The following is a 115,343-nucleotide window of genomic DNA, read 5'->3' on the forward strand; positions in this document are numbered from 1 at the left end:
AAAAAGCAGGAGCACTAAAAAAACAGCTAAACCTGACTTAAACGTCCTCATACCTAAGGTAAATTTTTGGGGATTAAAATGATATTTTTTCATACTTTAATTGTAACATGTTTTTCAGCGAAAAGGGACAGTAAAATAATAATCAAGCTATTGTGAATACTAGCTATCTCCAGCAAAATCGCTCCTGCATTACTTTTAATACTCCGTTAAAATCAATATCTGATTTTATTTTTTGCATTCCTCATGTAGTGAAGGGGCGGGAAGCGACCTCATTTCTGAGTTCCATTCCTTTTTGCTGGGCCAAAGTCTTGTTGCAGCTCCTGATGGTAGAATTAGTTACAATTCTATCATCACTAGTGCAGAAAGCAAGTTAGAGAACTCAAATAAGAACAATTGCCATCCTGTAAAAATTTCTAGGTATTGAATTTTATTGAGTATAAAAAAACAATCTTTTGCTGGCAGTAGCCATTTAGCTAAATCTGCAAATCCCATTATGAAGAACTGCCAATTAGTTTTGAGCAGCAAAAAAGAGCTCGAAAGCTCTTTTCTTATTATTTATCTGTCAATGCAGCCAAGCCTGGCAACACTTTACCTTCTAGTAATTCTATAGATGCACCACCACCGCGTCGCAAATATCTTCACTATCACAAAAAGGGTGAACTGACTCACCCTTTTTGCTAACATTTCTGCTCCTTTTCTACAAAATTCTGATTTTGTAGAAGACTGATGGTGAAATCTTATTTATCTGTAAGAGCTGCTAATCCCGGAAGAACCTTCCCTTCGAGAAGTTCCATGCTTGCGCCACCACCCGTAGAAATCCATGAGAATTTGTCAGCACGGCCAAGGTTGATAGCTGCGGCAGCTGAGTCACCACCACCGATGATTGATTTAACGCCTGGTTGTTTAACGATAGCGTCCATGACACCGATTGTACCAGCTTGGAAATCAGGATTTTCGAACACACCCATAGGACCGTTCCATACAACTGTTTTCGCACCAGTCAACTCTTCATCAAATTTAGCAATTGATTTAGGACCGATGTCAAGACCAAGGAAACCAGGATCTACAGCTTCACCTTCAGTATCTTTAACTTCAGTGTAATCAGCAAATGCGTTTGCTTCTTTTGAGTCAACTGGCAAAATTAATTTACCGTCTGCTTTAGCTAAAAGATCTTTGGCAATTTCAAGTTTATCTTCTTCAACAAGTGAGTCGCCGATTTCGATACCTTGTACTTTAAGGAATGTGTAAGTCATACCGCCGCCAATAAGGACTTTATCAGCTTTTTTCAGCAAGTTTTCGATAACACCAATCTTATCTGAAACTTTTGATCCGCCAAGGATAGCGATAAATGGACGAACTGGATTATCAACAGCTTCTTGGATGTAGGCAATTTCATTTTCAAGAAGGAAACCGGCAACTGCCTTATCAACGTTTGCTGAGATACCGACATTTGATGCGTGAGCACGGTGAGCTGTTCCGAAAGCATCGTTTACAAAGATACCGTCGCCAAGGCTTGCCCAATACTTACCAAGCTCTGGATCATTTTTAGATTCTTTCTTGCCGTCAACATCTTCAAAACGAGTGTTTTCAACCAAAAGAACTTGTCCATCTTCAAGAGCATTAATAGCTGCTTCAAGTTTTTCACCACGAGTAACCCCTGGGAAAACAACTTCCTGACCCAATTTTTTAGAAAGATCAGCTGCTACAGGAGCAAGTGATTTACCTTCTTTATCTGCTTCTTCTTTCACACGTCCAAGGTGAGAGAAGAGAACCGCACGGCCACCATTTTCAATGATGTATTTAATGGTTGGTAATGCCGCAGTAATACGGTTATCATTTGTAATAACGCCATCTTTTACAGGTACGTTAAAGTCAACACGAACGAGAACTTTCTTCCCCTTCAAATCAACGTCTTTAACAGTCAATTTTGCCATGAATATAGACTCCTTAAAATTTTTTATACATGCTAATTATATCACAAATTTTTCCAAAGTGGAATCTGTAAAGCTGTTTCATTCCCTAATTTACAAAATAAATCCTCAATAGCGCAGCAAAAAAACTGACAAACAAAAAAGAGTAAGAACATAAAACAATGAAAAGATCTGCCCTACTCTTTTAACTAACAAACAGCCGTTGCCGCTGCTATCATCAGAAACCAACCTGATCAGGATCTCGCTGGGTCTTGATCCCTTCAATCTTATCTAATTTGCTGATATCCTCTTCGTCCAAATCAAAATCAAAGATATGAAGATTAGCCTCAATATTCTTAGGAGTCGCCGATTTTGGCAAAGGCAAGAAACCTTTTTGCAGCGACCAGCGCAGGGCTACTTGCGCGGCTGATTTATCGTATTTATCGGCAATTTCTTCAACCACCGGATTGCCAAAGATTGTTCCAGTTCCCAGCGGGCTGTACGCTTCCAAAAGAATATCCTTATCTCGGCAAAAAGCAACTAATTCTTCCTGAACACATCCTGGAGCCAAAAGAATTTGATTGACATGCGGTTTAACTTCAGCCGTTTCAAACAGTGCTTCCAAGTGATGAATCATAAAATTAGAAACACCAATAGCACGAACTTTCCCTGCCTTATAAGCTTCTTCCATAGCTTTCCAGACACCGGCATTGCCAGCTTTCCAAGCGTCATTCTCCCGCAAAGCTTTGGGATTAGGCCAGTGAATCAAAAGAAGATCTAAGTAATCAACACCAAGTTTTTCAAGCGACTCATCAATAGATGCTTTAGCCAGTTCGTAATTATGTTTATCATTCCAGACCTTTGTTGTCAGAAAAATATCAGAACGTGCCAAGCCACTGTCTGCGATTGCTTTTCCGACACTGACTTCATTACCATAGACTTGTGCGGTATCTACATGGCGGTATCCCACTTTAAGAGCATGACGAACACTGTTATAAGCCTCATCACCCTCAGAAATCTGCCAGGTTCCAAAGCCAATCTTTGGAATTTCTACACCGTTATTTAAAGTATAAACTTCCATATTGCTCCTCCATTTTAAAAGTCTCCATTGGATTGTAGGATTCTTTAATAATTTCTTTCACATCCTCTGCCATTAAATTAACAAAACGATCGTTAAACAAGATAAGTGCCATCCTGAATATTTGAACGGATATCCTGGCAGATACTGATACTCAATGAAAATCACAATCAGACTAGGCGACGCAGATGCAGATAGAACTGTCTTCATCAAATCAAGGCAACAAGGTCTGAGTTTGCTTTTCGAAGAGTATGAGATATTTAGGCCTTACTTTGCCTATAAAATCGCCTCTCTTTTATCTATGAAACAGCTTTCCTTTATTATAGCACCGGCTTTTATAAAAATCTATAATTTTAAAATAATAGATACAGCCTTTTAACTTATTTAAAACAAGAAAAAAGAAGGCCGAAGCCTTCTTTCACAATCACTTTTATTTAGCGATTTTTGCGAAGTACTCAAGAGTACGAACAAGTTGTGAAGTGTATGACATTTCATTGTCGTACCAAGAAACAACTTTAACCAATTGTTTGCCATCAACAGTTTGTACTTTAGTTTGAGTAGCATCGAACAACGAACCGTATGAGATACCAACGATATCTGATGAAACGATTGGATCTTCAGTGTATCCGTATGATTCATTTGAAGCTGCTTTCATAGCCGCGTTAACTTCATCAACAGTAACTTCTTTATCAAGAACTGCTACCAATTCAGTAACTGATCCAGTTGGAACAGGAACACGTTGAGCAGCACCATCAAGTTTGCCGTTCAATTCAGGAATAACAAGACCGATAGCTTTTGCAGCACCAGTTGAGTTAGGAACGATGTTAGCTGCAGCAGCGCGAGCACGACGAAGGTCACCTTTGCGGTGTGGTCCGTCAAGAACCATTTGGTCACCAGTGTAAGCGTGGATAGTAGTCATCAAACCTTGTTTAACACCAAAGTTATCCTGTAAAGCTTTTGCCATTGGAGCAAGACAGTTTGTAGTACATGAAGCACCTGAGATAACTGTTTCAGTACCGTCAAGGATTTCATGGTTAGTGTTGAAAACGATTGTTTTAACATCATTTCCGCCAGGAGCTGTGATAACAACTTTCTTAGCACCACCGTTAGCATGCAAATGTTTTTCAGCAGCTTCTTTAGTTGCAAAGAAACCAGTTGCTTCAAGAACGATTTCTACACCGTCAGCAGCCCAATCAATTTTTGTTGGATCAGCTTCAGCAGAAACTTTAACGAATTTGCCGTTTACTTCAAATCCACCTTCTTTAACTTCAACGTTACCGTCGAAGCGACCTTGAGTTGAATCATATTTCAACAAGTGTGCAAGCATGTTTGGATCTGTAAGGTCGTTGATGCGTGTAACTTCAACACCTTCTACGTTTTGGATACGACGGAAAGCAAGACGTCCGATACGACCGAAACCGTTAATACCAACTTTAACTACCATTAGTGATTTCCTCCTTATGAAAATCAAAAAAATTTATTTTAAAAGGCAGGGCCTTTTAGACAATTGTGAAAAGATTAACTTACACAAGTATAAAGCAACCTTTTAACACCCTTATTATATAATTATTTTAAGAAAATTGCAAACGATTTTCCTTGATGAAAAGAAAAAAAGGAGAACGAAAAGGAAGCTTTGTCAAGCTAAATTTCACGTTTTCCTTTTTTATGAAAGAAGTAAATCTGCGCAGCAGCTAAGCTATCAGGCAGCTTAGGCCTCTCCTGCGTTTTTCTTGATGATTTCTTCCTGAACAGATTTTGGAACATCTTCGTAGTGGTCAAATACCATCATGAAAGTACCGCGACCTTGAGAAGCAGAACGAAGAACAGTTGCGTAACCAAACATTTCAGCAAGCGGAACAAAGGCACGAACGATTTGGCTGTTTCCGTGTGCTTCCATACCGTCTACGCGACCGCGACGAGCAGTCACATGCCCCATAACATCACCAAGGTTTTCTTCTGGAACAGTAATTGTGACAAGCATCATTGGTTCAAGGATAACAGGCTGTGCCGTCTTAGCAGCTTCTTTAAGCGCCAGAGATGCAGCGATCTTGAAGGCTGTTTCAGATGAGTCGACATCGTGGTAAGAACCATCGTAAAGTTTTGCTTTGATATCAACCATTGGGTAACCAGCAAGAACACCGTTAGCCATAGATTCTTGAAGACCTTTTTCTACTGCTGGAATGAATTCACGCGGAACCACACCACCAACGATAGCATTTTCAAATTCGAAGCCTTTACCTTCTTCATTTGGTGTAAATTCAATCCAAACATCACCAAATTGACCTTTACCACCAGATTGACGTTTGAAGAATCCGCGTGCTTGGGTAGCTTGACGGAATGTTTCACGGTAAGATACCTGAGGCGCACCTACGTTAGCTTCAACCTTGTGTTCACGTTTCAAACGGTCAACAAGGACATCCAAGTGAAGCTCACCCATACCAGAGATAACAGTTTCACCTGTTTCAGCGTTAGTTTCAACACGGAAGGTTGGATCTTCTTCAGCCAATTTTTGAAGACCGATAGCCATTTTATCTTGGTCAGCTTTTGTCTTAGGTTCAACCATAAGCTGGATAACTGGTTCTGGGACTTCAATTGACTCAAGAATAATTTTAGCTTTTTCATCAGTCAATGAGTCACCAGTTGTCGTATCTTTCAAACCAATAGCAGCTGCGATATCGCCTGAGTAAACAGTTTCAATTTCTTTACGGCTGTTAGCATGCATTTGCAGGATACGTCCGATACGTTCACGTTTACCTTTAGTTGTGTTCAAGACGTAAGAACCAGAGTTCATTACCCCTGAGTAAACACGGATGAAAGTCAAACGGCCTACAAATGGGTCAGTCATAATCTTGAAAGCAAGTGCTGCAAATGGTTCATCATCAGATGCTGGGCGAGTTTCTTCTTCGTCTGTATCAGGATTGACACCTTTAATTGCTGGAACATCAAGCGGGCTTGGAAGATAGTCCAAAACCGCATCAAGCATCATTTGAACACCTTTGTTTTTGAAGGCGGAACCGCAAAGAACAGGGTAGAACTCTACATTGATAGTAGCTTTACGGATAGCTGCTTTCAATTCTGCTTCAGTGATTTCTTCACCTTCCAGATATTTCATCATGAGGTCTTCATCAGTTTCTGCTACTGCTTCAATTAATTTTTCACGGTATTCATTAGCTTGATCTACATATTCAGCTGGAATATCTTCTTCAAGAATATCTGTACCAAGGTCATTGGTATAGATTTCCGCTTTCATTGTTACCAAGTCAATGATTCCTTGGAAATCATCTTCAGCACCGATTGGCAGTTGAATTGGGTGAGCATTTGCCTGAAGGCGGTCATGAAGCGTGCTTACTGAATAAAGGAAATCAGCGCCGATTTTATCCATCTTATTAGCAAATACGATACGAGGAACACCGTATTCAGTCGCTTGACGCCAAACAGTTTCTGTCTGAGGTTCTACACCTGATTGTGCATCAAGAACAGTTACAGCACCGTCTAATACACGGAGAGAACGTTGCACTTCGATTGTGAAGTCCACGTGTCCTGGTGTGTCGATGATGTTAACACGAGTGTCTTTCCATTGAGCAGTTGTAGCGGCTGAAGTGATTGTGATACCGCGTTCTTGCTCTTGTTCCATCCAGTCCATTTGTGAAGCACCTTCGTGGGTTTCACCGATTTTATGGATTTTACCAGTATAGTAAAGAATACGCTCTGTTGTTGTTGTTTTACCAGCATCAACGTGAGCCATGATACCGATATTACGAGTTTTTTCAAGTGAAAATTCGCGAGCCATTGTGGTTTTTCTCCTATAATTTTTATTTACTTTTTTATTCTAACATTATTTTAGAAAGAACGGATAGGCAGGACCTACCCGTTCTCGCATCGTTTTTCATTTTTTCCTGTGGAAGATGGGTGACAGCCCAGCTCTAATAGAACTTAGTATGAGTAGCAAACCTACCGTGAAAAAAGATGAACTTCCTCATGCGCAAGCGCACAGCGTCAGTTCTCTGTTTTTCACTAGCATGCTAACTCTTTGCATCTTATTCTTAGTTGAATTTTAGCTACAAATGTCCTATCTTAACTGAACCCGGCCGGCGTACTGCCAGTGAAAAAAGATAAGTTTCCTTGGTTGTAAACAACCAGCGTCATCTTCCTATTTTTCACCTGTACGCCCGCCCTTGGTATCTTAATCTTACCAGCGGAAGTGTGCAAAAGCACGGTTAGCTTCAGCCATACGGTGTGTATCTTCACGTTTCTTAACTGAGGCACCTGTATTATTGGACGCATCTAAGATTTCTTTTGCAAGACGATCTTTCATTGTGTGTTCGCCACGAGCACGTGACGCAGTTACCAACCAACGAAGACCTAATGTTGTCCGACGTTCTGGACGAACTTCAACTGGAACTTGGTAGTTAGAACCACCAACACGGCGGGCACGAACTTCAAGAACTGGCATGATATTTTCCATTGCCGTCTCAAATACTTCAAGTGCATCATTTCCTGTTGCTTCCTTAATTTGTTCGAAAGCTCCATAAACAATAGATGATGCTGTACCACGTTTACCATCAAGCATAACGCGGTTGATAAGACGTGTTACAAGTTTTGAATTGTATAATGGATCTGGCAATACTTCGCGCTTAGGCGCACGGTTTTTACGACTCATTTCTTAATCTCCCTTCCTTATGCTTTTGGCTTCTTAGTACCATATTTAGAACGGCCTTGTTTACGATCAGTAACACCGGCAGTATCCAGTGCACCACGAACGATATGGTAACGTACCCCTGGAAGGTCTTTTACACGTCCGCCACGAATAAGAACAACACTGTGTTCCTGCAGGTTGTGGCCAATACCTGGAATATAGGCCGTTACTTCGATAAGGTTACTCAAACGAACACGAGCAAATTTACGAAGGGCTGAGTTAGGTTTCTTAGGTGTCATTGTTCCGACACGTGTAGCAACACCACGTTTTTGAGGTGCAGCAAGTTTAGTATGAACTTTTTTATGGCTGTTGTAACCAATGTTCAATGCTGGTGAGTCAGATTTTTCTACTTTAGACTTACGTGGTTTACGTACCAACTGGTTAATTGTAGGCATCTACATTCTCCTGTAAAATTTTTATTTTGGTTGACATAGCACTCGGTGACAGCCCATGTCTGTGTGTACTTTGCAACATTTGTCAGCACGTCTCTGTACACTTTTGAGAGACCAAAAGTAAAAAGTACCGCTTATCATAGTAACACAGCGGCAACGCTTTGTCAATAGTTTTTTCCTGTTCTTATACCTCTGCAAAAAATAAAAACAAAAGCCCAAAAATTATAAGTTCATTATGCATTTTGGCTCCGCATATTACGCATATTATCTGATAAAAAACTGAGGCAGACACATACGATTTTCCTGCAATCATGTGTGTCTGTCTCAGACGCTTTTACTGATATTATTAAGGGGTTACCTGAACGCTTCCGTCCGGATTGACTTTCACACTGGAGTCGCCATTGTTAGCTTCGATGCCATCCTCGCCTACTTTAGCACTGGAATCACCATTTTCCGCTTCAATTTCACCATCTTGATTAACTTCAGCTTTGGAATTGCCATTATCAGCTTTAATCTTTCCATCATCTACTTCGGCAGTATCATCACCATTGCTGGCTTTAATCTTTCCCTTGTCAACAGAAGCTTTTTTCTTCTTCGTTGTTCTAGACGTTTTCTGAGATGTATCTGTCTTTGAATCTTTTTTCGAGTCACTGCAGGCAGTTAACCCAACTAAGAGGAGTAAAGACAAAACGGCAATTGTTGTTTTCTTCATAAGAAACCTCCTTAATTATTGCTATCATTATATCATAGTTTTTGAAATTTTTCTAACAATTCACAGACAGCATCACTTTTTTGTCCAAACAGCATCAAAAATGTTTCCCAACCTAACATCCACCTTATTTTCTTTAACATCAATATCTGTGACTGTCAAAAGAGATTTATAGCTGAGGTTCTCTCTTTTTTCCTGAGCATTGTCAGCAAATACAGCTACACCGACCAGACTGCAGTCAAATTCTCTTAAAAGGCTAACCATTCCGCTAATTGTACCGCCTCCCTTAAGAAAATCATCTACAATCAAAACCCTGCTGTTAGGTTTAAGGCTTCGTTTGGACAAAAACATCTTTTCGATACGATCGCTGGAGCCAGAAGCATAGTTGACAGAAACAGTCGAGCCTTCTGTAATTTTTAAATCCCGCCGAACGATGACAAAAGGTACATTGAGGATATTGGCAACCGCATTTGCTAAGGGAACTCCTTTGGTTGCGACCGTCATTACGGTGTCAATTTTTTCACCTTTAAAGGCATTGGCAATAATCCGACCGATATTTTTTAAAATACTGGGTGTGCTCAATAAATCCGACAGGTAAATATAGCCTCCCGGCAAAATCCGATTACTCTCTGAAAGCCGCTGGCAAAGCTCTTCAGCAATTTCTTTGGCCTCAGTTCCAGAAATTGCCGGCGTAAAAATAACACCGCCGTTGGCACCGGTCACTGTCTCAATATGACCAATACCGCCTTCTGCAAAGGCTTTTTTTATAATAGCAATATCTTCTGAAATGGAAGATTTTGCTGCTCCGTAGTTTTCTGCAAAAGTATTAAGACTTGTTAGTTGATGAGGGTTGTTCACCAGATAATTGGAAATAACAACCATCCGTTCGCTGCGTCGTAATTTCATAAATTCACCATTCATTATTTTACTTTTATTATACCATATAAAGAAATAAAAAGACGAACATTACCGTTTTAATATCCATCTTTTTTCGTCTTTTAGTGATTTGTTTTGGGCTTATAGAAAGAACGATTGTCCATAGCAAAAATCCGGCCTGTCATTTCTCCTTCGGACACCCGCGACAGGGCTGAAGTCATCATCATCATTTCCGCATCAAGGTTGTCAATCATATGAATAACCTCTGCTTCCATAATCCTTGGTCTGACCGGACTGCCGTATTCTAAGAGCCCGTGATGGCTGAGGATAACATGGCGAAGGACGATGACATCCTCCTTGCTATCATCAATGTTTAGCTCGGCTAAAACCTTGGTAATTTCTTCATCAATCAAGGCAATATGGCCAATAAGATTACCGCGGACAGTATACTCTGTATTATCAGGACCAGTCAACTCAAGAACCTTGGCTAAATCATGGAGCATAATTCCTGCAAAAAGAAGGCTCTTATCAAGCTCTTGATAAATATCTCCGATACTGTCTGCCAAGCGAACCATGGTTGCTGTATGATAGGCCAGACCGACTTCAAAAGCATGGTGATTGGTCTTGGCGGCAGGATAAGTGAAAAATTCATGGCTGTACTTACGGTAAAGCGCTCTGACAATCCGCTGCCAAGTAGCATTTTCAATTTTAAAGAGCATCTGCTCCAAATAGTCTCTGATTTCCTTGACATCAACCGGCGGTTTTTCCTTGAAATCCTTAGGATCATTAGGTTCACCCTCCTTGGGATGGCGCAAGCTGATTTGATTGACCTGCGGGGTACCGTTGTAGACCTCACGGCGGCCCTTCATAAAGACAACTTTGCCAGCTGTGAATTCTTCGACATTATAGGGCTGAGCATCCCAAAGATTGCCGGAGATTTCTCCGCTGTCATCCTGAAAAGTGAAAGCAAGATAATCCTTGCCAGCTCTTGTTTTTCGAAGTTCTGCTGACTTAATGAGATAAAATCCTTCAAAAAGCTCATCTTTTTTCATTTGACTAATTTTCATCTGGTTCCTCATCTTCTAGCGGTGCAATATTTAAGAGCAGCCGAGTATTGTCATCTTCGTACAGTTCAATATCTCTAAGCACCCGATCAATGGCGTTGGTCCGCGTTGTCAAAAGCTTATCAATATTGTTACTGGCTCGGTGCAGCTGTTTCTGAGTTGTCTGCAGAAGGCCGCCGAATTTGTTAAATTCTGACTTAACATTCCCTAAAATTTTACTGATATCATCAGCATTCTTTTGAATATTCAAGGTCTTAAAGCCAACGGACAGCGAATTTAGAAGCGCTGACAGGGTGGATGGCCCGGCAACTACAATGTGCTCATCACGGCGCAGGCTGTCAAAGAAGTCAGCATTCCTAACAACCTCAGAATAAAGGCCTTCTGTCGGCAGGAACATAATGCCAAAATTGGTTGTTTCCGGCGGGTTAAGGTATTTCTTTTGAATATCCTTAGCAAAACGTTTGAGACCGGCAAGCAGAGCTTTGCGATGAAACTCAATCTGCTCTTTATCACCCGTTTCATAAGCATCCTCTAAACGGTAATAATCTTCCAGCGGAAACTTAGAATCAATAGGCAGATAAACATAGTCATCCTGATGACTGCCTGGCAGTTTGATGGCATATTCCACACGTTCAGCCGATCCTTTAACTGTCGCAAATTCACGTTCATACTGACTTTCAGTCATGATGTCTTCAATAATTTGCCCCAGCTGCAATTCTCCCAAGATACCCCGCGTCTTAGTATTAGAGAGAACTTTGTTTAAAGTGCCGACATCACGCGCTACTGTCTTCATCTCACCTAAACCTTGATTGACACTTTCCAGCTGTTTGGAAACTGTTTCAAAGGATGTTCTGAGACGGTTATGCAAGGTTTGATCCAGTTTTTCTTCAACCGTCTGCCGCATTTCCTCCAAACGTTTCTCATTTGAAGTCTGCATATCTTTAACAGACTGCGTCAATTGGACATTAATCTGCTCCAAACGCTTATCGGAACGGTCACGGCTGTCAGTAAGATTTTGATATAAAACATCTCTTAAATCTGCGAACTGCTGTAAAAGATCATTTTGCAGACGCGTCAGCTGCGTATTGATTTCAAGCAGCTGGTTTTTGTTCGCCATTTCTAATTGGTAGGAAACCTGATCTGACAAATTATCAGCATTGTCATCCAGCTTTTTTTCCAAACCAGACTTATTTTTATCCACTTTCAAAAAAACAGCAGCGCTGATAAAGCAGGCACTCATAGCCAGCAATAAGGTGAGAATATCCATTATTAATTAAATCCTATCTTTGGTTTGAATCACAACGGCATAACCCGATGAAACAGAAAAACAGATGGGCTTGCCAATAAATTCATTGCTGCCGTAAATCTTCTTCTGGAAAAAATTCTTTTCAGAGAGTTCGTATTTGGCATCCTGAATGGTCAAGGGAGCGTCATTGTCAGCCATAAAAGAAATATAAACCATTCCGGCTTCCTGTTTAACACAGTGCTGGCCCGGAGGAAAAAACTGTACCAGATTTTGCCTGTCACGCAAACGAAAATGCTCCATAAACGGGGCTAAATCCGGATTACTGGGCAGAAAAATATTTGCCAGGGTGTGATCCAGACGGCCGCCAAAGGCTCCAAAGATGGTTACTTCGGCCTTGTCAAACTGCTGAAAAATCGTTTTGAGAGCCAGTTCAGTGTCCGTGTCCTCTTTTTCTGCCGGAGCTGTGACAAACTGTTTGGCTGCAGTCTTAATCTTTTTCAGCTCTTGTTCAGACACCGAATCAAAGTCCCCAACAGCCAAATCTAGAGGCAGGTGATTTTGGAGCAGGAAAGAGCAGCCTCGGTCAATTCCTACAAAACAATCAAAATTTGTCGTGAAATACTCCAAGTCACCCCCTGTGAAAAGAGCTATTCTAGTCATTTATGGCCGCTTTCAAGGTTTCAACTCGGGCTGACAGGTTGTCCTTGAAAAGATAAGAACCTGCTACAAAAACATCGGCTCCCGCTTGGGCACAGGCACTTATAGTTTTGTTGTCTACTCCGCCATCCACTTCAATGTCATAGTCAAGACCGCGCTGCTCACGCAGCCGAGCTGCCAGCTTTACCTTTTCCAAGCATTCGGGAATAAAGGCTTGTCCGCCAAAACCCGGATTGACAGTCATGATTAAGACTTGATCAACTAAATTCAGAACAGGTTCGATCGCTCCTAAAGGAGTTCCGGGATTGATGACAACACCTGCTTTCATCCCTGCAGCCTTGATTTTTTGCAGGGCGCCGTGAACATGGGTTGTGGCCTCAGCATGAATAGTCATAATATCAGCTCCTGCTTGGGCAAAATCATCAACATAGCGTTCGGGATTGACAACCATAAGGTGGCAGTCAAAAACTAATTTACTATGCTTACGCATACTGGCAACTACGCCCGCACCAAAGCTGATATTAGGCACAAACTGGCCGTCCATAATGTCAATATGGACATATTTAACACCTGTTTCTTCAATACGCTTTAATTCTTTTTCAAAATTAGCGTAATCTGCAGCCAAGATGGATGGGGCAATTTTGTAAGTTGACATAAAAAGGACCTACTTTCTCTTAATCGTTTTCTTATAAGTCTCCCGACGGTTTTCAATCTCGCTAAGGAATTGCAGGTAGTGCTGATAGCGTTCCTGCCAGATAACCTTCTGTTCCACCGCTTCTTTAACTGCACAGTCCGGTTCATGCGTATGAGTACAGGAACGAAACTTGCAGGCAGAACTCAGCCGCAAAAATTCAGGAAAGGCAGCGTTTAAGGCTTCACTACTTGTTATTTCGTAATCAAGCGAGCTAAATCCAGGGGTATCAGCAATTTTACCGCCGTGTACATTGTAAAGTGTTACAGCGCGTGTCGTATGACGGCCGCGGCCTAAGCTGTCCGAAATTTCAGCAGTTTCAAGATTCAAATCCGGAGCAATTTTATTAAGCAGCGTTGATTTGCCAACACCTGTCTGTCCCATGAACACAGTAATCTTATCCTTTAAAAGCGGCAGCAGCTCTGACAAATGATAAATAACCTGGTAGCCAATCTGTTGATATTGCTCCTTAATAACGTTTAAACAGCTCAAATCTTTCAGCAAATCAAGCTTAGAAATATAAATCAAAGGCTTGATATTTTTATGCTCCAAAAGAATCAAGAAGCGATCCAGCAGATTAATATTCAAATCGGGCTCCTTGGCTGACATAATAACCACAGCCTGATCAACATTGACAATGGGCGGCCGTATCAAACTGTTTTTTCGCTCATGAATGGCCAAAATATAACCCTCTGAATGTTCTTCCGCCGAAAAGTCAACCTCATCGCCAACATAGGGACGATGCCCTTTTTTTCTGAAATTCCCGCGTGCCCGTGTCTGATAAACCTGACCATTTGACTCCACGTAATAAAATCCGGCCAAAGACTTAATAATTTTCCCTTGCAAACGCTCTCCTCGCTAAACTTATTAAATTCATTATATCAAAAAATTAATCTTTTTTCTGTTTAGGTATTGGCAAATCACAAAAAAAGCGTATAATAGTATAATGTATTATAAAGTCAGCGGAGATGGTGGAACGGCAGACACGCATGCTTCAGGCGCATGTGCCCGTACGGGCGTGAGGGTTCAAATCCCTTTCTCCGCATTTTCGGGCTTCTTAGCTCAGTCAGCTTTCTCGCTGACTCTTTTTAATATCTTTACAGCTTTTTAAGGCAATTTAAAAAAGCCGCATTTGGAAAGGTGGCCCAGCTTGGTACGGCACCGGACTCGAAATCCGGCAAGTGGACTTTGTTCATGCGCGGGTTCAAATCCCGTCCTTTCCTTATCAATAGTTAACTCTCGTCTTCTTAATAGGCGAGAGTTTTTTTAATCTTAAAAAGCTGCTATTACTAGAGTCAGCTGCTCCTAATCAACCAGGCTCTAAATGTTAAAAATAAGTCGCTTTTTCTTGACGATAGTTTTATAAAGTGATATATTTATAACATAAAGAGTTATAAATATATCACATTTCTATATAGAAAGAAGGTCTGACTCATGAAAAATAAAAAATGGCTCTACATTGCCTGGCTTCCCCTGATGTTACTCTTGTGGTTTCTCTCTCCGCAAAGTCATCCTGCTTGGATAAAACCTACTGTTTTCATTATCGTTTTACTGGTTCAATCTGTCATTCTTTGGTTCTTTCACAAAGAAGCCTTTCAAGATCCAGAAGATCGCTATTTTGGACTGACTGAAAAATTGTACAGTATGACAATCTTTGCCGCGATGGGGGTTTATACCAAAGGTATTTGGGCTCTTACTCCAAATAGCAATCCTATCTGGATAAAGCATGTCTTTTTAGGCTTAGGCTTACTGATTTTAGTTGTTTTCTTCCTCTACTTTGCTTTCAAAAAAGTAGACGAAAAACCTGATGAACGCTTTTATGCTGACTTGGCTAAAGCTGCTTGCCTGACCTTGACCTTAATGTTAGCCTGCTTGATGATTTTGAGCGTCATCACCTTCTTTTTCCCATTTACTCTGACAGCTGGGAGGGTTTTGATTTTCGGCGCAGTGATGATTTTAGCCTTTGATATTGCTTTCTTCCTCTTTGAGAAAAGAGGTGCTTAAGATGGCGAATATTCAAACCAACCTCAAAGAACTGCGGAAAGCCAAAAAAATGAGCCAACAGGAACTGGCGCAAGTAGTCGGTGTTCGCAGAGAAACCATTATTCACCTAGAAAACAATCGTTACAACCCGTCACTTGAAATGGCACTGAAAATCGCAGAGATTTTCCAGCTGCCTGTGGAAGATATTTTTCAACTGAATAAGGAGGAATACTCATGACCACACAAACTTGCCCTTACTGTGGGGGAATTCAATTTGTAACAGCTAAGCAAAATAAAGGTTATGCTGGTATCTCACGTTCAGGCAGTGCTACTAGTCTAGGTCAATCAATCTGCCTAGAAATCTGCAAAAACTGCGGAACAGTTGTTCGATTTTTTGTCGAACATCCTGAAAAGTTAAGTTAAACTCCTAACCACACAGAAAAAGTCCCTAAAAAATAAATTCTAAGAACCTCGTCTTCAGTCTGAAATCTCACTGATTTAGCGAGTTCTTTTTGATAGGATAAGCAAGCAGCAACTCAGTAAAAAGGTCAATGCTGTCATGCTGCCTGTTCCATATTTTTCAAGCGGACTGCTGCTGATAAAGAAATTAAAAACAGTCGCTAGCAGAGACAGACCTGTCATCATCACCATGACAAGGTCTTGCCTTGCTTTTGTCCAGCGGCTAGGAAGCATTTGCCCATAGGTTAAGTAAAAATAAGCAAAAAACGACCAGACCAGAGTAAACAAAAAATTAGCCGGTCTTAGCCAGAGCGGAAAGACCGTGTAAGCTCCGCCGAAAAAGAAAACGCCCAAAGGGAAGCCCAGCAAAATTAAGAAATGCAGAATAGCTTGGATGAAATAAAGCAGAGCACAGGCAATAGACAAAATCTTGAATTTAATCATCTAAATTTACCTGTTAGTTTAAACCAACTTGGTAAAGAGCAGCTGCCAGCCTAGCAAAATCTGCAATCGTCAGTGCCTCACCACGAATGGAGGGCGTGATAGCTGCTGCTTCTAAAGCTTGTTCCAGCTTGGCTTTGACTTCTTCTGATTTGCCGAAATGGCTGGTCAGATTGTTCCACAAGGTTTTACGGCGATGAACAAAGGCTGCTTTGCACACACGGAAGAAGAAATCTTCGTCCTTTACTTGCACCAGCGGTTGCTCACGGCGGGTCATCTTGAGAATGGCCGAGTCAACATTTGGTGCGGGTACAAAAACGGTGCGCGGCACGATGAAAGCCAGCTTAGCTTCCATATAGTACTGCACCGCAATGGACAGAGAACCGTAGGCCTTGGTCTCGGGCTCGGCAGAAATGCGGTCGGCCACCTCTTTTTGCATCATGACCACAAATTCAGCAAAAGGAATTTTACTTTCAATCAAGTGCATCAAAATCGGTGTCGTGATGTAGTAAGGCAGGTTGGCCACAACCTTGATGGGTAGGTCGGGATTGGCAAATTCCTTGATTCGCGTCTGCAAGTCCGATTTGAGAATGTCCTCATTAATCACTTTGACATTGTCAAAATCGCGCAGCGTATCTGCCAAGATTGGCACCAAACGGTCGTCAATCTCAAAAGCCATGATCTCAGCTGCCTTCTCCGCTAGAAATTCGGTCAAAGCCCCGATTCCAGGCCCAATCTCGATGACATTGACATGTCGGTCAATCTCTGCCGTATCCACAATCTTCTGCAAAATATTGGTATCGGTCAAAAAGTTCTGACCGAAGGATTTCTTAAAGGTAAAGCCGTGGCGCTCAAGGATGGCGCGGGTCACGGAGTAGTCTGCTATTCTCATGTGTTTCTTTCTAATTTTTAAGTTCAGATAAAAGTTGTTGCTTCATCTGTTCTAATACTTGGCCTGAAATCCGTTTTTCATCAGCATACATTTCTTCAAAAGGTAGCCACTAGACTGGCCCTTTGCCATTATGACCATAATTCCCTAGGTCATCAAACTTTCTCGGAAAGAGATGCCAATGCAAATGCCCATCGCCATTTCCTAGACTTTCAATATTCATTTTCTCGGCGAAAAAAGCTACGCTGACAGCTTTTGAAACATCTGCCATCTCAGATAAGTGTTTATCCCGAAAATCTTTTGGCAAATCGTGTAATTCCGTCACATGCTGCTTACAAAGAAAAATTGTATAGCCTTTGAAATGCTGATGATCACCAATAACGACATAACCAGTCTCTAGTTCTTTGACAAAATAAGGGTTAATTTCTGATTTAATCATTTCAATACGTTCACAAATGAGACACACTGCGCTTTTCTCCTGCTCACATATAAGGTCAGTTTATTTTTTATACTCTTTATTGTAGCATAAAAACAAAACATCTTTTAATCTTAGGAAAAAAGAAATTACAACTTCAGTTTACAAATCATATCAATTTATGAAGCGCCCTTACGCTAATGATAAGTTTTGGCATTCTTTCACTTGATTTATGAACTTAGTATCTCACCGCCAAATGCTAAAATGGCCTGCTCCTTTTTCTTTCCATTATTCTTGAAAAAGGACGCTATCGGCTCGCCGTTAGTTGGTACAGCTACAAAAAGGCCTCAACCAAGCACCCACTGTATCTTCCCCGTAGACTTCTAAACCTTTTATCCAGCAAGCTCGTTTGGGAAATTCCCCAAACCTCACAGGATACCGAAAAAAATTATTTTTCGTTAAAATCTTTGATACTGCTCTCCTCAGGATACCGTTGAGTCAGCACTAGGTATTTATCTCTGCCGTCTTCAAGATTTAGACTTCTCTCAGTAGACTCTTTTACTCCTTTTGAATTAACAAGCAAATCAACACCTTCAGCTGGGACATCAACTGTTATTGTATTGCTTTGTTCCCAGTCAATTTTACAATAAATGTCGTGCATGCCTTCTGATACCTGAAATTCTAATTTCTGTCCTCGCTTAATTTTTCCGACGCATTCGCCATCAATGAAAACTTTAAATTTCCGAAACATATTGGCACCTTTTGTGCCTCTTTCTAATTTGATTGTAGCCATCTTCTTTCCTCCAACTTTTAACTTTCTTGATAATCTGCCATCACTTCCTCAACCTCCGCCAGACTAATCCCAAACAGTTCCAAGCGTTTGAGGAGCTGCTTGCCGTTGGTATAGCCAATCCGCAGTTTCTCACCTAGATATTCACGGCGCCTGCGGCTGTCAGAGCCCATGAGGAGACCCAGCCGCACGAGGTCTGATTTGGTGATGTCAAAATGATTGTCGTCGTCATAGGAGCCTAGCACACCAGACAAGGCTTTTTGTAAATCATCAAAGGATGCGTGCTCAACGCCCAGAGAGCGACCTTTCGTTTTAGACTTGGGTACTGCTTCGTCACGATTGAGAAAGGCGTGCTTAGCGGTCGGCACTGCTTCCATAATCATTTTGCGGATACGTTCGCCATTGTAGTCTGGGTCAGTAAAGACGATGGCTCCGCGCAGGTCATTGAGCTTTTCAATCCGTTCTAAATCCTCAGCCGTGATGGCAGAGCCGCGAGTTTCGTAAGTATCAACATCATAGAAACGACGGAGATTGGCAGTGTCATCCTTGCCTTCAACGACAAGGACTTCTTGTATTTTAATTTTATCTTTCATAATTTTCTTTTTGTGAACAGCTTCTTAAGTGGTTGGGGCGGCAGCAGCCAGCAAAGCTATCTCATGCCTAACTGGTGAGTCTAAGGTCTTACCAGTTCCCCAGACTAATAGCAATGCTATTGGTCTTAAAAGCACGGCGCAGCTGTTCGGAATTGGCTCACTTCGTTCGCCTTAATCTTCCAACCTAAATAGTTTCATAGCATTGTCGTAGGTTGCTGCTGCAACTTCCTCCACAGTCAGGCCGCGCAGTTCTGCAATTTTATCTACAACATAGCGGGTATAGGCAGTACGATTTTCACGGCCGCGCTTGGGAACCGGTGCCAGATAGGGCGCATCCGTTTCCACCAGGATTTTATCTAAAGGCAAAACTGTAGCTGCCTCTTGAACATCCAAAGCCTTCTTGAAAGTGACCACACCAGAAAATGAAATGGTCATGCCTAAATCAACAAAGCGCTCTGCCATTTCCAAAGAGCCCGAATAAGAATGCATAATGCCGCCGCGAGAGCCAAGGCCAGTTTCCTTGATGACTTGGTAGGTGTCCTCAAGGGCGTCGCGGGTATGGACGACAAAGGGCAAATCATAATCCTTGGACAGCTGAATCTGACGCTTAAAAACCTCAATTTGCACCTCTTTTGGGTCTTCCATCCAGTGGTAATCAAGCCCAATCTCGCCTAAAGCAATGACTTTGGAGTCATGCAGGTGCGAGACAATCAAATCTTCTGCCTCTTGGGTATAAGAACCTGCCTCTGTCGGATGCCAGCCAATAGTGGCATAAATCTCTGGGTAGAGCTCCGTCAATTCGAGGGCACGCTTGATGGTTGATGCGTCAAAGCCAACGACGTTGTGGCGGGTTACGCCAAGCTCCTTGGCAAGTGCCAGCTCCTCGTCTTCACGTCCGGCAAAATTCTCAATGTTTAAATGTGTATGTGTATCAAAGATATTCATGCCTTCATTATATCAAAAAAGCCCAAGGAAAACACCTTGGGTTTTGAGAAGTTTCTTTGATAAAACAGCTTAACAGCATTTTTTTGCCATGTGTACAGGGTCTGTGAAAAATAGAAATCACTGAGCAACAGTGCCCTTTACCCAATGCACAGCAACTCTATCTCAGCCTGATAAAACTGCTCCCCTGCCAATCTTTTAACGATTTCCCTTGCTTTGGGCATTCAGCCAGTCAAAAATATTGCTGTACTCTCTGCCATCAACTGTAGCCTTGCTGGCACCTCCCTGGGTTGGGTTGGTTGCAACCAGGCCGTTTAGGCCATCCATTGAACCAATATTAGCGGTACTTTGAACCCCATTTACCTGGTCGTTGAAAAAGTAAACCCAAGACCAGTGGCCGTTGTAAGTCATATTAGGCATTTCAGTTCCTACAACACTCTCATAATAGGAAATCCACTTATTGTCAGCTTTCGCATCAATCAAAGCTTTGTAGAAAGGCAGAGCGCTCTCTGAAGGCGCTAAAGTCGTGTCTGTTGCTGCATGAATCAGCCACATGGGCTGGTCTTTCAGAGCCTTGAGTGTCCGGTCATCCAGACTGTAGCTGGTTTTACCATTTTCATTGTTGGTTTGATAAGAATAAGGGGCTGCAATTGGAACAAGAGCCGCAAAATAATCGGGATATTTAATCCCCATACCTAAGGTCATGCCGCCGCCATTGGAAGCTCCGGCAAGGTAGATGCGGTCTGCATCAACATCGGGATGATTGGCGACATAAGATTTTATGGTTTCCATCAAAGCATCAGAATACTGATCAACTGACCAAGGAGTAGGTGCCTGAACAGCCAAAACATAGGCTCCGCTCTGCGCTCCTGTACCCGTCGAAGTGAAATGGTTCTGAATGCCGTCTTTTGTTAGATTGACAACTTCGCTTGATAAAAGAGGCAGATTGATATCTGTGCCAGCTTCACCAACTCCATGCAGCCAAACAATCAGAGGATTTTTTTCTCCGCCGGCTGCCGACTGAGGTGTATAAGCGGCATACTGCATGCTGTTGGTCCCGCGTTCTGAAAACCGTTCTGCTGACGGAGTGACTCGATTATTAATGGCTTCTTGTTCTGAATCAATAGTCTGCATACGGCGGCTTCCTGATGAAGCTGCTTTAAGACCTGACACTTTTACCATATAGCTGCCCACCCAAGCATTTCTGTAAGTATCTAAATTGAACGTAAAGGGCGAAGCGCTTTGAGATGGATCATCGGCATTGTAAGTCACTTCCAGTTCCAAAGTTACATACCTGCTTCTGGCACCCCTTCGCAGGGCATTCCCTCGTTCATCGGAAAGATAGCTTGCTTTTACCTGCCTGCTAATTCCAGCTGTTGTGACTGATGTCTGGGAATCCGCAGCAACTCCGCTTAAATTTTGATTGGTTTCAAGGACAATTTTTGAAACCCCCGGACCAAATTCATAGCTGTCAATGACAAGATTGGTCTTTGAAACGGCAAGGCTATCGCCAAAGGCCTTAACCTTGAAGCTTCCTGTAAAGACAAGCATTCCCAAGGCTAAAAACAGCAGCCCCTTTATCCATTTACGCATATTAACAACTCCTTTTCTTTTTCTTAAAATCTCCCATAACAGCTTGGATTGAGCCTGTTGTCATGAGTTGTTTTCCACTTTATAATTTTCTTAAAAAGCTGTCAATAGCCTTAACATAATCTTAACTTGGATTTACACAATGTAACTCTTTTCATATATAAATACAATAAAAAGGTGATCTTTCCTGTACCATTACAGCTTCTAGCAAGCAGCCTCATTTATCATATCCTTTCAAAAAAATCCTGCTGTTTTCAGAAAAATAGCTTCTAAAAACAGCAGGATTTTTAATAATCTCAACTTGAAGATAAAATCTTTTCTGAGACTTTCCTAGGGTGACACGGACGGCAGCGACTTCTTTTGGAATTCCATGCCTAAGATTTGAGCCTAAGGTCTCAAATCTTCCGAGTGCCTGACACTCCGGTGCTTCAGACACTTTTATCACGGCGGAAAGTCTCGATTAGCACTCATAAATTAATTTGAATAGAAAATCGCAGAGCTTCAAAAATTTAGTTATATTAAAACTGCGTTTGTCTGCACTCTGAAATTTTTAATAATCTTTGACCTTCATAATCCGAACGAGATTGGCCCGTTCAGCTTCTTCCAGCTTGAGTTCAATATAGTGGATGGTTTCTTCTAACTGCGGAATCGTTGAGTGTTCCAGACCGTTAACGCGGCGTCTGGTTTTTTCAATTTCATCTGCCATCAGTTGACAGGACTTTTCAACTTCTGCCAAACGCAGCAGCTTTTCTACCAAACCATCCATTTTCTGAATAGTAGCGTCCATTTCGCTGTTGGAAGCCAGGTAGCTGTAGACGACATCTCCTTCATCACTGCCGTAAGGATTGTCAATCTGACTGTACATTTTGGGAACAGTCACGCTCATAATATTTTCTTTTTCGATGAACAATTGAACCTGCTTGGTCGGAACCGCAAAAATTTCCTCCACCATCAGGTCATTCTCAAGAGATTTTGCCACAACGAAGTCCTGCATATTGCTGACCAAGGCAGTTTCTACTTCCTGCCTGATCCGATTGTTCTCGCGAATCAAATCCACAAACCGACGCATGAGCTCATCGCGCTTATCTTTAAGCAGTTTGTGACCGCGGGTAGCGGTTTTCAGGCGCTCCTTAAGATTGCTTAATTCCATTCGTGTCGGTTTGACATTCAGCCGTGCCATCGATTATCACCTCCCTTGAGCCTCTAAGGATAGACGCTCTTTTGAGCTAATCGGCTGTATTTCCTTGAGTTTTTGGCAAGTATTGATCCAGCATATCATCCTTGATCCGCTTGAGTTCAGTCCGCGGCAGAATAGATAACAGCTCCCAGCCCAGATTAAGGCTCTCTTCAATACTGCGGTTGGTATAAAAGCCTTGATTAATATACTCTTCTTCAAAGAGATTGGTAAATTTCACATACAATTTATCCGTTTCAGACAAGGCAGACTCTCCCAGCACTACTGCCAGTTCCTTGGCCTGCTTGCCTTGGGCATAGGCTGCAAAGAGCTGGTTCATGGTCGCTGAATGATCCCCGCGCGTCTTGCCTTCGCCGGCTCCCTTGTCTTTTAACCGGGACAGGGACGGCAAGACATTAATCGGCGGGCGGTAGCCGCTGTTATAAAGCTCGTGTGACAAAATAATCTGACCTTCGGTGATATAACCGGTCAAATCTGGAATTGGATGGGTAATGTCATCCTCAGGCATGGTCAGAATCGGAATCTGAGTAACAGACCCCTTCTTGCCAATCAAACGGCCAGCACGCTCATAAAGCGTTGAGAGATTGGTATAGAGATAACCTGGATAGCCGCGGCGCCCCGGAACTTCGCGCCTAGCAGCAGAGACTTCACGCAGGGCTTCACAGTAATTAGTCATATCTGTCATGATAACCAGCACGTGCATGTCCTTTTCGTAGGCAAGATATTCGGCTGTCGTCAGGGCGATACGCGGTGTGGCAATACGTTCGATGGCAGGGTCATTAGCCAGATTGATAAAGAGCACCGAACGGTCAATGGCACCTGTCTGCCGCAGGTCATTCATGAAAAACTCTGCCTCTTCAAAGGTAATTCCCATGGCTGCAAAGACAACGGCAAAGTTTTCATCTGAATTTAAGACTGTTGCCTGACGGGCAATTTGAGCGGCCAATTCATTGTGGGGCAGACCAGAGCCTGAAAATACAGGCAGCTTTTGCCCGCGGACAAGGGTATTGAGGTGATCAATAGCTGAAATCCCCGTCTGAATAAATTCGTCAGGATAGTCGCGGGCGACTGGATTGATAGCCTGTCCGTCAATATCCAAGTACTTTTCAGGAATGAGCTCTGGTCCGCCATCAATGGGTTTTCCCATACCGTTAAAAATCCGGCCAACCATATCTTCTGACACCGGCAATTCTAGCGGATGACCTGTAAAGCGAACCTTGGCTTTTTCGAGGTTGATACCAGATGAGCCTTCAAAGAGCTGTACCATTGCCTTATCTTCCTGAACTTCCAAGACCTGTCCCTGACGAATTTCTCCGCCATGAAGCTTGATTTCAACCAGCTCATTGTACTGGACACCTTCCACTTGATCCACAATCATCAAAGGGCCGACAACTTCGCTGACTGTACGATATTCTTTAAGAACACTCATGCTAGATACCTCCCTTTACCAGCACTTGATGGATGCTGTCACAAACATCAGCGGCAAGCGCCTGAATCTTTTCTATTTGCTCTTCTGAAATATATTTGCTGCGGGCAATACGGTTGCGAATATCAGCTGTTCCGTCCATAATTTCAGTGTAATAGGCGCCCAGTTCCAAAGCCTTACCGGCTTCGTCTGCGAAGGTTAAAATATTAGTTAGCATGGCTTCTTGTTTAGGGAAAGATGTAAAGGTATCAACCGGATCAAAGGCATTTTGCTGCAGATAATCCTCACGAATCTGCCGGGCGATAGCCATGGTTAAACGATCCTGATCTGACAGCGAATCAATACCGACCAGACGGACGATTTCTTCCAGACTTGACTCTCTTTGCAGGATATTCATGGCACGTGTCACCTTAGCCGCCCAGCGAGTATTCTGCACCTTATCAATATACTTACCCACATCATCCTTATAAAGCGAGTAAGAGCTCAGCCAGTTGATAGCAGGAAAATGCCGGCGCTGAGCAAGCGGCGCATCAAGTCCCCAGAAAACCTTGACAATACGCAGGGTATTTTGAGTGACCGGCTCTGAAATATCACCGCCGGGAGGCGATACGGCACCGATAGCTGTAATGGTTCCTTCGCGGCCTTCGCTTCCAAGTACACGCGCACGGCCGGCACGTTCATAGTACTGGGCAATGCGGCTGCCCAGGTAAGCCGGATAGCCTTCATCCCCCGGCATTTCTTCCAAGCGGCCGGACATTTCCCGCAGAGCTTCCGCCCAACGAGACGTCGAGTCGGCCATGATGGCAACAGAATAGCCCATGTCACGGAAATATTCAGCAATGGTAATACCGGTATAAATAGAGGCTTCACGCGCAGCCACAGGCATGTTGGACGTATTGGCAATCAAAACGGTCCGTTCCATAATGGACTGGCCGGTATTAGGGTCAATCAATTCCGGAAATTCATTCAGGACATCGGTCATTTCGTTTCCGCGTTCACCACAGCCAACATAGATAACGATGTCAACATTGGCAAATTTGGCAACCTGGTGCTGAACAACCGTTTTCCCAGCTCCAAAGGGGCCTGGAACAGCAGCAGCTCCGCCTTTGGTTACAGGAAAGAAGGTATCAATAACACGCTGTCCCGTCACAAGAGGCTCAGCAGGAATCAGTTTTTGAGCGACCGGGCGGCTCTTACGAACCGGCCATTTTTGCATAAGTGTTCCCTTAAAAACAGAACCGTCAGCCTGTTCAATTTCATAAACAACATCATCAACTGTAAAATCACCTGCTGAGATAGCGATGAGTTTCCCAGACACCTTGTTGGGCACCAAAATACGATGTTCTACAACCAAGGTTTCTTGGACCACTCCTAAAATGTCTCCGGAAACGACTTGACTGCCGACTTCAAGACTTGGCTTGAAGGTCCATTTCAGCTCACGGTTAAGACTTGGAATAGTGACACCGCGGATAAGAAAATCACTGTCTGTAGCCGTTTTAAAACGATCCAGCGGCCGCTGAATGCCATCGAACATTTGCGAAATCAAGCCCGGTCCCAATTCTACTGACAAGGGGCTTCCAGTTGTGACAACAGGCTCACCCGGTCCAATACCAGATGTTTCTTCATAAACTTGGATGGAAGCCTGATCGTGACGCATTTCAATGATTTCACCGATCAAGCCTAAATGGCCAACCCGGCAGATATCCTGAATATTGGCCTCCTGCATGCCAGAAGCCACAACTAAGGGACCTGACACTTTTATAATTTTTCCTTGGCTCAAGATATTTCCTCCTGAATTAAGATACAGCAGTAAGTCACAAAATGATTATTTGCAACGTCCCTTCCTTAGGAAACTGCTTTCTTTTATAAACGTTAATTTTTAAATATTATCTCAAAACAACTTTGGCACTTCAGTTTCAAAGACTAACAGAAATTAACACTGCAATCTTTAGCAGCAATCATAAATGAGTGTTAGAGAATATTTTGGCCGACAGCCTTTTCTACATTATCCTGTACCCGCTGCAAACCAAGCCCTATCCTCCCCTTATGTGTGGGAATGAGGATCAGAGCTGGTGTAAGCTGACTGTCATAGTAGGCAATCGTTTCAGGAATTTCAGCAGCAATATCTTCTGTCAAATAAACAATACCGTAGTCATTTTTAGCCAGCTTTCGCAGCTGATTAATGGCTTCCTGCGCCTGATTCACAGGAAAGGTCTGAAAACCTATCATACGAAAAGGCAGGATGGCATCACGATTCCCAATCACGCCAATTTTGTATTTTTTACTGTCCATAAATCGGTCTCATCCTTTCTTTAACCAGCTCCAGCGGCAGCTGGTTGCTGATTGCTGATAAAAGCAGGCGCAAATTTTTAACCTCAAATTCCCGGCAGAGCAAATAACGCGCTAAGACCAGCGGTCCTTCTGCAGTGTATTTAGCCGGATCCAGCAGCTGAAACTGCACGAGGTCATAAAGATACTCTAAATCAACTGCTGATATGCTTCCTTGGCGCATCTTTTCTTCAAAGCTGGCAAAAGCTGTGTTGAAGCTGTCAGGATTGATTTGATTAAACCATGAGATCAAGTCTCCAGTCTGCACCAGTTCAATAAAGTCCTTGGCTGGCAGGCTGCCTTCATCAGAAAGCAGCTGCATCATAAAACTCTGTGGTTTTTCCTGAGAGAGCGCCCGCTGAACGGTGATAACATTGTAAAAATCAATCATCAGACTGATAGCCTGACTGAAGACTTCTGATTCCAGCTCTATCTGATTAGCCAGATGCTTTAAGTGTTTGAAATAAGCTAAGTCGGTCCCGATTTCCAAGACTCGGATATCCTTATAATCCTCATATTCCGCCCATATCATAGCTAGCTCATCAACCATAAATTCTGGGAAATTGTCCGAGCTAAAGGTTGAAATCAAGTGCTCCAAAGCTTCCAAAGATTCAGAACCGATGGGAATTAAAAGGTGCTTTAACTCCTGTTTAGTGGCTCTAGCTTTAAAGAAGACCTTAATATTGTGGTAGACATAGCGCAGAGCAAACAGGCTGACAATATCCCGATCCGGCGATTCAACAAAGGCCCAGGCATATTCCCTAGCAAGTCCTGATGTCAATTGCCGCTCAATTAAATTGAGGTCTTCTAAATCAGCTGCCGACAGGTGATAAGAGCTTGTCTGCAGCAAAAGCACCAAACTTTCTGGATCAGGAGCCTGCAAAAGCTTTTCAAATTGTTCCGGAGTAATAAGTTCTCGTTCCTTAACACTGATAGTCGTGTTAATTTGTGAGAATTGACTTGCATCCATCTCAAATCCTCCTAATCCTCTTTGAAAATGTCAGCAGCAATACGAGAGCTCTCCTCTTTGTAGATAGAATCGATCAAGCTGGCATACAGGTAATTATCATCAATTTTCCCACGAGAGATAACCAAACCTGCCTCATCGGAAATGCTCTGATCTGCAAAGGTCACATGGGGAAAATCTGCTTCAAGCTGCTGCAAAGTTCCTGAGTCCCATTTATCAGCCGTTAGTTGGCCGAACTGAACAGCCATTGCCTCCTGCCCGTACTTGCTCAGAATCTTTCTGACAAAAGACAGTTCTTCTTCCTGACTCCAGTTTTCCATCTGTTCAAGGGCTGAAGCAAAGAGTTCTTTAAGGACTTTTTGCTTTGATACCAAGGTGGATTGGCGTTCTTTGTTTTTGATTTGCTGAGCTTCTATTTGAAAGGCTTGATCGACTTCTTTCAGCTGACTTTGGCGCTCATTTGCTTTTTCTGTCTGCAGCTGCGCCTTGCGGTCTTCGAAATCTTTTTGAATTTGTTTTTTAGCAGCGTCTAATTTGAGCTGTCCTTCTTGACGCGCCTGTTCAATAATTGATGTCTTTAAGGGATTTGCTTCACTCACAAGACGTCCTCCTTCTAATCATTTTACTGCGGTAAGAAGATCAGTCTACACACGAAGTGTCAGCAGGAAGGATACAACGAAGGCTAAGATGGCATAGGTTTCTACCATGGCAGCCAAGATGACCCCCTTCATTGTTTCTTCAGGACGTTTAGCTAAAATTTGCATACCTGCAACAGCCACATTTCCTTGATGTTTAGCTGAAAAATAACCAACCAAAGCAATGGGAAGCGCAACAAAGAAATAAGCAACACCTTTTTCAAGCGGTAAATCTGGCGTAATCTGCAGCCAAATCAGCATACCGATAACGAAGCCATAAAGTCCCTGTGTCCCTGGCAGAAGCTGCAAAATCAAAGCCTGAGCAAATTTTTGCGGCTGCTCTTTCAGCAGGGCTGCTGCTGCCTGACCTGTTTTACCGACACCATAAGCAGAGCCCATGCCGCTAAATCCGACAGCTAAAACAACGCCCAAAGCTGCAAAGAAAGCACCGCCATGTGATGAGAAGTAACTCGCTAAATGTTCCATTTTATTTGTCCTCCAAATGAGTTTTAGTTATTTTTATATATTTTTCAGCAGGTTTCAGAGGCTTGAAGGCTTCGCCTCCGCCATCATAGAATTTACCGAAAAACTCAACGAATATAAGACGTGCACCATGCACATAGCCTGACAGAAGTGACAGGAAAATATTGATGGCATGCAAGAGCACAAAGATAAGCAGACCAACTGTAAAACGTCCCAGCGGCGGGAAAAGGCCGACAATCAAATTGAAAGCAGAGCCGATACTTGCTCCCGACAGCCCCAGCGCCATTAAGCGGGTAAAGCTGACTAAATCACCTACATAAGACGAAATATTATAGAGATTGAAGAGACCTGAGCCAATACCAGCCAGACTTTTTGCCTCAATAACAGAAGCAATCACAACCCCTATGGCATTAACAACAGCCAGTACAGCACCAACAGCAGTCAATGCAGATAGCTGAGGCAGCATCATTCCCAGTGCCAGGAGCAAAATACCAGTCAAAATGAGGCACCAGGCAAAACCAGAATGATAAGCTTCTGCGTATTTTTTCATTCTGACCTTCTGGAAACCGCCTAAAAGCAGCCCCACAACTACGGTTATAAAGCCAAAGGCTACTGACAGCGCTAAAATAGTCATAACATCTGTGGTTGTCGATATCAGAACCACGGGCAGAGTATAACCGAAAAACGATCCGTAAATAAGCCCCCACAAGGAAACCGAAACACCCAAAATATTAAGGAATTTAGCAAAGCGAGCAGTCCCTTTAGAAAGATGGAAATATCTTAAAACGAGGAAAGTCACGGTAAACAAAAGCAGGCCGTAACCTAAATCGGCTACCATCATACCAAAAAAGGTAAAGTAAAAAGGAGCTAAAATCGGTGTTGGATCCTTTTCATAATATTTAGGCAGGGCATACATCTCTGTCACCAGCTCAAAAGGCTCAATCAGGGGATGATTTCGCAGCTTAATCGGAACCTTTTCCAAATCTGACTCTTCTACATCTACCTCTTGAAGGTAGATGCTGTCGCCAAACTCCTGTGTCAGTTCGGTTTGCAAAAGCGCTGCCTGATCCTTTTCCACCCAGCCCTCCAAAGCAACCAAATGCTCTGTGCTGGCTAGTTTTTTCTTGGCCTCCTGACGGGAATAGAGATTTAAAAGGTAGTCTGTTTCAGCCTCTAAACCTTCCAACTCCTTTTGCGAATGCTGCAATTCCTCTAGGAGCTGCTGCCTTTCTTTGGACCATTCCTCAACATCACTTTGCATCTGTTCAATCGCCTGTGCCGGAAGCACTGATCTTTCGTATTCAAAAGGTTTAAAGTGATAAGCTTCTTCCAAGTGAAGTTCAGCCTTTTTATCAAAGAAAATGAGAAGACCGTATTCAGTTTCTGAATTAAAAATTTCCTGACACTGAACATGAGGATTCTTCCGCAGCTGCCGGTACAGACCGTCATCAAGCGTTTTAGGAAGGGTTCCGACAGCTCCGCTCACAAAATCAAACGTCTTTAATTCTTTGGGAGTAATCTCTAAATCTTTCCACTTGCTTAAGCTGACAATGTCAGCCTCGTTTTCAGAAATCTGTCCTTCAAGAACATGAAGGCGGCTCATTTTTTGATTGACCTGCGCAATCACTTGCTCAGCCCGTTTGTCCCTGCCGTAATTCTCCAATTCCTCAAAAGAAAGTGAAGAAGCTTCCTTACGCAGAGCGCTCAGAAAGCTTTCTTTTGGTATGAAGGAGCGCAGCTTATCAATGGTTGTCTCCAGATGCTGCTGCCGCTGAGAAAGATAATGCAGGGCTTCTTCACCTTCAAGTCTCTTTCCTTTCTTTTGATCGGCCTGATAAATGGCTGGCAGGTGCACCTCTGAGCGTTCAAAGACTTCCTGCCAATTTTCCATCTGCGCCATCTCTCGCACCTGCAGATTTTCTAAGCGCTGAAGAGTCAGCAAAACAGCATCCAGCTTATCTTTAGCAAACACGATAGACATTTTTTTCATTTGACTAATTGCCATACTTTTCTACCACCCTGTCCACAATTTGCTGAGTGAGACCTGCTTTTTTATCCGACAGAACCGACCGGACATGCTGGTCATTTTTAGCCATTGTCTCTGCCAAACTCGCCTGCAGATCTGTTTTTTGCTGGGTTAACACTGCTTCTAGCTTTGATACCTGAAGTTTTGTCTCTTGGTCACAATCCAATTTTACTTTATCTAAATCCTCCGCAGACTGAGCGCGGAGCGCCTGAATCTGAGCATCATAATCTGCCAGGACAGCCTTAGCCTCGGCCTCAATGGTCTGCATCGTTTCTAAAATGGAGTTTGCCACCTTGCCACCCCCTTTCAATGTTATGTCTATTTTACCAAAATTCCGATAGCTTGAACCGCTAAAATTAAAGTTTTTTAGGATTTTTTAACCTGAAAATTGCATTGGAAACTGATTTAACAGCACATCAATCAAAGCATTTCATTTTAATAACAGCAGCAAGCAGTAATCGCTTCATCTTTCCCTTCCTTGAAGATTGAAACTATTTTGAAATCAGCCACTGTAGCTAATACTCAATGAAAATCAAAATCAGACTAGGCGACGTAGATGCAGATAGAACTGAAGTTCATCAAATCAAGTCAACAACGTCTGATTTTAATTTTCGAAGAGTATAAACCTTCATTTCTATTAAAGAGCAAAACAAAACCCAACAGTCTCGAGCACTGCTGGGTTTTGTTTTATTTGTCAAATATGATTTTAGTTTAGATAAAAATGTTTTTAAAAAAGTCTGCAAAGCTGCAAACAGCTGAAACAGTTTTAATAACTAAAATTAAGCAGACAAGACTTTACGTCCCTTACGGCGGCGTGCTGCTAAAACACGGCGGCCATTTTTAGTAGACATACGGTGACGGAATCCGTGCTTGCGCTGACGACGGATCTTACTTGGTTGAAAAGTACGTTTCACGCTGAATACCTCCTCATAGATTTTCGTATTCGTTTAGCCGGCTATTATGTGATCAGTTACTAAACATACTAAACTATTTTATAACAAAGAAAGACCGGTGTCAAGGTATACTTTTCATTTATATCTCTTTGAAGAGACTAGAAAATGCAAGTCACAGCCATCTTGGAATAAGCCACCATCAGCAAAAAACAGCAGCTTTTCAGAAAACGGCACTTCTAAAACAGCCCTTACCCTAACAGAGAACGGCCTGACAAGAGGAGTTGCACCAGGCATCATTAGGATGCTTCGTGATGCTTTTCCCTGACTGGATGTAAGAAAAACAGCTCATAGCGGCACTAAAATAGGGACTGGCCTTTTTTATCCAGTCCCATGTCTAGTAATTTAGATTATAGCCATAGCTAAATATCTTAAAACTTAATCTTTCAAAGCTACTACTACATAACGATTAGGGTCGTTGCCTTCAGAATAGCTTTCAACGCCATCGATCCCTGTAATAGTCTTGTGGACAACCTTACGTTCACTGTTGCTCATCGGATCCATTTGGTAAGCTTTCCCTGAATCTAAAACACGGTTGGCAATTTTATGGGCAAAGTCAATCAAGGTTTCTGTACGATGCTCCATGTAGTCATGAACATTCAAAGACACAGCAAAATGTTTGGAATAGTGGTCATGAAGAAAATTCTGAGCTAATAATTGCAGAGACTTTAAAACCTTGCCATGGTAGCCAATCACACGCCCTGCTTCAGGTGTTTCGATCTGAAGATTGATTTGACGGCGATTATTGGTCATCTCAATGCTTGCTTCCAAATCCATCTCATAAATAATATTCTGAACATACTGCAAAACAGCTTCTCCAGCCTGAACGATATCAGCACCGCCTTCAACCTCATCGAATTCATGGGCAACGAATTCCTCAAAGGTTTGATCCGTCTTGACCCTAGGTGTGTCAGCCTTCTCGGCTGCTGCTTCAGCCTGAGTTTCAGAGCTCTTTAAATCTTTCTGGCTGCTGGCTGATGGAGATTTTGTCAAGACTTCCTGCGGTGAAATCTTACGTTCTACAAGTTGCTCTTTGAGTGTGTCATCCAAAGGCTCCCCATCTTCTTTTTCTATCTCTTTGATTGCCTTAGAGAGTTTATTTAAAGCTACCGTATCCTCAACGCTGCTGGAAACAGGGGCATTTTGCTTATTGACAGCCTCAGGTACTCCGCGGACGGCTTTTTGATCTGCTTTATGAGCCGTCTTTTCATTGATGCTTTCAATTTCAACACGGGCTAATTTTTTTCCAAAACCTAAAAATCCCTTTTTTTCCCGTGAGATGACTCTGATATGAGCCTTCATACGGGAAATTCCCATTTGTTTCAAACCATTTTCAATAGCTTCTTCAACAGTTTTTCCTGTGAACAATACCATGATTTGTTCTCCTTATCTTCTCTTCTTCTGCGCTTTTTTCTTAGCACGTCTTTTCCTAGCTTCCAGCTCACGCGCTTCTTTTTCAAGGCGCTCGCGCTCTGCAATAATCTTAAACGGATTATTTAAGAGGAGAATCTGGAAGACCTGATAGGCATTGGAGATTACCCAGTAAAGAGCAACCCCACTCGCCAGATTAAATCCAACCAGCAGAATGAAAATCGGCAAAATAATGTTCATTGCCACCATCACGCCGCTTCGCTCCTTAGCTGCCTTATTGGTCAGCCAAGATGACAAGAAGGTGAACACTGCTGCCAAAACCGGCAGGATAAAATAAGGGTCCTTATCACCAATATCCATCCAGAGAAAAGAGCCCGTTTTTAAAAATTCAACACGGGTCAAGGCCTGATAAAGAGCCCAGAGCACCGGCATTTGGATAAGCAGAGGAAAAAGACTGGCATAAGGATTGACACCGTATTCTTTATAGAGCTTTTGACTCTCCTCGGCTAACAGCATCCGGCTTTCTCTGTCTTTGCCGGGGTATTTGGCTTGCAGAGCTTTCAATTCAGGCTGAATTTCCTGCATTTTCTGTCCGGATTTCAGCTGCATATTGAACAGGGGCAGGAGAAGCGTCCTAATCAGAATTGTAAAGATAATGATTCCGATGCCAATACGGCCATTGATAGAGAAAAAGCGAATAATTTCTGCAAAGAAATAAACGAACTTCTCCCAAGCCCCTTCTGACTGATGACTTACCTGGCCGCGGCCGCACGCTGACAAAAATAAAAGCGCAACAGATGCCAAGCCCATTAGTTTATATTTCTTTTTCACTGGTAGTTCCTTCCTGATACAATTTAGCCAATTTTAAAACATGGATTAAATTCTTTTTAAGCGTCCTATAGTCAAGCTCTTCAGTCCCTTTTCTGGCAATAATAACAAAATCCTGCGGCTGCAAATTGGGACTTAATTCCATAAGAATATGGCGCAATTTTCGTTTAATGGCATTTCTAGTGACAGCATTTCCCAACTTTTTTCCAACCGAAAGCCCAACACGATAGTGACTTTGATCTTTTTTTAAACTGTAGACAACAAACTTCCGATTGGCAATGCTGCGCCCTTCAGTAAAAATTGCCTGAAAATCTTTATCACTCTTAACGCGATAGCTTTTTTTCAAAACATGACTCCAATTAATTCAAAGTATTTTTATTATATCATAAAATGAAAAAAAGCCAAAAATCTCATTAATTTTTGGTTTCTTTTCTATTTCTTAAAATGCTTTTTTAGCTTCTTCTATCTGCCATTTAACTTGATCAAAGCCAGTACCGCCCAGTGAATTTCTGCGTTCTACAGCTGTCTTAGACTGAAGAGCCGTGTAGATGTCTTCTTTGATGAGGTCTGAAATTTCCTGATAGCGCTCAAAGGGAATATCTTGCAAGTAATGCCCATTCTTGGTGCATTCCAAAACTAGCTTTCCAACGATTTCATGAGCCTGTCTAAACGGTACTCCTTTAACGGCTAAATAATCAGCCAGCTCAGTCGCATTTGAAAAATCTTTTTCTGTAGATTCGGCCATATGGGCATCATTGACTGTCATCGTCTCTAGCATACCAGCTAAAATATCAATAGCAACAGTAATCGTTTCTGCTGTGTCAAACATTCCCTCCTTATCTTCCTGCAGGTCTTTATTGTAGGCAAGAGGAAGAGATTTCATGACTGTTAAAAGGCCGAAAAGATTGCCAAAGACACGGCCGGATTTGCCGCGAATCAGTTCTGCCATATCGGGATTTTTCTTTTGCGGCATGATAGAAGAGCCGGTTGAAAACGTATCAGACAGGGTCACAAACTTGAACTCATTAGAACACCAGCTGATAAGTTCTTCACAGATACGACTCATGTGTATCATGAGAATGCTGGCATTTGAGAGAAACTCCAAAATAAAATCACGATCAGACACCGCATCTAAGGAATTGCTGTAAGGCTTAGCAAAGCCCATCAGATCAGCTGTCATCTTGCGATCAATCGGAAAAGTTGTTCCTGCAAGAGCCGCCGCACCGAGAGGTGAGATATCCGCATGCTGCTCATTGAAGGCAAAGCGCTCACTGTCGCGCGTAAACATATTGTAATAAGCCATCAAGTGATGACCAAAAGAAATCGGCTGAGCATGCTGCAGGTGCGTGTAGCCAGGCATAATCGTATAGACATGCTTTTCGGCCAGACCAAGCAAAGTGCGTCGCAGATTGCTCAATTTTTCCAGTACTTCAGCCAGTTTAGCCTTTAGGTAGAGATGCATGTCTGTTGCCACTTGGTCATTTCTTGAACGTGCGGTATGAAGCTTTCCTGCTGTCGGACCGATTTTCTCTGTCAGCAGCGTTTCAATATTCATGTGAATATCTTCGTTGGAGACATCAAAAACCAATTGCCCAGTCTTATATTCTTGCAGCAGTTCTTCTAAACCAGCCTTGATTTTATCAGCATCTGCCTGCGGAATAATCCCTGTTTGTCCCAGCATTTCCACATGAGCTAAGGAACCCTTAATATCAAACTCGGCCATCTTTTGGTCGAAGGTGATGCTGGCTCCAAACTCTTCCACCCACTTCTCCAGTCCTGCTTCAAAGCGGCCGCCCCAAAGTTTTTTTTCTGTCATTTTATGTCCTCTTCTTAATTTCTATTATAGAAAAAGAGGGCGGGACAAAAATCGGTAAATCGTAATGTCATTACAATTTCGATTTTGTCGTCCCACCTCCAATCACTGCGTCAAGCTACTATATCTTAAATAATTAAAGGAGGCAGGACTTTTGTCCCAGCCCCCATGAGTGTCACTGCACTTATCTTCTTAAATCTCGTCTCTCTGCGGACAAGTTTATTTAAGCTCGGTGTAACTCTCTGTTTACACTTACGAGTGGTTAGAAAAGAGTTTCAGATGGATATCACTGTGTCCTTTTATCTGACAATCTTTTCTAAACCATTGCTTTGTTCGTTTTTCATGATGATTTATCACTCGAACCCTTTTACTGCTTGTTTTGATTAGCCACTTCGGCATTCACTTTTGTTGGCAGACCCCAAAGTTTAATGAAACCAACCGCTGCATCCTGATCAAAGGTATCAGCAGATGTGTAGGTTGCCAAATTTTCATCATAGAGTGAATTTGGTGACTTACGTGCAACTACCTTAGCTGAACCCTTGTAAAGTTTAACTTTGGCAATGCCATTAACGGCTTTTTGCGTTTCATTGATATAAGCAATAATAGCCTGTGTCGCTGGATTAAACCAAAGGGCATTGTAGATGAGATTTGACAGTTCATTTTCAAGAATAGGTTTAAAGTGAGACACCTCACGCACTAATGTCAAATCTTCGATTTCCTTATGAGCTGTCAGCAGGGTAACCGCTCCGGGACATTCATAAATTTCACGCGATTTAATACCAACAAGCCTGTTTTCCACATGGTCAATCCGTCCGACACTGTGTTTGCCAGCAATGACATTAAGCTTTTGGATCAAATCTGCCAGTTTCATTTCTGTGCCATCAAGTGCAACTGGTTTTCCTGCTTCAAAAGTGATTTCAACATATTCTGCTTTGTCTGGTGCTTCTTCAACTGAATTTGTAATACCAAAAGCATCTTCCGGAACCTCATTCCACGGATTTTCAAGGACTCCGCACTCATTAGCACGGCCCCAAAGATTTTGGTCCACTGAGTAAGGATTGTCCAGGTCAGCCGGAACAGGAACTCCGTTTTCCTTGGCATAATTAATTTCCTCTTCACGCGACCACTTCCATTCACGAACCGGAGCGATAACCTTTAATTTAGGGTCTAAAGCGGCAATGGCGACTTCAAAACGAACTTGGTCATTTCCCTTGCCGGTACAGCCGTGAGCAATCGTTGTTGCTCCTGTCTTGTGAGCAATTTCAACCAATTTTTTAGAAATAATCGGACGGCTGAGTGCTGAAACCAAAGGATATTTTTGTTCATAGTAAGCATGGGCTTGAAGAGCAGGCAGGACATACTCTTCGGCAAACTCGTCCTTAACATCCAAAACATAAGACTCAACAGCACCAACTTTAAGAGCCTTGTCATGGATAAAGGCTAAGTCTTTGCCTTCACCGACATCCATACAAACAGCAACAACATCATAATCCTTTTTCAGCCAGGTAATAGCAACTGAGGTATCAAGACCGCCTGAATAGGCTAAAATAACTTTTTCTTTTGACATAAACAAACTCTTTTCTATTTTGAATTTTGATTAATTATTCAAATAATGACTTTATTATATTGTATATTTATTCAAAAGTCAAGTATATTTTCAAAAAATGTTTATTTTTATGTATTTTCCCCGGTTTAATCCCAATATGAGAACCCCAAGCAAGAAATTAATTGATTAGCCGAGCTATTATAGCAAAAGAAAAAAAAGATTGGAACGTCTTGTTCCAACCTCTTTTCACAATTATAATCAATCAATGCTCCTATTTCGGATATTTATAAGTTAATAAATAATCACCATTGGATTGTTTTGCAAATTCCAGAGACACATAAGACAGTTTAGAATCATCAGAGCTTGAGTAGTCAGTGTAGAGAATCCTCAAAGATTTTTCAATACCTTGGCCGTAGTTTGTTACAACTTCTCTTGCTTCAACAGGATTACCGTGTTTTTTAATGATATCATCTAATTTCGCACCGCCTGCACCAGTTTCCTCGTCACCAACGGTTAAGGCATTGACATCAGCTTTTGTCCAATTCGACTTGTAAGAACCTCTTTCAGAAGTTTTAACCTTGGATGAATTGGAATATAATGTTCCGCTTGAAAGAATAAATTTGCCATTATATTGCTTTTCAAAAGACAGTCTTGCTCTTTCATTGTCATCGTCGCCTTCATACTTCAAAGATAAGGTATCGCCATTAATGGTAGCATCTGAAGCCTTACCGAATTTTTTGAGGACAGACTTAACCGTAGTTCCTTCTTTATTAGAATAACCGGAAAACTCTAAATCCTCAAACTTAGACTCAGTCCATTTATATTCATACTCAGAACTGCTTGCAATATAGTCCTTGATATCGGTGCTGTCTTCTCCATCCTCATCTTCGTCATCATCAATGTCTTCATCATCGATATCTTCTTTATCGCTTTTCTTTTCGTGCTTTTCAGTTTTTACCTGATCATCCTTAGGCTGACGGACAAAAACAGCAGCTCCGCTGGCCAAAAAGACCAGTGCGGCCAGCACAATAGCAATAATTGACAAAACTTTTTTACGTTTCAGATTGACAATCAAGCTGACAACAGCATAAATAAGAGCTAAGAAAGCAATAATGACATAAATGATAGGAAGCGGTGCTAACCAAGCTAAAATCAGGGTAATCGCCGAAATGACAAAGGAAATAATCGGAAGAACAATGAGTTCCTTACGAGCCGGAGCACTTTGGAAGGCTGGGTTAACAGTTGGAGGAACAGTCGGCTGTTCAAAGTTCATTTGCCCTTGCTGAACATTATTTTGCTGAGGCACTGCAGGTTCAGTTGCATTTACAGGAGCCTGCGGTTGATTTTGAGCTTCCTGATAAGCGGCAGGATCTCCTGCAGTTTGCTCTGGTGCAGTTTGCTCTACCGGTTTTTGAGCTTGCGACTGATCAGTCTGATTTTCTGGCACAGGAGCTCCTCCAGCCGGATTTTCTGGAGTATTTCCATTATTAAATTCTTCTGTCATAATATCTCCTTCATTTTTTTCTTTATTGTACTATAATCAAGAGCTTTTTTCAATGCTTGCCTGAACTTTAATACAGCCATAAAGAACAGCAGCTCTGCCATCAGATGCTTAGCCGATCACAGAACTGCCCATCTATTTTTTAGATACTTTTGGCCGTCTTAAGAATTTTCCAGCAATAATAGGCCAAATAAAAATCAATCATCCCATGAAGGACAGATCCGATTCCGATTAAAACAATTAAGGTCAGCCAATAAGACATAGATACAGAAGCAGAAGCTGTCAGCAAGAGAACCACTAAAAACTCAGCCAAACCGTGGATAATATTGAGCCCCAATGCCAAAAGCAGCGTTTTTCGCCAGTCTGTCAAAAAATCAGGATATTTGTGAACCAAGCAGGCACCCACTGCAGCAAAAATAAGGTGAGACAGGGCGCGCATGACAATGACAAAAGGAAAACCAGCCATAAAAAAGCCCAAGCCTGCTCCCAGAGCAACAGCAACAGCTACTCCCCACGATATAAACACGGCAAGAAAAACAGGAACGTGGCTGGCTAAGGTAAAGGAGGCGGGTCCAATAACCACCTTAACAGGCATGACCAGCGGAATCAAGATCGCAAAGGCAATCAGCAGAGCAGACAAGGTCAGCTTTTGAATACGTTTTTTAGAGATAGGGGAAGCAGACATGATAACTCCTTAATCATTTTTACTGATTCGAGTTTACATCATATCTTTACATGTGTCAAGACATTTATCTAATCTTCAAATACCAGTCCTTCTTTTTTTAGATGTTGACGAATTTTTTCAAAGGTTTCCTGATCTCGGCAGGATATCCTGTGAAGGTGAATTCCTCCTGTCAGACTGCTTAGCAAGCTCTCCTGATAGCGGGACAGTTTATCCATAAAATAGTCTATCTCATCCTGACTTTCAATATTTAAAGGAGCCGTAATCATGCCATAAATAGGGTGCTCTACTTCAACGTCCAGTATTTTTCCGCCATTTTGAACGATTGTCTCTAATTCCAGACGAACTTCCTTGGCACTGTGCTTGCAGGCTAGTTTCCCATGATAATAAGATTTTGGAACCTGCAGACGTTCTGCTAAAAGATAGCCCCGATGGGTTGCCATAATATCATGGTTTTCGGCTCTTAACAGAGCAACGTCTCCCACAATGATCTGCCGGCTGACTCCCAGCTCTTTAGCCAGATGGCTGGCTGAAAGCGGCTGTTCTGCTTTTTCTAATTTTTTTAAAATAGCCTGACGGCGTTCCATAGCTTTCATTAGTCACCTCTGATTTTGGCAATACGTTTTCGTATGCCCGATTGCTTTAATTATAGCAAATCCTGCTAACTGCTGTCAGCAGCAGTTTAAACAAAAAATCTGTCTTATTTGCTTGAACAAACAGGGACTAAGCAAAATTGGCTCAGCCCCTATTCTTATTATGTTTTGTACGATAGTTACTTTCCAAACTACAGCAGGGAAATGTTTATTTAATCCTTTCCAGCATAGAAGTCAAATGCTCAATGGATTTTTCCTTGCCCAGCAGGTAAATAGTATCTGGCAGTTCCGGGCCGTGCATTTCACCTGAAACAGCAATGCGGATTGGCATAAAAAGATTTTTGCCTTTGATACCTGTTTCTTTTTGGACAGCTTTGATTTGCGGAAAGATATTTTCAGACTTAAATTCTTCGTCCGGCAAGGCCTCTAATTTAGCCTTGAAGGCTTCCAGTACCGTTGGCACCGTATCGCCGGCCATGAAGGCTGTGGCTTGATCCGTTAATTCTGGAAAATCTTCGAAAAAGAGATCCGTCAGCGGTACAATTTCATCTGCTGATTTTAGCTGCGGCTTATAGAGTTCAACTAATTTTTCTGCCTTATCGGTCAAACGCCCGGCTGCTTCCAAAAATGGTTTGCAAAGGGCAAAGACAGTTTCAAAGTCTGCGTTCTTAAGGTACTCATTGCTCATCCAGTCAAGCTTTTTCTGGTCAAAAGCCGCTGGAGATTTACTGAGGCGCTTTTCATCAAAGAGCTCAATTAATTCCTTATGAGAAAAGATTTCATTTTCTCCGCCAGGATTCCACCCTAAAAGCGCAATAAAGTTGAAAACTGCATCTGGCAGGTAGCCTTTTTGACGGTAGTCCTCAATAAACTGAAGGGTATTAGTATCGCGTTTAGAAAGTTTCTTGCCGGTTTCAGAATTGATAATAAGGGTCATGTGGCCGAACTCAGGCGCCTCCCAACCAAGGGCTTCATAAACCATGAGCTGTTTAGGTGTGTTGGCAATGTGGTCATCGCCGCGGATAACATGAGAAATTTGCATCTCGTGATCGTCCACTACAACAGCAAAGTTGTAAGTCGGATAGCCGTCGCGTTTTTGGATAACCCAGTCGCCGCCGATATTGCTGCCTTCAAATTCAATATCACCTTTGACCATATCGTTCCATTTGTAGATGCCTGATTCATTAACGGCTAAGCGAACGGTCGGAATGATTCCTGCAGCTTGGCGCTCTGCGATATAGGCTGCTTTTTCATCTTCAGACATACCCAGATATTCATTAATGTAACGAGGGGTTTCGCCAGCTGCCTCTTGACGTTCGCGCTCAGCTGCCAGTTCCTCTTCAGTAACATATGATTTATAAGCCTTACCTTCAGCTAAAAGCTGTTCAATGTACTTTTGATAGAGAGGCAGGCGTTCAGACTGACGGTAATTTTCATGAGTTTCTGGACTTTCATCCCAGTCAATCCCCAGCCAGCGCAAATTTTCCAGCTGAGAACGCTCTCCGTCTTCAACATGGCGCTTGCGGTCTGTGTCCTCAATACGAATAATAAAATTTCCGCCGTAATGACGGGCGTAAAGGTAATTAAAGAGCGCTGTCCGCGCATTTCCAATATGTAAAAGGCCTGTAGGACTTGGTGCATAACGCACACGAATCTTGTTTGTCATTTCATTCTCCTGTCATTTCAATATAGCAGTTCCTAGAAAACTCTTAAAAATAGGCAGTTTCTAGCCTGTCTTTCATAAAATTCAATCGTTTCTATTATAGCATATCCTTGCCAGTTGGGCGAAAAAAATTCCCTTTACTTTGAGTAAAAGGAAGATTTTTAGGTATTTGTCTTGATATTCTCTGAGTCATGAAAGACTTAATTTAGTGATTAGTATTTGTAATGAAATTCTGCAGAACACCTGCAAATTGCTGTAAATTAAGACTTTGCACATAAATTTCACCTGTTCCTCGGAAGGTATTGACGATTCCTTCACCAGTTCCGATAGATTGTATAAAGCCATTTTCTAAATGAATGTCATAGTTTAAATCCTTACTCCAAGCCACAACATGAGCATTGTCAATGGTGATTTCCTGATTCTGCAACGCTATTTTTTTGATAGAGCCAAAGCTATTAGCAAGCAAGGTCCCCTGGCCTTCTGTTATCATGACAAAAAGACCGCCTTGCCCTCCAAAAAAGGCACGTCCAACGCTCTGGCTTTGCATTTGATATTGGGCAGAGCCATCTAAAGCAAGAAAAGCACCATCATTGAGCCGATACTGTTTTTCTCCCAATTCCAGAGCAATGACTTGGCCCGGCATAGCAGGTGCTAAAGCCAATTTACCATCAGCAGCATTTGATGCTGCCTGAGTAATGAAAAAGCTTTCCCCAGAAGTCACAGAACGCCCAATAGCTCCCACTAGTTTGCCAAATCCTGAACCACGTCCGTTGACTTTAGTATTGAGGGTTACACTCGGTGTGTGATAGACCATACTACCACGCTGAATATAGACTGACTCCCCTGCTTCTAAGGCAATTTCCACCAAGGGAAACTGCATGTTGCTGTCAATACTGTAATTCATTCGATTATCTGGCATAGCCTAGCCTCCTTTTGTATTACTTTATTAGTACAAATCAATTATATAATTTTCAGCTGCTTTTGTCAATAAAAAAAGAGGTTTCTCAGCCTCTTTTGGTTTATTTTACTTCGGTAATCCTTCCCGTATCGACATCGTAGATAGCTCCTGAAATGATAATATCATCAGGAATAAGAGGCGAATTTTTTAAAAGAGCGACATCTTCTCGCACACTCTCTTCGATGTCCTCAAAAGGCAGAAAATCCTGACCCTGTACATCAACAGCCAAGTCACGCTGTAACTGCTGGGCAAACTCTTCATTTGTAAATGTCTGTGCTCCACAGTCCGTATGATGTAAAACAACAATCTCACTTGTACCCAGCTGCTGCTCAGAAATTACCAAAGAACGAAGCATATCATCTGTAATACGTCCGCCAGCATTACGCAGGATATGGGCGTCTCCTAGAGCCAAACCCAAAGCAGGTGCTACGTGTAAACGAGAATCCATACAGGTAACAATAGCAACATGTGTTTTAGGTTTAAGAGGCAGGTGAGCAGTGCCATGTAAGTCAACATAAGCTCTGTTAGCCCTCATAAAATTATCAAAATAAGACATCCTAACTCCTTAGTCTTTATTTTTTAAGCTGTTAACTTAGGCAGTATCATATCATTTTTAAAGGACTTTGTCATTGTTAAAGATTTACAATTAGCTGAAGACCTTTTTTAAAACTTCGCCAACCGTCGTCACACCGATTACCTGAATTCCTTTTGGAGCGGTTAGCCCAGATAGAGCATTTTTAGGTACAAAAATCTTGGTGAAGCCGAGTTTCCCGGCTTCATTAATCCGCTGTTCAATCCGATTAACACGGCGGATTTCGCCTGTTAAACCAATTTCTCCAATATAACATTCTTGAGGATTGGTCGGTTTTTCCTTATAACTGGAAGCAATAGCGACCGCAACGGCTAAATCAATAGCAGGCTCATCCAAGCGCACACCGCCAGCAGATTTGAGATAGGCATCTTGATTTTGCAGCAAAAAGCCGCAGCGCTTCTCCAACACTGCCATAATCAGGCTGACGCGATTAAAGTCCAGACCCGTAGTCGTCCGCTTGGCATTGCCAAAAACAGTCGGTGTGACTAAGGCTTGTACCTCCGCTAAAATAGGCCGTGTGCCTTCCATCGTAACCACAATGGCTGATCCTGTTGCGCCATCCAGACGCTCTTCCAAAAAGACTTGGCTGGGATTCAAAACCTCAACCAGCCCAGCTGAGCGCATTTCAAAAATGCCAATCTCATTAGTCGAGCCAAAACGATTTTTTACAGCTCGCAAAATCCGAAAAGTATGCTGCCGCTCACCTTCAAAGTAGAGCACAGTATCCACCATGTGTTCAAGCATACGAGGCCCTGCTAAAGTTCCTTCTTTGGTCACATGTCCAACAATAAAAGTCGCAATATTATTGGTCTTAGCCAGCTGCATTAGCTCTGCTGTCACCTCACGTACCTGCGAAACAGAACCTTGAACGCTGGAAATTTCAGGACTCATAACCGTTTGAATGGAATCAATAATTAAAAAATCAGGCTGAATTTTTTCAATCTCAGCACGAATACTCTGCATGTTGGTCTCGGCATAGAGGTAAAACTCATTGTCAATATCCCCCAAGCGTTCACTGCGCAGTTTTATCTGCTCAGCCGATTCTTCACCAGACACATAGAGGACTGTCCCTTGGTTAGCCAGTTGAGTTGATACTTGTAAAAGGAGAGTAGATTTTCCAATTCCTGGATCCCCTCCGATAAGCACAAGGCTGCCCGGCACAACACCGCCGCCCAAAACACGGTTAAACTCTTCCATATTCGTCTTGACTCTAGTGACCTGACTAGAGGTAACTTGATTTAATTTAACTGGCCGTGTTTTCTCACCTGTCAGCGAAATCCGTGCATTTTTGACTTCCGCAACTTCAACTTCTTCAACAAAGGAAGACCAGCTGCTGCAGTTTGGACAGCGGCCTAAATATTTAGGCGAATTGTAGCCGCACTCCTGACAGACAAAGGTTGTTTTTTTCTTAGCTATGGTAATTCTCCTTTCGTTGCTATTCCAGCGGACCGCCATTGAGCCAGAGTCTTTTCAAATCGTTTTTGATGTAGAACACCAATTCCCTTCAAATCGGCAGTTACTTGATAACCCTTCTGAGCCAAAGCTAAAACGGAAGCTTTGACACAACCGTTGCCATCAACTCCTATGACTTCAAGACTTTGGACCCTGCAATTTTCCAAAAAATCCTGTAAAGCCGGACTCGTCAAGCATGAGGCGCGCCGCTTTTCAAAGATATGGTCAGACACTACTGATAAGCCCTGAGCCAAAGTTTTGGGTTTAGAGTTCAATTCCCAGAAAAAACGGTTAACAACATAGACGACATGATCTTTGGGATAGGCTGAAATTTTAGTATTGACCGCTGTTAGTAACGAAGCGGGATAGCCCTTTTTCTCGCCAACGTAATCTGTCTGCATATCAATAACTAATAAATAATCTGCCACTCTATTTCCTACTTTCCAGTTGAACCGAAGCCGCCTGTCCGTGTGCCCCTTGCCTCATCATCATCTGCTAGCAGAAAAGGCATAAAGACACCTTGTACAATCCGTTCGCCAGCTTCGAGGACAACCGTTTCGTCCGTGATGTTTTTCATCTGGGCAAAGATATGACCTTCGTTATTAGGATTGTTATAATAATCGCCATCAATAACGCCAACCGAATTGATTAGTACCAGCCCCTTTTTTCGGGGATTGGATGAGCGATCATACAGATAAAGCACCTCACCGGACTGCATATAAGCCTTGATCCCTGTCGGTACTAAAACGATTGCTCCTGCAGGAATTTCCATCCGCTCTGCCACCTTTAAATCATAGCCGGCTGCATGGGCTGTTTCTCGTTTGGGCAGCAGGTCTTTATCCTTATAGTCAGAAATTAATTCAAATCCGCGAACTTTCATTGGGCACTCCTTAAGCCTTTTTAGTGATAAACATACGATTACATGATAATAATGTTTCTCAATTTCTTCTATTATAAATGATTTATTCGCAAAACAAAAGCAAAATCCCTGCTGTCCCATACAGACTCCTTTTTAGCAGCGTCCAACGGGAAAGCAAAGATTAACGATTTCCTTTCAACTAAGTAAAGACAAATGAATTGGCTTTATGATATAATGAGGTTAACTTTCCATGAACTATAGGAGAAAAATGATGAGACAAAAAATTGCCGTATTAGGTCCCGGATCGTGGGGAACTGCCTTATCTCAAGTTCTTAATGACAACGGTCATGAGGTTCGCATCTGGGGTAACATCCCCGAGCAAATTGATGAAATTAACGAGCATCATACCAACAAACGGTATTTCAAAGATGTGGTCTTAGATGCAAAGATTAAAGCCTACAAAGAATTAAAAGAAGCCCTGAAGGATGTTGATGCTATCCTTTTTGTCGTACCCACAAAAGTCACTCGCCTAGTTGCTAAGCAAGTAGCAGAGCTTCTTGACCATAAGGTCATTATCATGCACGCCTCCAAAGGTCTGGAACCAGGTACACATGAGCGTTTATCTGTGATTCTGGAAGAAGAAATCCCAGCTGAATTTCGCAGTGAGATTGTTGTTGTCTCCGGTCCCAGCCATGCTGAGGAGACCATTGTTCGCGATATCACTTTGATAACAGCAGCCTCGAAAGATTTGGAAGCAGCTAAATACGTGCAAAAACTCTTCAGCAATAATTATTTCCGTCTTTACACTAATCCAGACGTCATCGGTGTTGAAACTGCCGGCGCGCTTAAAAACATTATTGCAGTCGGAGCAGGTGCCCTTCACGGCATGGGCTATGGTGACAATGCTAAGGCTGCTGTCATCACGCGCGGTTTGGCTGAAATTACCCGTCTGGGAGTGAAATTAGGGGCTGATCCGCTGACCTACAGCGGTCTTTCGGGAGTTGGCGACTTAATTGTCACCGGAACCTCAGTGCATTCGCGTAACTGGCGTGCAGGAGATGCTTTGGGCCGCGGCGAAAAATTAGAAGACATCGAAAAAAATATGGGAATGGTCATTGAAGGTATTTCAACCACCAAGGTTGCCTATGAACTCTCCAAGGAACTTGATGTCTACATGCCTATTACCAGCGCTATTTATCAGTCCATCTATGAAGGTAAAAATATCAAAGAAGCCATCACATCAATGATGTCCAATGAATTCAGAGCAGAAAATGAATGGAGTTAGCCATATGCCAAGTAAAAAAGTGAGAAAAGCAGTTATTCCCGCAGCAGGTCTGGGAACACGTTTCCTGCCAGCCACCAAAGCACTGGCCAAAGAAATGCTGCCTATTGTGGATAAACCAACAATTCAATTTATCGTAGAAGAAGCCTTGAAATCAGGCATTGAGGATATTTTGGTTGTTACCGGTAAATCAAAACGTTCCATTGAAGATCATTTTGATTCCAACTTTGAACTTGAATACAACCTAGAACAAAAAGGAAAAACCGATCTTCTCAAACTCGTTAATGACACTACTGCTATTAATCTGCATTTCATTCGTCAGAGCCATCCGCGCGGACTGGGTGATGCTGTCCTGCAGGCCAAAGCCTTTGTGGGAAATGAACCCTTTGTTGTTATGCTTGGCGATGACCTTATGGATATTACAGATGATCAGGCTGTCCCTTTGACACGCCAGCTAATTAACGACTACGACCAGACCCATGCTTCTACTATTGCTGTTATGCCGGTGCCGCACGACGAAGTTTCTGCCTATGGTGTCATCGCTCCCCAAGGTGAAGGGGTAAATGGTCTTTACAGTGTTGATACCTTTGTTGAAAAACCTGCCCCCGAAGAGGCTCCCAGCGATCTAGCTATTATCGGCCGCTATCTGCTGACACCTGAGATTTTTACCATTCTGGAAACCCAAAAACCAGGTGCCGGCAATGAGGTTCAGCTGACCGATGCTATTGATACCCTAAACAAAACGCAGCGGGTTTTCGCACGTGAGTTCACAGGAAAACGCTATGATGTCGGCGATAAATTCGGCTTCATGAAAACCTCAATTGATTACGCTTTAAAACATCCTCAAGTTAAAGACGATCTGAAATCATATATTATCAGTCTCGGTAAAGAATTAGATAAGCAAAGCAAACAAAAAAACTCGAATTAATTCGAGTTTTTTTGTTTCTGACAGGATCAGCGATGGAAGCCCAAATAAAGCAGACCCAGAGCAAGTCCCAAATAAAGCAGGAAGGCCAGTAAACGCTGACTGGGCCTAAAAACGTTCTTCTCTGTTTGACTGGGCAGCATCACAGCTGAAACAAGCCCGCCAACAATTCCGCCTAAATGTCCGGCAATGCTCACGCTTGGCATAAAGAGATTGAAAATCAGATTGATAGCAATCAAGGCCTGATAATTCCGCCCCAGCTGTTTTAAAAAAGGATTGTGTCCAAAATATCCCAAGACCGCAATAGCTCCAAATAAGCCAAATAAAGACGTTGAAGCACCGGCCGCTACAACACTCGGCGTAAAGAAAAGCGTAAAAATATTTCCCATCACTCCGGATAAAAGATAAAGGAGCAGGAATTTTCCAGACCCCCAAATACCCTCAGCCAGCTGCCCTACAAAGTACAAAGTCAGACCGTTGAATAAAAAATGTTCCCAGCCAATATGAACAAAAATCGGTGTGATTAAACGCCAGAGCTGATTTGGCATCTGAACTACTAAATCACCATACATACCGCCAAAATTAAAGACTGCAAGCGTCTCTGTTGCCCGACCGAAATAAAAGACCTGCATGGCCAAAAAAACTAGTGTTGTCAGCAGTAATAAAAATGAGGTTGCAGGATATTTTTTAAAGGTCTCCATATCGTAATACCTCTTTCACTGGAATATCAAAAGAACTAGGCTCAAAAGCAAGACTCTGAAAAGGATAGATGGTGCTGACCGTACTTCCTTTAAAATCAGACAGATAACGGTCGTAATAACCGCCTCCGAAACCAATACGATAGCCGTCATTATTGAACGCAAGTCCCGGAACATGAATAAGATCAATCGATGACTGAGCAACAGCCCGATCACTTATGGGTTCTTTGAGACCAAATGTGCTGGTTCTTAAATCGGCAGCATCGTAGGAAACAAAAATCATTTTTCCCTGTCCGTAGACCTTGGGAACCACTATCTTTTTCCCGTCTTTTTGCGCTTGCTCAATCAGCAAAGACGTATTAAATTCAAAGGGAAAGGCCAGATAAGTTGCAAGCGTCTGAGCTTGTTTATAAGCCTCAAGAGCAATGAAATGGCTGAGCAACTCCCTGTCCCTTTGAGCCTTAACAGCCTTGTTCTGCTTTTTTAACTGCTCTATTACCTGAGCTCTGAATTCTTTTTTTGTCATGCTAATATCATAACACGATTAAGCTTTTTTTCCTATTATTAACTCAGACTGACAAGAGCCAAATGGCTGAAAAAAATCTCCAATTTTTGTTCTCTTAGCCAATAACCCCCATAGAGGCATCTTATTTGTTTTAATGAAATAAAAATTTTGGTTTAAGGTTTCTTTAAGATTTCTCCTATATAATTTAATCATCCTAAAACAACCACTTCCCCAAGTGGTTGGGGGAGATAAACTTCCCTAATTTATTTCCCCTTTTTCATAAATCTCCTAGAGCATCAGCGAAAGCTGGTGCTCTTCCCTTTTTCTTTATTAAAAGTCCTTGCAATTCTGTGAACTGCAAGGACTTTTTTAATTTATTTTGGTCTTCAGGAAACCACTGATTTTTTCCACAGCAAAAGGCAGTGCTTCTTCCTTAGGGCTCATCTTAGGATGATGAAGTGCATAAGGCGTGTCAACCCCCAGCCAGAACATAACACCAGGAATTTTATTAAGCAGGTAGCCAAAGTCTTCGCCAGTCATCGCAGGCAGACAGTCAATCAAATGGACTCCGTCTGTATTTTCAAAATAAGCCATGAGATTTTGAGCCAACTTTGGATCATTTTCGACTGGTAAATAGCCGCCTTGTTTTAATTGCACATCGACTTCCAAACCAAAAGAAGTTGCAATCCCTTGAGCCATCTCCTCTACTCGTTTTTGAATCAAGAGGCTCATATCCTGTGTCAATGTGCGGATGGTCCCGTGCAGGGTCGCAGTTTCAGCAATGACATTGTTGGTCGTTCCGGAGTGCATGGATCCAAAAGTAACAACACCGCCTTCAATTGGATCAACATTGCGACTGATAATTGTCTGCACTTGTGTAATAAAGTAAGAAGCAGCCACAAGGGCATCATTAGCCTCATGCGGAAAAGCCGCATGTCCGCCCTTACCCTTGAAAGTAATAAAAACCTCGCATGTTCCGGCAAACAAAGTTCCTGTATTGGTCGCAATATCTCCGACCTTAAAATCAGGACGAACATGCAAACCATAAAATTCATCAGGCTGCCAATCTCCAAAAGCACCATCCTCATACATAAGCATGCCGCCGGCCTCATTTTCTTCTGCCGGCTGAAAGAGAAAGAGCAGATTGTTTTTGGGCTGAACTTGTACCATTTTATCAAGCAGACCCAGAGCAACAGTCATATGCATATCATGGCCGCAGGCATGCATACGTCCCTTATGCTGACTGGCAAAATCAAGCCCTGTCTCTTCAACAATAGGCAGAGCATCAATATCCGTACGCCAGCCAATCGTTTTCTCAGGTGCCCAGCCTTTTAAAAAGACCAAAATTCCAGTCCGCCAGGTACGCTGTTCGACAAAATCTTTCCCGGCAGTTATCTCACTAATCCGCTCAAGAAGATAGGCCTGCGTTTTAACTTCTTCCAGACCAATTTCCGGAATTTGATGCAATTCACGGCGAATTTTGATTAAATCTAAAGTCATATTCATTTCCCTTTTGTAAAAGAGAGTGGGACCAACAGTCATGATGGCTGTCCCACTCTCTTTCATTTTTTCTTTTTAGCACTTGCACCGCTGCTGACAACATTTTCTGCGTCTGTCTGACTATGAAAATCCAATCATCTTAGCAAGGGCAGAGTGTGGTAATACCATTAAAGACTGCATCTTAGGCCTAGAGATTGCGGAGGGCGTCTTCAAGAGCCGTTTTTTGCTGTGTTTTTTCATCAATTTCTTTGATGACACGCGCCGGTACACCAGCTACAACAACATTCTTAGGAACATCCTGAGTAACAATAGCTCCGGCTGCAACAACTGAACCGCTGCCGACTTGCACTCCTTCAATGATAACCGCATTGGCACCGACTAAAACATTATCTCCGATACGGACAGGATCTGCAGAAGCAGGCTCAATAACACCAGCAAGCACAGCGCCGGCTCCAATATGACTGTTTTTGCCAACAGTTGCACGTCCCCCAAGAATAGCCCCCATATCAATCATAGTGCCTTCACCAATTTCAGCACCGATATTGATAACAGCTCCCATCATGACTACGGCATTATCCTCAATCGTCACTTGGTCGCGGATGATAGCTCCTGGCTCGATACGTGCGTTGAGATGGCGTTTATCAAGCAATGGCACAGCTGAATTGCGACCGTCTTGCTCCACGACATAGTCTTTGTTCTCTGTCAGATTAGCCAAAAGCGGCTCAACATCTTTCCAATCCCCAAAGAGAGCATTCCCTAATTTGACAACAGAATCAGGAATAGCGCCGGCCAGCTGACCCTCAAAAGTTACCTTTACATTGGTCTTCTTTTCCGCATTTCCAATAAAAGCAATAATTTCTTGCGCTGACATTTTTTGTGCAGTCATATCTTTTATTCTCCAATTCAAAAATAGTTAATTATTATTATAGCAGAATCTTCTGAAATTTCTAGAGACAAATAATAAAATGACCCAGTGCAGCTGCACAAGGTCATGATATTCTATAACTTTTTACTGCTTGACTTCCGTAAAAATTAATTTTGCTGTGTCGCCAGAAACATCATACTGAGTATTATCAAAATTAGTCGTAATGATTTCACCCTCTTTAAGTTTTACAACGACATCTGTGCTGCCAGGATTATAGTTTTGCTCTTTAGAACTGTCTGTATTCATATTGTATATAGAAATATCCCATCCTAAATTTTCAAATTCAGGATCCATCGTTGCATTAGTATCTAACTTATAGGTTCCCGGTTTAATATCACGTCCAACTACATAGTTGCCAATTCCTAATTCATTGCTCATTTTAACGGTACTTGAAACAGCCGTAAATTTTACTTTTGAAATGTCAGTAAATTCTAAAGCATCACCTTCAAAAAGAATAACCCTAATTGTTGACGGATATTCAATGTTACCGCTATCCATAGCAGAACCCAACCAATTAATATAGAGACCGGAAAAAGTTGATGAGCGCTCTCCTGTTATATTTCCGCTGCCTCCCGTGATTTGCAAATCATAAATTCCAGGCAAAACATCACCGTCTTTTCCAACTTTAATTTTATCAGTAATATAAAGTTCATCTGTGGACTTTGATTTTTTTGCCAAAGCATTTAAAATTTCGAGACTTGTAAGTTTTTCTTTTTTGGAACTGTCTACCTTGACAGCAGAATCTTTAGGGGACTTGACAGCATCATTTAAAACAGCACTGTAGGTAGATTGAGTGACAAGAACTATAACAAAAGAGATAACAGCAATTGCGACCGAGATTAGTGTTAAGATTTTTTTATTTTTACGATTTACAATTAAAGCAATAACCCCTAAAAAGAAAGCAATAATTGCTAACACTCCTGAGGCATTATTGATAAAAGGCATCCAAGATGTAGCTAGTCCTATTCCTCCAAAAACCAAAGCTAAAATTGGCAAAACTTTTCTTTCTTCTTTCCGTGTTTTCATCTCTTAATACTCCTTATATTTTATTAGTCCTCAATTTCAACTTTTTATTGCGTGAGAATTGATTGTTTCCTAGTCTACATCTTTACCATTTAAGTAAAATTAGTTTGTATTATATATCTTCCTGATAAAATTATTTTAAAAAATTTATTGCTGCAACCCTTGAGACATTTGATTTACAAATTCTTTTAGCTTATCACGATAATCTTTTAAAAATTGTACCAAATCTTTTTTTCCAATAATCATAGCTTTTTTCATTGATCCATATTGCTTTTTTTGTTCTTTAACACTATCCACTACCCCTTGTCTTATTGACTTGTAAGTTTCGGCATCTCCCAATCCATATTGCGTTACAACTGCTTCATAGTTTGTAATATATTCATTTACAATAAATTGATACATTGTTAGATAATCTTCATAGGTCTTAATTTTTTCAATGGTTGAGTCTGAACTATCTTTCGGTCTAAATTTATTCTTTGATTTCTTACTGAGACTTTCTATTTGTGACTTAGCCGAAGGGGTATTCACTGCTGTCTTGCTGGAAACATCTCCATAAACAGATTGAGACAGTAATGCCATCACTAAGCTTACAACCAAAATAGCTCCTTTAACAATCATTGAATAATTTTTCTTTCCCATAACCTCATCCCCCTATTTTGAAAATCTTTACAAAACTATTATATATATATATATATATAATGTCAATGATGTAACAAATTATTCACGCGCAAAATAAAAAACCTCCTGACGAGGTCTTTTTTAGTGTTTGATAACAGTTTTTCCCCTTTTTCAACACAAGGTTTGATTGTTGTCGAACTTTTTATACTTAACTGAAAAGCTGAATGACTGATCCGATTCCCAGAACTGCGGGTTTAGCTGCCTGAACGTGGAGGGTTCCCGGAAGCGAACCTTCATTTGAACCGTCAAAAGAGATGGTAATATGCCCTAGGTTTTTTAAATTTTTCTCGACGACAGCACCAACTGCGGTAATTGGAAATTCCTGATTATCAATCAGCAGTCTGCCACCTTTTGTTATGGTTCCTGATAACTTTTTATTGTCAATCTTGTAGCAGTATTCCGCCAAATCTTCCGGAGCTTCTTCTCCGAAAAGAATCAGCATATTGGCATCCTTAATCATACCAGCTGCTTCTGGGCCAACTTTAAGGACCCTAGCTTCAAAAATTTTAGTCATTTTCTCACTTCCTTTTTAATGCTATTATACTCTTTTTAGTGATATAAACCAAAGCTTGCCAGCCATGCTACAATGACTCTTGGTACACCGTTTAAGAAACGTGAATAAAGCACAGATGGTACACCAACTTCCACTGTTTCAGCATTAGCTTCTGATAAACCTAAAGCGACAGGAATAAAGTCACAGCCATTTTGAGTATTGATGGCAAACAATGCCGGAAGGGCCATTTGCGGCGGAATGGTTCCTTTACCAATTTCAACGCCGATAAGGGTTCCGATGATTTGTGAAATAACAGCCCCTGGTCCAAGCAGCGGTGATAAGAAAGGAAGCGAGCAAATAAAACCAATGAGTATCAGCCCCCAAATATTGCCAGCCAGCGGAATCATCAGTTTAGCAATCCAATTGCCAACACCAGAACCTTGGATAAAACCGATTAACAGTGATACAAAGGCCATAAAAGGCAGAATGGTATTCAGCATGGTTTGAATGGCATCACGCGCTGCCTGATTGAAGACAGCAACTACTTTACCGGCTCCCATACCGATACGGGCAATAAAGCTGCTTTCAGCACGTTGCTCTGTAATTTTCTTACTGGTATCGTAACCTTCAGTCTTAGCTTCTGTTTCTGCTGGCTGCAGCTCTGCCTGAACAGCTCTTCCTTGGGGAGTTTTGGCAGCACTGATTTGTTCAGGGCCTACGGCTGATACATAAATATCTTCTGTAATGTATTGTGCCAGGGGGCCGCTTTTCCCAGTCGCTACAATATTAATGGTCGGTATGCCTTTTTTAGGATAGATACCGCAGCGAAGAGTGCCGCCGCAATCCACAATAGCCAGGGCAATTTCTTCATCCGGGATGGACGTTTTAAAGCCGTTAACAGCTTCCATACCAGTCAATTCAGCAATTTTATCAACGATTTCCGGCTTTTCACCGCCGCCTGTGATATAAATAAACTTATGCTTTTCCTCTGTCGGTGTGATGGTCAGCGGTCCTCCAAAACCGCCGTTTCCTTTTACAACTGTAATACTTTTGTATGTCATAATGCTTCTCTCTTTCAATTCATTAAGCTTGATTAATCTTTCGGCGCAGCTCCTTACATTTATCTAAGTCCAAAGTTAAAAAGTCTGTCCCATAAATTAATCAAGAGTTTTGCTTAAAGTTACTCCCTGCTGTTTGCAGACCCAGGCGGTTGTGAGGTCAGTTACCCAGCCGCCTATAAAGTTCATAATCAGACCAACCAGTAAATAGCGGATAGCTAAATCCATTTGACTGAGGCCCAATGTCTTGATACCTGAGGCGATTCCCATCCAGACAAATAATTCGCTTGGATTAATGTGAGGGAAGACCCCATTTGAGGTATGGCAGAATTGCATTTGTGATGCTATATAGCTCGGTTTATAATATTCCGGCATGAAACGACCCATGCTAATTGCCATTGGATTACCCAACATAAAAGCTGAAATAAAAGGCAGAATCATATAGCGGCTGACTGGATTTTTAGCAGAAATCTGAGCCAGTCTGTTGACGCGTTCTTCTCCCAGCAAAGCAATGAGTGCGTTCATAGCTACCAACAGCATTAGGACCACAGGAACAATCCCTGTCATCCAGCTGATAAAATTATCACCGCCGGTTTGAAACAGCTTCATGAAACCTTCAGCAAATTTTGTAATATACTTCATAACAAACTCCTTATATTAAGATACTAAGGGCGTGAAGAAAGCGAGAAGAAAATAGGAGACTAACGCCAGGCGCTTTTGCGCATCAGGCAGGCTATCTTTTTCTCGACGCTTTTAGCCCGTGTTCAATTATTAAGATACGGCAGAGGATTGTTATCTAAGTGCTTCTCACTTGATAACAAACGCCAATCACCATAGTGAATTGGCTACCTCTCCCGCTAACTTCGTTTGGTTAGTAAGATCGACTAACCAAACGAAGTGTCGCAAAGGGCGTGAAGAAAGCGAGAAGAAAATAGGAGACTAACGCTAGGCGCTTTGCGCATCAGGCAGGCTATCTTTTTCTCGACGCTTTTAGCCCGTGTTCAATTATTAAGATACTAAGACGTCAGCGACACAAAGCAAAATAAGCGGTAAGTCAGAAATATGAGATTTCGTTGACGCACCCTCGTCAGGACGACTAGAACTCTCAATGCCTGCAAGGCGCAGAGAGTTCAGACGTCTACGACGAATTTAAAACCAAGAGGCTCAGGACTCTAGGAGAAGCTATCTTTTTGCACAGGGTCGTAGCCGTGTTCAGTTATGATTTTTTAAATTGCAGCTTAAGACGAGCCAAGAGCAGTTTGGCATGCAGGCCGACATCAACCAAAGGCGCAGCCTTGGGCACATCTTTGTAAACACCAGCCTCTGTTCTTAAAAAGACTTCCCTAGCATCTTCAATAGCTGTCTGCAGCAGCTTATTTTCCTGACGAACTAGAGGATTATAGCTGTCAAAATAATGGATATCCTTCCCGATATAGGCTGGCATTTTTTTGAAACGGGCGGCTACTGTCACACCCTGCATTTTTCGAGCATCTAAAACTCGGCCTTCCTTATCAAGAGCAAACATAACAATCGTTCCTGATTTCACCTTGCCGGCTCTGCGGCCTATGGCTACGCGGCCCTGACGCCTCAAGACTGCATAAACTTGATTGAAATGCTTAATCTGTCTCAAGCCAAACATAATCTGCAAAGCATAGGCAGCAAGCACTAAGCTTCCTAAAACAATCATAGCATTCATTAAAAAATTCCTTTCTGTCTGGTTAAAGCAATAAAATCCGCTTCAGTCTTTACCTTTCTCAGCTCCTCTTTCAGTTCATCATCGCCGGCAATTCTGAAAATATCGTCATAGAGTTCCAGCAATTCGCTTTCCATGTGAGGCTCAATTTCTTGGGGAATGGCTACCAAAAAGATAAACTCCATCATCTCATTTTTAAGAGCAAGACCCTTTTCCAGCAGACCAAGCATCAAAATCGTTTTCCCCTGCAGCTGATTCACCGTGTGAGGAAAGGCGATGCCGCTGCCAAAGACCGTTGATTGTTTTTCTTCCCGTTCCAAAATACGCCGGCCAAAATCACCATCTACTAATTTTTTGTCCTCCAAAAGGTCTGTCATTTGCCTCAAATAATCTTTATAGTTTGCAGATTTTGACAGTCTGACAAACTGCAGATTAATCGTTTTGAGTTCTTTTTGATGATAGTGCTTGAGTCGCTGCCATTCTTCGCGCAGCCATTGGTCATTAAATAAATTGGTAATATGGATAACAGGAGATTTCAGCTTATCGAATTTCAGCGGAATTGTTGTAAATATGGCAAAATAGTCATCATCTGCCCTCGGATTAAAACCTTCTTCCGAATACTGAACAATTTCAATGTCATGCCCCAGAACCCGTATCAGCTGCCGATAAATCATGTTAGCTGTTCCTCTGCCTGTCGTACAGACAACGGCAATTTTGCGTTTCTGCCCATCTGAAACCAACTCATTTTCGTGTAAAATCATCTCAAAATAAAGAGCCAGATAGCTCATCTCTGATTGTTCCATCTGATAGCCAAAATAGCCTTTCAGCTCTTCGCCGGCAACCTTAGCCATTTCAAAAGCTAAAGGGTATTTCTGCTGGATTTCCCCATGAAAAATATCATTAATCTGAACACGGAAAATCAGCCGATTAATCAGAAATCTGAGATGTGTATGGATTTCAGCAAACAAGCGTTCTTCATCAAAAGTAAGCAGTAGTGTCTCCTTAATACGCTTGACCAAGCGGTGATAGAGAGTCTGTAAATCTTTGATTTGCGTCTGCGCATAGGTTAAGCCGTCAATAAACTGTGTATTCAGCGGAAATACCAGAAAATCTTGTTCATACTGGCTCAGTGAAATCTGGTAGACCATTTCAATATGATAAACCAGCGCTTCTGCAAAGGACGACTGTTTAACGCCGTTTGTATAATACTTGATAAAATCTTCCAGCGGCTTTCCCCGCTTGATGCGCGCTATCGTGATGGAAATAACCTTGGTCAGCAGTTCCTGTGTTTTTCTGGGAATTCTAAATTCCGTATATAAGTTTTCCAAAAAACGCAGCGTTTCATCAGTCAGCGTATCTGAATCAAAATAAGAATAGACATAGTGGATATAAAAGAGCCGCAGATTTAATTCCTCACCAACAATCTCCAAACCGTGATTAGGCTTACCTATAATAGTAATGTTATAGGCGCTGGCTAAATTTTTAACCTGTTTTAAATCCTTATTGATCGTTGTGCGGCTGACACCGATGGATTCGGCCAAGTCATCAATAAGAAGCGGCGAGGTACTCTGTATTAACTGTTTAATCAGGTAAGAACAGCGCTTGCTGGCAGAATTGAAGTCACTTTCTTTTCTGAGACTTCCCGCCATAATATCCTCAAGTCTGGCATAATCATAAACTTCAAGAAAGAGCCGATTGTCTTTCTGCCTAATTTGAACATCAGCGTCTAATAGATCATTAAGCTGCTCAATACTCTTTTGCAAGGTGTGCATGCTGACATTAAGATCAGTCCGCAGATCTTCTAAAGTAACGCTGTGCTGTGCTGCTAGGGTATCTAAGATGCGATACCAACGATTAACTAATGCCACCTTTCACCATCCTATAATTTTTTATCCGCGTGTCTTACCTCCAGCCACATTAATCGTCACGCCAGTAATATAACTTGAGCGCTGTGAAAGAAGATAAGCCACAAGATCAGCAACTTCGCTCAGTTTACCGCTGCGGCCAAGCGGGGTAGTGCTTGTAGAGGCATAACCTGTACGAATATCCTCAACCGTTTTGCCTCTAGTATAGCCGAGCGCTTCCTCATAAGCAAGCGTTCTTAAACCCGTCGCTTCCATAATACCAGGCGCTACTCCGACAACACGAATATTGTGTTTGCCCAATTCTTTAGCCCATGAACGGGTGTAGCTGTAAACTGCAGCCTTAGTCGCTGCATAAGCACTCTGACCTTCAGAGCCTTCAAGTCCTGCTTCTGAAGCCATATTGATGATGACCCCTTCCTTCTTATCAACAAGCACCCGGCCAACAGCCTGACTGACCAGATACAATCCCTTTTGATTGATGCTGGTAATCTTATCAAAAACAACGTCATCCAGTTCGTACTTGCCATGAGGATCTTTAGGATCAATTAAAAGCCGCGGGATGTTGATGCCTGCATTATTGACAGCAGCATCAATGGTTCCAAATCTCTCAATCGTTGCTGCCACAGCAGCTTCTACCTGTTTGCGGGAAGTAACATCTACCTTTTGAAACAAAAGATTGTCATCTTTAAGGTCATTGTCTGCAAGATCAAAATTTGCAACATTGACATCTAATGCGAGCAGTTCTTCGATAATGGCCCGGCCAATCCCAGATGAAGCTCCTGTGACAACAACTGTTTTACCTGCAATATTTAACCAATCTGCCATTCTTTGTGACTCCTTTACTGTCTTGATTATTTTTGTGCCTTTATTATAAAACGCTTACAAAAAATAATTAAGACAGTCTTTTTCTATGGCTGACAAAATTTTGTGTACTAATTAAAACAGTCCAACCCTATAAATAACTAACAGCAGATAATACTCAATGACAATCAAAATTAGACTAGGCGGCGCAGATGCAGATAGAACTGTCTTCATCAAATCAAGGCAACAAGGTTTGAGCTTGATTTTCGAAGAGTATAAAGACTTCAATCAAACAAAAAAGAGAACCACGGTGAGTGATTCTCTGCCATATAAGCTTACTTGATTAAAGGCGTTTATTAAGTTCGGCACCCAAATCTTCAAAGCCCGGTTTACCAAGAAGGGCAAACATGTTTTTCTTATATGCCTCAACACCCGGCTGGTCAAATGGATTAACTCCATTGAGATAGCCTGAAAGGGCGATCGCAAGCTCAAAGAAATAGATAGTGTAGCCAAGTGTGAACTCATCTTGTTCAGGAATAGTCAGATAAGTATTTGGCACACCGCCGTCTGTATGGGCAAGAAGCACACCATCAGTAGCTTTTTTGTTAACAAAGTCAACATCCTTGCCTTGAAGGTAGCCAAGACCATCAAGATCTTCTGCCGATTCCGGCACAAGGATGTTCTTGCGCGGTTTATCCACACGGATAACTGTTTCAAATAAATTGCGGTAGCCTTCTTGGATGAACTGACCCAATGAGTGAAGGTCCGTTGAAAAGTTAGCTGATGTTGGGTAGATGCCTTTTTGATCCTTGCCTTCTGATTCACCAGCTAACTGTTTCCACCATTCGCTGAAATATTGCAGTGTAGGTTCATAATTAGCCAGAACTTCTGTCACATAGCCTTTTCTGTAAAGGATATTGCGAATCACAGCATATTGATAAGCTTCGTTTTCAGCAATCTTGTCTGACGAATAGTCCTTGCGCGCAGCATTGGCCCCTTCCATCAATTTTGTGATGTCCGCACCGCTTGCTGCAATTGGAAGAAGCCCAACCGGTGTCAAGACGGTGAAGCGTCCGCCCACGCTGTCTGGAACAACGAAAGTCTCCCAGCCGTTGGCATCCGCTTCAACCTTAACGGCACCTTTCGCTTTGTCAGTAGTAGCATAAATACGCTTGTTTGCCTCTTCTTGACCGTATTTTTTAATCAAGAGATCTTTGAAAACGCGGAAGGCAATCGCCGGTTCAGTTGTTGTCCCAGATTTTGAAATGACATTGACTGAGAAATCTTTATCAGCAACGTAGTCTACAAGGTCAGCAAGGTAATTTGAAGAAATTGAATTTCCAGCATAAAGAATTTGCGGTGCCTTGCGGTCTTCTGCCTTTTGCAGGTTAACAAATGAATTGTTTAAAAAATCAATGGCTGCTCTGGCACCGAGGTAAGAGCCGCCAATGCCGATAACCACAAGCACATCACTGTCAGCCTGGATTTTAGCAGCCGCTTTTTGAATGCGGGCAAATTCTTCCTTATCGTAATCTTCCGGCAGATTGAGCCAGCCAGTCATTTCCGCACCTGGTCCGGTACCATTGCGGAGAGCTGCATCTGCAGCTGTCACATGCATTTGCAGATAGTCCACTTCGTGCGGTGCTACAAATTGATCCAATACTTTAGAATAATCAAATGTAATATGTGTCATGTCAATACTCTCCTGTAAATTTCAGTTTCTTTACTATCATACTCTTTTGTAAGGGTTTTTTCAATGGTTTTGAGTAGAATTTCACAAAAAAGAAAAAATCACTTTTCTTTCTGAAAATCACTTAAAATTTCCTGCTGTTTTATGAAAGTGACTTGATGATTTCCACCCTTGTAATAACGCCGTCTTTCATGCTGTCAACCCGCAAGGCAACATCGTTCAAATAAACAGCCGCACCAATGGTGACGTGTTTTTCCTCGGCTTCCAAATGCCGTACGACAAAATCTCTTAGCAGCTCACCCTTTTGGCCTTTCAGATTAACACGCGCTAAAACATTGGCAATTTTAACCTTTTGACTTCCCCGAACAATAATATTAGTCGAATCATCAAAATTAGTAAAAAGATATTTCCGCGTCGCAAACAAGACAGAGATAGCCAAAATACTCCACAAAGAATCAAGACTAGTGCTTTGATCTACAACAACATGTCTGGCGATTGCAAAGAGCAGCACCTCAATGATGGTAGCGGAGGTATGCTTGCTCAGCATTTTTATCAACTCCACACCGATGGCAATGCTCATGGCCTGATTGAGAAAATTGTGCAGATAGGTTTCAATAGACCCTTGAGAATTAAAAATGCCCAGAATATCCACAGCTAGGAAAAAAGTGGAAACAAGAAGAACAATCATTAAAATCAGAGAAATCAAGATCTCAACATAAAATGACATCTCATAAAAGCTTACCTGTAAAAACTTTCGCATAGAACCTCCTTTTATTAAGATACTAAGGGCGTTTCAAATCCGTATAAAAACAGGAAACGGACGCCGTGTCGCTAAGACACAAGGACCTTTATCTTTTTTACTAGGATTTTAGCCCGTGTTCAGTTATTAAGATACGGCAGAGGACTGTTATCTAAGTGCTTCTCACTTGATAACAAACGAGGCTGGGCGCAAAGGGCGTTAGCGAGCAAAAGCAAAATAAGCGGTAAGTCAGAAATCTGAGATTTCGTTGACGCACCCTCGTCAGGACGACTAGAACTCTCAATGCCTGCAAGGCGCAGAGAGTTCAGACGTCTACGACGAATTTAAAACCAAGAGGCTCAGGACTCTAGGAGAAGCTATCTTTTTGCACAGGGTCGTAGCCGTGTTCAGTTAAACGCTTTCTTAAAAAGAAAATTTTATTCTATTATAACTGATATTGAGCGGAAAAGATAGGTTTTCAAAACAAAAGAAAAGTGCTAAATCATTCAGCACCTTTAATTTTTATTGAAAATTGATTATTAGCTATTTACTCTATCATAATATAAAAATAGAGCACACACCTGACATCGCTTAGGGCTGCTGGATTCCTCCCCTGACCCGCTTCACGCACAGATGTTGCTCCAAAAGTATTATAACATAGATTGAGAAAACTGCCAACTTAAGACTTTCGTCTTTTTCTAAAGAAATCTTGCATAATCCTAGCACATTCTTCTTCAAGGATCCCTGTCTCTACTTCCACACGGTGATTGAGACGCCCATCAGTCAGAATATCATAGAGGCTGCCGGCAGCACCAAATTTCTGATTAGCAGCGCCGTAGATGACCTTCGGGATGCGGGCAAGCCCAATGGCTCCGCTGCACATGACACAGGGCTCAATGGTCACAAAGAGGGTACTGTCCAATAAACGCCAGTTATCCTCGACAGCATTGGCCTGGTTGATGGCCATAATTTCAGCATGCATAACGGCCTGATTGAGTTCCTCACGCGCATTGTGGCCACGACCGATGATACGACCGTCCTTGACAATGACACAGCCGATAGGAATTTCTTCTTTGGCTAATGATTTTTGTGCTTCCTTGAGAGCCTCTGCCATGAAAGATTCTTTTTCTTCCTGAGTGAAATCCGTCATCAGTAATCACCGATCTCCCATGATTTATGAGGTTCTGCCAATTCTACTGGAATACCATTGGAGTGGGTCTCCGTCTGGCTTCTGAGGATTTCCAGATGGCTGTCTGAATCGATGCCTGCTGGCGCTACTGGCGGCATATGGGTCAAGACCAGCCGTTTGACTTTAGCCGCGCTAGCGATTTCTCCAGCTTCCTTGGTGGTCAAATGGGCTATGTGATTTTCATTACCTTCATAAAGGTAAACATCCGCCAAAAAGAGGTCAGCGCCTGCGGCGAATTGATCCAAACCGTCAAAATAACCTGTATCACCTGTGAAAACAAAGACCTGTCCTGTCGCACGCTCTACGATACGAAAAGCATAGCAAGGCACAGGGTGCACTGTCTTGATGAAGGTAATATCAAAAGGTCCAATTTGCTGCACGCCCTTAACGTCATAAGCAATCCCTTGAGATACACCCTCAAGGCTCAGTTTGCTAAACTCATAGGCATCTTCGTCGTGACCATAGATAGGCAAGACTTTAGGCTCCCAGAGATGCTTAGGATAGAGCTGGAAATAGTGGCGCAAGACACCCAAATCAGCTACATGGTCAGGGTGATAGTGAGAAATGATAACCGCGTCCAAGTCCAGCGGACTGATTTCTTTTTCCAGTTCATTGAGAGCACGGCTGCCGCAATCGATTAGCAGCTGAAAACCATCTTGTCCTGTCAAGAGATAAGAGGTCGTGCCGCCGTCTTTGTAAGGGTAAGCTCCCCAGCAGCCAATGGTTGTTAACTTCATAAAAAAACACCTTCTTTATTTTCTGTTTGCTTTATTATAGCAAATTTCCTGCAACAACTAAACAAAGGCCTGCTTCCAAGTATATTTTTGAAACAGACCCTGTAAGTGTTTATCTAAAGTATCTCAACATTAAAAGTCCTATAACGACAGTATAAATGGCAATAAAGACCCATTTGAGACGGACAGCAAGCGCTGCAAATTCCCGAATAAAAGCACTGGGAATATAATAGCCAGCTGTCGAACAGCCTAAGCCATCTCCGGCCATATGCAGCTGACGGGCATAGACACTGGTCCGAAAAACATGATAGGCATTGGTGACAAAGAGAAAACGAGGACGGCTCATCTCTTTTTCGGCCAGCTGTTTTGAAAACAAGAGATTTTGATAGGTTGAGCGTGATTGCTCTTCCAACAGAACTTTATTGCTGGGAATATCTCCTTGCTGTCTAATATAGGCAGCAATGGCCTTGGCTTCTGAAACCTCTTCGTCAGGGCCCTGACCGCCGCTTGCAATCAGCTTGGCTCTGGGATTGCTGGATTTTCGAAAAACCTCAAGTGCCTTATCAATCCGTTTTTGCAGCAAGGGTGTTACTTCTTTGCCCTTCATCAGTCCTGCACCATGAATGATAATGAAATCATAGTGCTTATTTTTAGGAATGATGAGATACAAAAGGGAGTACAGCATAAAAGCAACAAACGATATGCCAAAAAGTAAAAAAGTAAATATTATCAGAAAGTAAATAAGATAGAAAAAACTATTTTGCGGCAGATTTGTCAAAAAGGATGAGCCTAGGTAAATGAAAAGAAAGAAGCCTACGATACTAAGTCCCAGCAAAAGGGATAAAAAATTAGTTTTTGATCGCCCTTCTTTTTTCAAAAGAATAAAACCGTTGTAAATGAGAAATAAGCCGCCAAAAAAGATAAAGGCAGGAACCATCAGAAATCCCAGTACAAAGATTAAATAAGCTGTTGTATAGCCCTGACGGTAGAAAAAGCTAACAGCCGTAACATAGGCAAAAAACAAAAAGATAATTAAAAGAACGGGATTAATCAAACTGCGGGCATCATGATATATGGAAAAAGCCAGCAAAATAAAAAGTATCAGTGTAATGGCTTCTAACATCGCTTCTCCTTAAAAGTCTTCTGCAAAAATCACATACAATACCAACAGACGATTAAGGTCAGCAGGATTAAATCACAAAGCATAAAAATTAAAATCAAGTATTTTAAGCAATCGGCCTTTGTCATCAATGAATCCTCCTTCGCTGTTAAGTTTATTTTGGGGCTAAATCATCAGCTCCCTTGGTGGTTACCTTTATTTTACCGGAAAATTCATAAACTAAACTTACACTTTTGTAAGCTGATAGGCTGTGCTAAACAGTTAAGCAGAAAATCAAAGCTACTTGCAAAAACTGCTGACGAATTCTCAGAGATTTTGGCTGATAACTAAAAGACCGGAGCAGCTCCCACAAATGGAATTTTGCTCCAGCCAAAGCAGGCAGCCCTGCTTATATATAATATATTTTCGATGGTAATTAGAAATTGCGTTTGGATTTATTATAGCCGTAACGTTCGATAAAGTCTGCACGGAATTCAAGCAAATTATCATCCATAATAGCCTGATGGACCTTTCGCATCAGATTCAGAAGGAAATAGAGATTATGATAGCTGGTCAGACGCAGCCCAAAGGTCTCATCTGCCTTGAGCAGATGGCGAAGATAGGCGCGCGTGTAATTTTGACAAGTGTAACAATCGCAGTCGTGATCTAAGGGTGTAAAGTCTTCTGCATACTGAGCGTTTTTAACCACCAAGCGCCCCTGACTGGTCATACAGGTTCCGTTTCTGGCAATCCGAGTCGGTAAGACACAGTCAAACATGTCAACACCGCGGATAACCCCATCAATCAAGCTATCAGGGGCGCCAACTCCCATGAGGTAACGAGGCTTGTTTTCCGGCAGGAGAGGTGTTGTGAAATCAAGCACAGCATTCATTTCTTCATGTGATTCTCCAACGGCTAAACCGCCAATAGAATAGCCCGGAAAATCCATGGACACCAAATCAGCCGCTGACTGACGCCGTAAATCTTCAAAACCAGCTCCCTGTACAATACCAAAAAGTCCCTGATCCTGAGGACGATGGTGCGCTTTAAGACCTCGTTCTGCCCAGCGACTGGTCCGCTCAATAGAATTTTTAACATAATCGTAAGGCTGATAAAACTGTGGGCATTCGTCAAAGGACATCATAATGTCAGAGCCTAAATTATTTTGAATGGAAATGGCCTTCTCAGGTGACAGGAACATTTTAGCACCGTTGAGGTGATTTTTGAAGGTAACCCCTTCTTCGGTGATGTTGCGGCTGTCTGCCAGAGAATACACCTGAAAACCACCGCTGTCAGTCAAAATAGGCTGATCCCAGTTCATAAACTGATGCAGTCCGCCTGCCCGTGCAATGAGGTCATCACCCGGCCGCAGCCAGAGATGGTAGGTATTAGCCAGAATGACACCCGAGCCCATCTCTTTTAATTCTTCAGGGGACTGTGTTTTAACGGTTGCCTGAGTTCCCACTGGCATAAACATAGGTGTTGGAAAGGTACCGTGCGGTGTTATAATCTCTCCTAAACGCGCTCCTGTATGCTTCTCTTTTTTAATAAGACGATATTGAATCGGTGAATGTGTCATTTCTACTCCTTGTTTCCAAGACTGTGTCTTGGACATTTAACCTTATAAATTTTATCAAAAAAGCAGACAGATGTCATTAAGCAGCTCTGGATAATATCTCCCCTTCATAAATTACCGAAAAATCGACTTGCCCATTTTGATAAGAATTAATACTCAAAGAAAATCAAAATCAGACTAGGCGACGAGCCGCAGGTAGTACTAGAGTACGGCAATGCGAAGTTAACGATGTATTATTTTGATTTTCAAAGAGTATAAAAAGCTGAGAAAATTTTCCCAGCTTGATAAATCAGATGCTATCGAAAACAATGTTGCCGCCTATCCCATCTTTTGGTATTCAATCTTAATACACTTGTCCATCACAATCTGATTGCGGCCGGCAGAGCGTAATATCTCTTCTGCTTCTTGACTTTGCAGACCCAATTGTGCCCAAAAGACATCCGCATCTGTTTCAAGGAAATCCTTGGCAACATCTGCTAAAAATTCACTGCGGCGAAAGACATCTACAATATCAATATGTTCAGGAATATCCTGCAGGCGGGCATAAACGATTTCACCTAAAATATGCTCTCCTGCTGCCCGTGGATTGACAGGAATAATTTTATAACCAGCAGTTTGCAGCACTTGAGAAACTTTATAAGCAGCAGTTTCTTCCCGAGCAGATAAACCAACCACTGCAATGGTCTTAGCTTTTTTTAAATAATCAAAAATGACATCTTGACTGGGGTTTTCAAATTGATAAGTCATAAATGACCTCCTGTAACATTATTTTTTTGAAATCTGATATAAAATATCCTTTAGATGGCCAATCGCCTCTTTTAGATTGGCTTTTGTTGATTTCTTGCTTGAGGCTAAAGGAAAAATAATAGCTCCTACCACCACAGAATCATCAAAATTCCCTGTATTTTCCAAGCGATAAAACGTCAATCGGGAAGAATTGTTGGAAGTATTTTTCTCATAACCAACATGCCACTCTTGATTTTCGATGGTGATTTTAGTTTCTTTGCTAAAATAATGCAAGTCTTTTTTCAGCCGTTCTGACAATTCTTGCTCCGTCAAAACATGACCGCCATCTAAAGGCGACTGACTATAAGCATTTAAAGTGTAGAGCTGTACTATAAAAGTAGAATCATGTTCTCTGGCATCATAAACAAGGTCTCTATCTTTATCTTTTGTATTAACATTTAAGGTCCAAAGGTCGGGCTTTTCATACCAACGGTAGTGGTGTTTTACTTCTCCATTAATATCTGTCTCGACTAGTCCATTTCTAGCAGATTCAAGACGGGCATCCTTTAAAAAATCATATTTAGGAGGGTTCTGATTGACAATAAGTCTTTTGCTGTTAGCTAAGTCTTGAAATTCTTTCTGACTGATTTCTTTGACTGATTTGACCTGATGATTGGATTTAGAAGAGTGTTTAGAAGACTGCTTAGTACAAGCACTGCAAACAATCAACAAGAGGCAACACAATCCTAAAATGATACTTTTCTTTTTCATTTTCATTTTTACTTAGCCTCGTACCAGGTCTGACCAGCATTTTCATCTGCTACAAGCGGTACAGACAGCTCAATAGCCGATTCCATAGTTTCCTTGACCAGCTGCTTGACAGCCTTCAGTTCTTTGTTGGGAACTTCAAGAACGATTTCGTCATGCACCTGCAAGAGCATACGCGCTTGGTAATTTCCTTGCATCAAAGCCTTGTCCAGATTAATCATAGCCACCTTGAGAATATCAGCTGCACTCCCTTGGATTGGGGAATTAATGGCTGTGCGCTCGGCAAAAGAACGAATATTGAAATTGCGCGAATTGATATCCGGCAGTTCGCGCCGTCTGTGAAAGAGCGTCTCAACATAGCCCTTATCACGCGCTTCTCTGACCACCCTGTCCATGTAATTTTTAATACCCGGATAACGTTCAAAGTAGGTATCGATATAATTTTTAGCGGCCTTGCGGCTGATACCTAGATTATTGGCCAGACCAAAATCGGAAATGCCGTAAACCACGCCAAAATTAACGGCCTTAGCATTGCGGCGGTCATTAGGTGTCACATCTTCTGGTCTTTCAATGCCAAAGACACGCATCGCTGTAGACGTATGAATATCTGCACCTTCTTTAAAGGCTGCTATCAAGTGTTCATCACCTGAAATGTGCGCCAGAACCCGCAGCTCAATCTGTGAATAATCCGAACTGAGCAAAACGCTGTCCGGCCATTCTGGAACAAAGGCCTTGCGGATAAGACGGCCCTGTTCCAAACGGACAGGAATATTTTGAAGATTGGGGTCGACACTGGATAACCGCCCGGTCTGTGTCAAATCCTGCAGATAGCGCGTGTGAATCTTATCGTCAAAAGAAACAGCCTCCTGCAAACCAATGATATAGGTTGATTGGAGTTTAGCAATCTGACGGTATTCTAAAATTTTAGCTACGATTGGTGAGCGATGAGCCAGACGTTCCAGAACATCAACAGCCGTCGAATAGCCGGTCTTTGTTTTTTTAGTCGCCGACAAAGGCAGGCCTAATTTTTCAAAGAGAATGACTCCCAGCTGTTTAGGCGAATTAATATTGAATTCTTCCCCCGCCAAAGCATAGATTTCCTGCGTTAAGGCCTCCAGTTCAATCTCATTGGCTCGCTCCATATCTTTGAGCGTTTCTTTTTTAATTGAGATACCTGCAATTTCCATTTTAGCAAGGACATTAGCCAGCGGCAATTCCATCTCAAAGAGCAAGTCGAGTTGGTCATTAGCAGAAAGTTTCTGACGCATGGGCTCTTCACTGGCAATCAAGACGCTAATTTTTTTAGCCAAATGGCTGAGCAGGACATCTTTGTCAGGAACAGCTCGCTTAGCCCCTTTGCCATATACCTCATCGTCCGTATCCAAGGGTAGGTCCGTATAAAGCCTAGCAATGGTCGAAATATAATTATTTTCAACCGTTGAAAGCAGGTACTTTGCTAATCGGCTATCAAAACTAGCTGTCGGCAAATCAATTCCCAAATGACTGAGCAAAACCTTGCTGCGCTTAAAATCATAGGTTTTAACTGGTTTAGCCAGAGCCTTTTTGAACAGGTCATCGTTCAGCAGACTGACATCAGTGCTGGCATAGATAGCCTGACTGTTGCCCCAGGCAAAACCAATCATATCTTCTGTATGATAGTTGTCATTTAAAATTTCAAAATAAAAGAACTGATCATCGGCAAACATGTCCGCTTTCAGCTGGCTAACCTCTGTATAATGAGCTTCAAAGGTCTTAGCATCAGGCGATGAACCCAGCTGCGAACGGAACTGTCTAAAGTCCATCTCATCATAAAATTTAGCCAGACTGTCAAATTCGGGACCTGAATAAATAATATCCTCTAAGCCAATAGTAATAGGCGCCTGAACATCAATGGTCGCTAAGGTTTTCGACAAAAAGGCCTTTTCTTTATCATTAACCAGATTTTCTTTCATCTTGGAGGCCTTGAAGCTGTCCAAATTTTCATAGATAGCTTCCAGACTGCCGTGTTCATGCAGGAGCTTAAGACCGGTCTTCTCGCCAATCTTGGTAACGCCTGGAATGTTGTCTGATTTATCTCCCATGAGCGCTTTAAGGTCAATGAACTGCTTGGGTGTCAGCCCCATTTTTTCCATGAGATAAGCTGGAGTGAACTCTTCGAATTCGGCAACGCCCCTTTTAGAAATTTCAACGGTTGTGTTGCTATCAGCCAGCTGAATCAGGTCTCTGTCGCCGCTGACAATCGTTACTTCGTACTCATCTTCATTTTCTGCCAATTTATCCAGCGTCCCAATAATATCATCGGCCTCATAATTGTCCAAATCATAAAAAGGCACACCGAGCGCCGTCAGCATCTCACGGATGTAGGGCAGCTGCTCACGAAATTCTGTTGGCGTCTTATCGCGTCCGGCCTTGTAATCCGTAAACATTTCTGTCCTAAAAGTCGTTTTACCGGCGTCAAAGGCCACCAAAACATGGGTAGGCTCTACCCGCTTTATCATGTGATCCAGCATCAGATGAAATCCATAAATGGCATTGGTATGGAGTCCTGCAGGGTTTTTAAAGCGGTCAATTTGATTGTAGAGTGCAAAAAAAGCACGGTAGGCAACGGAAGAACCGTCAATTAACAGTAATTTTTTCTTGTTTGTCATAGCTCTATTGTAACATAATATTAGCCTTTATTCTCTTTAAACACCATCAATAAGACTAAAACAATCAAAAAACGACTTAACTTCCGTCAAGTCATTTGTTTATTAGATAATCATAGGAATTTCATCATCACCATCAAAATTTCTGCTTTCCCTTCATTGGGATATGGAAACTATTTTTATGCTTTCAGCTGGCAAAAACAACTTCTATTTTGAAAACAAGGTGATTCTTTCAAGAGCCCTTTCATAATTTTCATAAAAGTTAGGAGCACTTACTTGATTTTCCTTGCCACTGTTATAAAGGCATTTACAGACAAATAACAGGTCTTTTGTATTCCCATGCAAGGTCATGATTTTGCGGGTCAGCACCTTTTTAGTAAACATGCGTTTCATAAGCAAAGCAGAAATGAGCCTTGGCAATTTATAGGCTAAGAGCTCATTTTTATAATTTTTTAGACTGACCCCTCGACTAGCTACAATTTGTGACGTTTCACGAACAGCTTTGACAGCTTCCTTTAAATAATACACAGAGTCCATGAGCATCTCTGCCGCTGCAGCTGTATCCTTAACATTTCCAGATTTACCCATGACTGAAATAACACCAGCATTAATGGCCATATGCAACCAAATCCACTCCAGCATATCGTAGGGCTGCTCCAGTTTTATGTGACAATCCGCAAAAAGCTGCTCTAACTCCTGATAATTCGCAATGGCGGCTTTTTCTTCTTTTTCTAGCATGAAATGATCAAAAAGGCAGCATGTCAATTTATTATCAATAATATTGCCGCCAGCAACGGGATAGCCTAAAATATAAGGACGTCCCTTTACTAATTTTTCAACATAAACACGCTCTTCCCAAATGCCACAGGCAAGAAGCAGCGTTCCTGAAATACCATCTGCTGCCAGATGTTCCAGCACAGAAGCAAGACCGCCTGATGGGATACTAACAAAGATGAGGTCGTAATGCTTTGCTGAACAATGCCTCACTTGATAAACATCGCTGCGTTGAACCCCTTCTTTTTCAGTCCTACCATCAAGCAACTCCACTTGGACTTGCTTGACAGCAGCCTTGGGACTGCCCTTTCTGAGATAATGCTCTACTTCATGGCCTGCCTCTTGAAAAGCATAGCCATAAATAGATCCAATCGTTCCTAAACCGACAACTAAAATGTTCACTTTGCTTCTCCTTACTGTTTACTGTCTGCGCTTTTTGATCAGCTGATTAATTTCCTGAGCTTCTTGATTGAGTTCAAAAAGATCTAAAGCCTGAGAAGCCATATAGACAAGGAAGCCAATCAAAAGAAGCACCCAGCCATCAGCATTCCAGTCAAAAGGTTTACTGGATACAAACAAAAGCCCTTCAATGATGATCAAATCGAGCAGGCTGCTAACAAGAGCCGATTTTAGATCGAGCCTTTTTTTAGCAAGAAGGCTGAGATGGATGAGTATATTGACCGCAAGAACTTGGAAGATCGTGACTAAAAGCAGCCAATGAGCTTGCAATAGCAGGGCTGCCACAGCCAGTACAATCAAGGAAATGCCTGTTGAGGCAAAGATATGTGTCAGTAATTTTTTCATTTTTCTCCACCTCGCAAAGCAGCCTTCACATCATTTAAATAAGAACGATTGACAATCACTTTTTCTCCATTTATCAGCGTCGCTTCCATGCGGCTATTAAAGAGCGGCCGTATACTTTCCAGTACATTAACATTGAGTAAGCAGGCCTTGCTGATCTGGACGAAGCCGCTGCTGCTCAAATCATTTAGAAGCTGATAGAGCCGTAAATCTGTCTGATAAACCCTATCTGCCAAATAAACGAAGGTCTTTTTATCTACACTTTCGATATAGTAAATATCGGACACATTGACCAAATGCTCTCTACCGTCCTGATAACAGCTGAGCTGCCTATCTACCGTCTCTAAAAAAGAGAGAATCCGCTCAACCAGCTTGTCTTTCTGACCGTATTTAAGACAAATTTCTAATTCTTTATACTGGTCATCTTGTTCGATTCGTAATTTCATAGTGCCATTATAGCACAGCTTTCCCAGCAAAAAATCCTGCATCAACCAAGATGCAGAATTGAAGAACTGAGATACAATTTTAGATTAGGAATGCAGGAATTTTTCCACCTTAGCTGCCTGCTGATGAAGAAACCTAAGATTAAGTAACAAAAGAAAGAAAATGATAATCGTCAGCATCAGCAAAAGAATCCAGCTTATCGTCTGGGAAAAACAAAACACAATGATACTCAAAACAAGTAAAGGAAGCGTTAAGGCTGCAGTGAGACTGCCAGGTACCCAAGTCCGAAATTTGATAGCCTGACCGATATGAGAAAACAGATGAAAAGTATGCCCCAGTGTAATAGATAAAACTAGCTCCGGCAGCTTAAAAAGAATACCTACCAGCAAAAGCAGACTAGCCAAAACAAATTCTTCCAAAATGAGGGCAGCTATTGTTTCTGCTGAAAGGTAATGCGCTCTGCCTGAAACAAATATTTCATTAGCAAACTTTGGATCATTCTTTTTCTTAGCAATCCATGGACAAACCAAAATAATCTCTTCAAACTCATGGATCATAAAAAGCACTATAGCGGTGAAGGCGAATAAGTCTGCTGTCATTATCTTTCTCCTTTACAATAATGGGCTGCCTTATACTGTTTTAATGTTTTGCCAGTCCACTTCTTAAAAGCCCGCAAAAAACTAGATTTTTCTGAATAGCCTACTAAATAAGCAATCTCGTCAACTGACATGGATAAATCAAGATAAGATAAAGCCATGGATTTCTGCATGTGCAAGACTTCTTCCTTAAAACTTGTATTTTCAGCAGCTAATTTACGCTGCAGGGTACGGGCATTGATGCCCAGTCTGTCAGCTATAGTTGCCAGAGAAAATTGACTGCTGGGAATAGCAGACAGCAGCTCGTCCTGAACTATCTGAGTGAAATTCCCCTCATTATCAAGCCGGGACAGTTGCTCATTAAGACTTGGCTTCAAATGATACCACATAACATTATTTTCAGTGATAAAAGGTTTTTCAAGATCTGTCTTTGATAATACCAGCAGATTACTTTCAGATTTTTGCGGCAGAATACCAATTTCATTTTCAAGAAGTCTTCCATAATTATAGGGAGAACTTATCTGGCGAGGAAGAATCCGAATTCCTGTCCCTGTTCGCAAGATACTCAAAAGAAGCAACTGTTCTTGCAGCAATAACATACGAGGAATCGGTAACTGTGATGAAAAATAGGCATAGTTAATCGTAACTTCATCCCTTTTTTCATGAATCTGCATTTCTACTGGACCAATCAAGCTTTTATATTTTGCAAATCGTTGTAAGGCTGTCAAACCATCAGGACTTGACAAAGCTGCAAAAAAGGCCGGTACAAACATTTTAATGTTTTCAATCTTGCTCAAGGCCAATAGCGCTTCATCCGTAATTAGCTTGTCCAAAGTCGCTACAAAGCGATAGTAATCCTGAGCATTATAGACAAGTTCTTCTTGCCACAGCTTGTTAGGCAGCTGCGCTCTCTGCAAAATCAGCCCAACCTCTATTCCCAATTCCTTTAAGAAGCTTTGAAATTGTCTCGTAATAATAAGTTTCATAATCTTATTGTCTAAAAATAATAGCCTTAAGTCAAACTCTTGATGACCAGCCAGTCAAATAGCTTGACAGGCAAGATTGTATGCAGCAAAAGAATTGCTTTGGCACCGCAACCGACAAGGTAACGCGGTTTAACCCGCCTAGCATTGGCGATTTTGACTATCTTTTTTGCTACTAGATCAGGTTCAGAAACAAAGGCGGTTGCATATAGTTGTTCTATTCTCTGAGCGACTTTTTGCGCTATTTTTTCATAGGGACCGCCAGCTGCGCAAGCTCGTAAATTCTCTGTGGCAATCTGACTCCAAGGTGTTTTAATACTGCTAGGCTCAATAAGAACAACGTCAAGTCCAAATGGCTTTGTTTCCATACGAAGACCATCAGACAGAGCTTCAAGAGCATATTTAGAGGCATGATACCAAGTTCCCATAATAGTCGTCATACGGCCACCTATTGAAGACATATTGATAATGCGCCCCGATTTCTGAGCTCGCATATAAGGAAGAACTTCCTGAGTTAGACGGGCCAGACCAAAAAGATTGACTTCAAATTGCTTTCTAGCATCCTCAAGTGAAACATCCTCAAGCGCACCAAAAGCAGCATAACCTGCATTGTTGATTAATATATCAAGTCTGCCTTCTTGTTCAATAATCGCTGCAAGGGCTTGTTTTATTGTCTTCTCCTTTGTAAGGTCAAGGTAAATCGGATGAACACCAGCTTGTTTCAGATTTTCCATTTTTTCCAAATGTCTGGCCGCACCATAAACTTTGTGCCCTTCCTGAGCTAAATTTTGTGCTGCTAGATAGCCAATCCCCGAAGAAGCCCCCGTCAGTAAAATCACTTTAGACATCTTTTTCTCCTTTACGAAAAATTATAAATCAAGGACCGCTCCTTTGCATAGGACAATCAAGGACACTTTCATGACAATCAGTGCCAAAAATCTTATATTAACAATATAGGATTGAAGAATTAATACACACTACTAAAGAGCTTAAACGATCATTTTCTTTCTTCTAGATAAAAACAGCAGACTGTTGCTTTCTCTTCATTATTATTCTATAATCTAGCCAATTATAAAATGATAATTTATCAACATATTTCTTAAGGAGACCTTATGCCTGCAACAATAATCCGTAATGTTCAGCTGATTCATTTAGAAACAGCTGCCATTGATTCGACGCATATTTTTATAAATGAACAGGGTTTTATTGAAAAAATCAGTCCTGTTCTTCCAGATGATTTTGAATCTTATCATATTATTGAAGGAAACAATCGCTTTGTTCTGCCTGGACTCATCAATCTCCATGCTCATCTTTTTGGAAGCGGAAATGCCTTATCTGTACCTTCAAATCCTCATTTACAGGCCCTCTTCTTTCGTCTTATCAATACCCAATTAGGTAAAAAATGGCTGCGCTCTGTCATGAGAAAAAATGCCCAGATTGAATTACAAACAGGAGTTACAACGATTAGAGCCGTGGGGGAAGGGCTCTATCAAGATATCCTGCTGCGCCAACAAATAAATCAAGGAGAGTTTATAGGGCCAACGTTAAAGGTCGCAGGACCTATGCTAAGTGCTAAGGACGGTCACGGTGCTCCTTTTGTTGCTATAGAAAGTACGTCTGCTTCCGACTATATTCAAAACAGTCAGCAGAATATAGAAGGCGGAGTTGATTGGATAAAAATCTGTATTACAGGCGGCGTTACTGATGCTAAGGCTATAGGTCAAGCAGGACAAGTCCAACTATCTTTGGAAGAAGTTGAGGCGGTTTGTCAAGAAGCACATAAGCATGGTATTTTGGTAGCAGCCCATGCCGAAAGTACGAAAGGCGTCAGAATTGCTTTAAAGGCAGGTGTCGACTCTATTGAACATGGTTTTACCATGGATGAGGAGATGATACAGCTTTTTAAAAATAATCCTAAAGCTTACAGAGGATATAGTGTACTTGTTCCTACCTTCTCACCAGCTATTCCTTTTATTAAACTTTCCAGAAAAGATCTAGGAGTCACTGAATTGGTTTATCAAAACGGGAAGGCTATTTATCAGGGAATGCTTGAGAGTTTTCAGCAGGCTCTCCAAAATAACATTACTATTGGCATTGGCAATGATGCTTCTATGACACTGGTGACCCACTACGATTTCTGGCGAGAACTGCTTTACTGTCAACAACTTGGAAAGCTTAGCAATCAAGACATCCTTAGAATGGCTACTAGCGGGAATGCTCACATTTTGGGAATAGAAGATAAATACGGTACAATCGCTGTCGGCAAAATAGCGGATATCTTATTGCTGGAGCAGAATCCGCTTGAAAATCTCAAAGCCTTAACATCTATTAGTCTAGTCATCAAAAAAGGAATCCCTGTCGACAAAACACCTTTCCACAGACTTAAAAAAGTTGACAGACTTTTAGAAAAAATGGATAGTACTGCTTCATTTGATAAGATTTAACCATAAGAAAACACTTCTGTTGAAAGTTAGTAAACTAGAAAATAGAAGTGTTTTTCCTATATCTCAATTTATAAGAGCAAGGCCAAATTCCTGCAGTTCTTTAAATTAACACTCAATCAACTATTGTAATTTCTTACCTGTCATTTCTTCATAATCTTTACACATGATTGCCCAAGAATCAGCTATATTATCTGCTAGGGAAAAGAGTCCGCTGCGACCTACAATGTAAATATCCGGATTCGCCTCATCAATCTGTTTGAAAGTTTTTCGGCTGGATGATCCATCCATTTCAATGAGATAGTAATAACCAGCTTGATCACGCAATTGTCTTAATTGAATAATTTTATCTAGTGTGGACTCTAAAAAGCGTTGGCCCGCAAAACCGGGATCTACGGTCATAATCGTAATCTTATCCAACAAATCAATGTAAGGCAGAATGACACTTACTGGTGTTTCGGGATTAAGAACAACACCTGCCTTTAAGCCAGCAGCATGGATTTGGTCAATGAGACGAAAGGCTAAACCATTGAGAGCTTCTGCATGCATACAAATCCACTCACACTTGAGATTTATCATTTGCTGTACCCAAAAGGTTTGATCGGTAACCATCAGGTGAATAGACAGCGGCAGGCTGGAGAGCTTTCTGACCTCACCGATAAACCACGGTGACAGCGTAATATTGGGAACAAAATGACCGTCCATAATATCAATATGATAAGAGCTTACATGTTCATTTAGAAAGGTAAGCTCCTCTTTAAATTTATCTAAGTTCATACACATTAGAGATGGTGAAAACTCAGCTTTTACTACAGCCATGTGCTTGCCTCACTTTCTTACAAAATTTCAAAATCATCAAGACTAATCTCTTCTTCATCTTCCAGACTTGTTTCAATAGTTTCTTCTTCAGTAACAGGTTTCTTAATCAGGGCATAGACAAGTCCAGTGACTAAAATATTAATCAACAAACCGCATATGCCTGCTAGAGGACGTGTCATAGTAGGAATCATGAGCACACCTCCAAAAGGCACCGATGAGTCGGCTCCCATAGTCATAGAGACAGCACCTCCAACTGCTCCTCCAACGGCCGTTGCAATTAATCCTGGAAGGAGATTGTTCATGACAATGGGAATAACACCTTCAACAATATTAACAATTCCCATAGGCACAGCTGATTTGAGGGTTTCAATTTCATCTTTTGTATAAATATTTTTCTTCATTAATTTAGCAAAAAAGTAAGCGAGACCAAAGCCAACAGGGGTTGCTGTATTGACTAATTGCAGCGCTGTCAAAGGCTCTTTGACACCTTCAGCTTGAAGTGTTAAAACAAAGGCATAGACCGTTTTATTAAGGGGACCACCGAAGTCAACACCACTAAGAACACCAACTACCCCTCCAAAGATAATGCGTGATGATGAACTTAGACCTTTCAAGAAGGTTGTCAACCAAGCAGTGAAAGCACTAATCGGACCGCCAATAAGATAAATCATAATCAAACTGCTGACAAAGGCGGTCACAAAAGGTACAATCAAGGTCGGCATCAGCCCTTTAGCCCAATGAGGAACCTTAAGATTTTTTAAAATATAAAGCGCCAAAAAACCAGCAATATAACCACCAAGAATGCCGCCGATAAAACCAGCGCTAATACTATTAGCGATTAACCCAACAACAAAACCGGGAGCAATCCCTGGCTTGCCGGCAACGGAGAAAGAAATCCCAGTCGCAATAACAACCGGTAAAAGTCCTAAGGCCTTGCCGCCCATGGTCGCCATAGCATCCCAAAATGAAAACTTTCCAATGATGAGGGCATCCTGAGATGCTCCGCCCATAGCCATCCCAATCGCTACCAGAAAACCAGCCCCGCAGACGATGGGAATCAAATAAGAAATAGCCGTCAGCAAATGTCCTTTCAAATTAGCTTTTTTTAATAATTCTTTCATTTCTATCCTCCTATAATGAAAATGCAGCCAAAACATCTTCTGGGTTTTCAGCCTGCAAGAGCCTCGCCACGACTTGATCATTGCCCAGCTTTTTAGCAAAAAGAGCCAGTAATTTGAGATGTTCCTTAGCTGCCTTAGAATCAGAACCAACTGCAAAAAGAATCACTGCGCGCACCCCTTTGCCATCAAGACTCTCCCAGGGTATTTCCCGGTCATTAATGCCAATAGCTACCGCAGGGACTGTGACAGACGGACTTTTCCCATGCGGAATAGCCACGAAATTGCCAATCCCTGTCTGACCTTGAGCTTCGCGTTCATAAACGTCTTTAAGAAAGGCCTCCTGATCAGAGATTTTACTTTCCTGAAACAGCAGGCCGGACAAAGCTTGCAGTGCTTCTTCTTTAGTCTTTGCCGATAAATGAGTGTCAATCAATTTAATATCAATCGCATCCTTTGCTTCCATTGTCTATCCTTTCTACTGCTTAGCGGCTACTTCTGCCAGTTTGGCAATCAGTTTGTTGGGCGACTTAATAGCAACTTCGGTCGGAACTTTGACCGTTTTTTTGCCCGCAAAGCGCTCTTCTCCAGAAATCTTGACATCAATCGCCAAAATGACAATATCAGCTCCTGCAATATCCTCAGCACTTAATTCATTTTCAATGCCGATAGTGCCCTGTGTTTCAATTTTAACGTCGTGCCCTGCTTTTTTAGCAGCGGCTTCTAATTTTTCCTGAGCAATGTAAGTATGAGCAATCCCAACAGTACATGCTGCCACTCCAACGATTTTCATAGTTTTCCTCCTGTTTATAACATTTTTTCAATATTAGCTTTGCTGTCTGTTAAGAGCTTTTCAACATAGGCAGCATCTGCCAGTTTAGTCATAAAACTTCTGATTTGCTCTTTGACAACTCTGTCTTCATTTGCTTTTAAAGCTAAGCAGATAACTAAACTGATGTCTTTGATGGTCTCGTTCCAGTCTTTGATGGGGTCAGTCAACTGCAGAATCAGAAGCTGGCTTTGCCTAAGCTGGCTTGATTCAAGATGAGGCAGCACCGTCTGCTTATCAATCTGAATATTGGCCAGCTGCTCGCGAATCAACAGCTTTTTGGCTAAATCCCGACTAATTGAGGCGTCAATCTCTTCGGCCAAAAAACGATAGACATCTTTCACCTCTTGAAAGGATTCTCCGACAAATACTTTTTTGATCAAGTCACTGCTCATTTTTGATCTCTCCAATCTTTTGCCGCAGACGTTCCTGGTCTTCTGCCGTAAACATCCCATTTACCAGTAAAAAATGATAAGAGGGCGACTGTTTAAGGGGAATGGTTGAGATTAACAGATCAATAGCAGGATAGGTTTCCTCTAATTGCTCTACCTCACGCGAAGCAATAACATCAACAATTTCCAGCTCTGAAAAGTTATTGGCAATCTTAGCCCGCAGCAATTCTGAAATACCAATACCGGTTGTACAAACAATCAAGGTTCGCAGTTTACGGCTGCTGGTCTCCAGCAATTTGGCAAAGTAAAGGGTTATAAAGCCATTTTCATCCGCTGAAATAGGAGCTAGATGGTAAATCTGGCTGATTTCTTCTGATGTCTGGCAAACCCTGTCAAAAAGATCGGGATAAACCATCTTAATCTGACTGAGCAAACCATTTTGAACCATAATCTTTTGCTCCAAACGTTTGAGCATGGGTTTGATATGATTAGCCAAATCAAAGAAAATATCCTGATTTCTGATATCAAAGTCCCATTTTTGATTCATCAATTTCAGATAAGTCCGTGTGATGTTCACCACTTCTTCTGAAAATGAAATACTCTCAGAACTGACCTTCTCCAGCCTTGAAGCTGATAAATATTGATGAAGATAATGGACTTCAATTCTTGGAATCGGCAGCTGCAGATAGTTCTCCAAATGCTTGATGACTTCCTGAGATATATCCAGCAAAGAATCAGATATCTCCCTGAAGTTCCTTTTTTCAGTATCATAGTCATAGGTTTGATGGGCCCTGATGCGCTCCATCAAAATATACAAATGTAAAAAGATGTTGATGTTATAAGGATAGGGAATTTTACCGGAAAGATGTCTTTCAATAATCTCTAGCTGGTAAAGAATAAAGGCCGCATCTTTCTCATCAATATCCAAGCTCGAGTGTTCCTTTAAATCAACAAAGTCAACAATCTGATCATGCTGAATGCCAGCCAGAATCGCACGGCGGATATTTTCCTCTTTTCCTTCAACAGCCAGCATTCGCTTTTTACGCAGCAGTTTCAGATCAAACTTCTTAATGTCCTGAGTAATAATCTTCTCATCAGCAATCAGAACAGATTCCCCTAAAAAGAACTCCTCCATAAGATCAAAAACACTGACCGGTTTGGGTGCCTGTAAGAGCAATAATTGTTTTAGCTTATTTCTTCTTTGCTGGGGAGAATAATCGGTAGGTGGCTTATTTTCATACAGCAGCAAGTAACGATCATAGTCCAGCTTATACCCCCTTCCTTTTTCAGAAATAATCAAGGGGCCGTCCGGCAAATTGTCATTAATACTTTTAACCCATCTGTAAATAGTCTTGGCTGAAGTTTTTAACTTTTTTGCCAAAATATCAGACGTTATAAAATCCCTTTGAATTAGCAGGAGATATATGAGTTCCTCACTTTTACCTTTCAGACTCATCTAAGCTTCCTCCTTTATATTTTTATGATAACAATATTTCCTATCAGCATTTTACTAATTATTGTCCATAGCAACAGACATTTATTTGAATTATCTAATAAAATCATAGCAAAAAAATAAAGCCTCTGTCACAAAGCTTTATTTTTGATTATTATGTTGATAATCTTATTTTACCTGTTTTCTTCCTAAAAAATAGCGACATTAATGTCGGCTTCAGACTGAAAACAAACTTGCTTTTGTAGGTTTGTCTTTTTTGATATTCAAAAAGGAAGACTCTAAGCAAATCTTCCTCCTTATTATTAATATTATATTAAGTTACCTTTTTCCTAGGCTCATTCAGGTAAAATAGCCACTGCCCTGACCGGTGAACCTGTAGCTTTTTCCCAATGCGGATAAGCGATAGCTATCAAGCTTCCTGTTGCGGGTACCTGGTCAAGATTGGCCAGAACCTCAAGCTGATAAATATCCTGCTCCAGTACATAATATTCTTCGGCTAAACGGCCGTTTTTTGCTGCCCAGATACCGCTGTCAGTATCCAAGGTCTCATGACCCAAGGCTGAAATGTTTCGCTCATGGATGAGAAATGCCAGAGCCTCATGCGACCAGCCAGGTGTATGCTGCACTCCTTGATCATCGAGGTTGCGAATAGCTTCTTGATCCGGCCAGCGCTTTGACCAATCACTGCGAAAGGCTACAAAACTGCCCGCCGGAATTTCTCCATGCTCTGCTTCAAAGGCAAGCACATCTTCTTTAGTCAGTTCATAATCAGGATTAGCGACTACCGCCTGCGATTTATCAATTACAATTAAAGGCAAGAGTAAATCTTTCAAAGCAATCTCATCCAGCCAGCGGCCGCCTTCCACAAAGTGAATAGGGGCATCAATATGGGTGCCGTACTGACCGACAACAGAAAACTGCTGCACATGAAAACCATCTTTTAAGGTGAAAATATCTTTCTTGTCCAAAGCTGGTAAGGGCGGAAAATGCGGGCTTTGGTCATTTATTTGATGGGTCAAATCCACCCATTTAGCTGATTTTAGGCTTTGATAGGCTGCTAATATATTTGACATAAATGGTCTCCTTTATAATATAACATGTATCAATGGCATATGATAAGCCAAAAAGTTTTCTCTAGGCATGGCTTTTTATCTGTTAAATAGAATGAACAGCATTTGCATCATTTAAAATAGTTTCATCCAACTGATTGGTTTTCTTGGCTGTGATAAGCCCTGCTAAAATACTGTCATTAACATTTACCAAGGTCCGTCCCATATCCACAATCGGATCTATTGCAATCAAGACCCCCAGACTTGTGACAGGAAGATTCAGAGCTCCCAAGACGATCAAGGTTGTAAATAAGGCTCCGCCGCCAACACCGGCGACACCAAATGAAGCAATAACATCAATCAGAACAAGCATTAGGATAAACTGCCATGAAAAAATATCAAGGCCAACGGTCGGTGCAATAATAGTGGCAACAATTGTCGGATAAACACCGGCACAGCCATTTTGTCCAATGCTCAGACCAAAGCTAGCAGCAAAGTTGGCAACTGTCGGGCTGACACCGAGAGATTCTATTTGAATTTTGACATTTAACGGCAGGGTACCTGCGCTCGTACGTGAACTAAAGGCAAACAGCAAAGCCGGCAGTGCCTTTTTATAATATAAAACAGGATTAATTCCATGGACTGACAAGATAAGCGTATGAACAAGCAAGACAAGAATCAAGGCCGTATACACAGCTGCAATGAAAAGTCCCAAATGATTGATACTAGCCAGAGAATTTACCGCAATGGTATTGGTAATGAGAGCAAAGGTTCCATAAGGTGTCAGCGCCAAAACCAATTTAACCAGCCGATTGATAATCAGCTGCAGTGCCTTTATTCCCTTGGCAAAGACCGCTGCATACTCAGGTTCACTTTTTTGAACAGACAGATAAGCAAAACCAACCAAAAGCGCAAAAATGACAACTGCTATCGTGCTGGTCGCCCGGCTGCCGGAAAAATCAGCAAAAATATTGCTGGGCAAAAAACTGACAATCTGCTGGGGCAGCGTGAGCCCCTTGATTTCACCTTGGTGTTCTTGAATACTGGCCAAGGCCTCCTTGCCTGCTGTTCCAGTAAAATTAGAACCCTGTAAATCAAATAGAACTGTGGATAAAAAACCTAATATAGATGCTATAGCTGTCGTCCCTAGTAAAATCCCTAAGACAAAGCCGGTAATTTTTTTAAGGTTTTGTCTTACCTCTAGCTGCGTAAAAGCTCCAACCAAGGATAGAAAGATTAAGGGAACTACCAGCATCTTAAGAAGTGATACATAGCCATTTCCAACAATCCCAATCCAATCAAGCGCCTGAGCTAAAACTCGGCTTTTGGCTCCAAAAATCTGCTGGAGTATAAAACCAAAAGCTGCTCCCAAAATCAGCGACAGCAAAATTAAAGGGGTAAACCCGGCTTTTTTCCTATGAACAGCTGCCAAGCCTGCTAATAGCAGAAGGGCAGCTGCCACAATAATAAACGTTCCAAGTGTATCGTTCATAAAATCCTCCTCTTACATCAGCCAGCTAATGCTCAAAAAAATCAAACTAGGCAGCAGGCCGCAAACAGTTCAAAAATACGGCAAGTCGAAATCAAGGCCTATGATTTTCAAAGCCTATAAAAAAATCCTTACAAAGCTGCTGCTCTGCAAGGACGTCAAAACGCGTTACCACCTTGAATTCATGGTATTCTCACAAATACCAACTCCATCAGTACACTTAATCTATACTGGAAAGCTGTATCGGGCTTACCCGTAGCAGTTTCGAAGAAATCCCTTGACTGCTATCACTCAAAGACCATTTTCAAAGCGCACGGCTAATCTTCTCACACCTAACGAAGACTCTCTGTCTAGCGGCCAACTTTTACTTTTTCTTATCAGCATGATGTATTCAATTGTTTTTATTATAGCTGTAAACCCCTTTAAAATCAACTGATTCAGCCATTAAGCTTCTTTATAGGAAGCCATAATTAAAATTTATGGCAACAAGGCGGCAAAAAGTCATACCACCCGTTTGACGGGTGGTATGATTTATCTAAGCTCATACACATTAGAGATGGTGAAAACTCAGCTTTTACTACAGCCATGTGCTTGCCTCACTTTCTTATAAAATTTCAAAATCATCAAGGCTAATCTCTTCTTCATCTTCCAGACTTGTTTCAATAATTTCTTCTTCAGTAACAGGTTTCTTAATCAGGGAATAGACAAGTCCAGTGACTAAAATATTAATCAACAAGCCGCATATGCCTGCTAAAGGACGTGTCATAGTAGGAATCATGTCACACTTCCAAAAGGCACCGATGAGTCGGCTCCCGATATTAGATTAATAATCAATTTTTAACTAAGAATTGGGCTGGTTATACAGGAAATCCAGAGAATTTCCATACAAACCAGACTAAATAAAAAAGAGCAAATCATTATATAAATTGATCGTTTTCGAATTATTTAAAAGAGAATGGGACCGATGACCCATCCTCTTTTTTGATACCCAATCATATCTTACTTACAAGTGTATCCTAATACATAAACTTCTAATCTAAAATACTTTCCAATACCTATACGGAGCAGTGCTCTGCATCTGCGAAATAATATGTTAAATATGCCTCTTGCTTATGCTGATCCCGCTGTATTGAGAGATTTATTAGTTCGATTGTCTGAGTTTTTTCTAGGAAACAACAAACTTGAAAAAATAGCCAAAATAATGAAACCTATTGAATAGCGATAAAGTTTTGTGAAAGCTTTCGTATATCTTTCAACAGAGTAATTTTTAATATGTTTAACAGCTTCATTGATTTGTTTATTAATCTTAGTTAATTTTTGGCTGACACGGGATTTAACTTTCCCGTAAATAGCTTGTTTTTGTTCTTTAGGAAGATAGTCTGGATATTTTTGCAGTGTTTTTTGATAAGCCTCATTGACAATTTCTTTGCGTTCGGCTTTGGAAAAGTGATCAGAAGCTGTATTATTATTTGTTCCCTTCCCTAGAGATTTAACAGCCGTTTTCTGAATGGTTTTCTGTTTGGTCTTTGAAACATCAATAGTCTTAACTTCTGTTTTGATGTATCTGACAGCCTCTTTTCTAGCTGTGCTGAGATTCGTATAGAGTCCCGTGACATAGACAGCGACGGCTAGAACAATTCCCACCTGTCTGAGGACACCGGCGACACTTTGGGAGGCTGTTAGCAGATTTCCGGTAAAATCTGAGGCAGCTAATACCGTGATAGGACCAGCTATAATACCATAACCAGTCCCTAAAATTAAACAAGTTAAGGTGGTTTGGGTACTGTCTGCCATATCAATTTTTGTAAACAGGATATAGGCAGTTGCCATTAGAGTGAAACCAGTGGCAATGACAAGACGAGGTCCCAATTTATCAATAATGAAAGCTGCGAGCGGTGAAAAAATAAAAATCATGGCAGTAATCGGTGTAACAAGCAAAGCAGCTTCCAATTCGGTCTTGCTTTGCACACGGGTAAAGTAGGTTGGTAAAACGACGGTTACTGCTACTAGAAAGATATTACTGAGAATGATAGCAAGAGCAGAACCAGTAAATTCCTTATTTTTAAAGAGTTCCAAAGGTACCATGGGTGCCTGACAGCGTTTCTCCCACAGGATGAAAATGATAAGAAAGATGGCTGAACTAATCAGTAAAGTCAGAATCCCAGGACTCGTCCAACCCCAATCTCGTCCTTGTACAAGACCCAGAGTCAGTGCAAATAAGGTTGCCATGCTAAGCAGAGCGCCAAGATAATCAATCTTGGCTTTTTCTGTTGCTTCATGCCAGTCTAAACATACCAGACAGATTAGCAGAGAAATAACCATTAATGGAATATTTACCAGAAAAATCCAGCGCCATCCCAGAAACTGTGTCAAAACTCCCCCAATGGTCGGTCCCAAAGCAGCAGCTAGTCCTTGAGTAACTCCCAAAGCAGCAATAACACCTTTACGTGCAGTCAGGCTAACCGTATTAATCCCAATTGTCATCGATAGAGGAAAGACAATGGCTGCTCCAATACCTTGCCAGCCCGCTCCCAAAAATTAGTAGCTTAAGGTCAGAGCTGACTGCAGAGATGAGAGAGCCTCCCATAAAAATCAGCAGTCCCAGTAAATAAAATTTGTGCTTTCCAAACTTTTCAGCCAGTTTGCTTAAAGGAATGGTCAATGAAGCAAAAATAATAGTGTAGACATTGAGTGACCATTGAAGGTCATTCAGATTGACGCTTAAGCTGTCCTGAATAGCCGGCAATGCAATATTCATGACAGTGGTATCAAGCATACATAAGAAGATGCCAATGCACATGGCAATAATAGCAAATAAACGTTTCATAGAAAATGCCTTTCTTTTATATTAACAATGATAATATAAACTAAATTAATATAAGTGTCAAGGGTTGATTGCTGATAATATTTATATTATGATAAATCATATAAATAAAGTGAGGTAATATATGCAAGGGAAAGATATTATTCTTGGAATATTGAGCAAAAAAGAACGTTCAGGTTATGAGATTAATGATATACTGCAAAATCAGCTATCCTATTTTTATGATGGCACTTACGGTATGATCTATCCCACTTTAAGAAAGCTCGAAAAAGACGGAAAGATTTTAAAAGAAGTCGTTATCCAAGAAGGCAGGCCAAATAAAAACATTTATGCCATCACTGAATCCGGTAAGGAAGAATTTGATGACTATTTACAGTCGGAAATAGATGATGAAACCTTCAAGTCTGATTTCCTGATGAGACTGTTTTTTGGAACTTCTCTGGATAAAGCAGCTTTAAAGCAGCTGCTGAAAGAGGAGATCGCAAGAAAAGAGGAAAAAATCAACAGATTAAATGACAATTTCAAATTATGGAAAAATGAAGGTGGTCTGACTTCTACCCAGGAAATTACGATTAAATACGGTTTAGCTCAATATGAATCAACTAAAAAGGTTTTGGAAGATGAACTGGTAAAATTAGGCGGTTCTTTGAAATAGATGAAGATGACTGTTTCATTCTTATGCTCAAAGTGAAAATAAATAAAAGTCCAGCAATTGATTAAATTGCTGGACTTTTATTAGCTCATTGGCAATTATGGTGGAGGACATATCTTAGCATCTGAAGAAAACCACTTGCTTCTCTTGTTTTTATTATAGCTGTAAATCCCTTTAAAATCAACTGATTCAGCCATTAAGCTTCTTTATAGGAAGCCATAATTAACATCTATAGCAACAGCGGCTGTAAAATCAAAAGGCCTCCGCATTTTGCGAAGACCTCAGTGTTTTAACGATGCAAGATTATAGGTTTTTGACACTATTAACAATATTGTCTACCGTAAAGCCATAATTTTCAATGACTTGAGCAGCCGGAGCTGATGCCCCAAATTTATCGATGCCAATAACTGCACCGTCAAGACCAACATATTTGTACCAAGGCTGAGTAGCAGCCATTTCAATAGCAAGACGGCGGCGTACTGAACTTGGTAAAACAGCTTCTTTGTAATCATCAGATTGAGCATCAAAGAGCTCTGTTGAAGGAACAGAAACAACACGCACTTTTTCGCCCTGTGCTTCCAGCTCCTTAGCTGCCTTAACCGCTAGGTTAACTTCTGAACCAGATGCCAGAAGAATCGTATCAAAATCCGAACCTGTCTCATAGATGACATAGGCACCTTTAGCAACTGAAGTAAAGCTTGACCCCGCTTCAACTGCTAAGTTTTGACGGGTCAGTACAAGAGCCGTTGGAGTATTTTTGCTTGTCAAAGCATAGTGCCAAGCAGCCTGCGTTTCCCGAGCATCTGCCGGCCGGAAAACGGTCAGATTTGGAATAGCACGCAGACCAGCCAAGTGTTCAATCGGTTCATGCGTTGGACCATCTTCACCGACAGCAATCGAATCGTGGGTAAAGACGTAGGTCACAGGCACCTCTTGAAGAGCTGACAGACGCACAGCAGCTTTCAGGTAATCTGAGAAGACAAAGAAGGTTCCGCCGTAAACACGCAAGCCCCCATGAAGTGCCATACCGTTTAAAACAGTTCCCATAGCAAATTCGCGCACACCAAACTGAATATTGCGGTTGAGCGGGTTGTCAGCATCTTGAAGACCGTCTTCTTTAATATAAGTCATGTTAGAGTGAGCCAGATCAGCAGAACCCCCAAGGAAGTTAGGGAGCACAGCCGCAGCTGCATTGATAGCATCCTGTGAAGAATTGCGGGTTGCTTGGGAGAAACCATTTTCATAAACAGGAAAGTCTGCTTCTTTGATTTCAACAGGATCCTGACCGGTGATAATAGCTTCAACCTCACGTGCTTCCTCAGGATAAGCCTGACGGTATTCCCCTACCAGATTCGACCAAGCAGCATAGGCAGCTTCGCCGCGGTCAGCAACATTTTCCTTGAAATCAGTATAAACTTCCTCAGGTATTTCAAAAGGTGCGTAATTCCAGTCAAGAACTTTGCGGGCTGCCGCCGTTTCTTCTACTCCAAGCGGTGCACCGTGAACAGCATTGGTACCACTCTTAGTCGGAGCACCGTAGCCAATAACTGTTTTCACTTCGATTAGGCTTGGCTTGCCAGCACCTTTAGCCTCTTCAATCGCTAAACTGATAGCATTAACATCTGTACCATCTTCAACTAAGCTAGTGTGCCAACCATAAGCCTCATATCTAGCACGGATATTTTCCGTGAAAGCATCGTTAGTTTCACCATCCAAACAAATATCATTGGAGTCGTAAAGGACAATCAGTTTATCTAAGTTTTGTTTAGCAGCGTAAGAGGAAGCTTCTCCGGAAACACCTTCCATAAAGTCACCATCACCGGCAATAACATAGGTATAGTGATCAAAAATAGGGTAGCCTTCGCGGTTATATTTGGCCGCCAAGAAGCGCTCAGCCTGTGCCAGACCTACAGCCATCGAAATTCCCTGACCAAGAGGCCCAGTTGTTACATCAACACCGGCAGTGTGACCGTACTCAGGATGGCCCGGTGTTTTGGAGCCCCACTGACGGAAATTCTTAATCTCTTCCATACTCACATCTGCAAAGCCTGACAGGTGCAAGAGAGCATATAAAAGCATGGAGCCGTGGCCTGCCGACAAAACAAAGCGGTCGCGGTTAACCCAGTTTGGCTGACTAGGACTGACTCTTAAATGCTTTGTATACAGGCTGTAGGCCATAGGAGCAGCTCCCATAACAACGCCCGGATGACCCGATTTCGACTTTTCAATAGCATCCACACCCAAAAAGCGGATGGCGTTAACCGATAAATCTGACATAATATTCTCCTTTATAAACGATACCCTTATTTTAGCATAAAACGCTTACTTCTTCCAGAAATCTTAGAAAAGCAAGCCAATTTCTTTTAAAAAATATCCACACATCAGATGATATGCGGATATAAACTGTCATTTTTAGCAGCTGCCCTATTGCAGAGCTGACAAGCATAGATACATAAGACAGATATCGAAAGCATTGCTTTGATTTTACTGCTCAAACAAGTAAAGCGTTCAGCAAGCAAAGCTTTCTTAGCTCAAAAGCATAAACAGATAACATTCTTACAGCAGCGCTTTGAACTGAATATTGGAATCATGCTCGAAACAGTCATCGAAGCCGCGCGGATGGTGGTACTCAATTCTGTCCTTATCCTGCGGATAAGTATATTTGCCGCCAACTTCCCAGATGAATGGATGGAATTGATATTGCAGGCGTTCTTTGCGCATCTTCCAAAGAGCTAAAATTTCATCAGTTGATGCCATGAAGTTAGACCAAATATCATAATGCACTGGAATAATGACCTTAGCACGCAGGTTTTCAGCCATACGAAGAAGATCAATAGAGGTCATCTTATCCTGAATACCTATCGGATTGTCACCATAGTTGTTGATTGCAACATCAATATTAAAATCCTTGCCGTGTTTAGCAAAGTAATTCGAGAAGTGAGAGTCGGCACCGTGATAGATGGTTCCGCCAGGTGTTTCAAAGACATAGTTAACTGCCTTGCGAGCCATTTCTTCATCTGTCACAGCCAGACCTTTTAATTCTCCATCTTGTTGGTCTGCCCCCTCAACAGGCAAGGTTACCAGACAGGTACGGTCAAAGGATTCAACAGCCGTTACTTTAATATCTTTAAATTCAAAGCTTTCACCCGGTTTAATAACAACGATACGATCTTCTGGGACACCCCATTTTTTCCAAATTTCTCCACATTCATAAGGTCCCACAAATTTAACGTGGTCAAGTTTTGGATTGTTTACAATGGCAGCAGCGGTATTGATATCAATATGATCACTATGGAAGTGAGATACAAGATAGTAATCCAATTCATTAATGGCAAATGGATCGATAACCATTGGTTGGACACGAAGGTTTGGCTGCAACTTACGAACACCAGCCATGTTGGCCATTTGGTGACCCCAAACCATATCTTTTACTTTTTTAGTAGATTTACCACGGTTTGACCAGAGGTCCATAACAACATTTGCTCCGCCAGGTGTTTTAATCCAAACACCGCAGTTACCTAGCCACCACATGGCGAAGTTGCCTGCTGGCACCACTTCTTCTTCAATTTCTTCGTTGAGCCAAGTTCCCCATTCTGGGAATGTGCTTAAAATCCATGATTCTCTTGTAATATCTTTAACATTAGCCATTTATGCTTCCTCCTGTGTACAGATATATTTTCTACACTTTTATGATACCCCCATCATAAGCGTAAAAAAAGACCAAATAAAACACAAGTTTGTGTTCACAGTTGGACTGTTTTCAAAAGCCTAACAGATAATCATACACCCTTACTATTGGTTTAGCCAAAAAATAAAAAAACAATTGCGAATAGTATTAGTAGGAGGGCAGCTAACATCCCTTCTGATCAATAGTGCAGAAACAGGGGCACTATTCCTGCTTTTTACGCTTAAATCAGCTGCCGGTTTCAGCTTAAAGAAAGGAGCAGATTTGTTGAACCGAAAGCAAAAAAAGCTGATGCTGCAGCCAAGCTCCATACAGTGTGCCAAAATAGATCCTGCAGCTGTAACTGCTGCAGGACTTGGCGCTATCTCATAACATTTCAAAATTTCCACACAGCAAAACGAATTCAGCCATGCATCAGCCAGATTTAAGCCTAACAAAAACACCGCAAGCTAAAGCTTGCGGTGTTTTGACCGGGCTGCTCCAAACCAGAACTAGTCTTCAGCTGCGGTTTTTAACTGGCTGTCATAGAGCAATTCCTGATTAATAAGGCGCTCAATTTTGGTTTTCAAAACATAGCAGTCATCATCATCTTTGACATAGTGACGAATATAGCCTTCTAATTTTTTATCAAAATCATCCTGTCCTGCCTGAGCGTGCTGCTTGGCAAAGCGGATTAATTTGATAGCATCATCGTCCGTCAAAATTGAATGAACAAAGAGCGTCGGAAGCTTGGTCTCAAGATTGTCAGCAGCGGAAATCACCAGATCAACCGCAATAATATCAGCAATACTGTAGAACTGCTCAGACGTTAGAATAGCTTCAATTTTACTGTGAGGCAGGTACTGACTGCACTGCTGCATGAACAGTTTTTGAACACCGATACCCTCATCACAGACCAAGGCCAGACTTACCGGCGGTGTCGGTTTAGACTCGGCATGTTCTAACTCACCACCAATATGAATCGTAATATAGGCAATATCATCATCATTCATCTTGATAAACCAAGATTCTTCTAAAATAGAGATGCAGGCCTTAGTCATAGCAAATAAATCTGCATATTTATCTTTGATTTGCTCGGTCAAAGGATTATTGGCGACGATTCCATAGGTTTTTCGAAAGAGCAGAGCCTTGCAGTGAGTCAGCAGCTGATTGAGCAGCAGCTTTTTATTTTGAAAATGGACATGGTAGTCCAATTCAAAAGTATTGATAAAATTCCCCAACACACGGCGCATATCATCATAGTCATGGCTCTCCAAATGAGTATCTCGGTCCTTGCGATAAGACAGCAGCAAAACCGCAACCAAGGACGTTTCAATTTCATCCAATTCCAAATCAAATTCTTTTTTGAGATTCCCTGTCAAATTTTTAGCTATTTCATACTCTTTTCGCTCTTTAATAGGAGAGAATTCCTGCAGCAAGTCGCTTTGTTCTGCCTCAGACAGATTCAGGTTGCGATAGCTTAAAATATGATAAGGCAGTGTCTCAACCATCAAGCGAATATCCTGAGAATTGATCTTCTTCCCCAATAATTTTTGGGATGCCTGCAGCTCCTTATCCATAAAAGATGAAATATCACCTGAAAAATAATCGGACAGGCCGGCAAAATCCCGCAATTTATCACGAACCATGGCGGTATAATTGGGATTGCTGTCCATATAAATAGTATAGAGCAGCTTATTCAGATATTGAATCTTAGACAGGGGGTGGCATTTCAGATGATAGCCCCGCGACTTGGTAACTTGCAGCTGGATACTGTATTGTTCAAAAGACAATTTCTCGCGAATTTCATTAAGATCATTTAAAATCGTATTGCGGGAGACATCATTTAGCTGCATAAGCTTCTCAATGGTCACGCGGTCGTTAGCAACCGCTATATAAGTGATACTGAGGAGCATCCGTTCGTGCACGCTCATGACATAGGAATAGTCATCTAAGCCAGCTAAAAGGGTCCGGCAGGCAGCCTTTTGCTTAAGCGACAGGAGAATTCCCACACGCGGATGACTGATAATTTTAGGAAGCTGAGGCGGCAGGGCCTCGTTTATTTTATCCAGATGGTAATAAACTTTGCGCCTTGACTGGCCTAAAACTTTTGAAATAGTCATAACGGTCTCTGGTTCTTCTAACTCAATAAGATAGGCCAAAAGATCATAACTATTTCGATCTAGGATAATCATTTTTCACATCCTTTGTTCATCTACTATAGCTTTGTGTAAGAAAGCTATAGGCAAACTGACAGCTTTCCTGATAAAGACGAAAGCTAAATCCAGAAGTCTTTTATTAGTGAAAACTTCTATTTCCAAGCAGCATCGGTCAAATCATGAAAAGCAAATTAAAATATTATAGTAGCTTCATTATAACATACTTTCAAAGAAGCCAAGCCCATTTCTTTGACTGCTAAACTTCAGTACCAAGCACTATTAAACCGCTATACTATCAGTTAATCATGCAAAAAACCTGTTCTTCTTAATTCGAAAAAGCAGGTTTTTAATCGTTTTAAATGAGTTGGCCATGTATGATAAGTATAAGAATGAGTATGACAGCAAATTCTAAGAATTTGCTGAAAGTTTGGCAGTTTAACACGCAAAACTAATTGTCAAGCTTGTTTAGAAGCTTGTCTTTAAAGTAGTTAAAATAGGTCTTTTTATCAGTTACCGTAACTGTTTTGCCGGTCATACCATATTTAACCAGCTTACTGTCTTTTTTAGAAACCGTTACTTTAGCTGTCACCTTAAAGAGATTGCCGTTTTTAGTCTTGGTAGCTGATAAGGCAACAGTACTAATTTTACCTTCAAGAGTAATCCTGTCGTTGCCCTTTCTTTCCATAGAAAGCCTAGTCTTTTGCCCCTTCTTCATAGAAACAACATCATCAGAAGAGACATAGTAGGTGATTAAAACTTTCTTAGTCTTTCTAATGTCAGGGTAGAGCTGCCCAATTTCAGCCCCTTTAGGCATAAGGTTCATCCCTTCATACTTGGGGTTGGTATGGATAATTCCATCGTCTGAAGCAAAGATAGAAACTTTCTTGATTTCATCCCCATCACCCGAATTTTTCTTTTCTGTCTTCTTTTTCTTACTGTCTTTATTGTCAGTATCTTTTTTAGAGTCTTTGCTTTCAGATTTCTTTTCGGATTTTTTCTTGCTAGCTTTTTTATCTGTTTTCTGCTCTTGTTTTTTTGCTTCTTTAGCTCGCTTTTGTCTTTCTTCTACAATCTTCTTTTGTTCAGCCCGACGCTTAGAATCAGCCGTTTCTGAATACTGAATCAGCAGATCGCCTTTTTTAACACTGGCATTGTTATCCAAATTATTTTTGATGATAGAGGTATCACTGTAGGATTGAATAACCGATACTACTCTTGTCGGAGCTACTTCACCTGTGGATGTGACAGTTATCTCTTTTTTAGCAAAGCAAAGAAACACTGCGATAAAGATAATCAGACAGACTAAAGGAATAATCAGCAGGGTCGCGAAATTATGATAGCGTCTCCTATAAAATTCTGCACTTTGTAAAAATTTAGGATCCATGTTATCCCCCTTCTCAATTAAACAGGTTATAATAGAAACCTTTTTGGGCTAAAAGTTCCTTATGAGTGCCTTGCTCAATAATCTTTCCTTGATCCATCACAATAACATTGTCAGTCCGTTGGGAGATACTTAAGCGGTGGGCAACAAAGATAATAGTCTTATCCGTCATCTGCAAAAGATTGCTAATGATTTTCTTTTCTGTCAGAATATCAAGACTGCTGGTCGCTTCATCAAGAATCAAAACCGGTGCCTTGGTTAAAAGTGCTCTGGCTAAAGCAATCCGCTGTTTTTGACCGCCCGAAACACCGGCACCGTCTGATAATTCGGTCTGGTAGCCCAGCGGCATTTGTTCAATATCCGAGCGAATCTCAGCAACCTCACAGGCACGAATGATCTCTTCCTGCGTCGTTCCTTCTTTGGCACCCAGAGTCAGATTATCCATAATAGAACCGCTGAACACATAGGCCTGCTGAGGCAGGTAGCTGATATGCTGGCGCAGAGCTGTCTTATCAATAATCTTTATATCATTGCCGTTGATACGGACAATACCTCTGTTAGGCTCATAAAAATTAACAATCATCTTGGCTAAAGTCGTCTTGCCGGAACCGCTGGGTCCGACAATGCTGACCTTATCTCCTTTTTTGATAGTCAAGTTGATATTTGACAGAGTATCACGGCCAAAGCCATATTTATAAAAAAGATTTTCAAAGGAAATATCACCGTCTAAAAAGGCATCAGCTGACAGTTCACCATCTTTTTCAAACTCAGATTCAACCAAGTAAACCTCATTCAGACGGGTATTGGCAACACGGGCTGACTGCAGTTTGGATTGCAAATTGATAATATTTTCAATAGGATTTGAGAAGTAAGACAGCAAGGCATTGAAGGTAATGAGCTGACCGACTGAAATTTTATTATCCATGACTAAGCGAGAGCCGTACCAGAGAATAACAACATTAAGAATGAGCTTGGCGCCGCTTTTCAGGGCAGATTGAAGGGCACTGTACTTGTGCAGCTTGAAATTCTTTTCCAAATAATCGACAAATTCACTATCAACGTTTTGGTAGCGAGTCGTTTCACTCGTGAGTGATTTGATGGTTTCCATCCCGTTGATATCTTCAATGATAGAAGAGCTGACCACAGCATTGCTTTCCATCACTTCATGATTCATTTTCTCAAAAGGTTTCAAGAAAACAAAAACAATAAGAGCATAAATCGGAATGGAAAGCAGAGTCAGAAAGAAAAGATTATTATTTTGCACCAGCAAGACTCCGCCAACCAATATAATCATGGTCATATCCAAAAAGATGGAAAAGATGGTTGACGCTACGGCATCAATAATTTGATTGGCATCCGTAAAGCGAGAAGTAATCTCACCTGTCCGCCTCGTCGCAAAGAAAGACATAGGCAAAGTAAAGATATGTTTAATATAAGACAGGATGACATCAATAACCAAACGCAAACTAAGAACTGCCAAGAGATATTCCTTGGCAAAAGCCATAACTTGTTGAATAATATAGGTAATCACCAAACCAATGGTAATAATGCCTAAGGTCGAAACCAGCTGATCAGGAATGTACTCATCCAATATGCCTTGAAGATAGTATGATCCAACAATATCAATCAAAGTCACAATCAAGCTGGCCATGACAATGTAAGCCATCAAAGCTTTCTGCTTAAAGATCAGCGGGAAAAAGTTAGACAAGCCATTCTTTTTACCTTTATGAGGTTTATAATTTGGCTGAGGAGCCAAAAAAATAGCCACTCCTGTCCACTCTGACTGAAAGTGTTCCTTGCTCATCCTAGTCACCTTGACTGAAGGATCAGGGTCCCCAATAATCAGATGATCTTTTTGGTTAGCATAGACAACATAATAATGCTGCAGGCGTTGATTTTTAATCACGTGGACAATGAAAGGATAGGTCAGATCATCATAATCAAACAGTGTCATGTCCGCCTTAATAGAACGCGTTTCAAAACCTATCTTCTTAGCAGCTTCAACAATACCAAGGGCTGTCGTTCCTTGCTTATTAGTCTTTGACAGCTCCCGCAGATGGGCAAGAGAATAATGCGAGCCATAATGCTTAGCAACAGATGCCAAGGCTGCCGCTCCGCAGTCTCTGGTATCAATCTGGGGCACTATCTTATAATGTCTGCGCCAGAATAATCTGGACTGCCCTTCCGGCAATGGCTCAGAAACACCCCTTCTTCCTCTGATAACCCTTTTAACAACTTCTAAAAGAATGTTAACCAAGACCACTAAAACGATAATTAAAATGATGTAAAAAGTTGTTTGTTTCATAAGATGTCTCTCTAAAATAAATTTAAACTGGCTTTTTTAGAAAAATAATCCAACCCTATTCAAAGGAGAACTTAGGAAGCTAACTATTCCCAGCCATAATCTATATAATCTTTGCCAGACCCTCTGCTTAACCGGACAGACGAGTAAATTCCAAGTCTCAATACAGTCAAACATTCTGCTAAATTTGCATCCTCTATTCACTTGACTATTCGTCATTGTAATACTTAAATGTTTCAGATGCAATAAAATTTCTGATTTTTAACGCAAATAGTAACGAAACGCAAAGAACAACAAAAGTTTCTGACGATTATCATTTTATTAATATCTTTGACTTTTTTTGAAAAAGCCAAATGGCAAACCAGCCAAACTAATTAACTTTTTAATTCATTCAAAAATGAAGAAAGCCTAACAATAAATTAGGCTGTGTAAAATGGCATGAAAAGCCCAAAATATAATAATTTAACAGCTTTGCTCTTGCTAGCCGCAGCAAAGCTTTTTTCAGCATGACTTTAATCATCATAAACTGTATCCCTTCTTAAAAATCATGCGACCTTACTTATTTTTGTTTTTTAAATAGGAAATACCAATATAAGCTAACAATAAAATCTGCATAAGAATCACAATTGCAGTGCAGATATATCTGACACTATGACTGCTGCTGGAAGAGCTGATAACCGATGGGTCGAGGAAATCACTAGAGCCAGCGTAAAAACCAAAATAATATTATCGCCAAACTTCATTATATCACCTACTCCATTTATCACATATTCCATCCTCTGGTAACCCGTGGATAAAGCCAACAGTTCCGCCAATAATCATGCCACCAGTAGTCGTCAGCTCACCAAGGCCAGGAATTAACAGACCTTTACTTTTCGCACTAAACCCTGTAGCAACTCCGGCAATTCCTTCAGTAATGCCTAGATCAATTGCAGCACCCAGTCCTTCGCCTTCAACTCCAGCAAGGTAATCTTCTACTACTGTTTCAAAATGATCAAATGCCATGGAGTTTAAAGTGACTGCATTCATAAAACTTCTTCTTTTCTAAATATTGCTGTCATTTTAGCACTTTAAAATGACAGGTGCAATAATATTTCTGATTTTTAACGTTGATGGGAATAAAGCGAAAAGCAAGTGTAAAACTTCTGATAACTATTAATTTATTAATCTTTATTATTTTTCATTTCGGCTTTCTTTATAGAAAAAAAGCTGAAAAGAGCCATGGCTGTAATAAGAATAAATACCAAGGCTGCTATAATTTTTGAATAGCGCCATATAATGACAGCAGTGACTGTCGCAAGTACAAACCAAGAAAGCAAATAAATTATCTTTCGTGTTTGATTCTCCCGTGTATTAGCGATTGAATCATTTGCTTTTTGATCTCTCTCATTATTTTTTTCTTCGGCTTTCTTTATAGAAAAAAAGCTGAAAAGAGCCATGGCTGTAATAAGAATAAATATTATTGTTGCTATGATTTTTGAATTTGACCATTCGATCAAGGCAAGACTTGTAGCAAGCAAAAGCCAAGAAAGCAAAGTCATTAGCCTTCGTGTTTTTTCATCTTTTATTATCATATTAATGTATCCCATCCCAATTATTAATTAGCGCCATAGTAAACGGCTGCAGCACCTGCACAGACTTCAGCACCTAGATAGAACGCAGCACCAACAGGAGTAGTACACGATAGTCCCCCGAGAATGGCAGTTCCCATGGCAAGATAAGAACCAGCAACCCCTTTTATATCGAATCCTCCCTCAATACTAGCAAGATGATTCATATCTACTTCATCAAAATTCTCGAATGCCATTGAGTTTAAAGTTAAGGTGTTCATAAACTTCTTTTTTTAAAATATTGTTGCTATTTTAGCATTCTAAAATATTGTCTATCATATTATATTTAAAGAGAAATATGATTGAAATTCATTAACATAAAAGGTAAACTATCTAAAAACTTTATGTAAGAACATGGAATCACCCCTTTTTATTTTTCCAATAATCTTTTATCAGTTGCATCAGTTTGAAGAAATCCTTCCAGCAAAAAACGAAAACCAACATCGTTCCTATTAAATATATAGTAGAAACAAAATCTCTTATACTTGGAAAGATGGCATATAGTATAAGACAAGTAGGTATAGCCAACATATAAGTATAACTAACAATTATAGATTTCTTTGAAAACATAAAATTTTCCCTTCAATCATGAGAAATAAAATTACTGTAACTAAAATGAAAGTTTCTCATAACCAGTAACAGCTCCGGTGAATCCCCCGCCAATGGCTCCACATACTCCACCAAAGGTTGCACCTATAGCTAATCCAGCAAGAGAAGCAATAGGAACTACCTCCGGACCTGCCAAGGAGCCAACAATTGAGCCTGCCTTCAGTCCTAACGTTCCACCAGCTATAGCTCCACCTCCGAAACCTCCAACTGCACCGCAGAATCCGCCTAAAACGGCTCCACCAATTCCTTCACCTTCAACTCCAGCGAGATACTCTTCCCCTGCTGTTTCAAAATGATCAAAGGCCATTGAGTTTAAAGTTACTGTGTTCATAAAAATTTCTTATTAACCAGAATCTACCTTTACTTATGGAATTTTAACTATCTTAACATTTGTAAGAAATACTTACCATATACCGCAATAATAATTAAACTTGCCACCAATCTTATGAGGAAAGTAATCAGTTCTATTCTTTTACTTGGCAACTATTTTAGAATAAACACTAAAATGCTCATACTGACTACATACAGCAGACAAATTATTATAAGTTTGTACCGAAATTTTCCTATTAAACTCCCAACATTTTTCAAATCTAAATTCCGTATTTATCATAACTGAGACCTTTTATAAAGCCATCATATAACCAATAATTTGAACCTTTATTGATTAAGAGTAAAATTAATAAATTGTATGATCGTTTCATCTTTTAGAACTAGGCTACTAAACTAGCACCACAGGTCATTAACTGATTAAGTTTAAATTTGAAAATACTTTTGCTTTCACTAATGCAAAAGATAATAAGCAAATAAAGCAAGCAAAATGATGACACATATAAATGAAATAATAATGTTTTTACTACGATAAGAAATAAGTGCTAATAAACAAAGAGCAAGCAACACTAAAATTGACTGAATTATGTGCATAAACCAACATCACCCTTTCTAAATTTGTGTTGATATTTTTAATAAATTCAATAACATACCTTATACTTAGAATAGACTAACATTCGTATTCCAAAAGAAAAATACTGTTGAAATTATTAAAGTTAACTCTACACCTACTTTAATAAGTGTAGTACCAATTGAAATATACAATTGATTTCCAATATATAGAAATGATTCAATAGATAACTAGAAGCTGTTAATTACCAGAAGCCTCCATCTCCCCATCCTTCTCTAGCACCAATATAAACACCTGCTACTGTCGTCAAGCCGAGAGTCCCAAGAGCTAGATAAGGTCCTGCAACTGGAACTCTCCACAAAAATTGAGCTGGCTTGAAACCAGCTGTGAACCCTGTTCCAGCTCCTAAAACTCCACCAGCAATTGCTCCAACAAAACCTGATCCATCAATATCTGCAAGATAATCTTCTCCTACTGTTTCAAAATGATCAAATGCCATTGAGTCTAAAGTTAAGGTGTTCATAAAACTTCTCCTTTTCTAAATATTGCTGCCATTCTAACATTTTGAAATGACATAGGCAATAATATTCCAGAATTTTAACACAGATGGTAATAAAGCGAAAGAAATACACAAATTTTCTGGTAAATTATATTTTTTTAATGCTATTCACAGTTTTATAAAAAACTAACGAACTATATAAGGTAATTATAACTTGTATAAACAAATCTTTTTTTGAAAGTAAAAAGACAAACCTTGAAAAGTTTGCCTTCAATCTGAGACGAGATCCGTTTTTTTCTTAATGGGCATCGCCTTTTTGTCCATAGTAAGCATTTGGACCATGTTTACGAAGATAGTGTTTATCCAAAATGTATTGTGGAGCTGGTTCTACACGCGGATTGATTTGTTCTGTGAAGCGGTTCATTTTCGCTACTTCTTCAAGCACAACCGCATGGTAAACAGCCTGCGCTGGATCTTTACCCCACGTGAATGGACCGTGATTGCGAACCACAATGCCTGGCACAGCTACTGGATCAAGGCCACGGTTGGTAAATTCTTCGATAATCACTGTACCAGTTTCTTTTTCGTAAGCTGAATTGACTTCATCAGCTGTCAATGAACGTGCGCAAGGTACCGGTCCATAGAAATAGTCTGCGTGTGTTGTTCCATAGAAAGGAATATCTCGACCAGCTTGTGCCCAGCCAACAGCCTCTGTTGAGTGCGTATGAACAATACCGCCAATTTCTGGCCAAGCCTTATATAGCTCAACATGGGTTGGTAAATCAGACGATGGATTGAGATTGCCTTCAACAATATTTCCATCAAGATCAGTTACCACCATATTTTCAGGTGTCAATTTATCGTAGTCAACACCAGAAGGCTTGATGACAATGAGTCCTGCTTCACGGTCAACCTCTGAAACATTGCCCCAAGTAAATTTGACGAGTCCATGTGCTGGCAGTGATTTATTGGCATCACAGACACGCCTGCGCATTTCTGCTAATGATTTTGCCATTTTTAGTTTAACCCCGCTTTCTCAATTAAAGGGTAGAGGAAATCTTGCGCTTCTTTGATAGCAGCCCTTGTTTCTTCTACTGTTTGACAATTTTCGGACCACATTTCAATTAAGAATGGCCCATTATAATGCGTTTTCTTGAGAACACCAAACATGGCTTCCCAATCCACACAACCTTGACCAAAGGGAACATCACGAAATTGGCCGCGACACTTTTCTGTCACCGCATAAGTGTCTTTTAAATGCAGCGCTGCAATCGACTTGTGTCCAATATAAAATTCACTCCAGAGGTCATTCCCCCAAGCGGAAATATTTCCCGTATCTGGATAGACAAAGAGATAAGGGGAGTCAATTTCTTTTTCAATAGCCAAGTATTTCTCAATAGAATTGATAAAAGGATCATCCATAATCTCAACCGATAAAATCACCTGCGCCTCCTCAGCCCAAGTACAGGCCTGGCGTAAATTTTTAATAAAACGGGCACGTGTTTCCGGTGATTTTTCTTCATAATAAACGTCATAGCCAGCCAGCTGGATGTTGCGGACACCGATATCCTGCGCAAATTCAATGCATTTTTCCATCATGTCCAGCGCCCTGGCCTCTTTCACAGAATCATTGGAGCCCAGCGGGTAACGACGATGCCCACTAAAGGTGATGGTCGGAATGCGCACACCTGTCTCAAAAATAGCCTTGACCAGTTCCAAACGTTCTGCCTTAGACCACTCCAAACGCGCCAAACGCTCATCGCTCTCATCAATAGATAATTCCACAAAATCAAAGCCCATTTCTTTGGCAAAGTTGAGACGTTCTAACCATGTAAAATGTTTGGGTGTTGCCTTTTCATAGATACCAATTGGACGAGTCATAGCCTACCCCCAAATGCGTCTAATTTCGTCTTTAAATGCACGCGCTGCTGCAGCTGGATCAGCAGCTTCTGTGATACCGCGGCCAGCAATAAAGGTAAAAACGTCCACTCCTTCAAAGAGTTTTAACGTCTCAACACTGAGCCCGCCTGTTACAGACACACGAAAGCCCATCTCAATCAATTTTCTAACCTTGTTAAGGTCTTTTTCACCCCACGTCTCCCCCGCGAGAAGGGCATCACGTGATTGATGGTAGATGGCTTGTGAAATACCGGCATCCAACCACTGCTGTGCTTGTTCGTAAGTCCAGTCACCGTAGAGTTCAATCTGAATTTCACCGCGCTCTCCGCGGACTTCTTCGATAGCCTTGCGGGCTGCCGCCATGGTTGGAATCGTAGCACAGCAGATGCAGGTCATCCAGTCAGCGCCACGGCTCGCATTGTTCTTAGCAACCGTCCCCCCAGCATCAGCACATTTCGTGTCTGCCACAATAATTTTATCTGGGAAAAGGCTGCGAAGGACCTCGACCAATTCGCTGCCGACTTGCAGCAGACAAACAGTACCTGCTTCAATAACGTCAACTTCATTTCCTACCGAAACAGCTGCTCTAACAGCCCCCTGCAGATCGGAATGGTCAAGGGCTACTTGTAGATTTGGTAATTGTTTTGTCATGTCTATCTTCCTTTCATTAAAGATACAAAGATGATTAAAAAGTACAGCTAAACCCACTTCACAGAATGCATGAAGCCTACTGCCAGACCGTTTATCAGGCTTGCTGTTCAATTGCTGCTTGCTGTAAATAGCTGAAAATAGGGCTAGAAAAAGGCCAGCTTAAGAATCTAAATCCATACCTTCAAGATAGGGACTGCTTTTTGACTCATCAACCATAGCTAGTACTTCCTCAGGTGTTTTGCAGTCCAATAAACGCTGGATCGAATTTTCCAATTCAAAGAGAGCGATAATCTGTGGAATAGCTACAGATGTATGAATAGCGGGACTGGTAGCAGCCAGACACAGCAGCACCGATACTTCTTTCCCATCTGAAAATGTAACTGGCTCTGTCAAAGTAATGAGCGAAAAAGCATCGCGATTGACTCCTTCACCAGCCATTGCATGAGGCATAGCCATCCCTGGCATGAGAACATAGTAAGGGCCATGCTCTTTCGTAGAAGCAATAATATTGTCATAATATTTTTCTGTAACTGCACCGCTATCAATCAAGGGCTGAACAGATAATTTCACGGCTTCTTCCCAAGTTTTTGCTGACAGCCCCAGTCGAATGGAATTATTTTCCTTAAATGATTTTGTTAAGTTCATCAAAAAACCTCTCTTAGCAAAATTCTTTATCGTTTTTAAAGTGGAAGAGAGTGGGACAAAAAGTGCCTCTTTGTATTGTTCTAGATTTACTAGATTAACGCAATGGTTGATTGGCGGTCCTTATCCCTTGCTACGCAAGTGATAGCGGCCAACCTAATCAACTATGCGGAGGTGGGACGATAAAATCAAAATCGTGATAAAATCACGATTTACCGATTTTTGTCCCACCCTCTTCCTACATTAGATAATTACAAAATTTCCTGTAATTTTGTTTTAATTTCGTTATCGTCCATTAAATTGTCAAGGCCTACCAGATGGCCGTTTGTCCGTCCGTCCAATTCATGAATCAAGTGGTTTGAAGCCACAATAATGTCATAATTTGCAGCTAAGCCTTTAGCTTCGCCGACTGAGCAGGAAGCTGACTCAATATCAGTCACGCCTAGCTGACGAAGAGCATTTTCAACTTTCATTTTAATAACCATAGATGATCCCATGCCATTGCCGCATGCTGTAAGAACTTTAACCATGATAATTCCTCCTGTAAAATATTGCTGATTATAATAATGTTATTATTCCATGTAAACTGTGATTAAGGCACTATTGTCCTTGAACATCTCCGCGGTAGTAAGCGTCTTTGTCTTTTGCTCTAGCAAACTGAATTTGCGGAATAGCGAGCAGGAAGGCAGCCACAAGGGCGTAACCGATAGGACCTGCATATTTGAAGAGATAAGCAAATGGTACCCATGGGATTTCAAAGTCAATATTACCGTGGTAACCGCCAAAGTTAGCAAGACCTAGAAGGGCAACTGCTACAGCACCTAAGACAACCTGAAGGACACCTGATATGAAGGAAAGAACCACAGCCGCCTTCCAGCCGCCGCGCTTATCTGCGTAAACCGCAATTGCCGCATTATCAAAGAAGACCGGAACGAATCCTGTAATAATCAAGACTGGATTTTTAAAGACAATGAGAAGGACAATGGTAATCAGCTGTCCGATAAGACCAGTTGCAAAACCAAAGAGCACTGCACTTGGAGAGCCAAAGCCGTATGATGCTGCCACGTCAACCGCTGGAAATGAGCCAGGCAGAAGTTTGTTGGAAATCCCTTGGAAGGCGTTGGTCAGCTCACCAACGAACATACGGACGCCCTGCATCAAAATGAAGAGGTAAACAGAGAAGGTGAAGGCTGTTTGAATGACGTACATGAAGTAAGACTGTTTCGTCGGATCAAAGAGGGTTCCTGTAGTGATGACCTTAGGATTGGCCATGATGTCTGGGCCCAAAACCGCAAGAATAGCACCAAAGAAGACTAACATCAGGGTTGCCGAAGCAACGACTGTATCGTGGAAAATGTTAAGAAAAGCAGGGAGCTTTAAATTATCCAGATTTTCTTCTTTTTTGCCGAGTTTTGGTGCAAATTTATCAGCAAACCAGATGGCAAATTGCTGCTGATGACCGATTGCAAAACCACCGCCGCCTGTCAGACGCTGAGTTGGTTCAACCGTAAGGTTGGAGCTGACAGCCCAGTAAAGACCGCAGATAATTCCTACGGCTAAAGTTCCCCAAAATTGATCGCGGAAGGCCGGAATCAAGAGAATGACCATCAAGGTAACTGTTGCAGCCTGCTGAACCATGATGTGTCCTGTGATGAACAGAGTGCGAATCTTGGTTACTTTGCGAAGGGCAACAAGAAGAATATTAAAGAAAAAGCCAATCAGCAGGGCTGATGTTGCCGTACCGATAAATTGAGGAAATTCCTGAGCAATTTTTTCATTTGCTGCCGTCAGTCCAAAGTAGGGATCAATAACCGCCGCACCGATATTAAACTTGTAGTTAAGAGCTGCCAAGATGGGACGAAAGGTAGTCACTAAACCCGCAGCGGCTACATCCAAAATCATATAGCCAACTGTCGCTTTGACAAATCCTGCAAAAACATCATGTAAAGGCTTCTTCAGCAGCAGGTAGCCGAGCAGTACCAGCAAACCAACGAAGAAGGCCGGTTTTTGCAAAATATTTTGCGAGAACCAGTTAAGGACATCTAAAAGAATGTTCATTGTTTTTCCTCTTTTCTAAAAGTTTATTACGTTTTATAGCTTTATTATAATTGCTGAAAACGCTAACAACAAGACCAATAATCACACATGCAAGTGTTCAAAATTGGGCTGAAAGCTTTTATAAAATGAACAAAGACATTCCCCAGGCCTTGACCTGAAAAGCTATATGCTGCCTTACTATACGAATGTTTAACTAATAAAAAACCGGGACAGCAGTGTCCCGGCCTTAAACTTTTATAGTGTGAGGCCGCGATCCATTGTTTCGCACCGTAGAATCAATGAACTAAAATCACAGCAAAAAACTCCGCATTCCTTTAAGAATACGGAGTTGTGCAGGCAATCGCAGCAACTGCAGTCAGTTTAAGTTTTCCCACCGCCACTGATTAACTTCCGGAAGATCATCGCCATGCTCTCGGATATACTGCCTGTGATAAGAAATTTTCTCATCCATAACTTGGGCGAAATCAGCTGCCTCATCTCCTAAGCAAGCCCGTGCAGCATCCTGAGCTAAGTGGAAACGGTCCAGTTCGGACAGAACCCGCATATCAAACGGCGTGGTGATATCTCCGTTTTCGCGGTAGCCGTGAACGTGAAGATTATGATTGTGCCGAGGGAAAAAGATATCCCTAATCATGCCTTCATAGGCATGGAAAGCGAAAATAACAGGTTTATCTTTTGTAAAGACAGCATTGAATTCCTCATCGCTCAGACCTCTGGAATCCACGCTAGGTTGGCGAAGTTTCAAGATATCAACAACATTGACAAAGCGAATTTTCAGCTCTGGAAATTCTTTGTACAGAATGCTGATAGCTGCCAAAGCCTCTAGATTTGGTTCTGTTCCTGCTGCTGCAAAGACCACATCGGGTTCCTGACCCTTATCGGTGGAAGCCCAGTCAATCACCTTATAGCCTTTTTCCACCAATTCCTCAGCCTCTTGAACAGAATAAAACTGCGGACGAGGATGCTTAGAAGTCACAATCAAATTAATTTTATCTTCTGATTTCAAGACCTTGTCCATGACTGCCAGCAAGGAATTGGTATCTGCCGGCAGATATTCACGGATAAATTCCGGTGTCTTTTCAGACAAGTGCGTTAAGATACCCGGATCTTGATGGGTATAGCCATTGTGATCCTGCTGAAAAACAGTTGAGGTTGAAATTAAATTTAAGGGTGGGTAGTTTTTGCGCCAAGCAGTGTGAGTTTTGGATTTACGCAGCCATTTAAAATGCTGGGTAATCATTGTATCAACCACACGCAGGAAGGATTCATAGGAAGCAAAGAAACCATGGCGTCCTGTTAAAACATAGCCTTCCAAAAAGCCTTCTGCCTGATGTTCTGACAGCTGTGAATCAATCACGCGCCCAGCAGGGCTAAGCCACTCATCATAACTTTCATCTCGGCGGGCCAGCCACTGACGGTTGGTCCTTTTAAACACTTCATTGAGACGATTGGATTTGGATTCGTCAGGACCAAAGATACGGAAATTGTTAGGATTTGCTTCCACTAAATCAGCCGCGTACTTCCCAAATTCTATCATGTCCTGAGCAAACACAGCACCCGGTTTTGTGGTATCTATAGCAAATTTCTTCCAGTCAGCAGTGTTCATTGGTTTAAGGATACCTGCATTGGTGATTGGGTTGGTTGACATCCGCCGGTCACCTTTTGGTGAAATAGCTGCAATTTCGGGTACTAAGCGACCTGTTTCATCAAACAGCTCTTCAGGCCGGTAAGATTTCAGCCATTTCAAGAGAGCATCGACATGTTCCATATGATGGGCATCGACCGGAATAGGGACTTGGTGGGCACGAAAACCGCCTTCGATAGGTGTACCTTCCCACTCTTTCGGACCTGTCCAGCCTTTAGGAATACGGGCAACCAGTACCGGCCATGCTGGCATCGCTGCTTTCTCTGCCGGATTTTTGCGGGCTTTAGCCTGAATAGCCTTAATTTTTTCAACAGCTTCATCCAGTTTTTCAGCCATAACGCGATGCGATTCAAGAGTTATCTCCTTCACTTCAACAAAAATTGGATCCCAGCCCAGGCCTTGGAAGAATTGCTGCAGTTCCTCATCTGTACGGCGAGAAAGAATGGTCGGATTGTGAATTTTCCCGCCATTGAGATACAAGATTGGTAGAACAGCACCGTCATTAACAGGATTGATAAAGGTATTTGATAGCCAGCCGGCCATTAATGGACCTGTCTCAGCCTCGCCGTCACCAATCACCGTTGCAGCAATAACATCAGGATTATCTAGCACTGCACCCGTCGCATGTGACATAGCATAGCCCAACTCGCCGCCTTCATGGATAGAACCCGGCGTTTCAGGAGCTGCGTGTGAAGCAATGCCTCCTGGGAAAGAGAAGATTTTGCAAAGTTTGGTAAAACCTTCTTCTGTTTGGGTAATCTCAGGGTTTAATTCAGTATAACTGCCGTCCAAATAGGAATTAGACACCATGACCTGCCCACCGTGTCCCGGCCCTTCAATATAGAACATGTCTAAATCATACTTGTTAATGGCGCGGTTTAAATGCGCATAGATAAAATTTTGTCCCGGAACAGTACCCCAGTGCCCAATAGGATGGACTTTAAGATCATTTGGGACCAATTCTCTTTTTAACAGAGAATTATCCTTCAAGTACATCTGAGCTGCTGAGAGATAATTGGCTGCACGCCACCAAGCATCTACTTTTTTTAAATAGTCATCTGATTCAAAATTCATAATCCTTATTTCTCCTTGTGATTTTTTGGACATATATGTCTTTAGAAAAAGAGTCTGGAGTCAGTCGATTAAGAGGGGACACCCCGCCCTGACAACCTAAGGATAAGTTAAACTGCAATCAGCCAGCTTTAACTTTATTTCCAGACCCTTTTGACCTTAGTCTAATTCTCCGGGATTAGAAGCAATGAGAACTTTCAGCTCCTTACCAGCCATCATGGCTTCAAAAGCATCCCGCCAGTGCTCTAAATCAAAGACCGCAGTTACCATTTTTTCTTCATTAATAGCACCCTTGCTTTCCAAATGAATCGCTATCGGCCAGTCGTATGGATTTTGTGACCGTGAGCCTTGATATGTGATTTCATGCTGAATGATTGTTCGTTCATCAAGTTCATTTAAATCTTTGGCAAACAGTCCTACTTGCTGCAGCACGCCGCCTTTGCGGATCAGAGGAAGCGCCGCATTGACAGCAGGAATGGCTCCTGAACAGTCATAAACCTTGTCTACTCCCACACCATTGGTAACATCTGTTATAATGTGAGCCAAGTCTTCTTCTTGTGTATTAACAACAATATCGGCACCTAACTCTTTGGCGATTTTCAGCCGGTCGGCATCCTTAGTAACACCCGACACGATGGTAAAAGCACCGATTTCTTTGGCAATCTGTAAGGACAAAAGCCCCATAGGCCCAGGTCCGATGATGAGAATAGTATCGTGGAACTCAAGCGGCGTCAGCTGATACATGGCATGTACGCAGGATGCCAGCGGTTCTGACATGGCTGCTAATTTATAGCTGACATTATCCGGAAGGATATGCACACTTTCTTCGCGTGTCAAAACATAATTGGCCATGCTGCCAAAAGCTTTCGTTCCGATTCCAGAGCGTTTTTCACACAAATTGTATTTTTTCTCTTTGCAATAAGTACATTCGCCACAGGTATCAAAAGTTGTCTCGCTGGTAACACGGTCACCCACTTTTACCTTTGTCACATCCTCACCGATAGCCACGACCTGTCCAGAAAATTCATGCCCCAGCACCAAAGGAGTGACAGCGTTTTTATATTCACCTTTATAAGTATGAATATCTGTCCCGCAAATACCCGTGTAGGCTACCTTCATCAAGACACGGTCCCCCTTAACTTCTGGAACATCAATTTCTTCCAGAGACATGTTATCAAAACCAGGAGCTGATTTAACAACAGCTTTCATTTTATTAGGAATACTCATTAAATTTCCTCCATACTAATAATGATTTTTTGTTAGAATACTGATTTAACTAATTCTGAGAGTTTTAAGAAAATCCAGTTAAGAAGATTTCCGCCAGTATCAAAGTTGGAAATTTGCGAAGCACCTTTAGGGAATTTAACAACCCCTTCTGCCATTTTCGTCATTACAGGCGCATAGTCAGTTGCCATCCACAAAGCAAAAGTAATAACAACAGTCAAAGCAATAACTGAATGCAGGATATTTCCTTTTCGCGTTGGGACAACCAAGGCAGCAAAGAAAGGAATTGTTGCTAAGTCGGCAAAAGGCAGCACGCGGTTACCCGGCAGCAAAACAGCAATAAGCAGTGTAATGGGAACCATCAAAAGACCTGTTGACAGTGCTGCTGGCGAACCTGTTGCAAGAGCTGCATCCATTCCCAGAAAGATTTCACGGTCAGCATACCGTTTTTGCAGCATGGTCTGAGCAGCTTCCTGAATCGGAATCAGTCCTTCCATGAGAATCTTAACCATGCGCGGAAGAATAAACATAACCGCACCCATAGCCATGGCTGTTTGAAGGATTTTCGTAACATTATAACCGCCCAGAATTGCGAGCGCTCCGCCAATAATAATCCCCATAATCATTGGTTCACCAAAGATGCCAAAGCGTTTTTGAATGGTTTCGGGTTTAACATCAAGTTTGCCGATACCAGGAATCTTGCTGACAGCCCAGGCAATGGGAATACCAAGAATGGCATAGCCTTGAGCAGAACCTGTTGATATCGAAACCCCTTCAAGTCCATAATATTCTTGAACATAAGGAGCTGTTTTATCGGCAATGATTTGAACAATAATGGTATAGCCAATCCCACAGACAATACCCCAAAAAAAGCTTTTAGTTACGATATAGCCAGTTGCTGCTGCCGCACTCATATGCCAGTAATTCCAAATATCAATATTGAGTGTTTTTGTCCAATTGAAGGCCAGCATGATTAGGTTGACAATTAAAATAACCGGTATCATTACCGCTGCAATCGGCTGAGCCCAAGTTGCTGCTGAGACTGCCGGCCAGCCGGCATCCACAACAGTAAGCTCCAAGCCAAATCTCCCAACCATGGCCTGCGCTGCAGGACCGACATTATCGGATAAAAGTCCTAATACCAGACTGATCCCTAACATACCGATACCTACAGTCAGACCTGACGTAATGGCCTTGCGCACCGGAACTCGAAAGATAACTGCCAAAGTAAAAATGATTATCGGGAGCACTACGCTTGATCCCATATTCAAAATGCCTTGAACAACAGTTGTTAATGTATCCATAACCGTCTCCTTTTTAATGATAGCTGGCTGCTGCAAATTATTTGTCAGCCTGTATTTTAGCCACTTCGTCTAAAATCTGAGCCTCAACCTTATCCTGTCCGATTCCTGTCAAGAAAGCCATTGCTTTGATAGCAGGTATCTTATATTCTGTCGGCAGCATGGTTGTCGTAATCAATAAATCGTTTGAATCCTGCTTAGAGGCGGCTTCTGCGATTTTAATCTGCGTGATTTGGGCATCAATATGATTGCGTGCAAACAAATCTTCAATCTTTTTCATAACAACGGTAGAAGTTGCTATGCCCGCTCCGCAGGCTACCAATACTTTAACTTTTGACATAATGCGTCTCCTTTAAATATTATTTGTGTTTACAATAGTGATAAGATCCTCTGCAGAATGTACCTTTCGTATTTGCGTCAGTAATGCTGCATTCTGCAATAAGCCCATCAGCGACTGAAGCATCTCAAGCTGGGCATGAGGCTCTTTCAGACCTAAAACAAAGGCTATCTCGGCTGCTACCGATTGATTGAAATCTTCCATACTCACAAAAGAAATCGGCTGGGTTGTCACAATAGCGACAAATTCTTTTTTGATACACTCAGCATCTGTATGGGGAATAGCAACACCCATTTTTTCCAGCTGTAGGCCTGTCGGAAAATTCTTTTCCCGTTCGATGATTTTGTCAAGAAATGTGTCATAAACATAACCTAAATCAAAGGCTTTTTTATAAATTGTTTCAAACATATCCTTGCTTGATTTAAAGTTTTCATTAACAAAAATAAGTTCTGGTCTTATATAATCTTCAAGTTTCATTTTTTCAGCCATTATGTTAATATCCTCCATTACTATTAGCGGCTTTTTTACAATAATTCTATAAAGTCAGTGACAGTCGGCGAGTACCACAATTTATCGATGTAGTCTGAACTGTCAATCTTAGAATAAATGCTGATCAAGGCATCCTTGTAAAAAAATTCATCTTCCTGAGACATCGAAATTAACATAATCACCTTAACCATGTTACTTCCCCAGCGAATAGGTTTTTTCAGCGTCATAATTACCAATTGCGATTCACTCACAGCAACCGGCAGGGCATGCGGAAGTGCAATTCCGGTATAAACACTGGTGCTTCCTAAGTCCTCACGGATGAGTATAGACTTGCGGTACAACGGATTTCTGCGATTCTGAAGGCTTGATTTTTCAACCAGAAAGTCAATACAGCCATTGACCGTCTTTTGGTCAATTTTTAAGAAAACGTTCTTTCCAATCAGCTTATGAACCAGCGTTTTCGTATAAGCTTCCTTATTTTCAATGACAGACAAAACACGCCTGTTCCCCTCTTGGAGCTGTAAATACCGATTTTGCAAATTCTCCAAATCAGCATCAGTCAAAACCGGGCTGATAAAAATAACCTTGGACTCATCAACCTCTATATCTGACAGTGAGATGGAACTGATAATCATATCTGCCTGCTTTATTTTGTCTGCTGTCAGTTCACTGGCATCAATTTTTAGCAGATGATCAAAATTGGAAATCACATGTGCTAAGGAGGTCATAATCAACTCAGTTGTCGCCAGTCCTTGGGGACAGACCACATAAATCATCAAAGGTTTGGCCAGCTTTTCAATAGCGATTTCAAAATGTACTGTCAAAAAGGCCATCTCCCCGTCTGTCATATCAATTGAGAAAGCATCTGACAATTCACGGCAGGACAGCCAAACAATGTTGTAGAGAACGCTGTACTTCTTTTTGATTTCTTCAGTGATGTCACTGTTAACCATGATTCTGTTCTTCAGACGAAAGATCATGGGCTGCACATGGCTGATCAGCATCTTAAAAAGATGCCGGTCGCCGCTCAAATCAATACTGAGCAATTGGCTGACACGCTCAATCAGATTTTTGATAATATTATTAATCTGGTCCCCGACAATCAAGTCGTTGGTTTCATAGCCAACGGACAGTAAGGTATAAGACAGATTAATAATCTCTAAGAGCGGCATGGGCTTATCCTTAAGCCCGACAAATTCTCTGAATAGATCGCCGGCAAAGGTGTAAACTTCGTAATAAGAAAGATTTTCGATGAAATGGACCATGTCATTTGATACGATGGTACTGCCATTGAGATAGCGCATCTTTGCAATCAGCAGATCAACAATTAAATAAATACTGTACTGCTCACTCAGAATGAAATGGTAGGTCGCCGCATAGTGATTTAAAATGGAAATAACACATTCTATTTCTTCTTTTGGAAAGAAATAAGCAAACTGTGGATTGTGTGTCACTGTATGCAGGCCCAGATGGAACTCCGTTATCAAATAGTTCCTCAGAAACTTTCTTATTTCCTGCTCCTGTCCGACAATCCTGTACCTGCCGTTATGGCGCTCCATGTGAATCTTATAATCTGCAAATTTATTTTCTAATTTATCAATATTCCTTCTGACGGACGTTTCACTGACAAAATACTGAACAGACCAATCAATAATGTCAATCTCCTTTTGATCAAAGAACAGAGATTTCAGCAGCAGATATTCCCTGGAAATATCTTTCATTTCCTCAGCATGAAAATGATTCAGCAGATCTGCCAAACGCTTTTTTTCATTGGCGTTGACGGCCAAGCGTATGCCGCGCCGAGGAATTTTTTCGATTTTATCAGACAGCTCTTCTATCTCTTTGTTCAAGAAAGACAGGTCTGAGTAGATGGTTTTTGTCGAGACGGAGTATTTATTAGCCAATGTTTTGCCGGCAATGAAATCATCGACTAACAGTAAATCTCGTAAAATACTTATCTGTCTGTAATTCACACTTCATTCCCCTTTCTTTGATATGTTTCATTATAAATGTTTGCGTTTACAAAACAAAGCCAAGTTACTTCCCCATTAATGTGGAAGCGCTGTTAAACCTATTGTTATTACTTTATTACCCTATTATCAAATCTTTCATAACTGTTTAATTTAATTAAACTAGAAAGCTAAAAGCACTCAAATAAAAAAGACCAAGAATTGCTCTCGGTCTTTAAACTTATAAAATTTATTCTGATAAAAAAATTGACATTTGTTCCCTACTCTAATACATATAAGTACTAAGCAGAATACTATATCATAAACTTGATTAATCCCTTAATACCCCTTAATCTCCTCCACCATAAATTACATCATATAGAATATTATTGTCATAGTTTTTTAAAGCAATTATGTTATGAGGAAGCGAATTCTCTGGTAGACAACTTAACTTCACCCATAGCAGATCTTTTATTGACCTCTATCAGCTTTTACTGTGCCATTTCCAGAAGAAGAATAGCTAACACTTTTTTGAGTTGATCCACGACTGCAAACCTCTTGTCAGCCCCCTATTTTAAACTATTTTTTAGACTTTTGAAACATACAAGCCCTATATAACGAACGCACTGGAACTGAACCACTCCAGGAACTAACAAGCTCATCAAAGATATCAAGCGTCAGGACCTTAGTGATAGAAATTTCCCCAACTTCAAGAAACGAATTTCTCTAATTTTGAACATTAAAAACATACTAAGATTAGTAGTGAAGAAATCTCCGACGGGAGAGAATACTCACTACTCTTTTCATTCTCAAGATGATAAAGTAGAGGTGTCTTGTTAAGTCGTGTTCTCTCTAGGCGCTGGACGTCGTAACAAAAACTGGCAAGACACCTGTTTTAGGAAGAATGTTATCAAAGTATGTGGGACGCCAGACGTCGCGTATTGAAAATGACATCACTAAAACAAGGAATCATTCAAGACAAAGAGGTAATAGCATGCGAGTAGTATTTGGGATTGACGTGAGTAAGGTAAGTTCAGAAGTGGCTATTCTAGTCAACGGCGAGAAGGTTCATGGCTATACCATGCCCAATGATGCCATTGGCTTTGCTCGGCTACTTGGCGATTTGAAAACCGTCCACAAGCCAGAAATCATCTTTGAAGCAACAGGTGTCTACTCTCGCCGTCTCCAAACTTTTCTAGAAGATAATGGCTATGCTTACACACGACTTAATCCCTTAGAAGCTAAGAAGCAACTGGATAGCTTGCGTGTACGGAAAACCGAACAAATTGACGCTGAAAAACTGGCTCAATCTCAATTTGTGCTGAATCGTAAACCGACTTATGTCCAAGAAGAAGTCTACCAAAACTTGCGGGATCTCAGCCGTTTCTATCAGAATCTGACTGAGGACATTGTTCGGGCCAAAAATCGTCTGCACAAGGTTTTGCAAGTCACTTTCCCAGAGTTGGAAAATATCTTGGCAACACCAACCGGTGAGCAATACTGGAACTTAGTTACTGCGTTTCCTTGCAAGGACTTCGTGCTTGAGGTAGGCAAAGATGAGCTCTCGGAGAGCATCCTTCAGTCCACTTCAAAACGGATTTCTGACAAACGTGTCGCTTACTTAGCAGAGAAGCTGACAGCACTAGCCAATCAGTCTTATTGTGCCGTTAAGAAAACCTCTCCAATGTTCGAAGAGAGCCGTTACTATGCACAAGAATTACTCAGACTTTCTGAACGCAGGAAAGCTGTCTTAGACCAAATGGTTACTCTAGCTAAGCCTTTACCAGAATATGAGATCCTTCTCTCTATTCCTGGTATCGCTGAAACAACTGCAACAAGCATTATTGGTGAACTCGGTGACATTCGTCGGTTTCAGTCTGCCAATCAAATCAACGCCTTTATCGGCATTGATCTTAGGCACTATGAATCTGGAAACTTTTTGGCACAGGAACACATTACCAAACGCGGCAACCCGTATGCCAGAAAGATTCTTTTCAAATGCATTCACAATATCGCTTCAGCCAGTCATACCAATCCTTGCCATATCGCAGACTTTTATGAGAAACGAAAAAGACAATCGCAAACGACTTCAACCAAGCCACACACGATTGCCTCCATACATCGTCTCATCAGAACAATGTATTACCTCATAACGCATAACAAACTTTACGATTACACTTTAACCCAAAATCTGTAAAATTGTTTATGCCATATCATTGTAACACCTTATCAAAAAAATCACAAAATAAGGTGTTGTTTTAGTGTACACTTTTTAGATTTAAACAACTTAAAAAGATACAGTAGACTTTAAACATCTACTATATCTTTAAAAAATAGTTCTCAAAACCGTTGATAGACTTGACAAATGGTAGAAAAGAGAGAACTAACTG

111 protein-coding genes, 2 tRNA genes, 1 other RNA gene, 3 pseudogenes and 1 other annotated feature (1 of these 118 running past the window's edge) are annotated in these 115,343 nt (G+C 41.5%); of the genes and pseudogenes, 11 read left to right on the forward strand and 106 right to left on the reverse strand.

The features are described from left to right. The 3 genes from SRA_RS07660 to SRA_RS07670 form a co-directional block, all read right to left on the reverse strand. Window positions 1–93 carry the 5' portion of an FUSC family protein gene (locus SRA_RS07660; RefSeq protein ID WP_003089477.1) on the reverse strand. It extends 426 nt beyond the left edge of the window, so the window shows 93 of its 519 coding nt (coding positions 1–93); the start codon lies at window positions 91–93; its stop codon lies beyond the left edge, outside the window. Window positions 94–737: 644 nt separating this feature from the next. Further along, window positions 738–1,934 (reverse strand): phosphoglycerate kinase, encoded by a 1,197-nt coding sequence (locus tag SRA_RS07665; protein WP_003089481.1) that lies wholly within the window; start codon window positions 1,932–1,934, stop codon window positions 738–740. Between the two features lie 214 nt (window positions 1,935–2,148). Further along, window positions 2,149–2,991 carry an aldo/keto reductase gene (locus SRA_RS07670; RefSeq protein ID WP_003089483.1) on the reverse strand — a complete coding sequence of 281 codons (843 nt, stop codon included), beginning with the start codon at window positions 2,989–2,991 and terminating at the stop codon, window positions 2,149–2,151. 154 nt (window positions 2,992–3,145) lie between these two features. Here SRA_RS07670 and SRA_RS07675 point away from each other — a divergent pair, with 154 nt between their 5' ends. Then, on the forward strand, window positions 3,146–3,367 hold the full coding sequence (locus SRA_RS07675; protein ID WP_003089487.1) for a hypothetical protein: 222 nt from the start codon (window positions 3,146–3,148) through the stop codon (window positions 3,365–3,367). 51 nt (window positions 3,368–3,418) lie between these two features. On the opposite strand, the gene gap is transcribed toward SRA_RS07675, so the two are convergent. From gap to rsgA, 11 genes are all read right to left on the reverse strand, one after another. After that, window positions 3,419–4,432, reverse strand: a complete 1,014-nt coding sequence (gene gap, locus SRA_RS07680; RefSeq protein ID WP_003089488.1) for a type I glyceraldehyde-3-phosphate dehydrogenase — start codon at window positions 4,430–4,432, stop codon at window positions 3,419–3,421. 264 nt (window positions 4,433–4,696) lie between these two features. Beyond that, window positions 4,697–6,778, reverse strand: a complete 2,082-nt coding sequence (gene fusA, locus SRA_RS07685) for an elongation factor G (RefSeq protein ID WP_003089490.1) — start codon at window positions 6,776–6,778, stop codon at window positions 4,697–4,699. A 399-nt stretch (window positions 6,779–7,177) separates the two neighbouring features. Continuing rightward, window positions 7,178–7,648, reverse strand: coding sequence for a 30S ribosomal protein S7 (rpsG, locus tag SRA_RS07690; protein WP_003089491.1), 471 nt, complete (start codon window positions 7,646–7,648; stop codon window positions 7,178–7,180). 17 nt (window positions 7,649–7,665) lie between these two features. Continuing rightward, entirely contained in the window at window positions 7,666–8,079 is a 414-nt protein-coding gene (rpsL, locus tag SRA_RS07695) for a 30S ribosomal protein S12 (protein WP_002262492.1), read from the reverse strand. Between the two features lie 343 nt (window positions 8,080–8,422). Beyond that, on the reverse strand, window positions 8,423–8,788 hold the full coding sequence (locus SRA_RS07700) for a hypothetical protein (RefSeq protein WP_003089502.1): 366 nt from the start codon (window positions 8,786–8,788) through the stop codon (window positions 8,423–8,425). Between the two features lie 72 nt (window positions 8,789–8,860). After that, the gene (purR, locus tag SRA_RS07705; RefSeq protein ID WP_003089503.1) at window positions 8,861–9,691 is read right to left on the reverse strand and encodes a pur operon repressor; all 831 of its coding nucleotides are present in this window, start codon (window positions 9,689–9,691) and stop codon (window positions 8,861–8,863) included. 92 nt (window positions 9,692–9,783) lie between these two features. Next, window positions 9,784–10,728 carry a 3'-5' exoribonuclease YhaM family protein gene (locus SRA_RS07710; RefSeq protein WP_003089505.1) on the reverse strand — a complete coding sequence of 315 codons (945 nt, stop codon included), beginning with the start codon at window positions 10,726–10,728 and terminating at the stop codon, window positions 9,784–9,786. Continuing rightward, the gene (locus tag SRA_RS07715) at window positions 10,718–11,992 is read right to left on the reverse strand and encodes a DNA recombination protein RmuC (RefSeq protein WP_003089507.1); all 1,275 of its coding nucleotides are present in this window, start codon (window positions 11,990–11,992) and stop codon (window positions 10,718–10,720) included. The genes SRA_RS07710 and SRA_RS07715 overlap by 11 nt, the downstream gene beginning before the upstream one ends. Window positions 11,993–11,998: 6 nt before the next feature. After that, window positions 11,999–12,631: a thiamine diphosphokinase gene (locus SRA_RS07720; protein WP_003089511.1), complete on the reverse strand. Its 633-nt coding sequence runs from the start codon at window positions 12,629–12,631 to the stop codon at window positions 11,999–12,001. After that, on the reverse strand, window positions 12,624–13,283 hold the full coding sequence (rpe, locus tag SRA_RS07725; protein WP_003089512.1) for a ribulose-phosphate 3-epimerase: 660 nt from the start codon (window positions 13,281–13,283) through the stop codon (window positions 12,624–12,626). The genes SRA_RS07720 and rpe overlap by 8 nt, the downstream gene beginning before the upstream one ends. 9 nt (window positions 13,284–13,292) lie before the next feature. Continuing rightward, window positions 13,293–14,165 carry a ribosome small subunit-dependent GTPase A gene (rsgA, locus tag SRA_RS07730; RefSeq protein WP_003089514.1) on the reverse strand — a complete coding sequence of 291 codons (873 nt, stop codon included), beginning with the start codon at window positions 14,163–14,165 and terminating at the stop codon, window positions 13,293–13,295. A gap of 116 nt (window positions 14,166–14,281) precedes the next feature. Between rsgA and SRA_RS07735 the strand changes: the two genes are divergently transcribed. The 5 genes from SRA_RS07735 (at window position 14,282) to SRA_RS07755 (ending at window position 15,725) form a co-directional block, all read left to right on the forward strand. Then, window positions 14,282–14,364 (forward strand) — tRNA-Leu (locus SRA_RS07735). 89 nt (window positions 14,365–14,453) lie between these two features. Then, window positions 14,454–14,542, forward strand: a tRNA-Ser gene (locus SRA_RS07740). 211 nt (window positions 14,543–14,753) lie between these two features. Beyond that, on the forward strand, window positions 14,754–15,323 hold the full coding sequence (locus SRA_RS07745; RefSeq protein WP_003089516.1) for a hypothetical protein: 570 nt from the start codon (window positions 14,754–14,756) through the stop codon (window positions 15,321–15,323). Window position 15,324: 1 nt separating this feature from the next. Further along, window positions 15,325–15,540, forward strand: a complete 216-nt coding sequence (locus SRA_RS07750; RefSeq protein WP_003089518.1) for a helix-turn-helix transcriptional regulator — start codon at window positions 15,325–15,327, stop codon at window positions 15,538–15,540. After that, the gene (locus SRA_RS07755) at window positions 15,537–15,725 is read left to right on the forward strand and encodes a hypothetical protein (RefSeq protein WP_003089520.1); all 189 of its coding nucleotides are present in this window, start codon (window positions 15,537–15,539) and stop codon (window positions 15,723–15,725) included. The genes SRA_RS07750 and SRA_RS07755 overlap by 4 nt, the downstream gene beginning before the upstream one ends. Window positions 15,726–15,800: 75 nt before the next feature. On the opposite strand, the gene SRA_RS07760 is transcribed toward SRA_RS07755, so the two are convergent. The 31 genes and pseudogenes from SRA_RS07760 to SRA_RS07915 form a co-directional block, all read right to left on the reverse strand. Further along, window positions 15,801–16,205, reverse strand: coding sequence for a hypothetical protein (locus SRA_RS07760; protein WP_003089522.1), 405 nt, complete (start codon window positions 16,203–16,205; stop codon window positions 15,801–15,803). A gap of 13 nt (window positions 16,206–16,218) precedes the next feature. Beyond that, the gene (gene rsmA / locus SRA_RS07765; RefSeq protein WP_003089524.1) at window positions 16,219–17,094 is read right to left on the reverse strand and encodes a 16S rRNA (adenine(1518)-N(6)/adenine(1519)-N(6))-dimethyltransferase RsmA; all 876 of its coding nucleotides are present in this window, start codon (window positions 17,092–17,094) and stop codon (window positions 16,219–16,221) included. Window positions 17,095–17,104: 10 nt separating this feature from the next. Further along, window positions 17,105–17,557, reverse strand: a pseudogene (locus tag SRA_RS07770) (HIT family protein). Between the two features lie 397 nt (window positions 17,558–17,954). Then, a complete protein-coding gene (locus tag SRA_RS07775) occupies window positions 17,955–18,299 on the reverse strand; it encodes a hypothetical protein (protein WP_003089527.1) in 345 nt (114 codons plus the stop codon). A gap of 17 nt (window positions 18,300–18,316) precedes the next feature. After that, the gene (gene rnmV / locus SRA_RS07780) at window positions 18,317–18,889 is read right to left on the reverse strand and encodes a ribonuclease M5 (RefSeq protein WP_003089529.1); all 573 of its coding nucleotides are present in this window, start codon (window positions 18,887–18,889) and stop codon (window positions 18,317–18,319) included. 171 nt (window positions 18,890–19,060) lie between these two features. After that, window positions 19,061–19,834, reverse strand: a complete 774-nt coding sequence (locus SRA_RS07785; RefSeq protein WP_003089531.1) for a TatD family hydrolase — start codon at window positions 19,832–19,834, stop codon at window positions 19,061–19,063. A 195-nt stretch (window positions 19,835–20,029) separates the two neighbouring features. Further along, on the reverse strand, window positions 20,030–21,424 hold the full coding sequence (locus tag SRA_RS07790; RefSeq protein ID WP_003089533.1) for a PHB depolymerase family esterase: 1,395 nt from the start codon (window positions 21,422–21,424) through the stop codon (window positions 20,030–20,032). A 547-nt stretch (window positions 21,425–21,971) separates the two neighbouring features. Continuing rightward, window positions 21,972–22,601 (reverse strand): V-type ATP synthase subunit D, encoded by a 630-nt coding sequence (locus SRA_RS07800; protein WP_003089536.1) that lies wholly within the window; start codon window positions 22,599–22,601, stop codon window positions 21,972–21,974. A gap of 46 nt (window positions 22,602–22,647) precedes the next feature. Then, window positions 22,648–24,045, reverse strand: a complete 1,398-nt coding sequence (locus SRA_RS07805; RefSeq protein ID WP_003089538.1) for a V-type ATP synthase subunit B — start codon at window positions 24,043–24,045, stop codon at window positions 22,648–22,650. A gap of 1 nt (window position 24,046) precedes the next feature. After that, the gene (locus SRA_RS07810) at window positions 24,047–25,822 is read right to left on the reverse strand and encodes a V-type ATP synthase subunit A (protein ID WP_003089539.1); all 1,776 of its coding nucleotides are present in this window, start codon (window positions 25,820–25,822) and stop codon (window positions 24,047–24,049) included. A 191-nt stretch (window positions 25,823–26,013) separates the two neighbouring features. Further along, window positions 26,014–26,334 carry a V-type ATP synthase subunit F gene (locus tag SRA_RS07815; protein WP_003089541.1) on the reverse strand — a complete coding sequence of 107 codons (321 nt, stop codon included), beginning with the start codon at window positions 26,332–26,334 and terminating at the stop codon, window positions 26,014–26,016. Continuing rightward, on the reverse strand, window positions 26,324–27,340 hold the full coding sequence (locus SRA_RS07820) for a V-type ATPase subunit (RefSeq protein WP_003089543.1): 1,017 nt from the start codon (window positions 27,338–27,340) through the stop codon (window positions 26,324–26,326). The genes SRA_RS07815 and SRA_RS07820 overlap by 11 nt, the downstream gene beginning before the upstream one ends. An 11-nt stretch (window positions 27,341–27,351) precedes the next feature. After that, entirely contained in the window at window positions 27,352–27,936 is a 585-nt protein-coding gene (locus tag SRA_RS07825) for a V-type ATP synthase subunit E (RefSeq protein WP_003089545.1), read from the reverse strand. A gap of 45 nt (window positions 27,937–27,981) precedes the next feature. After that, a complete protein-coding gene (locus SRA_RS07830; protein WP_003089546.1) occupies window positions 27,982–28,458 on the reverse strand; it encodes a V-type ATP synthase subunit K in 477 nt (158 codons plus the stop codon). Window position 28,459: 1 nt separating this feature from the next. Beyond that, the gene (locus SRA_RS07835; protein WP_003089548.1) at window positions 28,460–30,460 is read right to left on the reverse strand and encodes a V-type ATP synthase subunit I; all 2,001 of its coding nucleotides are present in this window, start codon (window positions 30,458–30,460) and stop codon (window positions 28,460–28,462) included. Then, window positions 30,450–30,773 carry an ATP synthase subunit B family protein gene (locus SRA_RS07840; protein ID WP_003089550.1) on the reverse strand — a complete coding sequence of 108 codons (324 nt, stop codon included), beginning with the start codon at window positions 30,771–30,773 and terminating at the stop codon, window positions 30,450–30,452. Before SRA_RS07840 ends, SRA_RS07835 begins: the two co-directional genes overlap by 11 nt. Window positions 30,774–31,260: 487 nt before the next feature. Beyond that, a complete protein-coding gene (gene rpmH / locus SRA_RS07845; protein WP_002262507.1) occupies window positions 31,261–31,395 on the reverse strand; it encodes a 50S ribosomal protein L34 in 135 nt (44 codons plus the stop codon). Window positions 31,396–31,809: 414 nt separating this feature from the next. After that, window positions 31,810–32,805, reverse strand: coding sequence for an RNA-binding cell elongation regulator Jag/EloR (jag, locus tag SRA_RS07850; protein ID WP_003089558.1), 996 nt, complete (start codon window positions 32,803–32,805; stop codon window positions 31,810–31,812). A 12-nt stretch (window positions 32,806–32,817) separates the two neighbouring features. After that, window positions 32,818–33,633, reverse strand: a complete 816-nt coding sequence (locus tag SRA_RS07855; protein ID WP_003089562.1) for a YidC/Oxa1 family membrane protein insertase — start codon at window positions 33,631–33,633, stop codon at window positions 32,818–32,820. Beyond that, on the reverse strand, window positions 33,617–33,976 hold the full coding sequence (gene rnpA, locus SRA_RS07860; protein ID WP_003089566.1) for a ribonuclease P protein component: 360 nt from the start codon (window positions 33,974–33,976) through the stop codon (window positions 33,617–33,619). Before rnpA ends, SRA_RS07855 begins: the two co-directional genes overlap by 17 nt. A 93-nt stretch (window positions 33,977–34,069) precedes the next feature. Next, the gene (gene argH, locus SRA_RS07865; RefSeq protein WP_003089569.1) at window positions 34,070–35,446 is read right to left on the reverse strand and encodes an argininosuccinate lyase; all 1,377 of its coding nucleotides are present in this window, start codon (window positions 35,444–35,446) and stop codon (window positions 34,070–34,072) included. Window positions 35,447–35,810: 364 nt separating this feature from the next. Then, window positions 35,811–37,010, reverse strand: a complete 1,200-nt coding sequence (locus SRA_RS07870; protein WP_003089571.1) for an argininosuccinate synthase — start codon at window positions 37,008–37,010, stop codon at window positions 35,811–35,813. 250 nt (window positions 37,011–37,260) lie between these two features. Further along, the gene (locus SRA_RS07875) at window positions 37,261–38,493 is read right to left on the reverse strand and encodes a hypothetical protein (RefSeq protein ID WP_003089573.1); all 1,233 of its coding nucleotides are present in this window, start codon (window positions 38,491–38,493) and stop codon (window positions 37,261–37,263) included. 139 nt (window positions 38,494–38,632) lie between these two features. Continuing rightward, window positions 38,633–39,175, reverse strand: coding sequence for a hypothetical protein (locus tag SRA_RS07880; RefSeq protein WP_003089575.1), 543 nt, complete (start codon window positions 39,173–39,175; stop codon window positions 38,633–38,635). 68 nt (window positions 39,176–39,243) lie between these two features. Next, entirely contained in the window at window positions 39,244–39,768 is a 525-nt protein-coding gene (locus SRA_RS07885) for a transcription repressor NadR (protein WP_003089576.1), read from the reverse strand. Between the two features lie 205 nt (window positions 39,769–39,973). Then, window positions 39,974–41,431: a glutamate--tRNA ligase gene (gltX, locus tag SRA_RS07890; protein ID WP_003089578.1), complete on the reverse strand. Its 1,458-nt coding sequence runs from the start codon at window positions 41,429–41,431 to the stop codon at window positions 39,974–39,976. A gap of 202 nt (window positions 41,432–41,633) precedes the next feature. Continuing rightward, a complete protein-coding gene (locus SRA_RS07895) occupies window positions 41,634–42,347 on the reverse strand; it encodes a TIGR00266 family protein (RefSeq protein ID WP_003089580.1) in 714 nt (237 codons plus the stop codon). 100 nt (window positions 42,348–42,447) lie between these two features. Further along, complete coding sequence (locus SRA_RS07900; RefSeq protein ID WP_003089581.1) at window positions 42,448–42,942, reverse strand: beta-class carbonic anhydrase; 495 nt, start codon at window positions 42,940–42,942, stop codon at window positions 42,448–42,450. A 90-nt stretch (window positions 42,943–43,032) separates the two neighbouring features. Continuing rightward, entirely contained in the window at window positions 43,033–44,433 is a 1,401-nt protein-coding gene (gene radA, locus SRA_RS07905; RefSeq protein ID WP_003089583.1) for a DNA repair protein RadA, read from the reverse strand. Continuing rightward, on the reverse strand, window positions 44,391–44,858 hold the full coding sequence (locus SRA_RS07910; RefSeq protein ID WP_003089585.1) for a cysteine hydrolase family protein: 468 nt from the start codon (window positions 44,856–44,858) through the stop codon (window positions 44,391–44,393). The genes radA and SRA_RS07910 overlap by 43 nt, the downstream gene beginning before the upstream one ends. A gap of 8 nt (window positions 44,859–44,866) precedes the next feature. Beyond that, window positions 44,867–45,310 (reverse strand): dUTP diphosphatase, encoded by a 444-nt coding sequence (locus SRA_RS07915; protein WP_003089588.1) that lies wholly within the window; start codon window positions 45,308–45,310, stop codon window positions 44,867–44,869. 247 nt (window positions 45,311–45,557) lie between these two features. Between SRA_RS07915 and SRA_RS07920 the strand changes: the two genes are divergently transcribed. Next, window positions 45,558–46,574, forward strand: coding sequence for an NAD(P)H-dependent glycerol-3-phosphate dehydrogenase (locus tag SRA_RS07920; RefSeq protein ID WP_037611194.1), 1,017 nt, complete (start codon window positions 45,558–45,560; stop codon window positions 46,572–46,574). A 4-nt stretch (window positions 46,575–46,578) separates the two neighbouring features. After that, window positions 46,579–47,499: a UTP--glucose-1-phosphate uridylyltransferase GalU gene (gene galU / locus SRA_RS07925; protein WP_003089591.1), complete on the forward strand. Its 921-nt coding sequence runs from the start codon at window positions 46,579–46,581 to the stop codon at window positions 47,497–47,499. Between the two features lie 26 nt (window positions 47,500–47,525). Here galU and SRA_RS07930 read toward each other — a convergent pair whose 3' ends face one another. From SRA_RS07930 to SRA_RS08060, 28 genes are all read right to left on the reverse strand, one after another. After that, window positions 47,526–48,197 (reverse strand): rhomboid family intramembrane serine protease, encoded by a 672-nt coding sequence (locus SRA_RS07930; protein WP_003089592.1) that lies wholly within the window; start codon window positions 48,195–48,197, stop codon window positions 47,526–47,528. Continuing rightward, the gene (locus SRA_RS07935) at window positions 48,184–48,720 is read right to left on the reverse strand and encodes a 5-formyltetrahydrofolate cyclo-ligase (RefSeq protein ID WP_003089593.1); all 537 of its coding nucleotides are present in this window, start codon (window positions 48,718–48,720) and stop codon (window positions 48,184–48,186) included. Before SRA_RS07935 ends, SRA_RS07930 begins: the two co-directional genes overlap by 14 nt. Window positions 48,721–49,068: 348 nt before the next feature. Next, a complete protein-coding gene (locus SRA_RS07940) occupies window positions 49,069–50,199 on the reverse strand; it encodes an N-acetyldiaminopimelate deacetylase (protein WP_003090897.1) in 1,131 nt (376 codons plus the stop codon). Window positions 50,200–50,386: 187 nt separating this feature from the next. Continuing rightward, on the reverse strand, window positions 50,387–51,085 hold the full coding sequence (gene dapD / locus SRA_RS07945) for a 2,3,4,5-tetrahydropyridine-2,6-dicarboxylate N-acetyltransferase (RefSeq protein WP_003089598.1): 699 nt from the start codon (window positions 51,083–51,085) through the stop codon (window positions 50,387–50,389). Window positions 51,086–51,208: 123 nt separating this feature from the next. After that, entirely contained in the window at window positions 51,209–52,150 is a 942-nt protein-coding gene (locus tag SRA_RS07950; protein WP_003089601.1) for a hypothetical protein, read from the reverse strand. Window positions 52,151–52,294: 144 nt separating this feature from the next. Further along, the gene (locus tag SRA_RS07955; protein WP_003089603.1) at window positions 52,295–52,786 is read right to left on the reverse strand and encodes a hypothetical protein; all 492 of its coding nucleotides are present in this window, start codon (window positions 52,784–52,786) and stop codon (window positions 52,295–52,297) included. A gap of 187 nt (window positions 52,787–52,973) precedes the next feature. Then, window positions 52,974–53,339: a PTS glucitol/sorbitol transporter subunit IIA gene (locus SRA_RS07960; protein ID WP_003089606.1), complete on the reverse strand. Its 366-nt coding sequence runs from the start codon at window positions 53,337–53,339 to the stop codon at window positions 52,974–52,976. Between the two features lie 35 nt (window positions 53,340–53,374). Then, a complete protein-coding gene (gene srlE / locus SRA_RS07965) occupies window positions 53,375–54,379 on the reverse strand; it encodes a PTS glucitol/sorbitol transporter subunit IIB (protein ID WP_003089608.1) in 1,005 nt (334 codons plus the stop codon). A 96-nt stretch (window positions 54,380–54,475) separates the two neighbouring features. Continuing rightward, window positions 54,476–55,018, reverse strand: a complete 543-nt coding sequence (gene srlA, locus SRA_RS07970; RefSeq protein ID WP_003089610.1) for a PTS glucitol/sorbitol transporter subunit IIC — start codon at window positions 55,016–55,018, stop codon at window positions 54,476–54,478. Between the two features lie 574 nt (window positions 55,019–55,592). After that, entirely contained in the window at window positions 55,593–56,072 is a 480-nt protein-coding gene (locus SRA_RS07975) for a transcriptional regulator GutM (RefSeq protein ID WP_003089611.1), read from the reverse strand. After that, a complete protein-coding gene (locus SRA_RS07980) occupies window positions 56,072–57,937 on the reverse strand; it encodes a BglG family transcription antiterminator (RefSeq protein WP_003089615.1) in 1,866 nt (621 codons plus the stop codon). The genes SRA_RS07975 and SRA_RS07980 overlap by 1 nt, the downstream gene beginning before the upstream one ends. 21 nt (window positions 57,938–57,958) lie before the next feature. Then, window positions 57,959–58,759, reverse strand: a complete 801-nt coding sequence (locus SRA_RS07985) for an SDR family oxidoreductase (protein WP_003089626.1) — start codon at window positions 58,757–58,759, stop codon at window positions 57,959–57,961. A 319-nt stretch (window positions 58,760–59,078) separates the two neighbouring features. Continuing rightward, a complete protein-coding gene (locus SRA_RS07990) occupies window positions 59,079–60,428 on the reverse strand; it encodes a glucose-6-phosphate isomerase (protein ID WP_003089629.1) in 1,350 nt (449 codons plus the stop codon). Window positions 60,429–60,567: 139 nt separating this feature from the next. After that, the gene (locus tag SRA_RS07995; RefSeq protein WP_003089633.1) at window positions 60,568–61,185 is read right to left on the reverse strand and encodes a hypothetical protein; all 618 of its coding nucleotides are present in this window, start codon (window positions 61,183–61,185) and stop codon (window positions 60,568–60,570) included. Between the two features lie 534 nt (window positions 61,186–61,719). Then, window positions 61,720–61,817: signal recognition particle sRNA small type (ffs, locus tag SRA_RS10040), an RNA gene on the reverse strand. A gap of 26 nt (window positions 61,818–61,843) precedes the next feature. Further along, window positions 61,844–62,314 (reverse strand): tRNA adenosine(34) deaminase TadA, encoded by a 471-nt coding sequence (gene tadA / locus SRA_RS08000; protein ID WP_003089634.1) that lies wholly within the window; start codon window positions 62,312–62,314, stop codon window positions 61,844–61,846. Further along, the gene (locus SRA_RS08005) at window positions 62,314–63,090 is read right to left on the reverse strand and encodes an MBL fold metallo-hydrolase (protein WP_003089635.1); all 777 of its coding nucleotides are present in this window, start codon (window positions 63,088–63,090) and stop codon (window positions 62,314–62,316) included. The genes tadA and SRA_RS08005 overlap by 1 nt, the downstream gene beginning before the upstream one ends. 109 nt (window positions 63,091–63,199) lie before the next feature. After that, entirely contained in the window at window positions 63,200–64,210 is a 1,011-nt protein-coding gene (locus SRA_RS08010) for an ElyC/SanA/YdcF family protein (protein WP_003089637.1), read from the reverse strand. 412 nt (window positions 64,211–64,622) lie between these two features. After that, window positions 64,623–65,765: a tRNA guanosine(34) transglycosylase Tgt gene (gene tgt, locus SRA_RS08015; protein ID WP_003089639.1), complete on the reverse strand. Its 1,143-nt coding sequence runs from the start codon at window positions 65,763–65,765 to the stop codon at window positions 64,623–64,625. Window positions 65,766–66,080: 315 nt separating this feature from the next. Beyond that, on the reverse strand, window positions 66,081–66,509 hold the full coding sequence (locus SRA_RS08020) for a CoA-binding protein (protein ID WP_003089640.1): 429 nt from the start codon (window positions 66,507–66,509) through the stop codon (window positions 66,081–66,083). A gap of 18 nt (window positions 66,510–66,527) precedes the next feature. Further along, the gene (locus SRA_RS08025; RefSeq protein WP_225310757.1) at window positions 66,528–67,259 is read right to left on the reverse strand and encodes a glucose-6-phosphate isomerase; all 732 of its coding nucleotides are present in this window, start codon (window positions 67,257–67,259) and stop codon (window positions 66,528–66,530) included. Between the two features lie 8 nt (window positions 67,260–67,267). Continuing rightward, window positions 67,268–69,904: a DNA polymerase I gene (gene polA / locus SRA_RS08030; protein WP_003089652.1), complete on the reverse strand. Its 2,637-nt coding sequence runs from the start codon at window positions 69,902–69,904 to the stop codon at window positions 67,268–67,270. Between the two features lie 204 nt (window positions 69,905–70,108). Further along, window positions 70,109–71,077, reverse strand: coding sequence for a ketopantoate reductase family protein (locus SRA_RS08035; protein ID WP_003089654.1), 969 nt, complete (start codon window positions 71,075–71,077; stop codon window positions 70,109–70,111). An 18-nt stretch (window positions 71,078–71,095) separates the two neighbouring features. Further along, window positions 71,096–71,479 (reverse strand): hypothetical protein, encoded by a 384-nt coding sequence (locus SRA_RS08040; protein WP_003089656.1) that lies wholly within the window; start codon window positions 71,477–71,479, stop codon window positions 71,096–71,098. Further along, a complete protein-coding gene (locus SRA_RS08045; RefSeq protein WP_404827192.1) occupies window positions 71,476–71,964 on the reverse strand; it encodes a LytTR family DNA-binding domain-containing protein in 489 nt (162 codons plus the stop codon). The genes SRA_RS08040 and SRA_RS08045 overlap by 4 nt, the downstream gene beginning before the upstream one ends. A 42-nt stretch (window positions 71,965–72,006) precedes the next feature. Beyond that, the gene (locus SRA_RS08050; RefSeq protein ID WP_003089660.1) at window positions 72,007–72,519 is read right to left on the reverse strand and encodes an HXXEE domain-containing protein; all 513 of its coding nucleotides are present in this window, start codon (window positions 72,517–72,519) and stop codon (window positions 72,007–72,009) included. Next, window positions 72,519–73,502, reverse strand: a complete 984-nt coding sequence (locus SRA_RS08055) for a helix-turn-helix domain-containing protein (RefSeq protein WP_003089662.1) — start codon at window positions 73,500–73,502, stop codon at window positions 72,519–72,521. The genes SRA_RS08050 and SRA_RS08055 overlap by 1 nt, the downstream gene beginning before the upstream one ends. A gap of 26 nt (window positions 73,503–73,528) precedes the next feature. Beyond that, window positions 73,529–74,347 carry an oxidoreductase gene (locus tag SRA_RS08060; RefSeq protein ID WP_003089664.1) on the reverse strand — a complete coding sequence of 273 codons (819 nt, stop codon included), beginning with the start codon at window positions 74,345–74,347 and terminating at the stop codon, window positions 73,529–73,531. A gap of 264 nt (window positions 74,348–74,611) precedes the next feature. Between SRA_RS08060 and SRA_RS08065 the strand changes: the two genes are divergently transcribed. Continuing rightward, complete coding sequence (locus SRA_RS08065) at window positions 74,612–75,943, forward strand: metal-dependent hydrolase family protein (RefSeq protein ID WP_003089665.1); 1,332 nt, start codon at window positions 74,612–74,614, stop codon at window positions 75,941–75,943. A gap of 120 nt (window positions 75,944–76,063) precedes the next feature. Here SRA_RS08065 and alsE read toward each other — a convergent pair whose 3' ends face one another. The 10 genes and pseudogenes from alsE to SRA_RS08110 form a co-directional block, all read right to left on the reverse strand. Further along, window positions 76,064–76,759, reverse strand: a complete 696-nt coding sequence (gene alsE / locus SRA_RS08070) for a D-allulose 6-phosphate 3-epimerase (RefSeq protein WP_003089667.1) — start codon at window positions 76,757–76,759, stop codon at window positions 76,064–76,066. A gap of 17 nt (window positions 76,760–76,776) precedes the next feature. Beyond that, a complete protein-coding gene (locus SRA_RS08075) occupies window positions 76,777–77,880 on the reverse strand; it encodes a PTS fructose transporter subunit IIC (protein WP_003089669.1) in 1,104 nt (367 codons plus the stop codon). A 10-nt stretch (window positions 77,881–77,890) separates the two neighbouring features. Beyond that, window positions 77,891–78,343, reverse strand: a complete 453-nt coding sequence (locus tag SRA_RS08080) for a PTS sugar transporter subunit IIA (protein WP_003089671.1) — start codon at window positions 78,341–78,343, stop codon at window positions 77,891–77,893. 12 nt (window positions 78,344–78,355) lie between these two features. Next, window positions 78,356–78,670, reverse strand: coding sequence for a PTS fructose transporter subunit IIB (locus SRA_RS08085; protein ID WP_003089674.1), 315 nt, complete (start codon window positions 78,668–78,670; stop codon window positions 78,356–78,358). A 14-nt stretch (window positions 78,671–78,684) separates the two neighbouring features. Beyond that, window positions 78,685–79,101, reverse strand: coding sequence for a PTS sugar transporter subunit IIA (locus SRA_RS08090; RefSeq protein ID WP_003089678.1), 417 nt, complete (start codon window positions 79,099–79,101; stop codon window positions 78,685–78,687). After that, complete coding sequence (locus tag SRA_RS08095) at window positions 79,091–80,554, reverse strand: BglG family transcription antiterminator (RefSeq protein WP_003089680.1); 1,464 nt, start codon at window positions 80,552–80,554, stop codon at window positions 79,091–79,093. Before SRA_RS08095 ends, SRA_RS08090 begins: the two co-directional genes overlap by 11 nt. A 332-nt stretch (window positions 80,555–80,886) precedes the next feature. Then, the gene (locus tag SRA_RS08100; protein ID WP_003089684.1) at window positions 80,887–81,624 is read right to left on the reverse strand and encodes a cyclase family protein; all 738 of its coding nucleotides are present in this window, start codon (window positions 81,622–81,624) and stop codon (window positions 80,887–80,889) included. Window positions 81,625–81,706: 82 nt separating this feature from the next. After that, complete coding sequence (locus tag SRA_RS08105; protein ID WP_003089686.1) at window positions 81,707–83,092, reverse strand: cation:dicarboxylate symporter family transporter; 1,386 nt, start codon at window positions 83,090–83,092, stop codon at window positions 81,707–81,709. 145 nt (window positions 83,093–83,237) lie between these two features. Beyond that, window positions 83,238–83,479: a binding site (T-box leader), on the reverse strand. Window positions 83,480–83,693: 214 nt separating this feature from the next. Then, window positions 83,694–83,905: pseudogene (locus tag SRA_RS10250) on the reverse strand (PTS fructose transporter subunit IIC); the annotation flags it as partial. Window positions 83,906–84,199: 294 nt separating this feature from the next. Then, window positions 84,200–85,916 (reverse strand): annotated as a pseudogene (locus tag SRA_RS08110) (MFS transporter). Window positions 85,917–86,037: 121 nt separating this feature from the next. Between SRA_RS08110 and SRA_RS08115 the strand changes: the two are divergent. Further along, the gene (locus SRA_RS08115) at window positions 86,038–86,568 is read left to right on the forward strand and encodes a PadR family transcriptional regulator (RefSeq protein ID WP_003089696.1); all 531 of its coding nucleotides are present in this window, start codon (window positions 86,038–86,040) and stop codon (window positions 86,566–86,568) included. Window positions 86,569–86,868: 300 nt separating this feature from the next. On the opposite strand, the gene tkt is transcribed toward SRA_RS08115, so the two are convergent. The 23 genes from tkt to SRA_RS08235 form a co-directional block, all read right to left on the reverse strand. Continuing rightward, window positions 86,869–88,842 (reverse strand): transketolase, encoded by a 1,974-nt coding sequence (gene tkt / locus SRA_RS08120; RefSeq protein WP_003089698.1) that lies wholly within the window; start codon window positions 88,840–88,842, stop codon window positions 86,869–86,871. Window positions 88,843–89,121: 279 nt separating this feature from the next. After that, window positions 89,122–90,213: an L-ascorbate 6-phosphate lactonase gene (ulaG, locus tag SRA_RS08125; protein ID WP_003089700.1), complete on the reverse strand. Its 1,092-nt coding sequence runs from the start codon at window positions 90,211–90,213 to the stop codon at window positions 89,122–89,124. 528 nt (window positions 90,214–90,741) lie between these two features. Then, complete coding sequence (locus tag SRA_RS08135; RefSeq protein ID WP_003089705.1) at window positions 90,742–92,424, reverse strand: BglG family transcription antiterminator; 1,683 nt, start codon at window positions 92,422–92,424, stop codon at window positions 90,742–90,744. Window positions 92,425–92,836: 412 nt separating this feature from the next. Then, window positions 92,837–93,772: an HlyD family efflux transporter periplasmic adaptor subunit gene (locus tag SRA_RS08140; RefSeq protein WP_003089706.1), complete on the reverse strand. Its 936-nt coding sequence runs from the start codon at window positions 93,770–93,772 to the stop codon at window positions 92,837–92,839. A 13-nt stretch (window positions 93,773–93,785) separates the two neighbouring features. After that, entirely contained in the window at window positions 93,786–96,074 is a 2,289-nt protein-coding gene (locus SRA_RS08145; protein ID WP_003089707.1) for a peptide cleavage/export ABC transporter, read from the reverse strand. Between the two features lie 744 nt (window positions 96,075–96,818). After that, a complete protein-coding gene (locus tag SRA_RS08150) occupies window positions 96,819–97,100 on the reverse strand; it encodes a hypothetical protein (RefSeq protein WP_003089709.1) in 282 nt (93 codons plus the stop codon). Between the two features lie 134 nt (window positions 97,101–97,234). Next, window positions 97,235–97,645 (reverse strand): hypothetical protein, encoded by a 411-nt coding sequence (locus tag SRA_RS08155; RefSeq protein ID WP_003089710.1) that lies wholly within the window; start codon window positions 97,643–97,645, stop codon window positions 97,235–97,237. Window positions 97,646–97,668: 23 nt separating this feature from the next. After that, a complete protein-coding gene (locus SRA_RS08160; RefSeq protein ID WP_027975134.1) occupies window positions 97,669–97,878 on the reverse strand; it encodes a Blp family class II bacteriocin in 210 nt (69 codons plus the stop codon). Between the two features lie 163 nt (window positions 97,879–98,041). Continuing rightward, the gene (locus SRA_RS08165) at window positions 98,042–98,251 is read right to left on the reverse strand and encodes a hypothetical protein (RefSeq protein WP_003089714.1); all 210 of its coding nucleotides are present in this window, start codon (window positions 98,249–98,251) and stop codon (window positions 98,042–98,044) included. Window positions 98,252–98,291: 40 nt separating this feature from the next. Further along, window positions 98,292–98,621: a hypothetical protein gene (locus SRA_RS08170; protein ID WP_003089716.1), complete on the reverse strand. Its 330-nt coding sequence runs from the start codon at window positions 98,619–98,621 to the stop codon at window positions 98,292–98,294. 811 nt (window positions 98,622–99,432) lie between these two features. Continuing rightward, a complete protein-coding gene (locus tag SRA_RS08175; protein WP_003089717.1) occupies window positions 99,433–99,711 on the reverse strand; it encodes a hypothetical protein in 279 nt (92 codons plus the stop codon). A gap of 274 nt (window positions 99,712–99,985) precedes the next feature. Beyond that, a complete protein-coding gene (locus SRA_RS08180) occupies window positions 99,986–100,702 on the reverse strand; it encodes an L-ribulose-5-phosphate 4-epimerase (protein ID WP_003089719.1) in 717 nt (238 codons plus the stop codon). Window positions 100,703–100,704: 2 nt separating this feature from the next. Continuing rightward, on the reverse strand, window positions 100,705–101,568 hold the full coding sequence (locus SRA_RS08185) for an L-ribulose-5-phosphate 3-epimerase (RefSeq protein WP_003089720.1): 864 nt from the start codon (window positions 101,566–101,568) through the stop codon (window positions 100,705–100,707). A 3-nt stretch (window positions 101,569–101,571) separates the two neighbouring features. Further along, window positions 101,572–102,237 (reverse strand): 3-keto-L-gulonate-6-phosphate decarboxylase UlaD, encoded by a 666-nt coding sequence (locus tag SRA_RS08190; RefSeq protein ID WP_003089721.1) that lies wholly within the window; start codon window positions 102,235–102,237, stop codon window positions 101,572–101,574. Window positions 102,238–102,396: 159 nt separating this feature from the next. Further along, window positions 102,397–102,882 carry a PTS sugar transporter subunit IIA gene (locus tag SRA_RS08195; protein ID WP_003089723.1) on the reverse strand — a complete coding sequence of 162 codons (486 nt, stop codon included), beginning with the start codon at window positions 102,880–102,882 and terminating at the stop codon, window positions 102,397–102,399. Between the two features lie 248 nt (window positions 102,883–103,130). Continuing rightward, window positions 103,131–103,409: a PTS sugar transporter subunit IIB gene (locus SRA_RS08200; protein ID WP_003089725.1), complete on the reverse strand. Its 279-nt coding sequence runs from the start codon at window positions 103,407–103,409 to the stop codon at window positions 103,131–103,133. Between the two features lie 70 nt (window positions 103,410–103,479). After that, window positions 103,480–104,937 (reverse strand): PTS ascorbate transporter subunit IIC, encoded by a 1,458-nt coding sequence (gene ulaA, locus SRA_RS08205; RefSeq protein ID WP_003089730.1) that lies wholly within the window; start codon window positions 104,935–104,937, stop codon window positions 103,480–103,482. Window positions 104,938–105,292: 355 nt separating this feature from the next. Continuing rightward, the gene (locus SRA_RS08210; protein WP_003089731.1) at window positions 105,293–107,656 is read right to left on the reverse strand and encodes a phosphoketolase family protein; all 2,364 of its coding nucleotides are present in this window, start codon (window positions 107,654–107,656) and stop codon (window positions 105,293–105,295) included. Window positions 107,657–107,812: 156 nt separating this feature from the next. Further along, a complete protein-coding gene (locus tag SRA_RS08215; RefSeq protein ID WP_003089733.1) occupies window positions 107,813–108,880 on the reverse strand; it encodes a zinc-binding dehydrogenase in 1,068 nt (355 codons plus the stop codon). A 32-nt stretch (window positions 108,881–108,912) separates the two neighbouring features. Continuing rightward, entirely contained in the window at window positions 108,913–110,181 is a 1,269-nt protein-coding gene (locus SRA_RS08220) for a PTS galactitol transporter subunit IIC (RefSeq protein ID WP_003089735.1), read from the reverse strand. A gap of 37 nt (window positions 110,182–110,218) precedes the next feature. Then, window positions 110,219–110,518: a PTS sugar transporter subunit IIB gene (locus SRA_RS08225; RefSeq protein WP_003089737.1), complete on the reverse strand. Its 300-nt coding sequence runs from the start codon at window positions 110,516–110,518 to the stop codon at window positions 110,219–110,221. Between the two features lie 12 nt (window positions 110,519–110,530). Next, entirely contained in the window at window positions 110,531–111,004 is a 474-nt protein-coding gene (locus SRA_RS08230; RefSeq protein WP_003089740.1) for a PTS sugar transporter subunit IIA, read from the reverse strand. 35 nt (window positions 111,005–111,039) lie between these two features. Next, window positions 111,040–112,977 carry a BglG family transcription antiterminator gene (locus SRA_RS08235; protein ID WP_003089741.1) on the reverse strand — a complete coding sequence of 646 codons (1,938 nt, stop codon included), beginning with the start codon at window positions 112,975–112,977 and terminating at the stop codon, window positions 111,040–111,042. Between the two features lie 970 nt (window positions 112,978–113,947). Here SRA_RS08235 and SRA_RS08240 point away from each other — a divergent pair. Beyond that, window positions 113,948–115,150: an IS110 family RNA-guided transposase gene (locus SRA_RS08240; protein ID WP_003089743.1), complete on the forward strand. Its 1,203-nt coding sequence runs from the start codon at window positions 113,948–113,950 to the stop codon at window positions 115,148–115,150. Window positions 115,151–115,343: the final 193 nt, after the last annotated feature.

The organism is Streptococcus ratti FA-1 = DSM 20564, from assembly GCF_000286075.1.
Classification (GTDB): Bacteria; Bacillota; Bacilli; order Lactobacillales; family Streptococcaceae; genus Streptococcus; species Streptococcus ratti.

What these genes read in the sequence shown, in the direction of transcription:
- gltX (WP_003089578.1), bottom strand. Translation starts at nt 41,431, where the DNA reads ATGACAAACAAGATTCGTGTGCGTTATGCACCAAGTCCTACAGGCCTT.
- SRA_RS07820 (WP_003089543.1), bottom strand. Translation starts at nt 27,340, where the DNA reads ATGGATGCAAGTCAATTCTCACAAATTAACACGACTATCAGTGTTAAG.
- SRA_RS07700 (WP_003089502.1), bottom strand. Translation starts at nt 8,788, where the DNA reads ATGAAGAAAACAACAATTGCCGTTTTGTCTTTACTCCTCTTAGTTGGG.
- SRA_RS08025 (WP_225310757.1), bottom strand. Translation starts at nt 67,259, where the DNA reads ATGAAAAAGAAAAGTATCATTTTAGGATTGTGTTGCCTCTTGTTGATT.
- SRA_RS07875 (WP_003089573.1), bottom strand. Translation starts at nt 38,493, where the DNA reads ATGACAGAAGAATTTAATAATGGAAATACTCCAGAAAATCCGGCTGGA.
- SRA_RS07715 (WP_003089507.1), bottom strand. Translation starts at nt 11,992, where the DNA reads ATGGATATTCTCACCTTATTGCTGGCTATGAGTGCCTGCTTTATCAGC.
- SRA_RS08010 (WP_003089637.1), bottom strand. Translation starts at nt 64,210, where the DNA reads ATGTTAGAAGCCATTACACTGATACTTTTTATTTTGCTGGCTTTTTCC.
- SRA_RS08055 (WP_003089662.1), bottom strand. Translation starts at nt 73,502, where the DNA reads ATGAAACTTATTATTACGAGACAATTTCAAAGCTTCTTAAAGGAATTG.
- galU (WP_003089591.1), top strand. Translation starts at nt 46,579, where the DNA reads ATGCCAAGTAAAAAAGTGAGAAAAGCAGTTATTCCCGCAGCAGGTCTG.
- SRA_RS07955 (WP_003089603.1), bottom strand. Translation starts at nt 52,786, where the DNA reads ATGGGAAAGAAAAATTATTCAATGATTGTTAAAGGAGCTATTTTGGTT.
- SRA_RS08210 (WP_003089731.1), bottom strand. Translation starts at nt 107,656, where the DNA reads ATGAATTTTGAATCAGATGACTATTTAAAAAAAGTAGATGCTTGGTGG.
- SRA_RS07720 (WP_003089511.1), bottom strand. Translation starts at nt 12,631, where the DNA reads ATGACTAGAATAGCTCTTTTCACAGGGGGTGACTTGGAGTATTTCACG.
- SRA_RS07675 (WP_003089487.1), top strand. Translation starts at nt 3,146, where the DNA reads ATGAAAATCACAATCAGACTAGGCGACGCAGATGCAGATAGAACTGTC.
- SRA_RS08190 (WP_003089721.1), bottom strand. Translation starts at nt 102,237, where the DNA reads ATGACAAAACAATTACCAAATCTACAAGTAGCCCTTGACCATTCCGAT.
- SRA_RS07915 (WP_003089588.1), bottom strand. Translation starts at nt 45,310, where the DNA reads ATGAAAGTTCGCGGATTTGAATTAATTTCTGACTATAAGGATAAAGAC.
- dapD (WP_003089598.1), bottom strand. Translation starts at nt 51,085, where the DNA reads ATGACTGCACAAAAAATGTCAGCGCAAGAAATTATTGCTTTTATTGGA.
- rpe (WP_003089512.1), bottom strand. Translation starts at nt 13,283, where the DNA reads ATGTCAACTTACAAAATTGCCCCATCCATCTTGGCTGCAGATTACGCT.
- tadA (WP_003089634.1), bottom strand. Translation starts at nt 62,314, where the DNA reads ATGACGGATTTCACTCAGGAAGAAAAAGAATCTTTCATGGCAGAGGCT.
- SRA_RS08150 (WP_003089709.1), bottom strand. Translation starts at nt 97,100, where the DNA reads ATGAATGCAGTCACTTTAAACTCCATGGCATTTGATCATTTTGAAACA.
- srlE (WP_003089608.1), bottom strand. Translation starts at nt 54,379, where the DNA reads ATGACATACAAAAGTATTACAGTTGTAAAAGGAAACGGCGGTTTTGGA.
- SRA_RS08200 (WP_003089725.1), bottom strand. Translation starts at nt 103,409, where the DNA reads ATGGTTAAAGTTCTTACAGCATGCGGCAATGGCATGGGATCATCTATG.
- SRA_RS08005 (WP_003089635.1), bottom strand. Translation starts at nt 63,090, where the DNA reads ATGAAGTTAACAACCATTGGCTGCTGGGGAGCTTACCCTTACAAAGAC.
- srlA (WP_003089610.1), bottom strand. Translation starts at nt 55,018, where the DNA reads ATGAAGTATATTACAAAATTTGCTGAAGGTTTCATGAAGCTGTTTCAA.
- SRA_RS08215 (WP_003089733.1), bottom strand. Translation starts at nt 108,880, where the DNA reads ATGAGTATTCCTAATAAAATGAAAGCTGTTGTTAAATCAGCTCCTGGT.
- fusA (WP_003089490.1), bottom strand. Translation starts at nt 6,778, where the DNA reads ATGGCTCGCGAATTTTCACTTGAAAAAACTCGTAATATCGGTATCATG.
- SRA_RS08195 (WP_003089723.1), bottom strand. Translation starts at nt 102,882, where the DNA reads ATGAACTTAACAAAATCATTTAAGGAAAATAATTCCATTCGACTGGGG.
- SRA_RS08140 (WP_003089706.1), bottom strand. Translation starts at nt 93,772, where the DNA reads ATGGATCCTAAATTTTTACAAAGTGCAGAATTTTATAGGAGACGCTAT.
- SRA_RS08040 (WP_003089656.1), bottom strand. Translation starts at nt 71,479, where the DNA reads ATGAAAAAATTACTGACACATATCTTTGCCTCAACAGGCATTTCCTTG.
- SRA_RS08180 (WP_003089719.1), bottom strand. Translation starts at nt 100,702, where the DNA reads ATGGCAAAATCATTAGCAGAAATGCGCAGGCGTGTCTGTGATGCCAAT.
- rpsL (WP_002262492.1), bottom strand. Translation starts at nt 8,079, where the DNA reads ATGCCTACAATTAACCAGTTGGTACGTAAACCACGTAAGTCTAAAGTA.
- ulaA (WP_003089730.1), bottom strand. Translation starts at nt 104,937, where the DNA reads ATGAACATTCTTTTAGATGTCCTTAACTGGTTCTCGCAAAATATTTTG.
- SRA_RS07750 (WP_003089518.1), top strand. Translation starts at nt 15,325, where the DNA reads ATGGCGAATATTCAAACCAACCTCAAAGAACTGCGGAAAGCCAAAAAA.
- rnmV (WP_003089529.1), bottom strand. Translation starts at nt 18,889, where the DNA reads ATGAAAGATAAAATTAAAATACAAGAAGTCCTTGTCGTTGAAGGCAAG.
- argH (WP_003089569.1), bottom strand. Translation starts at nt 35,446, where the DNA reads ATGACAGAAAAAAAACTTTGGGGCGGCCGCTTTGAAGCAGGACTGGAG.
- SRA_RS07935 (WP_003089593.1), bottom strand. Translation starts at nt 48,720, where the DNA reads ATGACAAAAAAAGAATTCAGAGCTCAGGTAATAGAGCAGTTAAAAAAG.
- SRA_RS08170 (WP_003089716.1), bottom strand. Translation starts at nt 98,621, where the DNA reads ATGAACACAGTAACTTTAAACTCAATGGCCTTTGATCATTTTGAAACA.
- SRA_RS08240 (WP_003089743.1), top strand. Translation starts at nt 113,948, where the DNA reads ATGCGAGTAGTATTTGGGATTGACGTGAGTAAGGTAAGTTCAGAAGTG.
- SRA_RS08050 (WP_003089660.1), bottom strand. Translation starts at nt 72,519, where the DNA reads ATGACAGCAGACTTATTCGCCTTCACCGCTATAGTGCTTTTTATGATC.
- SRA_RS08230 (WP_003089740.1), bottom strand. Translation starts at nt 111,004, where the DNA reads ATGGCTGAAAAAATGAAACTTGAAGATTATATAAGACCAGAACTTATT.
- SRA_RS07800 (WP_003089536.1), bottom strand. Translation starts at nt 22,601, where the DNA reads ATGGCACGGCTGAATGTCAAACCGACACGAATGGAATTAAGCAATCTT.
- SRA_RS07755 (WP_003089520.1), top strand. Translation starts at nt 15,537, where the DNA reads ATGACCACACAAACTTGCCCTTACTGTGGGGGAATTCAATTTGTAACA.
- tgt (WP_003089639.1), bottom strand. Translation starts at nt 65,765, where the DNA reads ATGACACATTCACCGATTCAATATCGTCTTATTAAAAAAGAGAAGCAT.
- SRA_RS07985 (WP_003089626.1), bottom strand. Translation starts at nt 58,759, where the DNA reads ATGGCAGATTGGTTAAATATTGCAGGTAAAACAGTTGTTGTCACAGGA.
- SRA_RS07710 (WP_003089505.1), bottom strand. Translation starts at nt 10,728, where the DNA reads ATGAAAATTAGTCAAATGAAAAAAGATGAGCTTTTTGAAGGATTTTAT.
- SRA_RS07900 (WP_003089581.1), bottom strand. Translation starts at nt 42,942, where the DNA reads ATGTCTTATTTTGATAATTTTATGAGGGCTAACAGAGCTTATGTTGAC.
- SRA_RS07835 (WP_003089548.1), bottom strand. Translation starts at nt 30,460, where the DNA reads ATGGCAATTAGTCAAATGAAAAAAATGTCTATCGTGTTTGCTAAAGAT.
- SRA_RS07960 (WP_003089606.1), bottom strand. Translation starts at nt 53,339, where the DNA reads ATGACTAAAATTTTTGAAGCTAGGGTCCTTAAAGTTGGCCCAGAAGCA.
- tkt (WP_003089698.1), bottom strand. Translation starts at nt 88,842, where the DNA reads ATGTCAGATTTATCGGTTAACGCCATCCGCTTTTTGGGTGTGGATGCT.
- SRA_RS08045 (WP_404827192.1), bottom strand. Translation starts at nt 71,964, where the DNA reads ATGCAGGATTTTTTGCTGGGAAAGCTGTGCTATAATGGCACTATGAAA.
- SRA_RS08135 (WP_003089705.1), bottom strand. Translation starts at nt 92,424, where the DNA reads ATGATTATCCTAGATCGAAATAGTTATGATCTTTTGGCCTATCTTATT.
- SRA_RS07790 (WP_003089533.1), bottom strand. Translation starts at nt 21,424, where the DNA reads ATGCGTAAATGGATAAAGGGGCTGCTGTTTTTAGCCTTGGGAATGCTT.
- polA (WP_003089652.1), bottom strand. Translation starts at nt 69,904, where the DNA reads ATGACAAACAAGAAAAAATTACTGTTAATTGACGGTTCTTCCGTTGCC.
- SRA_RS08165 (WP_003089714.1), bottom strand. Translation starts at nt 98,251, where the DNA reads ATGTTTTCAAAGAAATCTATAATTGTTAGTTATACTTATATGTTGGCT.
- SRA_RS07785 (WP_003089531.1), bottom strand. Translation starts at nt 19,834, where the DNA reads ATGAATATCTTTGATACACATACACATTTAAACATTGAGAATTTTGCC.
- SRA_RS08160 (WP_027975134.1), bottom strand. Translation starts at nt 97,878, where the DNA reads ATGGCATTCGAGAATTTTGATGAAGTAGATATGAATCATCTTGCTAGT.
- SRA_RS08155 (WP_003089710.1), bottom strand. Translation starts at nt 97,645, where the DNA reads ATGATAATAAAAGATGAAAAAACACGAAGGCTAATGACTTTGCTTTCT.
- SRA_RS07990 (WP_003089629.1), bottom strand. Translation starts at nt 60,428, where the DNA reads ATGACACATATTACATTTGATTATTCTAAAGTATTGGATCAATTTGTA.
- SRA_RS08075 (WP_003089669.1), bottom strand. Translation starts at nt 77,880, where the DNA reads ATGAAAGAATTATTAAAAAAAGCTAATTTGAAAGGACATTTGCTGACG.
- SRA_RS08090 (WP_003089678.1), bottom strand. Translation starts at nt 79,101, where the DNA reads ATGAGCAGTGACTTGATCAAAAAAGTATTTGTCGGAGAATCCTTTCAA.
- rpsG (WP_003089491.1), bottom strand. Translation starts at nt 7,648, where the DNA reads ATGAGTCGTAAAAACCGTGCGCCTAAGCGCGAAGTATTGCCAGATCCA.
- SRA_RS08185 (WP_003089720.1), bottom strand. Translation starts at nt 101,568, where the DNA reads ATGACTCGTCCAATTGGTATCTATGAAAAGGCAACACCCAAACATTTT.
- SRA_RS08065 (WP_003089665.1), top strand. Translation starts at nt 74,612, where the DNA reads ATGCCTGCAACAATAATCCGTAATGTTCAGCTGATTCATTTAGAAACA.
- SRA_RS07885 (WP_003089576.1), bottom strand. Translation starts at nt 39,768, where the DNA reads ATGAAAGCTATGGAACGCCGTCAGGCTATTTTAAAAAAATTAGAAAAA.
- SRA_RS07815 (WP_003089541.1), bottom strand. Translation starts at nt 26,334, where the DNA reads ATGGACAGTAAAAAATACAAAATTGGCGTGATTGGGAATCGTGATGCC.
- SRA_RS08060 (WP_003089664.1), bottom strand. Translation starts at nt 74,347, where the DNA reads ATGTCTAAAGTGATTTTACTGACGGGGGCTTCTTCGGGGATTGGCTAT.
- gap (WP_003089488.1), bottom strand. Translation starts at nt 4,432, where the DNA reads ATGGTAGTTAAAGTTGGTATTAACGGTTTCGGTCGTATCGGACGTCTT.
- SRA_RS08080 (WP_003089671.1), bottom strand. Translation starts at nt 78,343, where the DNA reads ATGGAAGCAAAGGATGCGATTGATATTAAATTGATTGACACTCATTTA.
- purR (WP_003089503.1), bottom strand. Translation starts at nt 9,691, where the DNA reads ATGAAATTACGACGCAGCGAACGGATGGTTGTTATTTCCAATTATCTG.
- SRA_RS07940 (WP_003090897.1), bottom strand. Translation starts at nt 50,199, where the DNA reads ATGACTTTAGATTTAATCAAAATTCGCCGTGAATTGCATCAAATTCCG.
- SRA_RS07895 (WP_003089580.1), bottom strand. Translation starts at nt 42,347, where the DNA reads ATGCCAGATAATCGAATGAATTACAGTATTGACAGCAACATGCAGTTT.
- SRA_RS07930 (WP_003089592.1), bottom strand. Translation starts at nt 48,197, where the DNA reads ATGGAGACCTTTAAAAAATATCCTGCAACCTCATTTTTATTACTGCTG.
- SRA_RS07995 (WP_003089633.1), bottom strand. Translation starts at nt 61,185, where the DNA reads ATGCGAAAGTTTTTACAGGTAAGCTTTTATGAGATGTCATTTTATGTT.
- SRA_RS08115 (WP_003089696.1), top strand. Translation starts at nt 86,038, where the DNA reads ATGCAAGGGAAAGATATTATTCTTGGAATATTGAGCAAAAAAGAACGT.
- ulaG (WP_003089700.1), bottom strand. Translation starts at nt 90,213, where the DNA reads ATGGCTAATGTTAAAGATATTACAAGAGAATCATGGATTTTAAGCACA.
- jag (WP_003089558.1), bottom strand. Translation starts at nt 32,805, where the DNA reads ATGGTATTGTTCACAGGAAAAACTGTTGAAGAAGCTATTGAAAATGGT.
- SRA_RS08085 (WP_003089674.1), bottom strand. Translation starts at nt 78,670, where the DNA reads ATGAAAATCGTTGGAGTGGCAGCATGTACTGTTGGGATTGCTCATACT.
- SRA_RS07760 (WP_003089522.1), bottom strand. Translation starts at nt 16,205, where the DNA reads ATGATTAAATTCAAGATTTTGTCTATTGCCTGTGCTCTGCTTTATTTC.
- SRA_RS08145 (WP_003089707.1), bottom strand. Translation starts at nt 96,074, where the DNA reads ATGAAACAAACAACTTTTTACATCATTTTAATTATCGTTTTAGTGGTC.
- SRA_RS08020 (WP_003089640.1), bottom strand. Translation starts at nt 66,509, where the DNA reads ATGACTTATCAATTTGAAAACCCCAGTCAAGATGTCATTTTTGATTAT.
- SRA_RS07665 (WP_003089481.1), bottom strand. Translation starts at nt 1,934, where the DNA reads ATGGCAAAATTGACTGTTAAAGACGTTGATTTGAAGGGGAAGAAAGTT.
- SRA_RS07745 (WP_003089516.1), top strand. Translation starts at nt 14,754, where the DNA reads ATGAAAAATAAAAAATGGCTCTACATTGCCTGGCTTCCCCTGATGTTA.
- SRA_RS08225 (WP_003089737.1), bottom strand. Translation starts at nt 110,518, where the DNA reads ATGTCAAAAGTTAAAGTATTGGTAGCCTGCGGAGCGGGCATAGCAACT.
- SRA_RS07880 (WP_003089575.1), bottom strand. Translation starts at nt 39,175, where the DNA reads ATGTCTGCTTCCCCTATCTCTAAAAAACGTATTCAAAAGCTGACCTTG.
- SRA_RS08095 (WP_003089680.1), bottom strand. Translation starts at nt 80,554, where the DNA reads ATGAGTCTGAAAGGTAAAAGTGAGGAACTCATATATCTCCTGCTAATT.
- SRA_RS08175 (WP_003089717.1), bottom strand. Translation starts at nt 99,711, where the DNA reads ATGAACACCTTAACTTTAGACTCAATGGCATTTGATCATTTTGAAACA.
- SRA_RS07805 (WP_003089538.1), bottom strand. Translation starts at nt 24,045, where the DNA reads ATGAGTGTTCTTAAAGAATATCGTACAGTCAGCGAAGTTGTCGGCCCT.
- SRA_RS07775 (WP_003089527.1), bottom strand. Translation starts at nt 18,299, where the DNA reads ATGGCTACAATCAAATTAGAAAGAGGCACAAAAGGTGCCAATATGTTT.
- rsmA (WP_003089524.1), bottom strand. Translation starts at nt 17,094, where the DNA reads ATGAGAATAGCAGACTACTCCGTGACCCGCGCCATCCTTGAGCGCCAC.
- SRA_RS07870 (WP_003089571.1), bottom strand. Translation starts at nt 37,010, where the DNA reads ATGTCAAAAGAAAAAGTTATTTTAGCCTATTCAGGCGGTCTTGATACC.
- SRA_RS08220 (WP_003089735.1), bottom strand. Translation starts at nt 110,181, where the DNA reads ATGGATACATTAACAACTGTTGTTCAAGGCATTTTGAATATGGGATCA.
- SRA_RS07950 (WP_003089601.1), bottom strand. Translation starts at nt 52,150, where the DNA reads ATGAAAACACGGAAAGAAGAAAGAAAAGTTTTGCCAATTTTAGCTTTG.
- SRA_RS08105 (WP_003089686.1), bottom strand. Translation starts at nt 83,092, where the DNA reads ATGAACGATACACTTGGAACGTTTATTATTGTGGCAGCTGCCCTTCTG.
- SRA_RS07975 (WP_003089611.1), bottom strand. Translation starts at nt 56,072, where the DNA reads ATGAATGCTATGATTGTTTTAGGAAGCTTAGTGCTTGCTGCCTATGCT.
- alsE (WP_003089667.1), bottom strand. Translation starts at nt 76,759, where the DNA reads ATGGCTGTAGTAAAAGCTGAGTTTTCACCATCTCTAATGTGTATGAAC.
- SRA_RS07670 (WP_003089483.1), bottom strand. Translation starts at nt 2,991, where the DNA reads ATGGAAGTTTATACTTTAAATAACGGTGTAGAAATTCCAAAGATTGGC.
- SRA_RS08100 (WP_003089684.1), bottom strand. Translation starts at nt 81,624, where the DNA reads ATGTCAAATATATTAGCAGCCTATCAAAGCCTAAAATCAGCTAAATGG.
- SRA_RS07830 (WP_003089546.1), bottom strand. Translation starts at nt 28,458, where the DNA reads ATGGAACATTTAGCGAGTTACTTCTCATCACATGGCGGTGCTTTCTTT.
- SRA_RS07920 (WP_037611194.1), top strand. Translation starts at nt 45,558, where the DNA reads ATGATGAGACAAAAAATTGCCGTATTAGGTCCCGGATCGTGGGGAACT.
- radA (WP_003089583.1), bottom strand. Translation starts at nt 44,433, where the DNA reads ATGGCGGTCCGCTGGAATAGCAACGAAAGGAGAATTACCATAGCTAAG.